This is a genomic window from Verrucomicrobium sp. BvORR106 (genome assembly GCF_000739655.1).
GTDB lineage: Bacteria > Verrucomicrobiota > Verrucomicrobiia > Verrucomicrobiales > Verrucomicrobiaceae > Verrucomicrobium.
In genome coordinates this window covers 1-115,343 of sequence record NZ_BATR01000092.1, presented here as the reverse complement: position 1 = coordinate 115,343, position 115,343 = coordinate 1, and the positions used below count along the sequence as shown (strand labels likewise).

Sequence of the window (115,343 nt, the reverse complement as noted above, 5' to 3'; positions counted from 1 at the left end):
TCTGGATCAAATCATCAAAAGGCTGCTTTGAAAGTCTGGCCACGATTTGTGAAGACATGGCTGTCAGGGCAGTGTCCCGGGCGGAATCCCGCTCCGCGGAGAGGGAGACACCCAGCACCCCAATCAGGGACATGAGGGCCACGGAGCAGATCCCTGTGGCAAGGACCACCTCAGCAAGGCTGAAGCCGGCAGAAAGGCGCTGAATCGGTTTCATGGTTCGAGTTGTGGACGACTGATTTTCGGCAGGCCGGTGGCCCCCAGGATGGCGATGTCAAAAAAATTGTCCGGCCTGCCATCGGCACCGGGCCTGGGGTGTTGAACCGTGCCGTCCACCACATGTCCTTCCACAAGACGGATCTGGGAGGGCACCGAGGCATCCAGCAACCCGCCCCCAGCTGTGAAGATGCGTGCGACCATGGCGTTGTTACCCTGAACCCCCGCCCCCTGGTACCGTACAGGCGGGGCCGCCTGCCCCTGCTCGTCAGTCAAAAAGGGGAACGGTTCGGGCGAGTCCAAAAGGAAAGTGCAATCAGCGGTGTTGGACGCATCCACCACCACGCCTTCCGGCAGCAGTTCCCAGTTTCCCTTTTGCACCCAGCCCTCGCCTTCCTTGTAGTAGATGATGGCGAAGGCCCGATATGCCTGGGACTGGCTTGGGCTGGTGAGCAGCACCAGGGCAGACAGCGTGTTGTGGGACATGGCGGTCTGGCGGGCCGCCCCCACGAGTCCCGCCACCTGCTTGCCTCCCGCGGTGAGTCGCGCTGCCCCCGTGCTCTGCACGGCCGGCACCACCAAAGACAGCAAAACTGTCATCACGGCCAGTACGAGGAGCAGTTCAATCAGGGTAAAGCCCGCGATTCGAGCGCGGGCGCTTGGGATCGTCGTTGGGATTTTCATGGCGTGCGGGCATGGTTTTCCCACCAGCTTGGCTCGGAGCCAAAGAACTAGGCTCTGCGTCGGGATCGACGCAGGTGGAGCCCCACGATGCCGAGCATCAGCAGGACAGCTCTTGAGGGCTCGGGAGCAAGGCTGGTCACTGAAAGTCCGTCGATGTAGGTCAGGTCGTAGAGGTCGGAGATCTCGACGTCGGTCAGAGCGCGGTTCCAGAGGCCAACCTCGTCCATGAAACCGTCCCAGAAGCGACCGTTGTTGTCGCGAAATGTCCCCAAGTTGATCGCAGGAGAGTAGAGCGAACCCTGGGCCATCGTGGACGTGGTGCCGACCAGTTCCCCATTGAGGTAGATCTTCTTTGTGACGGTGGTGCCGTCAGAAGAGAAGGTTTCCACGACCTGCTGCCAGGCGCCCTCATGGGTCGTCGAGTCATAGTAAGCCGCGTTTGAGACATCGTAGTTGGCCTTCCCCGGGTTGTAGGCGGTGCCGACATAGGATCCATTGGACGAGGCCAGATCCCCGCGAATGCCGAACGACAGATCATAGTCCACATCGCCCTCATAAAGGAAGAGACGGTCCGTGGGGGCGCTTTCAGGCTGCAGGTAGTACCAGGCGCTGATGGTGAAGCTGTAGGCCAGTGGTTGTGGCGCAGGATCCGCCGCCAGCTTTCCATAGCCGAGGCCGATTTGAAGCCAGTCCTTGTCCGCCCGGTTGAAGTACCCGGCGTTCCCAGCGACTCCGGCTATTGCGCCGTAGTGCCCGGTCAGTGTGTTGGAGGTCACCCCCGAATTGGTCACCACCACATTGTTCCCGGAGGTGTCCACTGGAGCACTGCCCTCGAAATCGAGGTAGAAGCTCAACCCGTCCAGGAGGGAGACGGAGCCACGAGCGGGCTGGACCAGGCCAGCCAGCAATCCTGTAGCGCACAATAGGGACAGCAGGTGTTTCATTGCGGTCGGAGGCTAAAGTTTCTCAAAAGAAAAGAAAGTGACCTTGTGTAAACAAAATGTTTCTTTTGAGAAAGTCGAGACCGTTTTTTCTCACGCCATCCTGCTTTGCTCCATCGGCCCCCCTGTGCTAGGCTTCGGGATCGCCACAGCACTATGAATTTGGTAGAACTCGCCCAACGCATCCGAAACGCCCGCTTAAAGCGAGGCTTGACGCTGGAAGAGGTCTCTGAGTCTTCAGGTCTGGCGAAAGGGCTGCTGTCCAAGGTGGAGAATTTCCGGGTCACCCCCACGCTCACCACGCTGGCCAAACTCACAGAAACGCTGGGAATCAAGCTCTCAGAGCTTCTTGAGGGATTGGACGAGAAGCCCCGGATCAGCGTCGTGCGCCGCAGTGAACGCAAGCCGATCGAGCGCAACTACATCCCTTCCGAGGCGGGCAACAAGCTCAACAATTACTACGAATCCCTCGCCCACCGCCGCGCGGACCGGGCCATGGACCCACTCGAGGTGCGCGTCCCCGCCAAAGGCGGCCGTCAGCTCGCCATGAAGCATGAGGGCGAGGAGTTTCTCCTCGTGTTGGAGGGTACCGTCACTTTCGAGTACGACAACGACCTCTACCGCCTCGACGCCGGAGACAGTCTCTATTTCGATGCAGAAACGGACCACCGCGTCTTCAACGAGACCGACAAAGATGCGAGGGTGCTCTGTGTCATGTGCATGGACCCGGCAGCGTTGACCGCTGCCAATCGGCTTAGCAGCAAGTAGTTCCGCATTTTCTGACCCTCTCGCACCTGTTCCAACAGCGTGTGCTGGGGGAGCTCGTGCACCGATCCAAACGAACCCTCTGACTGGGTTTTCTTGAGTGAACGAAATGTTTCCCAAAAGAAATAGCGAGTGATCTAAAAGCGTAAAAAGTTGCTTTCTAGAAACAAAAGTGTCTTTTTGGCCTGTCGCCACCTTCTATGAAATCATCTTCTCGTTCCTCTGGCAGGGTTAGTCGTCGGCAATTCGTTGCAGGAACGCTCGCCTGCACGGCCGCATCCGCCCTCAACCAAGCCGCGGCCGCCCCCGCAGTTTCATCTGACGTGCTGGGGCCCATCGTGGGACACACCGAGTCAGACAAGAGTGCCCTCTGGATGCGCGTCGCGGCTCCCGGTGAATATGTACTCGAGGTGACGCCCAGCACCGGTGGCGCCGCCATCAAGGTACCAGCGCAGGCGACGGCTGAGCACGATTTTTGCCTGCACTGGCAGGTAGAAGGACTGCGCCCGGGGACCAGCTACCGCTACCGTGTCACGTCGAAAGGCACCCCCCTCGCAGACGCTGCGGAACAGACGTTCAAGACGGCTCCAGATCCTGCCAAACCCGGCAAGGTGCGTTTTGCCATCAGCTCTTGTGCCAAAGAAGATGCCGGCAGCCGGGCCGTCTGGACCCGCATGGCAGAGGAGCAGGTGGATGCAGTGATCCTGATCGGGGACACGCCGTACATCGACAGCACGAAGCTCGACATCCAGACGAAACGACACCGCGAGTTTGCTGCCGTGACTGAGTACCAGAAGCTGCTTCAGAGTCGCCCCTGCTGGTGGACCTGGGACGACCACGACTTTGCCGGGAATGATTGCGATGGACGTGCCGCGGGCAAGGAGAACAGCCGTACGGTGTACTGCCGCTACCGTCCACAGTGGTCGTTTGGCGAAGACAATCAAGGCATCTACACCAGCTTCCGCCACGGCCCGGTGGAGGTGTTTCTGCTGGACACACGATGGTTCTCGGAAACAGAGAAGTCCTATGCTGACCCCTCCAAACCCTCGCTGCTGGGAGCCGCCCAGTGGGAGTGGCTGCAGCGCGGGCTGAAGGCCTCCACCGCCCCTTTCAAGCTCCTGGCCTGCGGGGTGATCTGGGACGACAAGCAGAGCCGGGAGAAGGACGACTGGGGCACCTACATGCACGAGCGAAAGGCGCTGGAGGACTTCATCGCCAGGAACAAGATCCCCGGCGTGGTTCTCGTCGGCGGCGACATTCACGCAAGCCGGGTGCTGCGTTACAAGTCGAAGAAGACGGTGGGCTACGATCTGGTGCAATTCATCGCCTCCCCCATTCACAGCAGCGTCATCCCCAAGCTCAATACCTACCACCCGAACCTGGTGCGCAGCGCGGTGGAGCCGCATGTCTTCCTCGTCATGGAGGTGGACAGCACCGTCTCCCCCGCCCGCATCTCCGCTGAGTTGGTCAACCGCCATGGCGAACGGGTCTTCACCTACAATCTGACTCTGGCTGATCTCACCCCCGCCTGAACTTCCTCGAACCCGACCCATGTATTCCACCGCCTCTTTCACCGTCAACCAGCGCACTTACACCCTGCCACCACGCCCCGTGGTGGTCGTGTGCCTGGACGGCTCCGCCACCGAGTACTTCGATGCTGCCCTGGTTCGCGGGCTCATGCCCCACCTTGCCAAAATGAGCCTTCAGGGTTGGCGCGGCTTCGCCCGTGCAGCCATGCCCACCTTCACCAACGTCAACAACACCAGCATCGTCACCGGGACCCCTCCCAGTGTGCACGGCATTGGCGGGAACTTCTTCTATGATGCGGCCCAGGATGAGGAGGTGATGATGAACTCCTCCAAGTTCTTGCGGGTGGAGACGATCTTCCCCGCCGCCCAGAAGGCCGGACGCAAGGTGGCCGTGGTGACCGCCAAGGAAAAGCTCCGCGACATTTTTGCCTCCGGCCTCATCAGCGAGGGCGGTGCCGCCTTCTCTGCTGAAAAGGCCGCCCAGGCCGTAAAAGCCACCCATGGAATCGACGACGTGGAAACCATCGTGGGCCCCACGCCGGAGATCTACAGCGGTGACGCCAGCCTGTACGTGCTGAAGGCGGGCGTGGCCCTCCTGGAGCGCGGCATGGCGGACTTCCTGTATCTCTCCACCACCGACTACATGCAGCACAAGCATGCGCCGGAGGAGCAGGAGGCGCTGGACTTCTATGCCGCCATTGACGCCGAACTCGGCCGCCTCGTGGCGTTTGGTGCGGTGATCGGGGTAACCGCAGACCACGGCATGAACGCCAAGCAGAAGGACGATGGAACTCCCAATGTCATCTACCTGGAAAGCGAACTGCAGGCGCAGTTCGGCGACGGGTTCCGCGTCATTCTGCCGATCACGGACCCCTATGTCGTGCATCACGGAGCCCTCGGTTCCTTTGCCCAAGTGCATGTGCCAGCCGGCGTGGACATCCGCGTAGTTCAGGAGTGGCTGCTGGGCCGCACCGGAGTGACCGAGTGCCACACCCGGGCCATCGGGGCCAGGCTCCTCGAACTCCCGGAGGACCGCATGGGTGACCTCGTGGTGGCCAGCGGCCGGGACGTGGTGCTGGGCCGCACGCCCGCCTATCATGATCTGAAGGCCCTGGCAGGCGGTCTGCGCAGCCACGGCGGCAGGTACGAGGAAATGGTGCCCTTTGTCTTCAGCCATCCGCTGAAGCCCTCCCACGCCGCCCGCGCCAAGGCGGACCCGCGGAACTTCGACATTTTCGAATTCACCTGCAACGGCACCCTCTGACCATGGCCGCCGCTGTATCTCATCAGGACCCCGCCTTCCGCCGTGCCCAAAAGCGCGTGCTCGGGGCGGTGATGTTCTGCTATTTCTTCTACTACACCGGACGGCAGACCTTCGGGTTTGCCATTCCGGGCATTCAGGCAGAGCTCGGGCTGGACAAGCAGACACTGGGCTGGGTGAGCGCCGGCATGCTCTGGGCCTATGCCGTAGGGCAGGCCATCAATGGCAATCTGGGCGATCGCTTCGGCGGACGCCGGATGATGAGCCTGGGCACGGTGCTTTCATTCGTACTGAACTGGGTCACCAGCTTTGGCACCGGACTCAAATCGCTGGCCATCGCCTGGAGCGCCAACGGACTGGCCCAGAGCATGGGCTGGGCTCCGGGCAGTCGTCTGGTGGCGAACTGGTTTGGCACTCATGAGCGCGGCAAGGCCTTTGGTTTCTACCTGCTCTCCGCCGGCCTCTCCTCCGTGCTGTCCTACGTCACCTCCCTGTTGATTCTGGACGTGCTGCACCTGAGCTGGCGCTGGATCTTCCGTCTGCCAGTGATCCTCATGCTCCTTGGGGGTGTGGCGGTGTGGTTGCTGGCCCGAGACCGGCCCGCAAAGCTCGGGTTCGCGGACTTTACCGACGAGAAGAAGGCGGACGGCACGCCCGCCCCCACGGTCACCGGCGAAACGTCCTGGCAGCGCTACCGGGCCGCGCTGGGCAGTGCCAAGCTCATGCTCGCCGGCCTGGCCATCGGCTTCCAGAGTTCCGTGCGCTACGGGCTCCTCATCTGGGTGCCCGTCTATTTCCTAGGTCCCGATTTTAAAAGCAACCCCGCCGGGAAATGGATCAGTATCGCCCTGCCGGTGGGCATGGCGCTCGGGGCCGTGGCGACAGGCTGGATCTCCGACCGGTTCTGCGGCTCCCGTCGCTCCGGCATCATCGCCACCTTCATGGGCCTGGCCGCCGTCACCGCCATGGGCATGTACCTGCTCCCCAAAGGGCACTGGCTGGGGCTGCCCGTCCTGTTTCTGTGCGGTTTCTTTGCCTATGGACCTCAGGCGGCCTTCTGGGCTCTGGCTCCCGACCTGCTGGGCCGCGCCCGTGCCGGCACGGCCGTGGGAGTGATCAACTGTTTTGCCTACGCCATGGCCGGTCTGGGTGAGCCCTTCATCGGCTGGATGGTCCAGCACAACCCCTTTGCCACCATCCCGGGAGTCGAAAACACCACCCTCGTCTTTCCGATTGTCTCGGTCTTCGCGGTTTGCAGCGCGCTGCTGGCCCTGCTTATCCGCCGCTGAACTGCCTGACATCCTTTTGCAACCTATGAGTGCCACCCTTCATCCCACCCGTTCTCCGGCCCCGGCCGGCTCAAGAAAGTCTCGCCGCGCATCGAAGGCCCGCGTTCAGTTGTTTCATGGCCCCTCCCGCAGTTTCGAGCTTCACGAGCAGGCTCTGCCCAAGCATCTGGGCGAGGGGGAGGTGCTGGTGGAGATCTCGCTGGCCACCATCTGCGGCTCTGACCTCCATACCATCGACGGCCGTCGCTCCGCCCCGGTCCCGTGCGTCCTGGGTCACGAGGCAGTGGGGGTGGTGGTGGAAAGCAGTCGTCAGGGCATCGTGCCCGGTGCCCGGGTGACCTGGAGCCTGGCCGACAGCTGCAGCCATTGCCGGGCCTGTGCGTCGTGGCACCTGCCCCAGAAGTGTGATCACCTCTTCAAATATGGTCACGCCGCATTGAGTGATGGCACGGGCCTCAATGGCTGCTATGCGACCCACATCCTGCTGCGCCCCGGCACGGCCGTGTTGGAGGTGCCGGACACGCTGCCGGATGCCGTGGTCGCCCCGGCCAACTGTGCCCTGGCCACTGTGGTCAGCGCACTCGCCCAGTTGCCCTTTCCCTGTCGCTCCGCTTGGGTGCAGGGCGGTGGATTGCTCGGACTCTATGCCTGTGCATGGCTGCGTCACCAGGGTGTGCAGCAGGTCTATTGCTCAGACATCCAACCCCAACGGCTGGATCTCGTCGCCGACTTCGGCGGTATACCCGTTCTCGGTGATGATGCAAACTGGGGCCGCTCCCGGGAGCGCATGCAACAGGAGTGCCCCGGCGGGGTAGACTTGGTCGTGGAGGTGACCGGCTCGGCATCCGTGGTCCCACCGGGGGTGCAAATGCTCCGCCCCGGTGGCATGTATGTGTGGGCGGGCATGGTCCACCCGGAGACGGTACTCCAGCTTACCGGTGAGGCCGTCATTCGCAAATGCCTCACCATCCGTGGCATGCACAACTACTCCCCGCTGCACCTGGCGGAGGGGCTCAATTTCCTCGAATCGACCCTGCACCAGCTGCCCTACGACAAGCTGGTCAGCCCGGCCCAGCCGCTTGCCTCCCTGGAGGAGGCGGTCTCCCTCACGCGATCCCGGGGCTGGCAGCGTGTCGCTGTGAGACCTTGAACCTGATCCTACCAACAATCTCCCTTGAATCTCGAACTCCCCTCTTATCTGGCGGGCGTCGCCACGCAGTCGGACGACCGTCTTGAAGTCTTCAACCCCTGGGACGGCAGCCGGGTCGGCAGCGTGGCCCGGATCACGCGTAGCCAGCTCGATGAAGTCATTGCCACGCATCTGGCTCCACATGTGCCGCTCACCCGGTATGAACGGGCGACCATCCTGAACCGTGCCCATGTCTTGCTCAACGACCGACGCGAAGAGCTTGCGCAGATCATCACCCGGGAAGCGGGTCTCTGCCTGAAGGAGACACGGTATGAGGTGGGCCGTGCTTGTGATGTCTTCTCATTCGCCGCCATGGAGGCGCTTCGCGATGACGGGCAGACATTCTCCTGCGACATCTCGCCCACGGGCAAAGCGCGGAAGATCTTCACGCACCGTGAACCGTTGTCTCTGGTAGCCGCAATCACTCCCTTCAACCATCCTCTCAATCAGGTGGCGCACAAGCTGGCCCCGGCCATTGCAGCGGGAGCCCCCATCATCCTCAAACCTTCAGAGAAGACACCGCTCACGGCGGCCCGTCTGGCTGAAGTGCTCTACGAGGCAGGATTGCCAGGGTGGATGCTCAGCGTCGTGCATGGCTCGCTGGAAGAGGTCACCACGCCGCTCATTCAAGATGAACGCGTGGAGCTGGTCACCTTCACCGGCAGCGCGTCCGTCGGCAAGAAGATCGCCGCCACCGCCGGCTACAAGAAGCTCTGCCTGGAACTTGGAGGGCATTCTCCGATGATCATCCTGGAGGACGCAGATCTTGATCTTGCCGCGAAGCTGGCCTGTGAAGGCAGCTTCCGCAACAGCGGCCAGCGCTGCACCGCGGTCCGTCGACTGCTGGTGCATGAGAAGGTGATCCAGGAGTTCACTGCCCGGTTCGTGAAGCTGGCCGCGACCTATATTCACGGGGATCCAGCGGAGGAATCCACCGTCGTGGGCACCGTCATCGACGAGCCTGCGGCCATCGCATTGGAACGGGCCTTGCAGGAGGCCACGGGCAAGGGAGCCACCGTGCTTCTCGGCGGGGTCCGCCAGGGTGCCCAGATGGCCCCGACCATCCTCGCGAATGTGCCGAGGTCGGCCTACCTCGCCACCAACGAGTGCTTCGGCCCTCTGGCACCGATCTTCCCTGTGAAGGACCTGGATGACGCCCTGGAGTTTTCCAACGCCACCCCATACGGACTCTCCAGTGCCATCGTCACGAACTCCATGGATGCGGTGATCAAGACGGTCAAGACGCTGAAAGTCGGCACCGTGAATGTGAACGAGATTCCGGGTTATCGCCTTGAACTCTCCCCGTTTGGCGGCGTGAAAGACAGCGGCCTGGGGATCAAGGAGGGGGTGATCGAGGCGATGAAATTCATGACGACGGTGAAGACGTTTTCATTGCCGTGGTAGGGGCATTGGACTGAGTGGGGGAGCCTATCTTGAGGACCGCACGCATCCTGCGTGCAGTTCTCGGCATCCTGCCGGGAACGTCAGGCGACATGGTGCTGCGGGTGCAAGCTACCAAGGCGGTGGCTGTGATCCTCCGCTCGCAGTTCCTCCCTCACCCTCCGGCATCACAAGCCTGTAGCCGCGCCCTCTTACTCACCTCGCCCAACACCTGAGCGCGCAGCGCTTTTGGGACTGCGGCGAGTATCGCCGCTTTGGCGGACCTAGTGATGTCCTCATACCCAATCACATAAGCAGAGGAATTGGGCGGGCCGCGACGTCACAGCGCGTCCCTATCCCCATGCCATCCAGCCTCCATTCGCTCCTGCTATTCGCTGGCGAAAGCGGTGTCAAGTCACCAGCACACCAAGACGCTGGCGCGAGGTTGGATGTACCAAACGATGCCAAAGACTCACGTCAGAGGCACCGCCAAGTCCCCTTGCCCTTACGCTTCCTTGTCCTTGATCCGGCCCTTGGGAACGAAGTTCGGGTACTTGGTCTTGATCTGGTCCCTCAGTGAGCTGGCTTTGTCTTTCTGGCCCAGCTTGTCCAGCGCTTCAGCGGCCTTGTGAGCGGCCTCCGGAGTGATCTCGGGATCGACGAACACCTGGCTCACCACCACGTAGTTTCCTGCAGCTTTCTGCCAGGCAGCCTTGGCACCGTCAAGGTCACCGCCAGGGGCGGCCACTTCGCCACGCACCATGAAGATGTCCCCCTGAAGCAGCTGCAACTGGGCGTGCAGACGGCCCTCTTTCATGATCTGGAGTCCTTCAATCGCACAGGCATCAGCCTCGTCCAGACTCTTCTTGCCCAGGAGAGCGTGCCCCTTGGTCAGGAGCGCCTTCGCACGGCTGGCCCCTTCCGGAGTCTGCGCGAGATAGAAGTCGAGCGCGCGGATGGCGGCATCATAGCTGCCATTCTCCAGCTCGGCCATGCCGAGGTAGTTCCACACAATGCCCTGCGTGCCGGAGGGATTGTCAGGAGTGGTCGCCTTCACCAGGTACTTGGCGGCGGCCTTGAAGTTGTCGCGCTTGAAGTAGCGCTCGCCCAGCCAGGCCAGGATGGCCGGGGAGATGCTCGCGGTCTCACGCACTTCGTAGTACTTGTCGATCTCCTTGGAAAGACCATCCACGTCTTCCCGCAGGGTCTGGCAGGAGATGAGCAACTGGCTGGCTTCGTCCAGGTACTTCTTGGGATCCTGCTCAATGGCCTTGCGCAGGGGCTCAATGGCCTTGCCGTAGCCTTCACGTGTCTTCAGATCGAAGTAACCGCGGCCGATGCGATACCAGCACTCGGCGGCGGCCGGAGTCGCGGGAAAGGTCTTCACCAGCGTCTCAAAATCCGTGATCATCCCGGGGAAATCACGCAGGCGGGATTTGATGTCCCCACTCTGATAGTAGGCCATTTCCAGTGCTGGATGCCCGCGGAAGTCCTTGATGATCACCGTGAAGTCCGCCAGCGCTTTGTCGAAGGAGGGAATGCCCTTGTAGGAGATCCCCCGCTGGGCCAGGGCCACGGGCAGGTTGGCATCCTTGGGAAACTCCTGGATGAACATTGTCAGCGTGTTGACCGCATCCGTGTACTTGCCGGCCTCGGCCTCGGCAAAGCCCTTCTTGTAGATCACCGTGGCGCGCACCTTGTTGGGCACCTTGCTCACGTCCAGCCCGGAGAACGCGGCGGCCGCCTGCTTGTACTCGGCCTTGCTGAACCACCAGTCGGCGCGGATGAGCCGGGACATCAGCAGGTACTCATGACCCGGGAACTTCGTGGCGTAGCGTTCCTCGAACCGCTCTGCGAAGATGGGCATGTCCTTGTCATTCAGCTGGAAGAAGCACACCAGCTTCTGATAGCCGGCCTCAAGGGCCTCCTTGGTGTCGGGGTGGTTCTTCTCGATGACGAGGAAGGTGTCCACCGCCTGGCGGTACATCTGCTTGTTCTTGTAGGCATTGCCCACGATGAGCAGCATCTTGCCCTGCAAGTCTTCCGGAGCCAGCACGGTGGCGTTCTTCGTGTACGTGTCAATGGCACCGTCATAGTCGCCCTTGACGTAGTTTCCTTGAATCAAGCCGTACACCGCCACGCCCTTCTTGTCAGAGGGCAGATCCTTCAGAGCGAGGGCCCGCTCGAAATTCTTGAGCGCCTGCTCCGGCTTGTTGAGGTCGTTGTAGAGCAAACCCGAGCGCAGAAGGGCGTCGCCCAGCACCTTGTCATCCTTGGCGTCGGCAATGATCTCAAGGTAGGTCGCGATGGCATCTTCCTTCTTGCCCAGTTCACTGGAGCCCAAGGCCACTTCCTGAAGGGCAAACTCGCGATTCTGCAAATCGCCCCCCTTCACACCCGCCACCACCTTGAAGGCGGTGAGCGCTTTTTCCTTCTGGTTGGAGTACTTGTAGCAGAGGGCCTTGTTGAAGACGGAACCCAGCTTGAAATCCACGTTCGTGCCCAGCTTCTCGGCGATCTCAAAGAAGGTCGCCCCCTTGGCGTAGTCCTTGGCGTTGTAGGAGAACATGCCCATGCGGTAGGCCGCAAGGCCAGCGCTGTCAGTCCGCGGGAAGCGGGTCAGCACCTCATTGTAGCAGCGCTTCGCGTCGTCGTTCTGCTTCGTCTTGTAGTAGCACTCGCCCAGACGGAACCAAGCCTCTGCCCCATGCCGCCCCAACGGGTAATTCGTGACGTAGTCCGTGTAGGGCTTGATGGCCAGCTTGTAGTCCTGCTGGTTGTAGGTCAGCGTCGCGTAGTCGTACAGGTCCTCATCCGGTCCGGGCACCCGGCCTGGATCCACTGCAGGCGTAGCCCGGGGTGGAGCCTGTGGCGTCTCCACAGGGATGGCCCGGGGTGCGGCACCCGGCTCAGCAATGGGCACTGCCCGAGGCACTGCCTGCCCCAAGGCCGTGGCTTGGAATCCGGTCGAACCCACCCCCACCCCCATGGCGAGGCTGGCGATGACAAGACCGGTGGAACGAACCAGGGCTGGGGCTTTCATGAAAATTCTGGAAATAGACGCGCGCTACAAGGCGGTGGAGGCAGCTGCCGAAGGGGCGGGGGCTGAGGGCGGCGCACCGCCTGGGGCATCGGATTCTGGTGGTCGCGTCGCAAAAGAGACGTTCCAAATGCCCGCTTTCTGGCAGACATCCAAGACATTAATGGTGAACTTGTAGAGACTGTTCTCGTCACTGCGCAGGATCACCGCCTGATCCTTCTGCACACTGGCGATCAATTTGAGCTTGTTCAGGAGCTGCTCTTCCGTGAGCGTCTGCCCTTCCATGGTGATGGTGCCGTCCTTTTTGACGTTGACCACGATCTCACCGTAGGTCCGGTCGGTGTTCTCCTTGCCTTCCTCGGCAGCAGGCACAGCGATCTCGATCTCTGTCTCCTGCTTGGCGAAGTTCATCGTGATGATGAAGAACAGAAGGAGGAGCAAAAGGATGTCGATCAGGGGAGCCAACTGCAGGGGAATGGGCTCGATCTTGCTGACGTTGCGGAATTTCATGCGTTCGATCCTATTTATGGGCCTCAGGCGGCACCGGGGTTCCAATCACCTCGACGTGCCGTCTCCTGCGCTGTGAGGGCCCGGCGCAGGCCGGAATCTGATCAGAGCGCGGGGATTTCCGTGTGCGCGCCGTGCCCGGCGGAGGCAGCGGCCGAGCGGGAAGCAGCGGCGCGAGCAGCACGCTTGTACTGGGCGGAAAGCAGGGCCATGAGGTGGGTGCTGGCAGATTCCAGCTCCGACACGAGGCGCTGGGCCTTGCCACGCAGCATGGCGTAGATCATGAGGGCTGGGATACCGATGATGAGACCGGCAGCCGTACAGAAAAGAGCTTCATACACCCCAGTAGCCACGCCCACGGCCTGGCTACCCGCAAACTGCGTGTGGGAGATCTGGTTGAAGGAGGTGATCAGACCAAACACCGTGCCCAGCAGTCCCATCATGGGGGCAATAGAGCCCACGTCGCCCAAGTAGGAGATGCGCTGAAGGATCAGGCTCGCCTGACGGCTACCCTCGGCCTCGGTCACCTCGCGCACTTCGTCGAAGCTCGCGGTCGGGTTCTTGGTGGCAAAGTCCAGCGCCTTGGCCGTGACCCGGGCCACGCACTCATTGCGACGGTTGCAGACGGCCAACAGGCCCAGGTAGTCCTGCTTGCGGATCAGGGCGTCCGCAGAGTTCATGAAGGCATCGCTCACGACGGCATTTTGGCGGATGGTGAAGCCGTTGAAGAAGATGAGCGCCAGGGTGAAAAGCGAGAGCACCACCATGGGGTAAAACAGAAGCCCCATTTTGTGTTTGATGTTGCCGATGCCACCATCGAGCGCCGACGCCTGTGCCCCAGGTGGAATCGTCCCTGGTGCCGAGGAGGTGATCACCGGAGCAGCTGCCCCTGGCTGGCCTCCCCCGGTTGACTGGGCCTGCAAAGAAGCCAGCGGCAGACCGAGCATCAGCCACAGTACGGAGAGGGTCAAAAGGACGTTTTTGGGACGCATCGCCCGGCAAAATATGGGCATCCAAGCGTTTTGCAAACCTTTACCATGCGGCGGTGTGAGACAGTCCTCAGGCGGCCATGCGCATGACAGCCCAGCTCAGCCCCAGCGCTCCGATCGCCAGGGAACCGGGAATGGTGACCGCCTTCCGGTACCACCCGCGCTCCCAATACCGGCCAAACAACGCAAATGCCACAGCCAGAACTGCAAGCTGGCCCAACTCCACTCCCAAATTCAGCCCCAGCACCGCCACCAGAGGATCATTCAGGGGGATGCCCGACTCCACAAAGGCCCCGGCGAAGCCGAAACCGTGGACGAGGCCGAACACGACCACCACCAGCGGTCGCCAGCGGCTCAAATCTTTCATCACGAGGTTTTCCACCGCGATGAAGGCGATGCTGAGGGCGATCAAGATCTCCACCGGTCGGTCCGGCAGGGTGACCAAACCACACAGCGCCAAAGCCAGCGTGAGGGAGTGTGCCAGGGTGAACAGGGTGACCTGCCACAACAATGAACCCACCTCCCGGCACATCAGGAACAGTCCCAGCACGAACAGAACGTGGTCCGGCCCTTCCGGCACGATGTGGTGGAAACCCGAGATCAGGCAGTGGAGGAAGGTATCCATGTTTGGGGGCCGGAGCGCCCCAGCTTTCGCCTCAGTCGCCCCGGGCTTCAAGCTCAAGCCATCATTTCGCGCCCGCCGCTTGTATGCAGGTAAGACAGGCAGACCAAGCTTTCCTGGCGGTCACGGTGGCTACAATGTTGTCCCATGCGCTTCCCCTTGATTTCAAGACTCGCCTGCGTCGTTGCCTTGGCCAGCGGTCCGCTCAACGCAGCGGCACCCGATCATACGGTCGTCTTCACGAAGGGTGAGAGCGGCTACGGCGGCATCCGCATCCCCGCTCTGCTGGTCACACAGAAGGGCACGCTGCTGGCATTTGCTGAAGGCAGGCGCACGCTCGGTGACCAGTCGGCCAACGACATCATCCTGAAACGCAGCACCGATGGCGGATCAACGTGGTCAGCCCTGCAGGTGGTGCAGGATGATGGCGACCATTCTCTGAACAACCCGGTGCCGGTGCAAGATGCCCGGACGGGACGGGTGTTCGTCATGTTCCAGCGTTATCCTGCCGGGCTCTCCGAGTTCAACAAGGGGCTACAGCCGGGAGTCACCGGTGAGGCCATCGTGAAGAACCTGCTCATGACGTCTGACGATGAGGGGGCGACTTGGTCTGCGCCCCAAGACATCACCGCGACGACGAAGCGCGCGGAGAAGGTCACGACTCTTGCCAGCGGTCCTGGCATCGGCATCCAACTCATCGCGGGATCCCATGCTGGCCGGTTGATCGTCCCCTTCAATGAGGGACCAGCCGGTCAGTGGAACGTCTATGCCGTATACAGTGATGATGGCGGGAAAACCTGGCAGATGGGCAACAACGCGCCGGGAGCCACTGCCCCCAACGCCAAGGGACAAATGGTGAGCCGCGTCAACGAAGTGCAGATGGCAGAACTGTCCGACGGCAGCGTCATGCTCAACACGCGGGACGAGCATCGCACCTCCGACTGCCGGAAGACAGCCGTCAGCAAGGATGGCGGAGTGACCTGGTCTGATGTCTATGAAGTGCCTCAGCTCCCCGCTCCGCCCTGTGCCGCCTCGCTTCTCCGCTATGACGCTGGTCACCTCCTCTATTCCGGCCCCGACAGCACGAAGCAGCGTCACCGGGGCGCCGTGCAGCTCAGCACGGACGACGGAAAGACCTGGTCCGCCAAGAGACTCCTTGAACCCGAATGGTTCGCCTACTCCACCCTCGCCCGACTGCCCGACGGGCGCGTGGGCTGTCTCTATGAAACCGGCGAAAAGGGAGCCTACGAAGTTATCCGGCTCGCGAGGTTCGAGCTGGGCTGGATCACCGCCTCCCCCGCCCCATGAGCTCCGGCACACCAGCGGATCCCGGGCATCACGAGCGGCTCCGCACGCTCTATCGGCAGACCCTGGTCAACGATGTCCTGCCTTTCTGGCTGAAACACGGCCTCGATCATGAACATGGAGGCCTCATCACCTCCCTTGATCGGGACGGCCGCATCCTCGACACCGACAAGAGCATCTGGTTCCAGGGTCGGGCAGGCTGGATGTTCGCCACCCTCCATCAACACCTCGAACCCAGGGCAGATTGGCTCGAAGCCGCCCAATCCTGCGTGAGCTTTCTGGACCGGTACGGCTACAGCGCTGGCGACCGGCGCAAGATGTACTTCACCACCACGCGCGACGGCCAACCCTTGCGCATGCGCCGCTACGCTTTCAGCGAGTCGTTTGCCGCCATCGCCCACGCCGCGCTGGCACGAGCCACCGGCAGTGACGACGCCGCCTCCGCCGCAGAACGTGACTTCGCCAGTTATTTGCACCTTGCCTTTGAGCCCGGTGCGGTGACGCCCAAGGTCAATCCTGAGACGCGCCCCATGCTCGGCATCGGCCCGCTCATGATTGGCATCGCCACCGCGCAGGAGTTGCGGGCGAATCTGGGTGATCAGTCCATCTCCGGCCGTACGCCCACGGAGTGGATCAATCACTTCATTGGCACGATTGAGCGTCTATTCTTCAAGCCGGAGCTTGCGGTGTTGATGGAAACAGTCGCCCCGGATGGCAGCATCATCGATCACTTTGACGGCCGCACGCTGAACCCCGGTCATGCCATCGAGTGCGCGTGGTTCATCCTGCATGAAGGCCGCCTGCGGAACGACCAAACGCTCGTGCAACTGGGGCTCCAGATTCTGAACTGCATGTGGGAGCGAGGTTGGGACAAGGAACACGGCGGACTCTTTTATTTCCGCGATCTTCACGGGCTGCCGGTGCAGGAGTACTGGCACGACATGAAATTCTGGTGGCCTCATTGTGAAGCCATCATTGCCACCCTCATGGCCTGGAAAGCCACCGGCGATGAGAAGTACGCCCGCTGGCACCAGCAGGTGCATGACTGGAGCTTTGCTCACTTCCCGGATGCCCAGCACGGCGAGTGGTATGGCTACTTGCACCGGGATGGCACGCCGTCAGTGAGGCTGAAGGGGAATTTATGGAAAGGGCCGTTTCATCTGCCGCGGATGTTGTGGTTATGTGGGGAGATGTTGGGATGATGCGGATGCCGCCAGGCCTCTGACCTCGAAGGCTGGGAAGGCATACTCTTATCTGCACGCCCCTCCACCTGGACGCGAAGCATCTTTGGAGTGCGCGCGGGAACCGCCGCTTTGGCTACGCCCTGTGACGGCTAGAACCCTTCGCAACCCACCGAAGCCAACACGTCCCTTTCAGGCTGCCTACGCCTGCAACAGGACCGGCGCTTCCCCTCTGCCCAAGCGATACCAATGGCGGTCGTAGTTGACGACGTAAGGAGACACAAACTTTCCGGTCTATTGCGCAGTGGCTGACGGAGGGATCAAAGGGCCAAGGTATCCGCTGGAACATGCGGCAACAGGGTGTTGGGAGGTTGGATGTCTACTGCGTTATGATTGCTGCAGACGCTTCATTTAGTGTCTCCTCACGTCGTCAACTACATCGGTGTTGGTTGCTTTTTGGCAGAGGGAAGATGGTGTGAGCTTGCGAGGCGTAGGCAGGCAGATTTGACGGAACGTTCTCGCGCGCGACAGCGTTTAGGCCGCTTACGTGCCGCAAGCCGCCATAGGAGTCCTCCGGGGTTGGGCTTTTGGCCGCATCCTCTTCGAGGAAGAGCTTCGACTGAGGCAAACTGAAGTTTGAACTACGAACAATTCCCGACAGCCGCAGCCCTCCTCAACTATCCCCCGCGGTCTCATAGATCTTCGCGATCTCCAGCAGCAACTTCTCCAACTCCGCATAATAAACATCCGCGGCCATCGCCCCTTTCTTTGCTCTCAACGCTTCGACGCTGCGCTCCAGTTCGTCCCGGTGTTTCCGCACTTCCTCGGTCATCAACGCATCATCGGGACTCAGCAGGAGGCTCCACTGCTTTGCCACCTGACCGTCAGGAATTTTGCCATCTGCCGGGGCCTTGGCGAACCTCAGGCCGTCGAAGGCATCGGCGCGGCTGCCGACTCCGTCACCGTTGTCTTCCAGAAGAGCATGCTCTGTGGCGAGTCTTCCCTCAGTCGCAAAGAACCGGTCCACCTGCTTGGACGCCCATAAGAACGCCTCCAGCAGAGACACCTGCCCATCCTGATCGAGATCGGGTTCCGGCGACCCGCTTACGGCCTCGGCAAAGAACTGGCCGAAGCGGGTGTAGAACACCTCGTCTGCGCTCTTGGTGGCGCTGATCAACACCCGCTTGGCTCCTGCCAGGGACTTCAGAAAGGGTGCGCTGGAGGAGGCGGTCTGAATCACGGCCACCTCGCCCACCAGAGGCTTCATCCAGGTCGCCAGTTCCTGCGGGGTGAGATCGGGACCGCGAAGATTGAACTTGGCCTCCCGGCCATCAAAGGTGCCATGGCCGATCAACACCACCCAGACGGGCTGGTCCGGGGACTTGGCAGCAGTCTCCACCCATTGTTTCATCAAACTCAGGTCCGGCTTTTCCTTTTGCTCAGGCGAAACTCCGACCACTTCACAGGCCACCCTGGCCTTTTCACAGGCTTTCTTCCATGAGTCCGCCTCCTTCTCAAACCGGGGCTTGTACTCCGCAGCGCCTTCCGCCCCCATCACCACCAGCACCCGCAGATCTCTCGGCGCTGGCACGAGTTCGGCAGCCGCAAGCGTCCCCGCTGCAGCAGTCATCAGGAATGGCAAAAGTCGTTTCATCGATCGATCCAAACACCTCATGGGTTATCTCCAGCCCTGACGGCGGCGCATCCACCATTCCGTACCCAGCAGGGCCACCACCAGGAGCAGCAGCCACCATTGATTCCAGAGCGGTTCACTGCGAATCTCCATCATCGGCATGGCTGACTGGGGCAGCTCCGCGGCCCAGGCATCAAGTTCCTCCGGCTGCAGCACGCGGCCGCCGGACCACTGGGCGATCTTTTCCAACAATGGCCGGTTGGGTGTGAGGGAGGCAAATTCCGCTGCGGCCGGATTGAGCGCCCAGCCGGTGGTGCTTTCCCCCAATACTGCGCCAGTGCTGTCCTGTACTGTGGTCTTCACTCGGTAGGCCCCCGCCCGGCTGGCATGCGAGGCCGCCTCGAAGAGTCCCGCTTCGGCGCTGGAAGGTTCGGCCGCGAGATTGAGCTTGGTGCCGTCCGGTTCTGCGATCTCCACTTTCACACTCGCATCATCCTGGGGGCGAAAAGCCTTGTCCCGCACCCGCACCTGCGGCGTCACCAGTTCATGTGAGCCCCCCGCCGTCACGGGTACGGCCAGATCCACGCGATCCGTCACATCCACCACCAGCCAGCGCAGCATCTGCCGCCAGGCCTTATCCATGTCCGTGTGAGACTCGGGGTCACGCATGCCCCACCGCCACACATCGCCCACCATCACCGCCGCCACCCGGCCGTTGCCATAGCGCTGCACGACCCAGGCGGGATGGGATTTCCTCGCACCATCAGTCACCGTGGCCAGGACGCTGGCCCCTGGTTTGATCGCGGTGGTCTGGTTCACGGAGAAGAAGGGCGGCATGTTGGCCAGACGGCTCTCCTCATCCCCCTCCACACTGCGCAGACGCATCCAGGGCTCCAGCCAACCCTCACGGGTGAGATTGAAGGCGGCATCCTGCACCGGTCCCGCCGGGCCGGATCCGGCCGCATCCAGATAAACAGGGAGCATGCGCCCCACCGGGGTATGATCGTACTTGCCCAGGCGGAAGCTCTCCTGTCCGCCCAGCATGAGCAGGCTGCCGCCACGAACACTCACAAACTTCTCCAGCAGGTCCATCTGCTCCTGGGTGAAAAACTCCGCCTCCACATCATCCAGAATGACGGCGCGGAAGGAGCCAAACAACTCCTCCGAGGTTCGCGGAAACCCATCCGCCAGCTCCTTCTTGTCGCTGATGCCCAGCCGGACCAGCACAGGCTGGTCATAGCGCTGGGCCTCCTCCTGTCCCTCACCACGGAAGCCGCGGAAGAGTGGGTTCGACGTCTCCCCCTCCCGGCCCCGCCACTGGAACTTGGGCTCCCGGCGGGCCATGCGGATCAGGCTCACCAGCTTCACCTCGTTGTCCAGCTCCAGCGCCCGGCGCATGAACTTGTATTCCCAATTGGGCCGCCCGCCCACATAGAGCACCCGGTAAGGGCCAGTCTTCCGGTCCACGGCAATGGTGCGCCGGTTGTTCTCCAGAGTGGTCTCGCCAGCAGCGGAGGTCAGCTTGGTTTCATCGTCCAAAGCGCCCGTGGCTGCGGAACGCACCACCATCACGTTGTAGAAGGACAGCCCCGTTTTGGAGGGTCGGAAACGCGCCTGGAAAACATGATCCACCGCACCGGCAGGAAGCAGGTGCTTCTCCGTCACCACCACCTTGCCAGCCTCATCACGCACCACCAGACTTAGCTCCTCCTTCTCGAAGCCACGGGCCGAGACACGCGCACTCACGGCCACGGGCGAGTCTTCAAAGGGTGTCTGGGTGACATCCACACTCTGGAGGGCCAGATCTTTAGGGGCCTCTTTCAACCCTTGCACCACAGGGAAGACCGGCACCCCAGGCTTGGAGGCCAGCAGGGTCTCCAGTTTCGCCGCGTCCGTCGCATTGCCATCGGTGAAGACCACCACGGCTGCGACAGGCTGTTTCTCAAAGCGCTTCAGGAGCGCCTCCAGGCTGGTCACCAGAGCAGATCGCGTGGCCCCGAAGGTCCGCGTCCCAAGGTCCGCCCGGTCGTGCAGGCGGTCGTCAAACGAGAAGCCCTGCACCCGAAACACATCCTCCAGTTGTTTCCACCATCCCGTGGGAGCCACCGCCCCGGCCTCCACGCCAGGGATCAGGCCGACAGGTTTCCCGGTCGCTGGATCCTTCAGACCGAGGCTCGCACTGTCATCTGCCAGAATCAGGACATCATTCTCCCCTTTCTTCGCCGTCTGCGTCACAGACATGGGCTCCAGCAGCGCCAGCAGAAGCAGGATGAACACGGCAATTTTACACGCCCATCCCGCCAGCTTCCGAGACGGATGCGTCGTGGCCTGGCGGTAGCTGTAGATCAGCGCCACGAGTGCCGCCAACGCAATGCCCCCGGCCACCCACGGCCAGATGCCTTCCCAACCCTGCCAGACCCAACCCTTGTGCTCCATGCTCGTGTGAATCAGTTGCCTCCCCCGAGTTCAGTGTAATAACGGCGCACCTGCTCGCGGTAGCGGTGCGGTACTGGATCGCGATCCAGAGGTGCCAGCGGATTGGCGGACTCCTTGCGCGCCAGTTCCTCCATCACCCGGTCCCGGAGTTCCGCCAGCGGCTGTACAATCTGCATGCGCACCTGGTCGCTCTGCGGCGGCAGATCATTGCGGCGGGAGTCCACCCTCAGATTGCGCGCATTGTCCTGCACCCGGGCCGCCTGCTCACGCAGTTCTTGCGAGGAAAGAGCTTCTTCGACCCGGCGCAAACGATCGGCCCACCCCTCGTAGTTGGCACCGGTGATGGCGCTGTCATTGGCCTGCTCTTCGGGCTGGTCAAAGAACCAACCGCCCTCACCTCCTCCACCAGCATCCCCGGCGGACGATTCCCCACCTCCACCGCCCATGGCACCACCACCCCGCCGACTGCCACCGCGGGGCGAGCCGTCTGCCACCTGACCCGGCTGACCGGCGCGCTGCCCCTGACCTTGTCCTTGCCCCTGTCCCTGACCAGGGTTCGAGGAACTCTGCTGTCCTCCTTGCGGAGACGGCTGCCCTTGGCCTTGTCCTTGTCCCTGACCTTGGCCGCTTTGCGTACCAGCCATCTGCCCCTGTCCTGGACTTTGCCCCTGCTGGCCCTGGCCTTCGCCTTGTCCTTGCCCTGGCTCCTGTCCCTGACCCTGACCCTGCCCTGGAGATTGTCCGGGCTGTTGGCCGGGTGTCTGCCCCTGGCCCTTGCCCTGCCCTTGCGACGGTTCGTTGGCCGCCATTTGCTGCCCCTGACCCTGGCCCTGCCCGGGTTGATCGCTCTTCTCCTGGCCTTGCCTCTGCCCTTGGCCCGGCTCCTCTCCAGGTTGTTGGCCCGATCCTGGTTGCTGGCCTTTCTCACCAGGTTGGGCTTGGGCAGTCTTGGCCTCTTTGGCGGGATCTTGAGACGGACTGTCTCCCGTGCCCTGTTCTCCTCCCGGAGTCTTCCCGTCCCCTTCTTTCTTGTCAGACTGTTCACCAGCGCCAACCTTCCCCGCTTGCGCGGTTTGCGCGTTGTTTCCTGGTGCCTGCTTGGCATCGCCCTGAGCCTGGCCTTCCTTCTGTGACTGAGGCTCGCCCCGGTTGGCATCACGGGAGGCTTCCTCCAGCAGCTTGTCCAGCTCCGCCCGGGCCATGCGCAGGGATTCGGTCTCACTGCCCAGCACGCTCTCGGCCGCCTTGTCCACACTCTGCTTCAGGTCTTCAATGCCTTTGGCAGCTTTGCGCTCCTGCACCTGCGCATCCGCCAGGCGTCCATACTGCACCTGATCGCGCGCCTCACCCAGCGCATCCTCAATGCCCGCAGAGTGAGCCTTGCGCATGGCATCATGCAGAGCGGTGGAAAGCAGCGGCTCAGAAGGCTCTGCCTGCTCGCTCAACTGGCGCATCTGCTCCATCAGCTTTTCCAGGGACTCCCGCTGGGCCTCCGCCTGGCGTGACACCTGGTTGGCCTGGAGGCGTTCCTTGAGCTCATCCACCTGGTCTTTGGATTCTCGGCCTTTGCCATTCTTCTGGTCCTGGGGTGCAGCCTGTTCAGCAATCTGCTCCGCCAGCTTCTCCTGCTGACTGGCCAGATTCGCCGTGTCCTGCTTGAGTTGTTTCATCTCATCCGCAAATCGACGGGCCGTGCGTTCACGAAACTCGTCCCGCACCTTCTCCAGATTTTCCTGCGCCTTGGTGGCCGCGCTGGCGGCACTGCCAGTCTGCTGCTGCGCCAGTTGATCCGCAGCCTCCCGCACCTGTTCACGGGCCTGGTCCAGCTGCTCCCGCTCCTGGGCCATGTTCGCCTGGTTCTCCGGCCGGTCCATGCGTTCCTTAAGATCATCCACATCTTTGAGGAGCTGTTCCTGTTCTTCCTGCAACCGCTTGAGCTGCTGTTCCAGCTCCTGCTTCTGCTCCTCCGTCTTGGCCTGCTGGAGTTGGTTCTCCACCTCCTTGATCTTTTCTGCCAGCGCCTCCTGACGCCGGGCCAGTTCCTTCAGGCGGGCCAGCACTTGCAGATTCTCCTGCTGCTCTGCGGTCTTCTCTTCACCCGCGGCTTTTTCCTCCTCGTACCGTTTCTCCTGCTGTTTCAGCTCAAGCTGCATGAGCTGACGCTCCTCGGACTGGCTGGAGGCTCCGGAAGACTCCTGCTGTTGATTGCGCATCACCCGATGTTCCCTGCTCTGCGCGCGATTCAGCGCCTCCAGGGCCCGACGTTCCGGAGTCAGCGCTGTTGTGTTGGCCTGGAGATCCTTCTTCTCAATCCCTTGGTGCAGGGTCTTCACCGCCTCCTGCATGGCCTTGTGCGCATCGGTCAACGCCGTCTTCACCTCTTCATCTTCCGCCTCGCCGATGGCTTCCTCCGTCTGCTGGCGAGCGATCTCCTGGGATTCATGGAGCACGCCCATGTCCTTCTCCAGTTGGTCAAACTTCTTCCCCGCGCCCGCGGTGCGCACCACCTTCCACGTGGCATTGAGCACCTCCTTCTGCAGCTTGCCCAGCTTCGTGGCCGGGGAGCCACCACCGCCCTCTCCGCCTTCACCTCCGGGCGGGGCTTCCCCTTCGCGGAAGATGTCCTCAAAGTGCCGCACCTCGGCAAAGAACATGTCACTCTGCGTGCGGCGCACCTGACCTCCCGGGGCCGCATCCTCCGCCCAGACATAGTAGGAGAGCAACTGCCGAGGCTCTGCCTTGAGGGACTCCATCTCCATCATGGTTTTCAGCTCGTGGTGTTTCTTGCCTTCCAGCTTGTCACCAGAGAGCAGCACCTCGCGTTCCTGATCCCCCAGCATGAAGACCGCCCCGGCGCGGCGCACGCCCAGATCATCCCACACCTTGGCCTCAAGCGGCATCTCCTGAATGGGAGACACGGCGAGGTCGCGCTTCGGAAAGACGATCTCCACCTTGGGCGGCTGATCGGCCAGAATGTTTACCTTGAACCACGGCGGCTGTTTGTTGGAGCGCTCCTGTGCATCCACCAGATGCAGCCGGTACTTCTGCGTGGCCTCCGGCGTCATGGTGCCCTCCAGCATCAGCGGATCATCCTTGGCCGGCACGAGCGGCACACTCTGCTTGTCCTCGCCGTACAGCTCCGCTTGCGCCACCGGCTTGTTCACCTTGATGCGGAACTTCACCTGGGAGCCCTCCAGCGCGGTGACATTCTGCGTCTTCTTCACCTCCTTCACCGGCTGGCCGGAATAGGCCGGCGGGGTGATGATGGCGTCAGACTGCACCAGTTCAGGGTGCACATAGGTCGTGATGCGAAAGACGGGCGAGGACTGCGTCCCATACGCCACACGGTAGAAGCTGTCCTTGTCCACCTTCGTGATCACGCCACCGAAGGCAGAGGCCTCGACCCCCGCCTTCATAGGCACCCGTTGCAGCTCCTGCTCCCCGACCGCATCCGCACTCACCACGATCGCCGCATTCTCAGGCACGCCGCCTTTGAAACGGGCCTCCACCACCAGGCGGGTCCCGCGTTCCACCTCGGCATCACCGGGGCGAACCTCCACTTCCAGTTGGGCTGGCGGCACCTCGACCGGGGCCTGCGGGGTCGCCTTCGCCACCACCGGGGCAGGTCGCAGCCGGGGCAGCAACACCAGCATCTGCAGCGCCACCAGGGCCAGCACGGAGATCATGCCGAGACTCTTCCACCACATCATCTGCTGGCGGCGGCGTTTGCCCATCCAGTCGTGCGCAATCCCGTGCCGCACGGCATCCTTCACCACCTTCTCATGCAGGTAGCGGGAAAGCGCGGCGTCATCCGGCTTCTCCAGCGCCGTGAGCAGGGCAGCCTGCAGCTCGGGATGTTCTTCCTCGATCCCCCGTGCCAGGTCCAGCAGATCCACCGGACGGCGCGAGATCCACCACCAGCCTCCCGCCACGATCAGGATCAGCCCGGCATACGCCGCCAACGGCACCAGCACCTTGTTGGAGCCGCTCAGCGCCGGCACCGGCAGCAACCCCAGCCAGTAGAGAGTCAAGGCCGCCGTGGCCACGGCACACACCGTGGCGAGAAACTTGTACCCGCGAACCGTGCGCTCCGCCTCGATGAGAGGTTCGAACCGCCTGGCGAGCAAGTGGGGCACAGAGGGCGTTTTCATGGCGTGAGATTTATGCAGGTTGTACTTCAGGGGTGCGGGCTTTCCCTTCACGCCGGCCCGCCAGCCAGGTCTCCATCAACAATACGACAAGCGCTGCCAGCAGGACAGCCTTCCAAATCTTCTGCCGCTGTTCTTCCAGCGCATCCTCCCGGCGTACCAGCGCGGCGGCGGCATCCGCGCTCACGCGACCGCTCAGGGAGGGCTCCAAAGCCACCCCCAGCTCCGACAGACGCTCCATGGGCAGCGCTGCCAGCCGCCCCTCAGCCGCCGCCAGATTCACCGCCAGGGATTGCGCCGCCTCACCCGTGCCGAAGCGATAGATCCCCGGCAGGGAAGTTCCCGTGAAGCTGGGCTCCTTGGCCGCATCCCATAGCGCCGTTTTTCCATCCGGCCCGGTGACAGACACCGTCCCTTGCCAGTTGCCCGCAGCGGCAGGGATGCTGTCCCCCACCGTGTAAACCGTGCCCATCGCAGTGCCTCCCGATGCCCAATCCAGCAGGCCATAGAGCCACGGCACAAACTTGGAGGAGACGGCGAACTGGCTCTCCGCCCCGGTCCAGCTGGCACCGACATAGAGCATCCGCCCGCTCCCCACCGTCCATTCCATCCACGCGGGCGTGCGGTCATCGAAGCGTGCCAGCACCTGGCCCTTGCCGGCAGGCTCTCCCAGGGCGAGCTGACGATGTTTCCAAAACCGGACCTTGCTGAAGTCTCGCACGCCCGCTTCGGCAAACGCCCGCAGGGTGATGTGGTCAAACGCCAGATCCTGGAGCAGCGCCTCGCCCGAAGCTGCTTCCTTGAACCCCAGTCCGGCTTCTCCCGTGAGTGACCGCAGCAGCCCGCCCTTGTCCCCGTCCTGGGCCACATACACCAGCGCGCCGCCCGTCTGCACCCAGTCCTTCAACAACGCCGCAGAAGCCTCTGTCCCCTCCCCGAACGCAAAGACCACCGCCGTGCCGGGGAGATCCGTCCGCCCCAGCTCCTGGTAGGTCTTTTCCAATATCACCGGTTTCAGCCCCGTCGTCGGTTGGAAGGCCCTCACGAGATAGAACAAAGGAGAAGCCGTATCTGTGCGAGACAGCCGGTCGCCCACGCAGACGATTCGAAGTTCCCGGGTCCGGGCCTTGGCCACATAGAGGTGGTTATCAAAGTCCAGCGCATCCCCGGACAGATGCAGCACGCCATCTGCAGCCGCCGCCGCCTCAGGCCGCCCCGGCGCACGAAGTATGCGCGTGCCTGCCGGTGGCGCGGAGGCCTCAATGGACTCTCCTCCGCCCGCCCATTTCAGCGTGAACTTCTCATTGGCGGCTTCGCGCCCGCTCGTCACTCGCACGCGGATCGCGCCCTCACCCCCCGTGGGTGCAGCCCCTTTGCCGGGCACCGCGGCGGCCTCCTCCTCAACGGCCACCGAGGCCGTGGAGAGGGTGAAGTTGTCCTTCCACGGGGCCTTCACCAGCAGCGGCGTGACCGTCACCTTGTCCGGCCAGCTGTCCGCATGCAGCGCTTCCAGCGCCGAGCCCTCCTGGAGATCACTCACCAGCACGATTCGTTGTTTACGTGAACCCTCGCCTGCCTGCCCCTGGAACCGACCGGCGGCATAGCGCAGTGCCCGCCCCAAATCCGTGCTCTGCCAGCCCGGCTTCGCGCCATCCAGCAGCCGTTGCAGCTCCGCCTTGCGCCCACCCTCCGGCAGGCTCTGCCACGCGTCAAAACCCAGCAGTTCCCGGGGCTCGCGGTCAAAGGTCACCAGCATGACATGGTCCTGCTCCCGCACCGCGGCAAGGGCTTCACCGAGACGGGCCTTCACCTCCTCTTTCGCCCCCGGACGGTTCATGGAAGCACTCGTGTCCACCAGCAGGCACCACGTGGTGCCCGTCGTGGCCACCATGTCCCCACGGGTGCGGAAGAAGGGCCGGGCAAACATCAACGCCAGCAGCAGCAGCGCCAGGCAGCGGAGCAGAAGCAGCAGCCAGTCCTCCAGCTTGCGCCGGGTGCGCGGGGGCACGGGCGTCTGCTCCAGGAACATCAGCGAGCTGAAGGGCACCGCCTTCTGCGGGGGCTGCCTGCGGAAATGCAGCAGGATGGGCACCGCAATTGCCGCGATCCCGATCAGGAAAAATGGGAACAACAGGTTCATGCGGCCTTGCGGGGTGCGGCCCGGTGACGCGCCGCCAGATGGCGACGAGCGTGCAGGAAGTCAAAGAGGTCCTTCTCCAGAGGAGTGTCCGTGCGAATGAGGCGGTACTCCGCCCCCTGGCGGGCACAGATGCCCCGCAACTGCTCCAGATGCGCATTGAGCCGCTTCAAGTACGAGGCCCGTGCCGTCGTGGGATCGAGGAGCAACTGCCGACCCGTCTCCGCATCCGTAAACTGCGCCCCCTCTGTGAAGGGGAAGTCCAACTCCGCGGGATCCATGAGGTGAAACACCACCACGTCATGCTGCATGGCCCCGAGCAGCCCGAGGTCCTGGTCCAATCCATCGAGCGGCATGAGAAAGTCCGACATCAGCACCAGCAGCGCCCGACGGCGGATCATCTCCCCCAGTGGCCGCAGGGGCAGCCGTGGCCCGCCCGCCACAGGGGAGGCCGCGGCCTTTTGCAGGTTCACCAGCAGCGCATGCCACTGGCCAGACCGGGCCTGTGCCGGCAGGTGATCCCGGATCTTTTCATCAAACACCGTCAGCCCTGCGGCATCGCCCTGCTCCTTGAGGAAGAGGCCCAGTGTCGCCCCCAGAGTGGCGGCGTAGTCCAGCTTGGAGAAGCCGACCGAGCCATAGGCCATGGAGGAGCTCGCATCCAGCAGGAGCTGGCAGCGCAGGTTGGTTTCCTCCTCGAACTTCTTCACGTAGGAGCGGTCGCTGCGGGCCATCACCTTCCAGTCGATGAACCGGGGATCATCCCCCACCACGTACTGGCGGTACTCGCTGAACTCCGCTGAGAATCCGTGCAGCGGACTGCGGTGCATCCCCTTCCAGAAGCCTTCCATGACCAGACGCGCCCGCAACTCCAGAGAGCGGACACGCATGAGCGCGGCGAGATCAACATTGGAAGGGGCGGAAGCCATGAGTCAGAGCAGCAGATGAAAACGGAATCACTTCGCGACAGGATGCAGCGGCACGGTCTGGATGAGTTTGGCAATCAGGCTGTCCACCGTGACGCCTTCGGCCTCGGCGCGGTAGTTGAGCTGCAGGCGGTGCCGCAGCACAGGCCGCGCCAGGGCCTTGATGTCGTCGAAGTTCACATGCGCCCGTCCTTGCAGAACAGCCCGCGTCTTGCCCCCCAGCACGAGGTACTGGCTGGCCCGGGTGCCCGCGCCCCAGTTCACCCATTCGTTCACAAAGTCCGGCGCATGCTCCCGATGCGGACGGGTGGACGAGGCCAGACGCACGGCATAGCGCACCACCTCCTCCGCGATCGGCACCTTCTTTACCAGATCATGGCAGCGCAGCAGATCCTCGCCGGAGAAGATGGGCTGGATGGGCTCGGCTTTGCGTGAGGTCGTCTGCGTCACCACCGCCACCTCTTCATCCTCGGCCAGGTAGTCGATCACCACATTGAGCATGAAGCGGTCGAGCTGCGCCTCCGGCAGAGGATAGGTGCCCTCCATTTCGATCGGGTTTTGCGTGGCCAGCACGAAAAACGGCTCCTCCAGCACGAAGGTCTGCCCCGCCACCGTCACCTGATGTTCCTGCATGGCCTCCAGCAGGGCAGCCTGCGTCTTGGGCGGGGTGCGGTTGATCTCATCTGCCAGGATCATGTTCGCAAAGATGGGCCCCTTGTGGAACACGAGGTCACGACCTTCGGTAGTTTCCTCGAGAATCTCCGTGCCCGTGATGTCTGAGGGCATGAGGTCCGGGGTGAACTGGATGCGGCGGAAGCTGAGGCTGAAGACCTGGGCGAGCGAGTTGATGAGCAGGGTCTTGGCCAGCCCCGGCGCCCCGGTGATCAAGCCGTGCCCGCCCGCCAGCAGGGCGATGAGCATCTGCTCGATCACCTCCTTCTGACCCACAATGACCTTGGACACCTCCTTGAGGATGCGATCATGCGCACTGTGCAGCAGCTCCACAGTCTTGCGTTCGAGGTCCTGTTCACTGACAGGCGCAGGGGCGGCTACCGGAGCGGGAAGGGAGGGCGGCAGAGCAGACATGAGGGTATCAGTGGGTAAGGGCGTAGAAGAGGATGTTGATGCCCAGCGGGTAGGCGTACTTCTCGGAGAACTCGCGGAAGTACCAGGGGTCTGTCCCCTCCTCCTCCCAGCCATCACCGAGGTCCGTGTTGTGGCAGATGATCATCATCATGCGGCCCTTGTCATCGAAGACGCCGCGATAGTGCACCTCCTCCGAGCCGGGCTTGTTCCATTCATAAGTGATGCCGCGCCGGCGCCCCGCAATAGCCGCGCCCACCGATGGGATCTGCGGCTTCACTTTCAGGTCGAACACGATGTGAAAGATCTCGTGCGTCAGCGGCAGCTCCACGGGTTCCCGCTCAGGAAAGATCTGTTTGAAGGCGGTGTAAAAGGTGTCCCACTCATGGGTGCCCCAGAAGTCATCCACCATGAGGAAGCCGCCATTGAGCAGGTATTCGCGTAGCGTGCGCGCCTCATCCGCCGTCAGAGAAATGTCCCCGGGCTCCACCATGTAGATGAAGGGGTAGTGGCGCAGTTGCTCCGCCTTGATGTCCACGATCGCCCCCTTCGGGTCCACCTGCAGAGCGGTGAGCTGCTGGAGCCGGTAGGCGAAGTTTAGATCCGCATCGGGATAGTCCGTCGTCCACTTGTCATGACGGCCCCAATGATTGTAGGAGTTGTACCGCACCCGGGCAAAGGTGAAGCTGTCATTGGGCAGTTCCTTGCTGACAGGCCACATGGGGAAGTCACCCCGCATGGCATCCCGCGGGTCCTCAGGCACGGAGCCGTCGGTGATGCCAAAGTTTTTGGGCTTGCCTGGCTCCTGGGCATGGAACACCCCCAGCCCGGCCAGGAGCCCGACGCAGAGGTAGATGAAACAACGTCGTTTCGTCATGGCACAGAAGGCGGGGTTCCGGCCCCTACCGGCGGTGGGGTGGGAGCAGGAGAAGGCACTGGCACTGGCACTGGCGCGGTTGCGGGCACAGGAGCAGAAACAGGCACGGGAGGCTGAAGTTTCAGAAGCAATTCATGCCCGGCGCGGAAACGCGGTGCCTCCGCCAGGGCATCCAGCACGTGCAGACGTGCGGCCTTCGCATCCGTGGGCTGCAAGAGCCGTGCCAGCGCGAAGTTCACCTGCACCGGATTGTCCGGGCCCAGGGTCATGAGGTGCTTCAGGGACACCACCGCGCCTTCGCGATCCCCTTGAGCTTCACTTGCCGCCGCCATGGCCTCGTGCGGGCGTTTCAGGAAGGGATCGATGGCGAGTAACCGCTTTACCGCCACGAGCACTCCAGGCCACTGGCGGGCCTCGGTCTCCAGCTCGATCAGGCGAAGGCTCGCCTGGGAGGCATCCGCCGTACGCCCGATCCACTCTCGCAGCATGGCAGCCTCCTCTTTGGGCTGCTTGAGCCCCCGATAGGCCTGGGCAGCGAGCTGATAGCCGTTCGTCGGCTCAGGGTCTTCTGGGAACAAGGCGATCAACTTGCGCGAAACCTCCAGCGCCTCCGTCCAGCGCTCCCCGGCGAGCAAGCGGCGAGTGGCCTGTCGCAGCCCCCAGAGATTGTTGGGCCGATCCTTGAGCCACGCCGCCATGGCCGAGGCGTCCCGCACATCCAGCACATCCTTCTCCGGCTCCGTCCAGTCTGCTTTGACCGCCAGTTGCTTGGCCTTCCCTTTGAGGTGGACGGCAAAGGTAGCGTCCAGCTTCTGCACGGACGCCATGTTGCGGTCCAGCGCTTCATTGATCCGCCGGCCCTCAGCCAGATCCTTCAGCACTCCTTGGAACTTCGTCTCACCATAGGTGGCGATCATCCAGTCCACCGCCTGCGCCGCCTCAAAGTAGGCAAACATGAGGTGGTCACTGCTCTCCGGGTTCAGGAAAGCGCCGCTCATCTTGCTCAGCGGCGTGAAGGTCTTCTCGTCCAGCACCATCTTCCGGTAGCTGCCAGTCATGCGCATTCCCCAGGCAGGATCCCGCCGCTGCTCCTCATACACCGAGATGCCTTCACTCAGCCAGCGGGGCATGCGGTTGCGGGTCACCGTCAGCGTCACCACATGGCAGAACTCATGCCACAGCGTGCTCTCCCAGTTGCTGCGGTTGGCCGCCACGCTGCCCGGGCTGTTCATCGTCACCACCGTACCGAAGCACGCCCCCAGGATGCCCTGCCCGCCCAGATTGCCAAAGGTGCGGATGGCGAAATCCTGCTGGGAAGGGAAGAACTCCACCAGCACCGGGTGGTCCAGTACCAAGCCATAACGGGCACACAGCACCTCCTTCGCCTCGCGCAACAGCTGCAGGGCCCGATCGCCGTAGATGGCCGCATCCCGCGTCGGCATCTTCAGCACAAAGTCCGGCTCCGTCCTTACCGCGAACCCTTTCATCTCCGCCTCCAGCAGACCAATGTTGTAGGCCTGCACGTTGTAGGCATCTGCCTTGCGGATCTCCTCGGCCAGCTTCCAGGCCTCGTCCTCACGGCCGAGGCGGAAGAGGGCATGGCAGAGTTGCAGCTTGGCCTCCAGGTGCCCCGGATCCATTTTCACTGCTTCGCGCAAGTGATCACTGGCCTCCTGAAAACGATAAGCACGGGACAGGCAGCGACCAATGACATAGTCCACCTCCGGATTCTGCGCCCAGGCTTCCAACGCCTGCTTCCTCGCACTCGTGGCCTCTTTCTCCCGGTTCGAGACCAGGGTGGCCAGCACGGATCTCATGGCCCAGGCCTCGGGGTGATCGCCATTCACGGAGGTCACAGCGTCAAGAGCCTTGTCCGCCTCCGTGAACTGCTCAGCTCCGATGGAGTACTCCGCCAGCAGCAGGAGCGCTCCAGCGTGTGAGGGATTGCTCTCCACCACCTGCTGGGCCAGCGTCAGGCTTTGCTTCCGGTCCGAGGACTGAAAAGCGCGCGCCAAGCCGTAGCGGAGGTCATTGTTCTGGCTGTGCTCTTTAAGGCCCGCACGATATTCATCGGCCGCTTTGGCAAAGTCGGACTTCTGGAGCGCCAGTTCCCCACCCGCCAGATAGGCGTCCAGCAGCGTGCGGTCCTTCTTTTTGGCAGGCACGTAGAACTGCGCCACCACCTTCTGCGGATCCGCCCCAGCAGCGAGGGCGGCACGCCCCAGCACCACCAGATCCTGGGCGGTGAGCTGGCTGGCTGTCTGCTTTTTGGCCGCGGCATTCACCTGCTGGAGATACCCGGTAGCGGCATCCTTTTGCCCGTAGGCCAACACGGCATCATGGCAGGCCATGAGCGTCTTCAAGTCATTGCCATGGGCAAGGGCCGCCTCCTTGGCGACACGCAGCACGTCGTCCTTCCGCCCCAAGGCTCGAAGCGCCTCCAGCCGCAACCCCCACCACCCGGGGGAAGGCGCACCATTCTGAATGTACAGCTCGCTCAACCGCGCCACCTGCTGGTACTCGCCCTGCTGGATCAGCACCCGCACGGGGGGCAGGTTACGCTCGTCAAAGACACGCTTCAGATCCAGCGTTTGAGCCGGGAGCAAAGCGGTCGTAGCAAAGAACCCACCCGCCACCATTCCACACCAGAGGACGCGCCACCGACGGCTTGCACAGCCGTTGCCGGTGACTCGAAGTCGGAGCATACGTGAGGTTAAACGTATTCCGACAGAAAGAGATACGGGAAAAATTCATTTTGTGTCGCACCCCCGACACACCGGCCGTCCCCCTAGCCTTCGTCCTGCTGCAACAGCAGCAGTTTGCCATCGGGCAGGGCGTCGTACCGCACCGTCTGATCTGGCTGCACGGACACTTTCTGTTCTTTACCGTCGTGGACGACTTTCACCTTCTTCCAACCGGCGGGCACCCGTGTCACCCAAGTGAGCGGCAGGTCGTAGTACTTGGGATCTGCCGTGGTGGTCAGCTCGAGCTTGATGACTTTGTCACCCGCCTCTACCACCTTGGCTGCAGCGGAGTTCCGTTCCGTTTCATACTGATGCTGCGAGATGTGGTCCGTGATCCACAGGTCGCCACGATCGCTCCGCTCCTTCAGCGCATCCAACAACGGGAAGAAGACGGCCTGAGGCAGTGGCCAGAAATCCTGATACCCGAGACGTGGAGTGGTGCGCTCCACGCCGTGCACCACGAGGTACTCCATGCCGCCAGAGGCGATCGCTTTGTCCGCCAGGGCCAGCATCTCCTCGGTGGTCTTCAGGTGATAAACCGCCCCATGCCCGGTGAAGGGCGGCCGGTCGATCATATGGTGCTTCTTCAACAACTCCTCCAGCTGGGCGGGGGTGATGTTCCAGGCGTCCTTGGCCACCCCGGGCTGACCATAGGAAACCAGGCGGTCCGGCTTGCCCGGCGAGATCTGCCGGATGATCCGGGCGCACTCCCCGATCTCCCACTCCGCGTTCTCCAGATCCTTCACTCCCTTGTGGGTCATGGTGTGATTTCCGTAAACCATGCCCTGTTTCCACAGCTTCTCCTGCCAGTCGGCCGAATACTTGAGGTACTCCCCTTTTCCCGGATTGATGTAGAAGGTGGCGATGAGGCCCCGCTTCACGAGTTCCGGCGCAGCCACCTGCACATGGCTCGGCCAGCTGTCGTCAAACATCAGGAGGAAGGCGGCTTTGCGATCGTCCTTCCACTTGGCGACACGGGTCTCTCCTACCGCCTGTGCCAAAACGAGCGAGGGACAGAGGAGCAAGAGCAATCCCAAAAATGCGGCGAGGACGGCGCGTGGAGCGACGGAGGAATGCGAGACGGGCGACATGAGGAGTCCATGCAACCACAAAAAAACCTCCCCTGGCAAGCCTTCCCTCCTCACCGTCGTTAATGGAAGAGATTCATCCGCCAAGCTGCTACCAACAAGACCGCCACGCTCATTCCCACCAGCAGGAGGTGGGTATTCCGGCTGCTCTTCACCCTCCGCCGGTGCACTGCTACCTCTTTTGGACAAAGCCGAGACGACAGGACAGCGAACAGGGTTCCAAGCAATCCGCAAATGATGAGCCAAAGCTGGAGCCGGTAGGCAGGGAACCGCTCCACAAAGAAATGCCAGGCAATCAGTCCGACCGAGCCGTACATCAGCAAGGTTGATGCAGTGCCAGTCCACATCACCGCCGGATGGCTCGTGTAGAACTGCAACAGTCTTTTCCGATCGTCCTCCGTCCATGGCTGCCCCTTCTCCGGGAATGGGGCAAAGAGATCTGCACCAGACTCCTGAGACAGGACGACCGACGGTTTCGACGGGATCTGAGGTGCCGGATTTTCTGGCATCAACGAAGTGTGGAGAATTCCCCACGCAACGTCAAGGTTCCTCAGAGACCTACTCCAACGCAGTCTGTAGAATCCGGTCGCAGGCCCGGGCGGTGGCGTCCCAGGACAATCCGGAGCCATAGGTCGCGAGGCGCTGCCGGTCGGGGGCATCCTCCAGCACACGGTGGAGACCTGCAGCCAACTCCTCCTCCTTTGCCGGCGGCACGAGAGCGCCCTTCCACGGGGCATCCACGATTTCATGAATTCCGCCCACGTCCGTCGCCACCACGGGCAGTCCGCTGGCCATGGCCTCCAGCACCACGTTCGGCAATCCTTCATTGTGGCTGCTCATGCAGAGCACATCCGCCGCCCTCATCCAGGACGCGATCTGTCCGGCATCCTGCGGACCAAGGAAATAAATACTGTCTGAAATGCCCAGCTCAACCGCCAGCTTTTCCAATCCCTCTCTCATCGGCCCTTTACCCGCCAGCCGGAGCTGGAGCGGTGCCCCCTGCCATCCTCCGCGCAACCGGGCAAAGGCCCGCAGCAGCAGCTCGGGATTTTTCACCGGCAGCAGATTGCCCACATATAGAATGACGGTGGCCTTGTCCTTGAGCCCCAGCTTGGCGCGCTCTTCATCCCGGGAGCCCCCATGAAACAGGGAGACATCCACGCCATTGTGCACGGGATGGAGTTTGGACTTCTCCGCACCCGCCTCACCCAGCAGTGTCGCCAGGGACCGGCTCCGTGTGATGACGCCGCGGCTCGCTCCCACGGCTTCTAGAATGGCCTGCTTGCGCCGGGGCACTTTCAAATACTTGTGCACGTCTGAACCCTGGGCAATCAGCACGGAGGGCGTGCCGGCTGAGGCAGCCGCCCGGGTGGCCGCCCACCCGTCAGGATACAGCCAGCTTGCCAGCAATACATCCCAAGCCCCCTCTGCCTTCACCTTCACCAACTCCCGTTGCAGGGCCCGATGCATGAGCCCGGGGTTCCAGGCGTCGCCCACCTTGGGGATATAGGGTACAGGAACATAGCGCGGCTGGAAGACCTCATCCTGGGATCGAGGCAACAACGCCAGCCCTGCTCCCCGCCAGGCGCTCAACGTGGGCCGGAGGGCGACCACGCGGATGTCCCAGCGGTCCTTCAGATGATGCAGCAGCGTCACATTGTCCAGACCACGATACGGTTCCTTCGTATCGGGAAAGAGATTGGAGACAAAGAGCAACCGGGGACGCATGCAGAACAGGGCTAAACTTTAGGCACATCCCCACTAAGGAGAATGATCACGAAGATACACCAGAAGCGTGCCCTGCTCACGACCACGTACCACCGGCAGGGAATGAGAGAGCAGCCAGCCGGAGCCCGACTGTTCCAGCGCCCGTTTGAGCTGGGCGTAGTAGGGCATGCGGTTGGACTCAGGCACGCCTTCGTCAATCACCACATAGCTGACGGACTTCTTCGTGAGATGCTCCAGCAAGGCGGTCTCGGTCGCAAATGCAGGTGTGTAGTCCCGCCCAAGCCAGTCCATGCTGGCAAGCTCCTTGGTGGAACGCAGCACGCGGAGATGAGGGTGTTGCCGCACCAGCCCATCAAACGCGGCGGCGGCGGTGAGCGCGCCTTCCCCCCTCGCGTCGGAACAGACCAGCCACGCATCGTCCGCCTGCGGGGGCGAGGCAGGCAGCGTGGCCACCATGGCATTCACGGCCGCGGTGTAGCCGTGCACGTTCTTGTCCTTCGGCATCCATTGCCCAGTCGTCACCAGCGAGCCACCCAAGACACCAAGGCCAACCACTCCACCGATCCAAACAGGTCGCAAGGACAACTCCCGACTCCACACGCACACACTGTGTGCCAGCAGCAGAAACGCTGGAGCCACGAGAGGCACCAGATAGCGGGCCGACATACCGGCGGGCACGGTGAAGATCAGGACCAGTGCTGCAAAGAGCAACGCCCACAGCGCTGACTCATAGGCTGAGGGGCGTCGGCCTCTCAGCCAGCCGATCAACATGACAAGTGCGGCCACGCCGAGGAGGACCAGCACCGGGTAACCGAGATAGTGAGAGGCGGCATCGCCATAGTAACCGAAGGCGCGCCGAAAGTGCTCGGTCACGGGCAGTCCGCTCATGCCTTCCTTCGTGAACTTGTAGGAAAAGAGCTGCCACGGCATCGCAAAAAGCACCACCGGCACCGGAGCCAGCCAGAGTGAAGGCCGGAGCACGAGCCGCCACTGGCCCGAAATGGCAATCGCCAAAAGCGGCACCAGAGCGAGCATAAGGCCGGAACCTTTGATCAAGATGGCCAGCGCAGCGGCAAAGCCGAAGCCAAGAGCAAGCCGCTTTGAGGGTCGCTCCAAAAAGGCGGCCATGGCCCAGGTCGCCACCAGACATGCCAACGCAAGAAACAAATCCGACATCACCAGCAACACGAGCTGCTGGATGGGAGGGGCGAGAATCACCAGCAGACCAGCCCCCACGGCCACCCATGGTGCGACGAGCTTCGCTCCCACGCGGGCGGTTGCCGTCCCCAGCGCTGCCAGGAGCACAGCCTGCAACATCAACAGAGCCCCCTGTGTGGGCTTGAACCCGAGCCAGACTCCCGCGAGCGCGTAGAACCCCGGCGGATAGTGCCCAAGCGCCACCCGGGGCAGACGGTCGTAGTATTGCTCCGCGAACCGGAGCGGATGCTGCCCGGGTGCCTGAAAGAGATAATCCCGCACCATGAGGCTGGTCACAGCATGAGCCGCCTCATCAGGATCTCCGCCCAGATCACTGCCGTGGGCACTGCCCCGCCACTGGAGGAACAGCGCCACGCAAAAGAAAGCCGCCCAGGTCAGGGCCCAGACACCCCACCCCCGCCCGGCAGCCGGCTCGGGGAAGGTCTGCAGCGTGGAAACAGGTTCAGGTCCAGAGTGGCTCATGGTGCGAACGTTTGAGAGGCGCGCCATGCATGCCGCGAGAAATTCGAATGTGCAAATTTATCCTTGCAAGCGCCCCGGCAAAAGTCGAAGCAGGGCGCGCTGCAACCCTAGTCCAATCAAGCAAATGAGCCGGTACCAGAGCGTTCTCTCCTCCCTCGAAGCCAAGCCACTCCGCTGGGTGGTCACGGGGGCCGCGGGATTCATCGGCTCCCATCTCGTCGAAAAACTCCTCCGCACCGGCCAGACCGTCGTGGGGGTGGACAATCTCGCGACGGGCAAACGGCACAACCTGGAACAGGTGCAGCAGGCGGTGGGCGCAGAGGCCTGGAGCAGGTTCACCTTCGCGGAACGCGATGTGCGGCTGCTCGACGACTGTCTCGCCTTTCTGGAAGGTGCCGATCACGTCCTGCACCAGGCTGGCATCGGCTCGGTACCGCTCTCCATTGAAAAGCCGCGCGAGGTTCATGACGCCAACGTCACGGGTTTCCTGAACCTGCTCATCAGCGCCCGCCAGCACGGTCTCAAGCGTGTGGTGTACGCCTCCAGCAGCTCCGTGTATGGCGATGACCCCGTCATGCCCAAGCGTGAGGACAGCATCGGCACCCCCCTCTCGCCCTACGCGGCGAGCAAGTACATGGATGAAGTGTACGCCGCCACGTTTCAAAAATGTCACGGACTGGAGAGCGTGGGACTGCGCTACTTCAACATCTTCGGCCCCCGGCAGGATCCGCATGGTGCCTACGCCGCGGTAATCCCCCTCTGGATTTCCCTCCTGCGCAAACAGGAGCCGGTCTTCATCAATGGCGATGGCAGCACGACCCGTGACTTTTGTTATGTGGCGAATGTGGTGCAGGCCAACATCCTGGCCGCGACGGCGGAGCACCCCGATCTGCAGTGTGAGGCCTTCAACGTCGGCCTGGGAGGACGCACCACCCTGACCGAACTCTTTGACTCGCTGAGAGACGCCGTGGCCCGCCTCGCCCCAGAGCTCGCCGGCCTGACCCCGACTTATCGCGATTTTCGCGCGGGTGACGTCCAGCATTCCATGGCGGACATTTACAAGGCGCAGCGGCTGCTGGGCTACGAGCCCACTCACTCAGTCGCCGACGGTCTGAGCGAGGCGCTGGAGTGGTACTGGGACAACTTGTGATCCTGCCCATTCCGCCGTACAGCTAGGCACACGCCCACGCCCCCACTGACCTCTCCTTTCCATGCCCTCCGAACCGTCCCCAGCCAAAGCCCGTCAGGAGGAGTTCGACGAGTTTGCCGGAGACTATGACACCGCCCTCAACAAGGGGCTGAAGTTCACAGGGGAGAAAAAGGAGTACTATGCGGAAGGCCGCGTGCGCTGGCTGCAACAGCGCCTGGCCGACCTCAAGCTGGGCCAGCCCAAAAGCTGCCTGGACTACGGCTGCGGCACCGGCACCTCCGCCCCGCAGCTCACTTCAGTTCTAGGGATTAACGACTACCTCGGCTTCGATCCCTCCACGGAGTCGGTCACCGAGGCGACGCGCACACACGGTCAGGACGGAGGCCCAGGGACCGCCCGCATCTCATTCACCCACGATCTGGCCGGTATTCCCTCCAGCTCCGTGGACATGGCCTTTTGCAACGGGGTGTTCCATCACATTCCGCCTGCGGATCGCGCCGGATGCGTTCAGGAGATCGTCCGCATCCTCAAGCCCGGTGGGGTCTTCGCTTTCTGGGAGAACAATCCGTGGAACCCGATCGTGCGGCTGCTGATGCGCCTGGTCCCCTTTGACCGGGACGCCATCATGCTCTGGCCTCTGGAGGCCAAAAAGCTGGTCTCCTCCGGCGGACTCACGTTCCTCGACCGGACCTATTACTTCATCTACCCTTCGTCCCTGGCCTTCCTGCGCCCCAGCGAACCTTCCCTCTCCGGACTCCCTTTGGGCGGCCAGTATCTGCTGGTGTTCCAGAAGCGTTGAGCCCCCCTTGCCATCCATGAGCGACCTCCTGGCCATGGCTGTCTTTGCCGGACTCGTGCTGCTGCTGGCCTATGTCCACGTAGGCTATCCGGTGCTCATGGCCCTGCTGGCCCGGAAGTTCCCCCGCTCCCTCAAGCCAGGCAACTCGGGACCGTCCCCCACCTTTTCCGTGCTGCTCTGCGTGCACAACGAGGCGGCCCGCATCGAAGCACGGCTGCAAAACCTCGCCTCCCTGACCTGGCCCGGCCCTGTGGAATTCATTGTGGTGTGCGATGGATGCACAGACCAAACGGCCGATGTGGCCCGAAAGACCAGCCCCCTGGTCAAAGTTTTGGAGCAGCCAATGAAATCCGGCAAACCCGCCGGACTCAATGCCGCTGCGAGCGTGGCCACGGGCGACCTCCTCGTGTTTTGCGATGCCCGCCAGACCTTTGCCCAGAATGCTATTCAGCATCTCGCTGCTCCGTTTGCCGATCTAGAGGTCGGCGCAGTGTCCGGATCGCTGGAGATCGCGGGCTCTGAGGCAGGAGGCGGCCAGGGCGTGGATCTGTACTGGAAGCTGGAGAAGAAGCTCCGTGAATGGGAAGGACAGTTCAACTCGGTGGTGGGCTGCACCGGGGCCATCTATGTTTTGCGACGGGATCTTTATCGTCCTCTGCCTCCAGACACGCTCCTCGATGACGTGGTGCTCCCCATGCAAGCGGTGATACAGGGCAAAAGAGTCCTGTTCAATCCGGCCGCCCGGGCCTTTGATCCACAGACGCTCGATCCTGAAGTGGAGAGCCGCCGCAAGCTCCGCACTCTGGCGGGCAACTATCAAATGCTGGTGCGCCATCCAGTCTGGTTGATTCCCGGGAAATGTCCCATCTGGTGGCAGGTGATCTCGCACAAGTATCTCCGCCTCGCCGTGCCCTGGATGCTGGGGCTGCTGCTCATGGTCACGGTGCTACTTCTTCGTCACCCGCTGTTTGTGGCAGCGTTTGCAGGTCAAGTCCTGTGCTATGCCCTCGCCGCGGCGGGCATGCTTTTCCCAGGCATCAAACACAAGGCGCTCTCCATTCCCGCCGGCTTTCTCCTTCTCCAGACCGCCAACCTCCGCGCGCTGTTTGCCTGGCTGGCTTCCCTGAAGGATCCCAACCGGCTCTGGCGGCAACCGCCCGCCCGTCGCTCCCCTCCACCCACTCCCTGACTCTGTTCCATGCTGAGAGCTTTTGACCGCTGGCTCACCCCCTATCTCAACCGCACCCGTCGTCGCTGGCAGGAGCATGAGACGTGGCACGTGATGCTCGCGGTCTGTGATCACTTTGAGCCGTTTCATGACACGGACCTGGAAGGGGCTCGCCGTGCCATGGCGGAATGGAACACTCGCCTGCCCGACCTTGCGGAGCGCTATCGGGACGCCGCGGGCGTGGGGTACAAGCACACCTTCTTCTATCCCGTGGAACAGCACCACGAGGAAATCGTCAGCAACCTGGCCAATCTTTGTCGCCGGACTGGGAGCGAGGTGGAGGTGCACCTGCACCATCACCATGACACCGCCGCGGGGCTCGAGGAAAAACTCGATGCGGGCATCGCCGACCTCCGTCGCCTAGGTTGCCTGGGAAAAGATCAGGACGGGCGAGTCCGCTTTGGCTTCATCCACGGCAACTGGGCAATCAACAACTGTGGCGATGCGGATGGGCGCAATTGCGGAGTCCCCCATGAACTGGGCATCCTGCGGCGCAAGGGCTGCTATGCCGACTTCACCATGCCTTCTGCGCCACACTTCACGCAGACGCGCACCATCAACTCCATCTACTACGCGCAAGACACGTCGGCAGCGAACTCCCATGATGTCGGCACAGCGGTAAAGAAGGGCGCAACCGCGGGGCTACGGGATCGGGACGATCATCTGCTCCTGGTGCAGGGTCCCTTGGGACTCAACTGGAACCGACGGAAATGGAACCTCATTCCCCGGGTGGAGAACGCCGAGGTCTCTGGCGCGAATCCCTGGAACGCAGGTCGCTGGCCGCTCTGGCTGGAGCTTTGCCCCAGCGTGGTGGGAGGAGCCCCCTGGATCTTCGTCAAGCTGCACACTCACGGCGGCATCTCACGCAACTACAAAACGCTCCTGGGATCGCCTGCGGAAGCCTTCCACTCCGCCGCCAAAAACCAGCTCCCGAACGGCAGCAAGATCCAGCTCCACCACGTCACCAGCCGCGAGATGGTCAACATGCTTCACGCCGCCGAGGACGGGCACGCAGGAGATCCTGAGCGTTATCGCGACTACCTGTACAAAGCCCCCGCACCGTGAGGTGACAGGGGCTAAAGTGACCAGCTGAATTCCCCCTCTGGAAAGAGGGGATGGGATCAGGAAACTATTTCAATGAAGTGCTGGAGATGCGCACCTTGGGTTTGCCCGCATTGCGGGTTTGAGGTTGCGACAGACCTTCATCCTCGTCCTCGAACATCTGGTAGTAGTGCGCCGAAGAGTAGTAGTAGTTGTAGTAGTTTGAGATCTTGGAAAGGTCCACGCTGTTGAGCACCACACCGAAGAGCTTGGCACCGGCTTTCTGGATGTGACCGATGGCTTCGACCACGTCCCGGCGATGAGTGATCTCGGACTTCACAACCATGACCACACCGTCGGCCACACGTTGAAGAGAGGTAGTCTCGCTCAAGCCCAGAACGGGAGGTGTATCGAGCAAGATCCAGTCGTAGTCGTGCTTCCACTCTTCGATCGCCTGCTCAAGACCAAGACGGCAGAGCAGTTCCGATGAACCCGCCACCGTGTCTCCACGGGAATAGTAGTCCAGAAGAGGCAGCGGAGTGTGCCGCTTGGTTTCTTCCAACGTCATTTCACCCGTCAACGCCTGGCACAGGCCAGGACCGCGGGTCTCTCTGAACAGACGGTGCACACGGCCACGACGGAAGTCGAGGTCCACAAGCAGCGTCCGCGCGCCCGAAGACTGGAAGGCCCATGCGAGGTTGGCACACGTGGTGGTCTTGCCTTCGCTCGGACGGGAACTCGTGAGCATGATCACCTTCGCCCCCTCCTTGTTCCCTGCTTGGAGAGCGAGGTGGGCCCGGATCACTCGATAACACTCCAGGACGTTGTTAGGCTTTTTGGAACCATCTTCCACAGGCCGGGTGATGTTCTCCAGAATCTCCGGAGTGGACTTGGGAACCACGCCGATGCCTTTGATGCCGGTCGCCTTTTCAAAGGCCTCGAGACTGGTGAACTGGTCGTTCAACTGCTCCAAGGCGAAGGGAACTCCCAACCCGAGGCCGATGGCGAGAACCATCGCCATCATCGCCAGCTTGGACTTGGTCGGGCTCACCGGATCCTCGTCACGCAGGGTGGTAAACTCACGGAACCGGATGTCCACGCGTTCCTTGTCCACACCGAATTCCATGGTCGTCACCAGCTTGGAAAGGTCGGTGTAGGCCTTGCTCCAGGCAAGGTCCCCCTCCTGACCAAGGGTGTATTCCTGACGGAGTTTGTTTAGCTTCTCCGTGGACTTGGCATACTCGGGGATCTTGGTCTCCAACTGCACAATCTCCTGCTGCACCCGGCGATAGTCCACGTCGAAACGTTTGCGCTCCACATCCAGCTCCGCAGTGAGACCTTCGTTGATGAGCCGGAGTTTCTCCCGCAGCTTCTTCATCACGTCGTGATCTTCAAGGTAGGTCCGCGAGGCCTCTTCAACTTCCTTCTCCACCGTCCGTTTGTCACGCTCCAGCTGCTGCCAGGCGCGCAGGCCTTCCATCATGTTGGGCTGCACCACCACCTGTTGAGCTGTGGGCAGGCCAAAAGCCAATGCTGGATGGGTCAAGGCATCCTTCATGTCGCCGGAGGCGGGCAACACCTGACCGACCGTGCTCTTCTCCGTAGCAATGGTCTTGGCATTTTCAAGAATCGAAAGCTCCTCCAAGGGATCGAGCCCGACTGCCCGCCGCGCAGTGATGACACTGCGAACATCGTCGTACTTGCGGAGCTTGTGCTGTGCTCGAAGCAGATCCACCGGCACCTGAGCCAGGGCGTTCTGTTCGATCATCAACTCCGTGATGGTGTTCGTCCGCTCGAAGTCCACCTGCCCCTTGAGCTTGGCGTCGATCTTCTGCTTCAGCAGCACCAGTTCATCCTGGTACTTCTTCACCGCCACATCCATCCAGGCCAGACGCTGTTCACGATAGTAAGATTCATACTGGTCCACCAGAGCCTTGGGGAATTCACGAACCACCCAAGGATGGGGCGAATACACGTCCACTTGAAGGGTCGCAAAGTCGAGAATGCCGACGGACACCTTGCGGAGCGGGCCCTCACGCAGCTTTTCATAGCTGTCTGTGGACTGACCGATACCGAGCCGGTGAGCCGTCCAGGCCAACATCTGGCGGGAGCCAAGCTGACCCGCGACATTGCGCTGGGCACGGGCCTGACTGATCGCCTCAATGCTGTCCGAGGTGATCGGCAGTGCGAAGAACTTCATGTCAATCAACCCCCGGGAGTAGTACACCGAGGGAGTGAACATGAAATAACAGACCCCCAAAAGGCACCCCATAATCATCAGCAGCACCATCAGGCGGCCGTATTTGAGATAGCCCAGAACTTGGGTGAGAATATTCAGCCCCACCGGCAGGGCTTTCTGATTACTGGTCTGCATGTCGCGTCTCTGAAAAGGTGGATTGATCGGCTAACTGGGAAGACCCAAAAAGCGGCTTGAGTCTCTAGAATCCGAATACTTTTTCTGGCACCACCACGATATCCCCCGTTCGGATGGGGATGTCTGACGCTTTGCCCTCGGCCACGGCTTTCAGATCGAGCGGCATCTTCTGCTTGGGCTGCGACGGAGCAGCCTGCCGTAGGACATAAGCCTTGGCTTCATTGGAGAAGCGGGCAAATCCACCTGAGATCAAAATGGCCTCATAGACTCCCATGGTCTTGCCAATTTCCACCGTCAGGTTGTGTTGCCCAGGGCGGGCCACTTTGCCGGTGATGTACACCAGCATCTGCTGTGTCGTGGCGTTGGCCTGATTGGAACCCACCATGGAGGTCCGGTCCAAGATCACGGTAGCCACCCGCAGCTTCTGGCTCTCCAGGAGCTCTTTCATCCGGGCTTCTGCCTGGGTGGGCGTCAAGCCAGCCAGCTGGATTCTCCCCATCGTGGGGAAGATGATGTGCCCCTCGGCCCGAACCGTATAGCCGCCGTTGAGTGTGGCATCCTCAAGCACGTAAACGTCCAACGTTTCACCGGGGCGAATCGGGATGTTCTTGGGATCCGTGGGAGCCTGGACCCTCGGTGCCGAATTGGGGTCGTAATGCGGGGTGTCGAGAGCTGGCTTCGTTTTGCAAGAAACCAGCGCCGCGCTCACAAAGACCAACATGCCGGCGGCGCACCGTGCGACTCTGCTAAACTTAGCGGGTTTTCCGGGTGAGGAGAGGGTGGGCTGGGAGCAAAGCATCAGAACAGTTTTCGACATTAAATTGCGAGGGCCTTGGAAACTTTGGGTGCAATCTCGATGCCTGTCACGGAAGCGCTGTCAAAAAAACGTTCACATGGCACCAAATTTGAAGCGACCGCCAATAACCTGGCGGTCGCAAAAGTCGCCTTCGGCGTCAAAAATGCAACACTTGCACTAGCTAACCGTTGGCTTCAGATCTGGAACTCCGGTGAAGGACTATTTCGTCGAACGTGAAGCAGGGCTGACCCAGACTCCTTCGGCGTTGTTGTTAACGAAATCCTTGCGAACCGGCTCTTCTTGCACCGTGATCAGGATGTGATCGAAGGCAGTACGGAAAAGCTTGAGCGGAGGGCTGGGGGTATCCACGCCACGGGTGGGATCACCCTTGCCGCGATGCGCCACCGTACCCAGAAGGCGAATGTCACCAAGATAGGCACCGGATGGCTTCACACCTTCCACGTAAACGAACCGGGGAATGATGCTCGGAAGGTTGGCGGGATAGCGATCAGCGCTGATCGCGAACTCGATGAGGCGCATCTGAGGATTGGCGGAGTCGAGCAGAAGCTCCGTACGAGCGGCGTCACGCCAAACGCGAACGCGACCCACAGCCTGCTGCTCTTCTTCGAAGGAACCAAACTCGCCTGACTCAGCCGCACGGTTGATGCCGCAAACTTCCAGGCCCACCACCACATCACCGTCAAAGTCGATACGATAGGGTTTCACTTCGACCACGATCTTGGACATTTCACCTTCCCCAAGGATCAGCCCGGGAGGTGTCTGCTCAAAGCCGCCCTGATCCTGCTGATCACCCTGACGGATGGAGCCGTCATAGTTGAGGTCAGCATCCAGATCGATACGGGCGATGCGACGGTTCAGGTCACGATAGCGGTTGAGCTTCTGACCGTAGTAGGAATGGAAGTCACCAGGGAGATCCTGTTTGGTTTCCGAACCTTTTTGCCGGTTTGAGATCCCGCCACCGCTTTGGGGCTCGCCACTCAGGAGGGTGGAGACCGTGACAGTCAGGGCCGCGAAGGAGCAGATGGCCTTGGTTGATAATTTCATGTCAGAGGAGGTTGAGCTTCAGGGGAGAGTTGAGTCCAAGGAGATGGGCGTCGGATCAGTACACGTAGTTAACACCCATGATTAACAAATGTTCTTTCACATTGCTGCCCTTCGCACCCCGCTGATCCAGATACTGGTAGGTGACGTTAGCGTTCAAGCGAGCCAGAAGAGGACGCTGGATCGTAGCATAGTAGATCCAGATTTCCTCGTCGGTGGTGCCTTCCTCGGCGGCTTCATTGTTCTGATAAGTGATACCAGCAGTGATTCCGGTGTCGTCACCCAAGCTGTAGCCGACGTTCGCGCCGAGGGTCCAACCCTGGAATTCTGCACCATCGCCAAGGCGGCGGGAGTCCTGATACTGACCGTAGGCCCCGAGGCGGAGACGCTCGTTGACCGAGTGGTTGATCGTGTAACGGACGTACTGGCCAAGGTACTCGTCAAGCTGCTCGGAGAGGGTGTACACCTGGCCGCCGGAGAGGGAGTGGCGGGTGTACTGCGTCAGGTCGTGACTCACCCCAACGTCCCAGGTGAAGGAACCATCTTCCGAGGCATCTTCACCGTTCTGCCAGAAGTAGCCCACCTGACCATACAGGGAGAGATACTCCGTCACGCGTCCGGTGACGCGGGCGAACACCTGATGGGACATGGTGTCGAAATGGTCAGGAGTAGATCCTTGGTAGCCAAAGCTCGGGGCGAACATCCAGTCATCCCCCATGTAGCTGTAGAACAGGTTGAACTGATCCATGTCGGTGTGATCATCAAAGTCCGACTGAGCCCAGTAGTCAGAATGGATCACGTTACCGAGAAGCCACCATTCGTTCTGGAACGGGCGCTGGAATTCGAAGCCGATGTCGTTGCGGTATCCCCCAAAGCGTGGATCCCAGAACGATTCGTTGCGCGAACTGCTATCGAGAATCTCCGAACCGAAGCGGTAGCGACCCACCGCATCCACTTCCCCGACTTCCCAACCTTCATAGAAGTCGGCAAGCGAGTTGGACACCCCGAAGTAGTCATACAGACGGAACATCCAGGGACCGTTCTCCCACTCCACATTGAGCCGGGCGTTCGTGCCGAGAGCCCAGCCAGAACCAATCCCCGTGGAGAACCCCACCTCCCCTTCCCCAGGCAGGAAGTAGAAGAACATCGAGGACGTGATGTAAATGTTGTCCGTGATCCGCAGGGCGGCACGAATCGGAATGCCGATGATGCTGATCCAGCCGTCATCTTCCACGCCGTCCGGCAAGGGAGCATCTCCTGAGTAGTCCGTGTACAGCATGGAGGCCGACACACCCAAGAAATCCAGGTACAACGGGCCCAGCTTCAGCATGACCCGGTCTTCTGCAATGTCTTCGGAGAAGATCCCAAACCCGTAGTCCAAATCAACGGTCAGGAAGTCCGGATCAGGCGAATGATACAACGCGTTATTGGAGGGCATCACCGTTCGAAGCCCGCGCTCCAAACGATCATAGAATGCTCCATTGCGCTGATAGTAGTTGTCTGGAGCCGACCGTACCGGCCAGAGACCCGAGTAGGCCCAATACCCCCTGTCCCCCTTGGCACGGGGATAGTCAGCATTCCCACCCGCGAGAATGGGAGACTCGGCCTGGGTCGGGAAATAACCACCCTGAGAGGGGGCGGCAGAATTTTGAGGGATCGGCCGCATCGGGCTGTCCAAACGGGACTGGCTCAACGCTTGAGGCACCTCATAACGCTGGCCGATCACGCGGCCTGCACCGGTCGACCGCCGACCCATTGGGCGAGCCTGAACCGCCGGAGCGGTTTCATAATAGGAATCCGACTGCGTCGTGACCATGGTCTCACGGGCAGTGTTGACTTCAGCAGGCGCTTCTTCGACCTGCCTGGCCTGATACGGAGCGGGCTCCTTGGTGGCACTCTGTACCGACATCGCGGGTGCCACCTGGGGATCCAGAGGCACTACTGAAGTCGGAGAGATCGCGGGAACCACTGTCGGGGCCGGAGCCGGAGCCGGTTCTGGCGTGAACGACGGTGGCGTCAATTCAGGAACCACTGGAGCTGGGGCCGGGGCGGGTGCCGGAGCCGGGACAGGCGTGACCGGAACCGCGGGTGAGGGAGCCGGGACGGGCGCTGCTGGCTTCGCAGAGGGAGGCAGCGGCTGAATGGTCTCGAACTCAGGTGGCCGGAGGTTCGGCGGGGCATCGCCCAGCGGAGCCGCCCCTTCAGCAGCTTGAAAGGCTGGAGGAAGGAGCAGGTTCACTGCCACCGTGTTCCCACCTTGCTGAGCGCTCAATGGCGCAGCAACAAAAGCAGCGGAGGACAGCAGGATGGCCAGCTGAGTGCGGGAGAAATAGGGCGGGCGAGTGGGGGCCATAGCGCAGTCAGTCCTGAAGCTTTCTCCTGAAAAAGCCAAATCGTTCAAAGGCCGAGTAGTCGGCCGCAAATAAGCAATAGAACAAATAAATGTAAAGGCCCACTAATGGAAGAAACAAAACTATTGCAGACCAGAATAGCTTGGAAGTGTTGCTCGTTACCCGTCCCCAAATGCTGGCCAGGCTGGTAACGACCAGCCCCAACCATGCAAACACGATTGCCCAATAGATGGGGTCAATCAGGTTTTGCACCTTGAGCTGAAGAAGATTTACGGCGGCTTCTCGCATACTGGGATTTAGATAAAAAACGACAACTCATTGATAAAAAGCAGATTTCGACGACTGACAAGCCCAAGTTTTGCCAACTAAACGTCAATTCCGGGCAAGTGACCCTGGATGGCCAAAAAAGCAGCTTCCAAGCCACCTGCGTTCCCCACTTGCGTAACCAAATCGCATTTTCTCATTTTCTCTTCTTGGTTTTTGCCAAGCCAGCGGTAATGAGGCGCTGTTCAAATCCGCCCGACGCCATGAGCAACTTTACCAAGCCACGGATTGTCCTCTTTCTTCTGATCGCCTGCATGTTGAGCGGGTGCGTCGGCCGACCGGGATACAAGTACCCCTACTTCGGCGGCGGAACCAATGCCAGCGTGCCGCCCCGCGGATCTGGCGTGAGCCGCGGCCTCTAGTTTTCCATCTGCCCGCAGGTCCCCATTCCCGCCCCTTCACGGCGATGGGACACCCGCCTTTGATCGCTCTTGCCTCTATGCGTCGCCTCTCCGTCTCCTCATCGGCCAGCCTCCCTGTCTCCTCCTGGCGGCATCAGAACGGTTTTACCCTGCTCGAAACCCTGGTTGCCCTCGCTGTCTTGATCACGCTGACCATGGTGGTTGCTTCCATCTTCAAACATCATACGGGAGCGCCAGCGAGTTCGCCCCAGGAGCAGGTGGAAACTACGCCCCGCCCAAGAAATCTGACCCCGTCTGAGTCGCCCCCGTTGCTGGATCCGGCAGACAGCCGTGCGCCCTCCAGCCGATAGGCATTTGACACGGCTCTTCAAGTTCGGCGCCCGATGTCCGGCTCAGCCAACTCCTCCGGCGACACCCCTCCGGTCACTCCCATGCAGGGGTGCCGTTGGCTCCTCAGCCTCATCCGGAGTGCCATCCGTTTTTTCTCATGGTTGAGTCTGGCCTGGCTGCTTCTGGCAGCTCTCGCCGTCCATTGGGTGGGGCAGCACAACCCCACACCGGCTTTCTTGCTGTTCCTTCCCTCCTGGCTCTGGTCCATCCCGGGGCTGATCATGATTGCGCCAGCGCTGCTTTTTGACACCCTTCGCACAGGGTTGCCCCTGCTTCTGGCCCTCCTATGTTTTCTCGGACCGGCTCTGGGCTATGAGCTGAACTTTGGCTCCTCCGCCGCTCAAGGCTCACGCACCCTGAAGGTGATGACCTATAACCGGGGGCAGAGCCAGGGCACCAGCCTCCAGCCGTTCAAAAACCAAAACCAACCCGACCTGCTCGCTCTGCAGGATTCCGGCGGCCGGGCTCAATCCTACCTGGAAGCGGACGGGTACAAAGAGTTCTCCCACGGTTCCAGTTCAGGCGAGTTCCTCCTCCTCAGCAAGTTTCCCATCCTCAACACCCAGCCGATCGTCTTCAATCACCCAGCCAACAAGGAGGGTAAAGTGGAGCGCACCGAGCTCGGCGCCCGGTTTGAACTCGATTGGGTGGGCACCCGCATTGCGGTGTACAACATGCACTTCCCCACTCACCGGGGCATGTTGCTGTCGGAACGCAATGGTGGATTCCTTTCAGGGGTGCTTGGCATCCCCGGCACGCCCTTCGCCCAGAAGCGTCACAATCGTGAAGCTTACTGGGAGATCACGCTGCAGCAGATCCGCCAGGTTTCCGACCAGATTGGCCGGGAGACGATCCCCGTCATCCTGGTGGGAGACTTGAACAACCCTCCGTTCGGCCCCTTCCATCGCACGCTCTGCCAGCATCTGGTGGATGGCCACAGTGAGGCTGGCCACGGCTACGGCTACACCTTCCCCGGACAAACCAACAACCCGCTGGCTCTGTTCCGGCCCTGGCTGCGCATCGACTACGCGCTACACTCGAAGGGGCACTGGGAAACACTTCGTCATGAGGCCGAACCGAGCCGCACCTCGCAACACCGCGCGCTCTTCGCCGAATTCAGCAAAGTCAGCCGGTGATCGCGCCCCTGACAGATCATCCCCACCGATGGGCTCCATCCAGAAGACCTTTCCCGCTCCGCCAAACACTTCCGGCCGCTCGCGCCCGAAACTGCTGTGGATCAACTGCCGCCTGCTGCATCCTTTGATCGGCGGTGACCGCCTCCGCACATATCACATGCTGCGACTCCTGAAGCAGGACTTTGAAATCACCTACCTCTGCCCTACCACACCGGATGACTCGCCGGATGCCGCTGGAAAGGCGGGAGAATACTGCGACCACCTGATTGCCGTTCCTCATCGATTCTCCCGCCGGGGCAGCCTGGAGTTTGTCTGGGGCGCGCTCAAGAACAGTCTCTGGGGCGAGTTGCCCTACATGGCTCAACGCTACGTTTCCCCCGGCATCTCCTCGTGGATCACGCAGAACGCGGGAGGGCACTCGTTTGACCTCATCGTTTCAGACTATCTGGTTTCCTGGGTACATCTGAAGCATCTGCAAACGCCTCCTCACACACCAGTGGTCGCGTTTCAGCATAATGTGGAATCCTTGATCTGGCGTCGCCATGCGGCTGCAGCCAAGAACCCTCTCAAACGCTGGATCTTCCAGCGGGAGACCCAACTCACCGAGAAGATGGAATCCGACTGCGCCGCCTCCGTGGCGGGCCAGGTCACTGTCTCCCCCGATGAAACCCAGTACTTCCAGGGAGAGCGCGGCATGCCCAACGTCTTGGGCGATGTGCCCACGGGGGTGGATGCCGAGTACTTTCAGCCATCCGCTCAACCCAATCCCCATACGGTGGCGTTCCTGGGTTCGATGGATTGGGAAGCCAACTGTCAGGCCGTTCGGACCTTTCTGCGAGAGTGCTTCCCAGCGATCCGCGCGGAGTTTCCAGACGCCAAGTTCCTGATCATCGGCAGAAACCCACCCACTGACTTAAAGGAACTCGCCTCCCAAGATTCCAGCATCGTGGTCACGGGCACGGTTCCCGATGTGCGCCCCCACCTCGCCCAGGCTTCGGTCATGATCCTGCCCCTCCAGGTGGGAGGAGGCACACGCATCAAGGTCTTTGAAGCCCTGGCAGCAGGTCTTGCGGTGGTCTCCACCTCCGTTGGGGTCGAGGGATTACCCGTGACCCATGGGGAACAGGCATTGATTGTCGATACCATGCCCGCTTTCACAGAAGCCACCTTGTCGCTGCTTCGGCAACCTGAACACGCCCGCAAACTGGGCCAAGAAGGTCGCCGCTTGGTGGAAGAGAACTTCTCATGGCAAGCCGCTTCCCAGAAGTTCAAGATGCTCTGCGAACCGCTCACGCGGCAGCAGTCTCAACCGATCGCAGCCCAGATTCAGCGCTGACAGGTAACGCCTCCCTTGTCTTCTGCAGACGCCAAGAACTTTTGTCCAAGCAGGCTCTAAAGATTCTTAAGAATGTAGTCCCAAAGATAGAAGGTCAACCAGGCGCCACCGGCCGCCAAGGACACGTCCAACAAGGTCGGCTTGAGCATCCACCTGGGCAAGGTCTTCAACACCTCCTCCGAGATCAGCCAGATCCCCGTAGCAGGGCTGGGTGCAGCAGGTTGTTCAGCGCCCATCACGGACAAGGAACCTGAGTAATCTGCCCCACCGGGCGCGTTGCCAGCCATGGCCAGCATGGGCATCGGCTGCGGAGGCCATGCCACCACAGGAGGAGCAATGAGCTCAGGCACAGGTTTGCCCGCCGCCTTGAGGTCGGCCATGCTTTCCGTCGCCCGGTCAAAGAGCATGATCCGGTGAAACGCCGATATCCCGGCAAAGAACAGGAACAACTCCGTATGGTACGCACGGTCAATCATCCAGTTCGAGATGGCGAACCCGATCAGCAAGGCGAAGAGACATCGTCGACACGCCTCCTCCATCTCGTTCTTGGTCTTGCACAAAAGGAGCGCACGAAGCCCCAGACAGAAGAGGCCAATGTAGAGAGCAAGTCCCATGGGACCCAGTTCCGCCCCCACCTGCACGTAGCCACTGTGAGTGGCCTTGTTGAGCCACATCTTCTGCCATTGGATGGTGGCGCGGAACGTCTTCCACCCCTGACCAGTAAAGCTGTTGCGACTGGCGGTTCGGGCCTGCTCCCAAGCCAGCAAGCGCCCCTGCACCCCTTCATCCGCACGAAGGTTCCCCATGTCACTCATACGCGGCATGACGCTGATCGCAGCGCCGCCCCCGGCCAGGGCAGCCGTGATGGCCAGCACCTGCACGATCTTGGACTTCCCAAACATCCAGGCCAGCACAAGCGTGGCAAAGCCCGCCACGACCGCCCCTTTTGACTCGGTCAAGTACACGCACTCATACGCGATGATCCAAAGGGTGATCGCCACCGCCCTTTTCGTTATGCCTTGCTTCCAGAAAAACAGGAAGTAGGCGAGCGGGATGATGACCACCACGGAGTGCGCCAGCGAGTTGGGGTTGTTGTGCATCCACGTCCCCAGGGCCAGACGACCCTTGTTCGAGGCCGTGTAGGCCTGGGCACCGGTAGGATCGATCCCCACTTTGCTGAGCAGACCAAACATGGCCAGTACAGTGAGAGCGATCAACCAGTACACCAGGTACTTGCGCAGACGCTCGACCGAGCGCAGCGCCTGCACCGTGACGAAGTAGAAGGCAAACAACGGCAGGGAGTCCTTGAACGCCCCGTAGGGATAAGGGTGCGTCACCCCGATATAGATGTAGAGCGCCAGCACCCACCAGTCCAGAGGGGTGAGCACCAACTGGAGCTTGCGCCCCTCATCCTTCGCCCGGGTCACCATGGCAAAGATCGCCACAGCCATGATTGGCGTCACGATGCCCACGCCGATGAGTGCTGGCACCCAGTCCTGAGGACGGATGTAGTAAACCAGCAGGACGAGGACGACGGTTACGAAATCCATGGACGAGGTTCCATGCTCATGCGCTACGCCCCACGCGTCGCGCTCACTACCACATTATTGAGGATCTTGCGGGCTGCAACCGTCCGAAGCTTGGGAGGCAGGAAGCGGAGCGTGGTCTCGATGATCAACCAGAGCCAGAGCCCCCGCTTCTCCTCGTGCTGCCCCCGCACAAACGCCCCCACCCAGTCAAAGCCAGCCTTGCGCAATTCCGCACTGAGACCGGAGTACGTCCACTCCTTGAGGTGAAATGTTTCCAACCCAGAGGTGAAGTACCGGGAAATATCGTGCGGACCGGAGAACTCGTGCGGCGTGCTGAGGACATAGGTCCCACCAGGCTTGAGGATTCTTGCCGCCTCGGCCAGATGCACCGGCACATCATCCGGGTGGACATGCTCCAGCACTTGGTAGCTGAACGCGAGATCAAAGGCGCGGTCAGGCAAGGGGATGGACAAGCCATCGTGATAGACCCATTCCACCCCGGCTTCGCTGGCGGGCTGGCGTTCGCCTTGTTCACACACTTCCACCGCCACCACGCGCCCCGCTTTGCCACGGACCGAGCGAGAAAGCTCACCGCTCCCCGCGCCAAATTCGACAAACTGGCAGGCAGGACTCAGGAAGGAACTCAACAGACGCAGCTGGCTGCGAACGGCAGCCGCAGCCGCCTCGGGGCTTTTCGCCCGATCCGTTCGCGGATGATCCGGCACGCGTTTGTAGAGCTCTGCATACAGACGGGGCACCAGAACGGGCCGCTCCTCTCGTGTGCTCGCCCTCAGCCGGTTGGCCAATTCGCGTTCAACCTCAAAATGATGACGTAGGGATTCAGGAGAACGTTCCACAGGCAGACAGTCGGCAGCAATTGACATCCATTTCAGCCCAAGGTGTTGGCCGGCGTCTCCACCCGGGAGGCCACGCCAGCAAGATCCCGCACGACTGATTCCAGTTCCGTGCGTTGATTGACGCCACCACCGATCACGATGCGGGCGGTGTCCAGCAGGATGAAGAGATCCAGCGTGATCGTCATGTGCTTCATGTAATAAAGGTCGTACTCCAGCTTTCGGCGGGCGTCATCCACCGTGGCTCCGTACGGGTAGTTGACCTGCGCCCAGCCGGTGAGCCCAGGAGCCACCAGGAGCCTCTCGCGAAAATAAGGGATCTCCAGGGCAAGCTGATCTTCAAACTCAGGTCGCTCAGGCCGCGGGCCCACAAAGCTCATCTCGCCACGAAGAATGTTCAACAACTGCGGGATTTCATCCACCCGAAACTTCCGGAGCAGCCCGCCGCCAGGGAAAGTGCGGTTGTCGTTTTTCTTCGCCCACTGCGGGCCATTGGCCTCCGCATCCATGCGCATGGTGCGCAGCTTCAGCACCTGGAAGGTCTTGCCCAGACGCCCACTGCGAGTCTGCCTGAAGAACACCGGCCCATTCGGCGAGGCCAACCGCACCCAGATCATGCCTACCAGCAAGATGGGGAAGGAAACCAGACCCACGATCAACGAGATCATGACGTCGAACAAGCGCTTCCACTTCCGCACGTACGAGCGGTGAGGCAGGGTGCTGGCGTGGAGCAGCCACTCCAGATCCACCAGAGAGAGGGGCACCAGGCGATACGCATCCTCCATGATGTCCGCCAGGGTCACCAGACGCACTCCAGAGAAGGACACGTTGCGCAGGATATTGGCCAGACGAGGATCCCGGAGCTGGGCCTTCGTGCACAGAACGCTGTCGATGCGCAGATTCGTCACCAGCTCAGGCAGATCTTCCAGAACCGAGTGGCCCGGATCCACCGAAGCACCGCCCTCGGTAAACTCCTGCCGGGTGTCCACCAGACCGGTGAGCTGGTAAAAGGGAGCGCCCACTTTCTTGAGACGCTGCCAGACCAGCATGTCCGCGTCACTGGAAACCAGCATCACCACCCGGTCACGCACCCCCAAGCTGCGACGAATGAGCAGCCCATGATGCAGCACCAGCATGAGGTAGGTGAGCGGCATCGAGATCAGCAGCACGCCGCGCCCGAGACGGGCATCCAGAATGAGCGACCCCAGCGAGAGCATGAGGATGAGCGATCCCCCATAGCAAAGCGCCAGCACCACCAGCCGGTACCGATGCCGGATGTGAATGCGGTTGGAGTACAGCCCCGCCCCGTAGATCATGCAAGGGAGCGCAAACCCCGCTGCCAACAGAGCGGGCAGGTAGTCTGTGAGACGCTCAGGCAACGGGTCATTGAACCGCAGCACCGACCCTAGGGCCACGCCGAGCATCAAGATGAGACCGTCCAGCAAGAAATGTGTCCTCACTGCAAGCCAGATGTCCTTGCTGTGAGATCGATTGGTCATGAGGAAAGAAAGGGGTAATGCTGGAACCCGCAAAAAATCAGGCGAGCGTCACCTGATGTCCGGTAAATAGGCATTCTGTCGAGCGAAAATAAAGCATCTCAGGTGAAATGTCATTTCCCTGCCCTGGAAAGAGACGAGTAAAGCGCATCATAAGCATTTACCATGGCATCGAGCGAGAAAAATTGTTCTACATGCTGCCGAGCGTTCCGGCCCCGAGCCTTGAGTTCCTGGGTCGGGGCCATGGCCGCAGTGACCAGCCCTTGGGCCAGAGCAGGAATGGTGCCGTAGTCACCCACCCACCCGTGGTCCGGCGTCCGGACAATCTCACGCACCCCGCAGACGTCGTTGGCCACCACCGGCAATCCCGTGGCCATCGCCTCCAGCACCGCATTGGGCAGCCCTTCATTGGCGGATGAGACCACCAGTACGTCCAGAGCCTGGTACCAGGGCACAGGGTCCTGCTGAAAACCCGCCCAGACGATGCGCTCGCGGAAGGGACTCTGCTCCATGCGCTGCAGCACCCGCCCTTTTTCCGGCCCGCCATCCCCCACCATCAGCAGGTGGACCTCAGGATGCTCCGCAGCCATCGCGTCAAAGGCCTCAAGGAGATCCAGGTGCCGCTTCTGGGCACCAAACCTCGCCACGATCCCCAGCCACCTCCCGGCAGGGGCGAGCTCGAGACGGCGGCGAACTTCTCCCTTTTCGGGCGCAGGCGCAAAACGGACGCAGTCCACCCCGTTCAAGATACGAGAGAGCCGCGGATGCCCCGGCCCGACGGCAATCATTTGATCCATCTGCTGCTGGGAGACGGAAAAGACCGCCGAGGCCCGAGGATAGAGGAAGCGACGCTGCCAGCGTCGTTTGGGCGAGAGTTCCGCCCCGTCCCAGATGGTGTGCTCGGAATGCACCAGATGCGGCGCGCCGCGGCGGGGGCAGGCGAGCGTGGTGTAGATCAGCCCGCCCAGGTGACGGGTATGCACGACATCATAAGCCCGCGCTCTCACCAGCTGTCGCAAGGCCGTGACCGTGCCCCAGGAAAATCCTGGTGCCTTGCTCAGCACATGCACAGGCATGCCTGCGGGCAGACGCGCTTCAAAGGGTCCGCCGCGGGTGAGGCAGCAGACCTCGAACTCAAACTTTCCCGGATCCATGCGGGAGACCATCTGAGCGAGGACATTTTCCATGCCCCCCGGCTCAAGGCTGTCCACCACCTGGAGGATCCGCAAGCGCTCAGCCATTCTGCGGCTTCTCCAGGGTTGTGATGATGTCCTCATAGAGGCCAGCAGCATGGAAGGTGGTCCCGTCCTGCCAGCCGTCGATCTGGCTCTTCACCACCAGCCCATGCTTGGCAGCCAGCTCATTCATCTTGGCGGTGGTCAGGTTGCTGCGCCATCCGCCATGCGCTCCGCCGGCCGATCCATGATGCAGAACGGTCCGCCCACCCGGCTTGAGCACCCGGGCAATCTCCCGGAGGTAGGCCTCCACATCCGTGTCATTAATGTGGACGAAGACGTCAAAGGACCAGACCAGATCCACTGACTGGTCCGAGACCCCGGGAAGTGAGTTTCCGTCCGTGAGTCCGATCTTAAACTTGGGATTTTTGCCAAACTTTTCCTGGCAAACCTCCACGCAAGTGGCGGAGATATCGAGCCCCTGGTAGGAACTGCAGTGGTTGAGCAACTCCCCGGTCCAACGCCCCGCGCCAGGCCCGATCTCCACCACCACGGCACCCGCTGGCACCGCTGGGATGAGGATGTGCTTCATGAGGCTGGCCTTCCATTCTTCATTGGGGGTCCACTCGTCACCGCCGCCATCCCAGTTCCAACTCTCCCAGATCGCCCGGTTCATCGCCCGGCTGTTCATCCCGGGGATGCCGCGCTTCTCCCGCAGGACTTGCATGCCGCCAAACGCTTTATTGGCCACCGCACTGGCGGCACCATAGACCCCAAGAAGCAGGGTCCAGGTGAGCCCATTCTCGCGCACGGCCAGTCCCGCCAGATTGAGTTTCTGGCCCAGGGTCATTCGTCGGCGATTCTGTACAAGATCTTTCATGAAGTGGTGGTGTAGTCGGCAGGACGTTTTTCCAAAGGAGCTCCCGGAGCTGCAGCGGACTGGCCCGGAGGACGCGCGGATCCCCGGACAAAGGAGAGAAGGCCGAGGGCGAGAAAGCGAAAACGGAAGCCCCGGGGATAGCTGCAAGAGGCCGCATGCCGCACCCAGAAACGTCGGCCGACCGAGCGCAAGCACTGCCGCATGGCCGCCCCGCGATCCCCCGCCGCCAGATGCATGCGGGCGGACTGATACAGGCAGATGGCCTCCGCCTCGCGCCGCAGGTCTCCAGTAAGGGCCACCGCGGGATTTGCCACCGCCTTGGCCAGCACCTGAAGGATGGAATCCGTCTGGCGGACAGCGTGGCGGGACATGTTCGTCCCATGGTCACGTTTCCGATGAAGCACGCTCTGCAACATCAGCACGGGGCCCGCCGTGGCAGCCCGGATCCACATGTCGCGATCCTCGGAAGCTTTGAGGGCCGGATCAAACCCGCCCAGAGAGAGCAGCACCTTCCGATCCGCCAGGACGATCGGCGCAAACCGGTTTCGCAACACAAAGTCATGAGCCGTGAAGGCCCCTACCTCTCCCGTTGCACGAGAGGAAGCAGGCGAGAGCCAGTCACCATTGGCGTCGATCATGCGCCCCATGGACCCCACCACCACAGGTTGGTTGGCACTGTTGACCAGGGCGCGGACCAGTTCAGCCACCGCCTGGGACTCCAGTTCGTCATCCGCATCCAGGAACAACACCCACTCGTGTCTGGCGAGCTCCATGCCGGTGTTCCGCGCCGCAGACAAGCCGGCATTCACCTTCCGGTGGGAGGTGACCTTGGAAGCGAAGGACGCAACGATCCCTGGCGTGCCATCGGTGGAACCATCATCCACTACGAGGACTTCCAGCTCACCAGCATAGGTTTGCGCCAGAGCGGAGCGGATGGCTTGCCCCACGAACCTCTCATAATTGTAAACCGGTATCACAATCGACACCCCTGGAAGAGTGGCGTTGGGAGCGGTTGGAGGGGCAGAAGTCATGGGATGTCCAGATTTTCCAACGGACGATATGCCAGAGGGTCCCGAAGTCTGCAACAAGATGGAGAATCCTTGTCGACAATGACACGCAAAATGACGAGCTTTTGCGCTACAGGTTTTGAGGTTTTTGCGTGCACTTACCTACTGAAAGTGAGAAAGATGCACGTCCTGAGCAATGCCGCTGCTTTTCTCTGTCATCCTCCCAGTCCTGCACGCCGATGGCAAGCTGGGGAAGACGCTCGACTCGATCGCCAGCCAGGACTTTGAGGATCTGGAGGTGCTGGTGATGGACGGCGGGGCCTCTCCCACCACGGAACAACTGGTGAAGGACAGTCCGTTGCACCGCGATGGACGTCTGCGCTACGTGGGGAAGCCAGATCGCGGCATCTACGACGCCATGAACCAGGCGTTGGTCCTGGCTGGGGGCCGGTACATTTATTTCATCGGTGCTGGCGATACCCTGCGCCCTCACGCTCTCGCGGCAGTGCGAGACCAACTGCCCGCCAACGAATCCAGCCTCGTCTATGGGAATGTCATGCGGGGTGCGCAGGTGTATGACGGCCCCTTCGACAGCTGGAGGCTCTGCCACCGGAACATCTGTCACCAGGCGGCCTTCTACGGCCGGGACATTTTCCAGCTGTTGGGACGGTTCAGTCTCCAGTACCCTGCCTGTGCGGACTGGGAGTTCAACATGCGCTGCTACGGCGACGTCCGGATCGCCAAACAATATATAGGGACGGTGGTGGCAGACTTCGAGCAAGGCGGCCTGAGCTCCCGGGGGGACCCCGCATTCAACCGCGACCACGGCCGCCTTATCTGTCGCCACCTGGGGCTGCTTCCCCTGTTGCGATGGGCGGTTGGAGTGACAAAGACCCGGGCTCTCACGCGGTTGCGTCACGAGTGATTCTGCAAATAACGGAGCAGTGGGGACAAATGTCAGTTGCAATTCGTTGGGAACGTTCAAAATTTTCTGAACAATGTTCTCCAACTCCTCGTCCCACCAGGGCCTTTCATGGGCGGCAGAACGACATCGTTTCATTGAAGCCGGGGGCAACACCTCCCATGCCTTCGGCTTGGGCCGGATGATCGGCAGAGCCTATGCGATGCTCTACCTCGCGACGAGTCCGATGTCGCTGGACGACATTGCCGCGACGCTCCGGGTCAGCAAGGCCAGTGCGAGCACGGTGCTCCGGCAGCTCGCTTCCTGGCAGGCCGTCCGCCAGATCTGGGTGGCCGGGGACCGCAAGGACTACTATGAGGCGGAGACAGACTTCTCCGTGATTTTGAAGGAAGGGTTGATGCCCGGGGTGCGGAAAAAACTGCAAACCGCAGGCACCCAGATCGAGAAGACCCTGCAAAGCTCCACCCAGAAGGCGCCGACGACTCCGGCGAATGAAGAGGTGGCCCCCGCCGATCAGGCGGAAATCCGGCGGCGGCTGCGCTCAGCGCAGCAGCTCCATCAACGTCTGGACAAGGTACTGGGCAGCAAACTGCTCGCCCGGTTTCTTTGATCCAGCCCTAATTCACTGCGACAGGAGCCTCCTGAGGACTGCTCTCCACCCAAACTCAAGCATGGCCGCACGTGGGTGCGACCAATGGCGGCAGCGTGACGAAATCTGATTGTGCCAGCCTCCCCTCCCACAGTCTCGATTGTCATTCCCGCCTACCGGAAAGCGGACATGCTTGCCAGAGCGCTCCAGAGCGTGGCTCGCCAGACCTACCGCGACTATGAAGTGCACGTGGTGGATGACTCCGGCAATGAAGACCTCAGGCCTCTGGTGGAGCAGTTCGCAGGTGCCACGTACACGCCTCAAAACTGCCAGGGCCCCGGGGCGGCGCGCAACCGTGGACTGGCCAGGTGCACCGGCAGTTATGTCATCTCTCTGGACCACGATGACGAATGGGATCCCGAGTTCCTGGAACGAGCCGTGGAGGCGATTGAGCACCACGGCGCGGACGCCATCTGGATGAATTTCCGGATCTCTGGCATCCGCGACCGGGCGGACTGCCTTGCGACCAGTCCATCCCGACGGAAGTTGTTTGCCCACCAGACAGAGAAGTCGTGGCTCATGACTCACGATGAAGCCTGCCTCTTCTTCCTGGGCAGGATGGCCCCACTTTCCAACAGTGCAATGCTCTTCCGCAGGGAGAAGTTGGGCCCTGGCTGGTACACGAAGGCCATGATGGCCGATGACTGGCTGCTGATGGCACGCCTGCTCATGGACCCTGAAATCAAAACCGGCATCGTGGCCGCCCCTTTCTGGACCAAGTATGAAGACGGAAGCCACCGCTCCCTCTGGTCTCAGGAAACGGGCAGGCGATGCGTGCATGATGTCACCTATGCCTGGCAGCACTACGCGCCTTCGATGACACCGGCAGACCGGCAACGGGTGCGCCTCTACTTGGGCAACCTCCACTACAAGCTTGCCTACCACTGCTTCTGGGCCGGGGACCATGCCGAAGGCCGGGACAACGTCCGACTCGGGCGTGGACTGGTCGGTATCACGGGCCAGTCGCTCCTCCTTGTCATGATCTTCGCCCTCCGCAAACTGGCAAGAGCGGCGGGGCTTCCTCCTCTTAGCACCTTGAACCGGACCCCCAAGCGAACCGGTCCGCAGCCCTGATTCCCCCGCCCCGTCTATTTCAGTCATCATGGAAAACCCGCCCTCTCCGACCCAGGCCCCTTTGGCTGCCGTCGCCCCGCTGGAAACCGGCGACGACGAGACCTGGGATCTCATCATCCGCCCCAAGTCAGGCTGGCTGGAACTGCACCTTGAGGATCTCTGGCGCTACCGCGACCTGCTCTGGATGTTCGTCCGGCGCGACTTCGTGGCGCAATACAAACAGACCATTCTGGGCCCGCTCTGGTTCCTGATTCAGCCCCTGCTCACGACGCTGACGTTCACCATCATCTTCAGTGGTGTGGCCAAGCTCTCCACAGATGGCCTGCCGCCCCTGCTCTTCTACCTCGCCGGCACCGCTCCGTGGAACTACTTCGCCACCTGCGTGACCAAGACGTCCACCACCTTTGTTACCAACGCGAACCTGTTCGGGAAAGTGTACTTCCCCCGGCTGGTCACGCCCATCTCCATTGTCATCTCCACCCTCATCCAGTTCGCCATCCAGTTCGCGCTACTATTGGGCACCTTGATCTGGTACCTGGCAAAAGGCGAACCAATCACTCCGCATTGGGCAGGCATCGCCTTGATGAGCCCGTTGCTCATTGCCATGATGGCGGCCTTGGGTCTCGGGGTGGGCATTATTGTCTCCGCCCTCACCACCAAGTATCGCGACCTTTCCTTCCTGGTGACCTTCGGCATCCAGCTCGCCATGTACGCGACGCCGGTGGTGTATCCGCTGTCTTCCGTGCCGGAGCGATACCGCTCCTGGATGGAGCTCAATCCCATGACCCCGGTCATTGAGGCCTATCGTGCCGTTTACCTGGGGGTCGGTGCCTTCGACTGGGGAGCACTCACCTACAGCGCCGGGTTTACCTTTGCCACCCTCCTGGTGGGCATCATCATCTTCAACCGGGTGGAAAAGACGTTTGTGGACACCGTTTGAGAAGCCTTTTACCCATGCCGAGCGACACTGTCATCTCCGTCCGCAACCTCTCCAAACTCTACCGCCTGGGGGAGGTCAGCACCGGCGTGCTGGCCCATGACCTGAACCGCTGGTGGCACCGATTCCGGGGCAAGGAGGATCCCTACGCCCGGCTGGGCGCCGTGAATGACCGCACCTCCAAGGCCAGCAGCGACTACGTGTGGGCTCTTCGCGACACGAGCTTCGACGTGCGTCGCGGGGAGGTGCTGGGAGTTATTGGAAAGAACGGTGCCGGAAAAAGCACGCTGCTGAAGCTGCTCTCTCGGGTCACCAGCCCCACCGGCGGGGAGATCAAGGTGCGAGGCCGGATTGCGGCTCTGCTTGAGGTCGGCACCGGCTTCCATCCGGAACTTACGGGGAGGGAGAACATCTTCCTCAACGGTGCGATCCTGGGCATGCGCAAGCCGGAGATTGTGCGCCGGCTCGATGAAATCGTCGAGTTCAGCGGATGTGAACGCTACGTGGACACCCCGGTGAAACGCTACAGCTCCGGCATGTATGTGCGCCTGGCCTTCGCCGTCGCGGCCCACCTCGATCCTGATATCCTGATCGTGGACGAGGTTCTGGCCGTGGGGGATGCGGAGTTCCAGCAGCGCTGCATTGGCAAGATGAAGGATGTGGCGGCCACCAGCGGGCGGACCGTCATCTTTGTCAGCCACAATCTCAGCGCCGTGCAGTCCCTCTGCAATTCCGTCATCCGCATGCAGGAAGGCACCCTTGTCTCCGCCACCAGGGATGTGCAGACGGAGATCAATCTTTACTTGAGCAACGCCCAACGGGGCAGCGGCGACTTCCCCAAACGCCTCTCTGCGGAGATCAACCTCAACTCGCTCCGGGTCACACCAGATCAGGTGGCCAGCCGCTCCCGTGCCGAAATCACGGTGAGCCTGGAGGCGTCCGTCGCCACGCGCATGACCGACGCGTGCCTCCTCATCTATGATGCCAAGGGAACCCGGGTTGCCATTTTGGATGGACGGGAAACCGGTCTCGCGCCCATGAGACTGGCGGAGGGCCGCACAGATCTGGTGTTTGAAATTGCCACGGCCAACCTGGTTCCCGGAACCTACAGTCTGGGATTGTACTTCCACTCCGGCCTGACCAACGTGAATCTGCGAGACCTCATGGAAATGACCGTTTTGGAGACCTCCGCCCCAGGCGTACCCACCTACCCGGCCGAACACCGCGGCTTTGTCTTGCTCGATTTCAAAACCCGCTGGCAATCGCCAGACGCTTCCCCTGCGCCCGCCTCAGTCTAAGCATCCCTTTTCCCCGACACCCTCTCTCGAGATCACGTCATGCTGTCCCTCCTCCCCAAAAGCATCAACGACCGGATCGGTCACCTCCGGTTCAACACCCGCGGCTTTTTCCCCTACTTCGGCACGCACATCTACGCCCCGAAGAACTGCCACCTGTACACCCGTCTGCGCCAGGAGGGGGTCTTTGAGCGGGACACCTGCCACTATCTCGTGAAGGCGGCCCGGGAGGGCACCTGGTTTCTGGATGTAGGAGCCAACCTGGGGCTGATGTCCGCTCCGGTGCTGGCCCAAAAACCGGGCGTGAAGGTTCTTTCCATCGAACCGTCCCCGAACTCCCACCCCTATCTCAAACAAACCCGGGACCACTCTCCCTACGCGGACCGGTGGCAGACGCTGAGCAAGGCGGTGAGCCGCACCACGGGCACCGTGGATTTCGTGCTGGCTGATGAGACGCACGCCGCCTTTGAAGGCATGCGCGACACGGGGCGGGTCTCCATGAAGCGCAAGGTGCAGGTGGAAACCGCCCCGCTTGACGCCATCTGGGAGTCGATTGGCGCCCCGCCGGTGTCCCTGATCAAAATTGACGTGGAAGGGGCCGAGACGGAGGTGCTGGAGGGGGCGAGGAAACTGCTCGCCAGCTGCCGCCCCACCGTGGTGCTGGAGTGGAACCCGCTCAATCTCCAAGCCTACGGCACTCCGCTGGGTTGGCTCCTCGATTTCGCCTCCGAAATCGGCTACTTCTGCTGTGACATGACCACCATGGCCGCCATCCACAACCTGGAGCACCTGGAGCACCTCTCCTCCCAGGGCCGGGAGAATTTTGTGTTGTATCCCAAGAACAGTCAGGCGTCCTGAGCCGCCCGGCGCGGTTTTTCTGGTCCTCCCCCTCCCTCTCACTCTTTGTTCGTGGCAACCAGCACCCCCCAGCTGCCAGCGCCCAAGTTTTCCATCTGCCTCCCCACGCTGAATGCCCGCGCATTCCTTGAGGAGCGGCTGGAGTCCATCCTGACTCAGACGCTGACCAACTGGGAACTGATTGTCTGCGACAGTCATTCCACCGACGGCACCTGGGAGTACCTTTCCCAATGGGCGCATGATCCCCGGGTGCACCTGCACCGGGTGCCCAAAGAGGGACTCTACGCCGGCTGGAATGAGTGCCTGAAACGGGCCACCGGGAAGTATGTTTACATCGCCACGGCAGACGACACCTGTATGCCAGAGCTGCTGGAGCGGCTGGCCGAGCCGATGGATGGCAACGAGAACATCGCGGTGGCCTACTGCGGGTACCGGGCCATCGATGGCCAGGGCCAGGAGCTGACCCTGCGCCGCACCACCTTCCAGAGGTTCATCGAACCGTGGATGGACGCGCGTCATGATGTGGATGGGCGGGCGTTGTTTCTCGTCACCTGTGCCTTCGATCACAATTGGGGAAGCGTGACGGGCTTTGCCTTCCGACGCGCCCTTCTGGAAAGAACCGGCCTCTTCCGTACGGATATGGGCATGAATGCCGACTGCGAGTGGGCCCTGCGGACCTTGCTGGCCAGCCCGCTGGTCGCGTTCATTCCAGGACGTCTGGCCACCTGGCGGCTCCATGAGACCCAGGCCAGCCGGGACTGGGGCATGGAAGATGCACGCCTCTGCCGCGACAGTATGAGAGATCTGCTAAACGATGCCCAAGCCGGGCTCCCGGAGGCATGGAAAACCGTCCCGGGCTGGCGGGAGCAGTTGATGCTCAAGCGCGAGTGGAGCTACGAGGAACTCTCCTCCCTCTTCCGGTTTGTCGCCCGCTCCAACCCCCGGCGGTTTCTCGCACAGTGCTGGAGAGTCGGGAAGCAGGATCCCCGGTTGTTTTTCCACCAGCTGTTCCGGCTGTTTGCCTTCCCGCCGATGCCGACCACCTCCTGGGAGGCACATGCCCAACATTTGCTGGCCACCTTCCCGTGTGACTGGCCTCCGGTCTCGATCTCCCCCGCCGACCGCCCCTTATTTTGATCTTCGCCCCATCCCGTCCTCCGATGTCCTCTAGCGCCAGTCCCCTCGTCGAAGTCCGCGTCATCACCTACAAGCGCCCGGAACTCCTGGTCAGGGCGTTGCGCTGCCTGCTTGCCCAGACCTACACCAACTGGAAGGCTGCCGTGTTTGATGACTCTGCCGGCCAGGAGGGGCGCCAGGTGGTGGAGGCGATGGCAGACCCGCGCATCGAGTACCGTCCGAATCCGGAAAACCTCGGCATGGTGGGCAACCTGAGCAAGGCCTTTGGTCCGGTTAAATATTTCCCGGAATCCCGCTATGCTTGTGTCCTGGAAGACGACAACCTCTTTGGCCCGGAGCTGATCGAGCGCAACGTCGCCAGCTTGCAGCAAGCCACCAAACTGCCCGTGCTGGTGAGAAACTACAACGTGGTGGACATTCACGAGGATGGCACCATCACTGAGACCGATCGCGAGCCCATGCGTGAGATCTGGGGTGACGCGCCTCGCGAGATCACCTTTGACGACCGCGTGATCGAAGCGTTCTTCAGCTACACCCTGGGGACCATGAGTTATTTCTGGGATCTGGACAGTAGGGTGGACCTCTCCATCAGCTACGAGCTGCACAACGGTGCCATCGCCGAAGGCTGCCGGGCCATCAGTTTCCGCGAATCCTGCTGGTATGAACCGGATCCGCACTCCGTCTTCAGCCGCTTCATCTGCAAGAAACAAACACCCCGCAAGGAGCGGAATGACGGGCTGAAGGGGAACAGGCTGGCCCGCCTGAGCCGCCTGCGCCTCACGCGCATACTGCATCAGCACGTGCGGCGGGAGATGAAACTGCCCTTTGCCCAACTGCTGAAGAAGACCCGCTCCGAAGCCGAGGCCCGGTGGCTCACCCTGCTGCTGGCAGAAATAGGCTACCTCCCCGCTCTGCTGCACCTGCGTGGCGGAAAGGCTTGGTCGGAAGTGCTCAAGGCCATCCCCCTCCGGTTCTTGTATGAGAAGGAGCATGTGCGACTCTCCACCGCTGCAGAACGGGCCAAACGCCCTGGCACCCCCATGTCCAGCGGAGTCTGACCCGTGCGCATCATGACACGCGTGCCACGAGCAAGCTCTCCATGCTGAAGTATCTGGCCAGCCCCGTGTGGAAACGGCGGGCATCACAACTGCAGCTCGCGTTTCAGCGAACCTGGCGGACAAACGTCAGCGTTCCCTGGAAGCGGCGTATGCTGGAGGTGTACGCGATCCCCAGCGGCCTGGGCGATGAGGTCATGGCGGCAGGGGTGGCCCAGGCGGCGTCCCGGGCCAATCCGGACCTGAGACTGGTCTTCCACACCCGGCATCCGGAACTGTTTGAAGGCATGGCCGGATTCTCCGACGTGAGGAGGCTAACACAGGGGTCCACACCCAAAAATGCCCTCGGGCTGACGTACGCCCCCAAGCACGATGAGCCCGTGATGGTGCAGATGGCACAGTACCTGGGGCTGCCCCTCTCAGACTTCCGCATTGATCTGCCGCGCCGGCCGGAGGCTGAAGTGCCTGCGGCATGCCGCCAGCCCGGACCGCTCATCACCATCCAGACCACGGCCAGTAACTGGACACCCAACAAACAGTGGCCCGAGTCTCACTGGCAGGCTCTCCTGGAGGGGTTGCCCGCCACCTGCACCGTACTGGAACTGGGGGCACGCAGCATCTTCACGACCCCACCCGCCCATCCTGGTTACCGGGAGTTGTTGGGGCGAACCACTCTGGCGGAGTATGCCGCCGCCATCCAGGCAAGCCATGCATTCGTAGGCCCGGTCTCGGCCGGAATGCACCTCGCCCACGGCTATGGTGTACCGTCTGCCATCATCATCGGCGGATACGAACTGCCCCATCCCTACCCGCTTTCCAGACAGTTCTACCGGGCGGAACCCTGCGCCCCGTGCTGGCTCCGGGATGCCTGCCGCTACGGCAGGAAATGTCTTCAGGAAATACACCCGGGCGAGGTGCTGGCCGCCACACTTCAGTTGCTGGAGCGTCCACCCCGGGCGTAGTCTAGAACCCGGCTCGTTCCTTGCTTTCATTTTCAGGCCCAAGTGGCCCCATCTCACTTTGACACGCCCCATCCTCCAGCCAAACCCTGCATTGAAGGCCTCTGAGCGTCCGCTTGTCTCCATCTGCCTGCCCACGCTGAACGCCATTGAGTTTCTGCAACAGCGGATGGATTCCATCCTTGCCCAGACGGTGCGTGACTGGGAATTGATCGTTTGCGACAGCTATTCCGACGACGGCACCTGGGAATACCTGTCCAAACTGGCATCGGATGCGCGGGTGCGCCTTCACCAGGTGCCCAGGGAGGGTCTCTACGCCGGCTGGAATGAGTGCCTCCGCCGGGTTCGAGGAGAATTCGTCTACGTCGCAACGGCCGATGACACCATGTACCCGCGGTGCCTGGAGATCCTGTCCGCCCCGCTCCTGGCCCATCCTGACGTGGACATGGTCATGACGGAGGTCGATGAAATTGGCGTCAACGACGAGATCCTGCCCCGTCCGCAGCCCCGCATCTGGAAGTATCTCGGCACGGCCCTGCAAGGCCGCCCGGGCAGAGTCTCCCGCGAGACCTTCGCCCTGCTCCTGGCGGGTTTCCCGCTGGGAATCGGCAGCATCACTGGTGTGCTCATCCGGCGCCGGCTGCTGGAGAAATCCGGCCTCTACCCCACAGATCTGTCCTATCTGGGAGATGCGGAGTGGGCCCTGCGGGCCGCTCTGGCCTCAGATGTCATCGCCCTTCCGGACCGGGTCGCCACCTGGCGCATCCGGCCCGGCCAGGCATCGAGGAAATTCGACCTGGGGCAGTCCCTGATCTTTCGCAAGGCCCTGGAGCGCGTACTTGATGATCCCCAGGGGGGTGTGCCCGACCATTGGAAGCAGGTGCCGGGCTGGCGCGAACGCGTGCTCGGCCCCAGATCCTGGGCCGCTGTGGAATATTCCGGACTCCTGCGCATGAACCTGCGCAGAAAGTCCCACCTCTTCCCGCGCCGGCTCCTCAACACCTGGCGCCAGGACCGTGCCCTGTTCTGGGAACGCGTCACCTGCCTGTTTGCACTCCCGGCAGGTTTGCGGCAGGACTATGAAACAATTGTGTCAGAACTTCTCAAAGATTTCCATGCAGAGTGGCCGCCTCGCATCGTAGAGATCCCTACGGACTGCACTGCGTCACCCGCCCCGGCCTCCCCATCTGTCAGCCATTCTTCATCGTGGTAGTTTCCGTGAATTCATCTTTGAGCGATCAACCAGAGTATCCCAGCCGCCCCGTGGTGCCCAGGAATGCTTTCAAGATCGCGTCCCTGCCCTGGCAGGCGCGGCTCTACGCCTTTGCCTACCACGGGGGCCGGCGCACCCGCAGCGGCCATCTGGTCGCGGCACTGGCCCGGCGGGCCTACCGCTTCTCGCTGCAGTTCCGCCTCCCCTCCACAGGCCATTTTGAACTGGCCCTTCCCAAGGGGGGCAAAACGATCGCGTTTGACGCCCACAACACCCAGTTCCACGCCATTTACCTGCCCAAGTACCGGTCAGGTTATGAGGTGGAGACGGGCACGCTCATCGACACCTTTGCATCCGAGACCTCCAGCTTCTGGGATATTGGAGCCAACTGGGGCTACTTCAGCCTCCATCTCGCCGCCCATCCGGAGTTTTCAGGTTGCATCCACTCCTTTGAGCCCTTTCCGCGGTCGTACCGGGATCTGGTTAGTGCTGTGGTGCAGTCAGGCCTGCAGAAGGTGATCACCTGCCACGAAGTTGCCCTGTCAGACAAGTCCGGCCAGGTGGGCATGAAGCTGGCCGACAACCTCCACAGCGGACTCGGCATGGTGGATGAATCCAGTGGCGGAGCCAGGATGGCCTGCGCCACCGCCGACAGCCTCCCCATTCCTCCGCCCTCATTGATCAAGATGGACGTGGAAGGACACGAGCTGGCTGTCCTGAGAGGCGCATCCGCCACCATCCAGTCGGCCAAGCCCTGGATCATCATGGAAAACTGGCGTGAAAAGCCCGCCAACACCCTCTCCCCTCTGCAGTGGCTGGAGGACGCGGGCTACCAGCTTTTCATCCCGGCTTGGATCGACTCCAGAGTGCCCGGAATGACGTATTTGACCCAGGAGTTCCATGCCCCGGGCCAAGGTGTTGAAAGTGCAAAACGGCTGGCTCTGGTACGGATCCGCGCCAGCCAGCGCTACCTTTTCAGTGAACACGTGAACCTCTTCGCCGCGCACAGAGACAAGGCGGAGGCACTGAAGTCAAAGTTCCCGGCCAACCAGCTGTCGAACATCCTGACTGATCCCCAGTAAGCGCCCCCCGCCCGCAGGATCAGTACTGCCCTTCCGGATCAGTGGCCGGTAAAATATCAACGATATTGCGTCGAGTTGCAGCCAGACTGCGGCGGATGGTCTTTGTTCGCTGCATGCGGGCGATGCCCCGGACCGTTCTGGCCTGCATGCGGTTGCATGCCCGCTTTCTCCCCCGCAATCTCAACGCCTACTCCGTAGCCGGCGGCCTGGGAGATGAACTGATGATCTGGGGCGTCCTGCAAGCGTACGCCGCCCGCCGGCCTTCGGCACGCGTCACGTTTCACAGTCGGTTCGCGGAGGTGCTCAGACAGGCCCCCAGCTCGATCCACGTCACCCCTTATGACGCAGGCAGCCTTCCCAAAGGCTCCACAGGACTCGGCTACGTGGGCCGGACCCAGCAGTCCATCAACGAACAGATGGCCTCCCGTCTGGGGCTGGTGCCTGAAAAGTACTCTATTCCACTCCCGAGCTATCCCATCGGTACGCCCGGAGGCCAGTACCCGAGTGCTGGCACCATCATCGTCATCCAGCCGGTAGCGAGCGCCTGGACCCCTAACAAACAGTGGCCCCTGGCCTACTGGACCAAGCTGGTGGAATCCCTCCCTCCGGATGCTACGGTGGTGGAGCTCGGGCAAAGCTCCTTCTTCCCCACTCCGCCCCGACATCCGCGTTATGTTTCCCTTGCGGGTTCCACGTCGGTACCCGCCTACCTCGCAGCCATATCGCATGCCACGGTGTTCGTGGGCCCGCCCTCCAGTGGCATGCATGTAGCCCATGCCTACGGGATCCCTTCCGTGATCATCGTAGGCGGTTACGAAGCCCCCGTCTATCCCTACCCGAGAGCCATCCAGCTGCACACCGAGATGCCCTGCTCCCCCTGCTGGCTCTGCACCGCCTGCCCCTACGACCGGGCATGTCTCCGAAAAATCACACCTGAAGTGGTACTGGACGCTGTGCAGACTCAACTGGAAGCTGTCAGAAGCAACACCCTGGCCCATAGGTGACCGCCCTTGTGCTCCTGCAACCGTCTCCCCCCTGATGCCCCTCCCCTACCACAGGCAGTTTGCGAATCTTAAGAGTTACCTTGCTGCTTACGGCGGGCTCTATGGTTTCTGGGCTTATTTTAGCCTGCGCCTCGGTCAGAAGGGCAAGCTCGTGAAAGTGAAACCTCCCGGCGCGCGGCATCCAGCTACCGTCCGCAGGGCGACCGTAGACGTCGGCGTGTGGGATGAGGTGTTCATCTCCGGCGAGTATGCTCCTCCCTCGGCCCACTCTGCCCCGGAGTACATCATCGATGCAGGAGCCAACATCGGGCTCACTTCCATCTTCTATGCCATCGCCTTCCCCAAGGCCACCATCATCGCCATCGAACCGGCCGAGGAAAACTGGGACCTGCTCCAGCGCAATGCCAGCGCCTATCCCCAGATCAAACCCACGCTCGCGGCCCTCTGGCCCACCACGACCCGGGTCAACATCGCGAACCCGACCGATGCCAGCGTGTCCTTCTACTGCAGTGAGACCAATGGCGATGGCACTGTGCAGACGGTAACCGTACCGGGGTTGATGCAACAACATGAGATGCCCCACATCGACATCCTCAAAGTGGATGTGGAAGGGGCCGAGAAAGCCATCTTCTCAGCAGCGGCTCCGTGGATCGGAAAGGTGAGACGGTTCGCCATCGAATTTCACGACCGGAAGGTGCCCGGATGTCGGGCCAGTTTTGAGGCCGTCGTGCCTCCCTCAACAAGCGAGTGCATAAGAAAGGGACAAACCGATCATATCACGATGAAGAGTGAGTCAATCCCCCTCAATTCTCACCCTTGATATTGAGACAACAAATCGAGAACGTTCTCGCTTAGCACTTGTTTTCGCTGTAGCATTGCTATTCTAACAAAGCGCCCGTTTATGGTGCTTTTCTCCATGCCCGCTCCATCCACATCCATGCCTCGCCGTTCACTGCACCGGGGTATCATCTATGTGGCTACAGGCGAGAAGCATCTTCAGGAAGCGCTGATCTCAGCACGGCAGGCGGCGAAGTTGATGCCTGACCTTTCGCTCTCGATCTTCACCGACCAGACCGTCCCGGAAGGATTGTTTGATCACGTCTTTCCGGCCGCGACGGGAGAAATGGGACGACGGGCCAAGATCCGGGCCATGATCGAGAGCCCCTACGAGCAGACCCTCTATCTGGACACTGACACCTACATCTGCCAGCCTTGTGAGGATATCTTCTGGGCGCTGGAGCGGTTCGATCTGGCAGTGGCCCATGAGGTGTACCGGAACGAGTACAAGTTCGAAGAGTTTCCGGGTACCTTCCCCTCCTTCAACACCGGTGTCGTGGTCTTCAACAAGAATCCACTGGTGTCAAAGTTCCTCGCAGACTGGGAAACAAGCTACGAGACGGTGTTCTCCAAGAAGCGCAAGGCGGATCAACCTGCGTTCCGCCACACGTTGTTTCACTCCAAAGTGAACTTCTACGTCCTCCCAAACGAGTACAATTTTCGGACCAATTATCCGGTCGTGCTCGGAGGTTTTGCCTCGGTGAAGATTCTGCATGACCGCAGCCCCTGCCTGGAAGATCTGGCTCAACTACTGGGTCACGACACTAGCCACCCACCACTTTACTATGGCCCGGTGCACGTCAGGTTCTTCCTCACCTGGTGCCGTATCCGCCTCAAGACCTTGGCGAAACGCGCCCAAAGCCTGGGTCTAACTGGCACCCTCAAGCGCGTCTTCGGCCGCAAGTCGGCTGGCTGGAACACCAGCAGCTCGGAAACAAGCACTGCCCGGCAATAAGCCGCATGGCGCCGGAGCAAAAGAAGCATGCCGCATACACCCATGGGAGTATATCACGGCAGCTTTTCGACTTTTATCGCTTCCATTAAAATACATACTTGCATTTCAACTGTGATAGAGTTCTTATGCTCTAAAGCATCACCCTATATCCCCCTCGGATGGGAGCCTGATCGCTTATCATGCCTCCTCACAGGAAGTTTTTCCACTCACGCTGAATGCAAGAAGCTGTCGCTGGCCCTTTTGAAATATGAGCGAAGTAGGTTTGCACTACGTCGCGACCGGCTTGCGACACCTACAGGAAGCAGTGGCCTCACGGAGAAGCGCGAAGCTCCAGATGCCAGGGCTGCCGGCGGCGATATTCACCGATCTGGTGGATCATCCGCTCGCCAAGGAATTTGATTTTGTGTTTCCGGTGGTGAAGGCGGAACATTCTTTCCACGACGTGGTCGAGCCCCTGCTGCGCAGCCCTTTTGAGAAGACGCTGCACCTGGACACGGACACCTATGTCTGCGATGACTGCAGCGAGATCTTTGAGGCGCTCAACCATTTTGAGATCGCGGTGGTGCATGACCCCTGGCGCAGTGACCTGGCCATCGAGACGCTCCCGCAAAGCCTTCCCACCATCAACGGCGGCGTTATCGCCTACCGGATCACCCCCTCCGTGCGGGCGCTGCTGGAAAGCTGGCCCCGGATTCACAAAGAGAAGTTCGCCTGTGGCACACGGCAGAATCAGCCCTCCCTCCGTGAGGCCGTGTACCTGAGCGATGCCCGGGTGCTGATCCTGCCGCCGGAGTACAACCTGCGCGTCTGGCACCCCGTCGCGATTGGTGGGTTCTCCAAGGTGAAGATCATCCATGACCGGCGGAGCGATCTGCCGAGACTGGCGAAGGAACTCAATCAAGGGCACAAGCCCCGCGTGTTCGGCCGCATCGACTGGAGACTTTACTTTTACTACCTGCGGTCCCGTGTGTTCAAGGTGGTGGGTCGCATGCTGGGCAAGACAGGTCTGAAGAGCAAGTTCTCGTTCTGAGGAAGCGGATCGCCGTCAAAAAACGGGATCAGGAGAAGGGTTGCTGCTGCACCCTTGCAAAAAGCAGCTATCAACGGTTGGCATGTCCGAAGCAGTCAGTTCCGCACCTGCCGTGCGTCCTCATCCCGCGCTGGAGGGAGAGACGGCGACAGGCCCTCACTCCGACAAATCGCACGCGCAAGGGCAGCGCCAGCCTGGGCTGGACATCCTGCGCTGCCTGGCTGTCGTGATGGTGCTGGGGTCCCACTTCCCCGTGTGCCCTGAGGAAATCAGCCGCCCAGTTCACGAGTTGACGCAGATGTTGCGCACCGGCGGCTGGGTGGGGGTGGACCTTTTCTTCGTCCTAAGCGGCTTTTTAGTGTCTGGATTAATATTTTCGGAGTGGCATAAAACGGGCGGAGTGAGAGTGGGCCGCTTCATGATCCGCCGTTCGTTCAAGATCGTGCCCTCCCTTTACTGCCTGATTGGCGTGACCGTCCTGATCCAGTACCTCACGGGTGGCGGCATCCCATGGAAGGGCATCGCTGGAGAGCTGTTGTTTCTCCAGAACTATTACCACCGGCTCTGGCAGCATACTTGGTCCCTGGCGGTGGAGGAGCACTTCTACACGCTGGTGGCCCTGGTGGCGGCGTGGTGTCTCTGGAAGAGAAAGCCATGGCACAATGGGCTGGCGTTGACCCTGGCCCTCGTGGCGGTCTGCGTCCTCTGCCTGGGGGTGCGCATTTACAATGCTTCCGTACATCCAGGATTCGCGGAATACCTCCATCTGTACAAGACCCATCTGCGCCTGGATACGCTGGCCTTTGGGGTGCTCATTGCCAGCTACTGGCACCGGCCAAACTCCTGGCTGCCAGGGTGGGCCAGGCAACGTACCCTGTACCTCATCATCGCCGGCGCGGTGGGCTTCATGCCCTTTTTCCTCATCCACCGCCAGACCCACTGGCTGATGTACACCGCAGGACTTACCCTTCTGGCGCTGGCCTCCGGGGCGCTGCTGCTGGGTCTGGCGACGATGAAGCCCAGCCAGCACTGGCTGGTGGCGGGGCTCACCTTTGTGGGGAGAAATTCCTACGGCATCTACCTCTGGCACATGGCCCTGCCCCGCTGGCTGGGCCTGATTCCTGGGAGCAACCCGCAAGGCGGCCTGAACTGGTGGACGCTTACGGCGATCTACTGGGTGGGAGCCATCCTGCTGGGAGTGATCTCCACCCGGTTGGTGGAGACGCCCTTCCTCGCCCTACGCAATCGCTTCTTCCAAGCACGCCCTGCCTGACCTCACTTTCATCCGTCAACTGATGTCCCCCCCGACCCCCACCCGTTCAGCCAACCACCGTGTGCTGCTGGTCATGGATCTCATTCCGCGCGGTCGCCGCACCTGGGAGGCATGGCTGCTGGATCTGGCCGGGACCCTCACGCGACGCGGCTCGCAGTTGTGCCTTTTCCTGCCGGAAGCCGGACCGGAGTGGTTCCAGGAAGAACTGGAGGCAGCGGGCGGCAGACTGAAATGGGATCCCGTGCTCCGCGGCCGTTTCGACAAACCGGCGGTGCTGGCGGCCATTCAAGAGCTCCAGCCCACCACGGTGGTGGTGGGGTTCTATCCCATGCTCAGCCCCACGGTCCTGAGCACGGTGAAAACACGGCCGGTGGCGGAAGCCTACTACATCGATCAAAGCTCCCTGGAGATCCCCGTCCGCAGTGGATGGAAGGGGCTGGCCACGCGGCTGCGGGGGCGCCTGTTTTCCCGCCGGTATGACAAGGTCATCACGGTCTCCGACTTCAAGGCGGACCGGCTCACGAGCCGACTGGGCATTCCCAGCGGACGGCTCAAACGCATCTACAACGGGGTGCCTCTGGAACGCTTTCAATCGCCACCGGCCGCAGATGGGCGGCGCGATGCGATCGTGTTTGCCGGACAGATCGCCTCCTACAAAGGAGTGACCACCCTGCTGGCGGCGTATCGACAACTGGCGGACCGGTGGCCGGACTGCCCCAGGCTCCAGTACGCCGGAGAAGGCCCGCTCAAGGAGCCGCTGATCCAGGAGATCCGAGACAGCCCCCTGGCGGGCAAGGTGGAGTTTCTGGGGCAAAGACAGGACGTACCGGAGCTCATGATGAGTGGTCGGTGCGTGGTGATCCCCAGCGAGTGGGATGAGGCCTGCGCCTTCTCCGCGCTGGAGGCCATGGCGGCCGGGCGGCCCGTCATCACCTCGGATGCCGGATCACTCCCCGAACTGATGGGGCCCAACGGGGTCGTCTTCAAGAAGAAGGATGTCTCAGGCCTGTCCACCGCTCTGGAGACTGTCCTCCGGGGGAAGACGTCGACGTCCTTTGATGAGAAAGCTGCCCGACTGCGTGAACGGGCCTTTGAGCACTTCACTCTTGAGCGCATGACTAAAGAATACGCGGACCTGCTGGCTCCGATGAAATAACCGTGCGGATGCAGCTTCTCAAAACCAGGCTGAAAGACGCACTCACGCATCATCGTGGGCTGCGCAATGCCAAAGCCCTGCTGCAGCATGCAGCGGGCGTGCTGCGCCGGGATCGAGTACAGGACCTGCTGGCCTATCAGGGAGCGGAGTCCAAAGGGATCGAGCGGCGGGTGAACCCCCACCGGCATGGCGGCAGCCTGTTGGACGAGCAGGCCGTGGCCCCCCTGCTGGAGCGCTACCGGCAGATCTATGACGGGGATCCGGTGCTCTCCAGAACGTTGATCCTGAAACCGCCGGGACCGGACGGTGAGAAAGGCGTGCTCTATGTGGCCTTTGAATACAACCTGTACCGCCTGCTGCGGGGGCTGCTCGATCCGGCTGCCCTGCTGAGCCGGTATGATCTGGTCCTCTCCACGAGCTGGTCCCCCACGAGCTACGCACTGCTGGAGTGGGCCCTGCACCGGGTGCCGGGCACGCTCTACTTGGAAGCTGGCAACCCGGCAGAGATGGCCAAGCTGGAGGCCTACCACCCGAGGATCAAGTGCGTGAGCACCATGCCGTGCGAGTGGATCCATCCCGGCAACTTCGCCCCGCGACCCCATGCAGCCCGCACCTATGACGTGCTCATGGTGGCGAACTGGGCTCCGTTCAAGCGGCACTACGAACTCTTTGCCGCGCTGGCGAAGCTCCCCGCGTCACTGAAGGTCGTCCTCATCGGGCAGAAGGAGGCGGGGCGGACGGCGCAGAGCATCATCGCCACGGCGCGCGACCTGGGGGCAAAGCAAGAGCTGGAGGTCTTGGAAAGCCTGCCCATCCAGAGGGTGCGGGAGATCCAGTGCGACAGCAAGACAGCGGTGCTGATGAGCAGGCGCGAGGGGAGCTGTGTGGCGGCGATGGAGGCGCTCTTTGCCAACACCCCCATCGGCATGCGGAGTGACGCCCACGTAGGATCCAGGAAATATGTGAACGAACACACGGGGAGGCTCTTCAACCCGCGACGGGGTATTCACCACGAACTGGCCGCCCTGCTGGAGGCCGCCCCATACCTGGAACCGCGCCGCTGGGCGGCAGACCACCTTTCCTGCCACCAGGCCATCACCCGGCTCAACCACGAGCTCAAAGATCACGCCACCGGGCAGGGTCGGCGGTGGACGCGGGATCTGGCTGCCATGTGCTGGAACCCCTACCCCACCTATGTGCGGGAGGCGGATGCCCAGGAACTCCGCCCTCTCTACGAAGGCTTGTTCCAGGAGTTCCCCGGAGTCTTCACCTCGAACCTCATCGCCCCCTCCCTGTCTCCCGCCGTGGAGCTTCGAGCCTCATGATCTCGCCATCCAGCCAGCGGAACCTGATGCTCGATGTCATTCGGGCATTTGCCGTGCTCATCGTGCTGGTGCACCACATCGACGGCAACCTCAGTGTGACCCGGGCGGAGCAGGCTGCCTTTGCGCCCTTCGCCCCGCTCTTCGTCCCGGGCTGGGTGGGAGTGCCCATCTTTTTTGTCCTCTCCGGTTTCCTGATCGGCTCCCTCTTGATCCAGGAGCAGGTCAGGACGGGTTCTGTGAATGTGGGGCGGTTCCTCATACGCCGGGGCTTCAAGATCTACCCGCCTTTCTACATCCTCCTGGCGGGATACATCCTGCTGCTGGTGGCCGGAAGCTCCCGTCCGGATCCGGAGCGGCTGCTGCGGGAGGTCTTCTTCCTCCAGAACTATGGCTCCGGGGGGCTCATGGATGTGACCTGGTCCCTGGCGGTGGAGGAGCACTTTTATTTCCTCTTTGCCGCCCTGGTGTGGCTCAGCCTGCGGCGTCGCACGAAGGTGGCAGCAGAGGGCGGGAGCCAGGTGAGCACTGCTGGGGTGTTTGGCTTCCTGCCCTGGCTGGCGGCCGGCTTCGCGCTGATCTGCCTGGTGCTGCGGATTGTGGAGTTCTCCGCGTATGTCCCGGGCTCTCTGGACAACACGATGAAGAACACGCACCACCGCATCGACGCCCTGTTCATCGGGGCGGCGCTGGCGTATCTGCACTGGCGGGGCACCACGTGGCGTCTGCTGAACCGGCCTGTCTGGAAGGCGGCAGCGATCATCCTGACGCTCACGACCTTCGTGCTGGTGGCGATATCCGGGAACAGCGGGTTTGAGCGGTTCCATAAGGTGACATGGCTGTACCTGCTGGTGTCTCTGGCCACGAGCTACGTGGTCTATCTGGCTCTGGTATGGCAGGGCCACAGCAACGCCGTGCTCAAGGGACTGGCTTCCGTGGGAACGGCCTCCTACTGCATCTATCTCGTCCACATCCCCGTGTATCGGGTAGTGGCCAAGCTGCCTTTCTTCCAGTCCCTGCCATTCCCGCTGGCGGGCAAGATCTTTTGCGGGTTGGCACTGTCCATCGTGACGGGCTTCGTCATGACCCGCCTGGTGGAGACACCTTTCCTGCGACTGAGGAACCGCCTCTTCCCCACCTCCACCTCAGCACTGAGCCCGGCCGTGCCACCCGGCACTCCACCGCTGCAATCGCCGCCGTCTCCAGAGCCCCCGCCCAATCAAATCACGTAGGTCTGGCTCATGCTTAGTATCATGTCATTGGAACTTCTGCGTAAATTCCTCCGCAGTTGGCTCTCGCTTACCGCCCCCATCGCTGTGGCCATGGATGCCACTCAGGCCGACTTCGATGTTCACCTGCTCTGCTGCAGGAAGGACGTGCCCATGGCAACAGCAGGACTGATCAGCTTCTGCAAGGCCTGGACCGGGGGCCCCTTCGCGCTCCACATCCACAGTGACGGGAGTCTGGCACAGGAGGACATCGCCTTCCTCCAGAAGCGCTTCACCGGAGTGCAGGTGCATTCAAATCTGGATCCCACGATCCGCGAGATCATGACGGCGGAGTTGCCCGTCGGAGCCCGCGTGCGCTACTCGCAGAAGTCAGTGCTTCTCCAGAAGATCCTGGACCCCTACTGCCTGTCCGGCTCCCGTCCCATCATGATCCTGGACTCAGACATTCTGTGGTTCAAGCCCCCCCGACTGATGGTAGAGCACATCGAGCGCGGTTGCCCGCACCCGCTGGTCAGCCGGGGCAATGGAGATACGCCCTTCAACTTTGGCAGTCATGCCGGTTTCCCGCCAGAATGCTCCCGGCTGAATTCTGGAGTGGTGTTGTATCGCCGGTCGCAACTCGACCGCAGCATCCTGGAAAGTTTCCTTGAATCCGCGAATCTGGAGATTCGCCTGAATTCCCACTTTGTGGAACAGACCGCCTATGCCCTGGCACTGCGGGAATTCCAGTTCCTGCCCTACAGGCAATACACCATTGACCTCCCGAAAGACGGCCAGACGATCTTCCGTCACTACACAGGTCCGCGGCGGGATGAGTGGCTCAAGGAGAACCTGCGGTTCCTGCTGAAACTCCCATTCCAAAGACCGGCACAACGTGAAGCGTCTCCACAACCGGTGCCGGCCCCTGTCTAACAGAAGTGCTGGAGACTCGCGATGAAAGCAACACCCCCTGCCCGCTCCCGGAAACTGGCCAGCTACGCCCCATGGGGGCTGGCTGCGGGCATCGCTCTGGCGTTGCTACTCCCCCTCCCCCAGCCTGCTGAGTCAGGCTGGGAACCGCTGCTCTGGGACTGGGGCCATGTGCCGCTGTTCGCCGCGCTGGGGTGGAGTCTTGTCCCGAGACGGGGAACAGAGGGCGGCAGTTCCCGGAGGCTGCTCGCGCTGCTGTGTCTGGTGATTCTCCCCTTTCTGCTGGAGGGGATGCAGGCGCTCACGTCCCGCAATCCTGACTGGCTCGATGGTCTGCACGGCGTGCTGGGCGGACTGGCGGGTTATTCGATCCGCCTTGCCGGGCATCGCTCCAGAGGTGGACGGTGGGGGCTGGTAACGATGGCCACGATGCTGATCCTCATCGCCTCGTGGCCGCTGATCTGGTATGGCACCGCCCTGATCTCAGGCAGGAATGGCTTCCCACAATTGACCCCGTTTGAGTGGTATGGGACCACCCCTTTCTGGGCGATGGAGATGGAGGGAACGGAGCGTCCCCTTGAGTATGAAGCGAGCGCGGTCGTCCTCCCGGTAACGCTGAAGGGGCACACCAGCCTGCAACACTGGCCGCCGCAGGAGAGCTGGGCTGGCCATACGCGGCTCTCCATCCAGTGCCGTCTGGCGGCCCCCTCCTCTTTTGTATTGGGCGTACGGGTGGACGGGGAGAAGCCCACCCAAAGCCTACGGCTCCAGGCCACGGTGAACCCAGGTGGCAATGACCTCCAGATCCCCCTCACAGAGGGTGGCGACGCCAGCACAGTGCTCCAGAGGGTACACAAGCTGACGCTCTTCACTCAGGACGCCGACACACAAGGCCGGCTGGTGATCGAGAAGATCCAACTTCTGCCGTGAGCCCTGGCCCCAGGCGGAAGAGACCTTGTAGAAAACTCTGGGTCAGATAATCGACTATCTGTCGGGCGGGCTTCATGAAAAGCCCGCTTCAAACCAAACCCCAAACTCAGTGCTCGTAACGCTTCAGCGTGTGCAGGCCCAGCAGGCCGAGGCACAGCAGGAGGGGCACGCTGAGGAAGTGGACAATGGCCACGAGGGTGTGGGTGAGATTCAGGCCCGCGAAGCTGGAGCCTGCCCAGATGACGAAGACGGAGAGCACCACCAGGGCGATGGCCAGCATCACGCCTGAGAGCAGGAAGAAGAGCGTGCCCTCGTCCATGTTGATCAACCAGCGGGTGATGCCAGACGGCTTGTCGCTGGATCGCAGGTAGCACATGCAGGAATACATGTAGAACTGCGTGCCGACGAGGCCAGCTAGCAACAGGAGCGCCTGACTGTGGAGATCAAAGATATTGAGCCCCAGGAAATTCACGGGGCCAGTGATCACGGCCAGGATCTGCAAGAGGGTGGCGAAGACGACGGCAATGAGGCCGAGCCACTCAAACATCTGGGGCCGCTCTGAGAAGATGAAGAGCAGGTGCCGCATGCCATCCCGCCAGGTGCGCAAGTGAGGCACACGGTCGGGCGGGTTGGGGTTCAGGCCGGAGGGGATTTCCACGTACTGAGCCCGGTGCTTGAGCGCCTTGATGAGCAACTCCGAGGCGAACTCCATGCCGGAGGAACGCACCGCCCAGGCCTGAAACGAGGTCTTACGCAGGCAGCGGAAACCGGAATTGCAGTCGGAGAGACGCCCCTGGAAAAAGAGATTGATCAGGGAGGTGAGCACCGGGGTGCCCAGATAGCGATGCAGCGTGGGCATGGCTCCGGGCTTGATCTCTCCCTTGATGCGCGAGGCGATGCCCATGTCCGCCCGCGCGGATGAAGTCGCCTCATAGAGCGGCAGGGCGTGCTCGTAGAGGTAGGTGTTGTCCGCATCGGCGAACATCACATACTCTCCCTCAGCCGCCTCAATTCCGCCACTGAGCGCGGCCCCATAGCCTCTTCTCGTGACCGGCACGACCCGGGCTCCCAGCGAGGTGGCTATCTCCCGAGAGCGGTCGGTGCTGCCATTGTCCGCCACGACGATCTCATAGCGGAGCCCGGCCGCTTTTTCCAGCGACTGGCGCACCTTGGCGATGCACTCACCCAGGGATTTTTCTTCATTGAGACAGGGGAAAACAAATGTCAGATCCACGGCGCGGCAATCTGGGGAGTTTGGTGAACGAAGCGAGTCTTTTTTCGCTTCAAAATTACCTCTTACGGCAGGTGGATTCACGGTCTCCGTTCGCGCCCGAGTGCCGTCCGCAGCCAGAGTCGTCGGGCGTTTTTATCCAAACAGATCTTAATAAAGTTCCAGGGCGGGTCTGAACCAAAAGTTGTCCTAATCGGATCACCAAATGTGATTGCACGGTACGTATTGTCCATCCTTCTATGAATTTACTCCCTCGCTTCGCCGGTTTATTGACGCGCGCCTTGCTCGTTCTTGCTGTGTCTGCAGGTCTGGCGGACGCGGCGCCCCTGGTCTTTGAAGGCACCACTGGGCCAGGAAAGGGCAAGCATATTGTCTTCCTGGCGGGTGACCATGAGTACCGCTCGGAGGAGTCGCTCCCGGCACTGGCCCGCATCCTGGCGAAACACCACGGCTTCAAGTGCACGGTGCTCTTCGACATCGACGCCCAGGGGGACATCGTGGCGGGCGAGGTCCCCAACATCCCCGGCATGGAGGCACTCGATACCGCCGACCTCGCGGTGGTGTTCCTGCGCTTTCAGAACCTTCCCGCAGATCAGATGAAGCACTTCGATGCTTACCTGAACCGCGGCGGCCCAGTGGTCGGCCTGAGGACGGCAACGCATGGCTTCAAGATTCCAAAGGACGGTCCCTATGTGAAGTACTCGTTTGATTACAAAGGTGCCGACTATGAACTGGGCTTCGGGCATCAGGTGCTGGGCCAGACGTGGGTGGGGCACTATGGCACCAATCACAAGCAAAGCACCCGCATTGCCATCGTGCCGGACAAGGCCTCACATCCCATCCTGCGTGGGGTGAAGGATGTGTGGGTGCAGGCCGGTGGTTATGTGGGCAAGCCGTCGAGTGGCGAGATTCTGACCCTGGCGCAACCGCTCAACGGCATGACCCCCGACTCGCCTGCGGATGCAACCAAGCCTCCCATGCCAAGTGAGTGGACGCGCACGTACAAGACGGCGTCTGGCAAAGAAGGCCGCGTCTTCACGACGCTCTACGGCACCTCGGAAGACATCACGAATGACGGATATCGCCGCCTCGTCGTGAATGGCATGCTCTGGGCAATTGGCCTGGAGGACCAGATCAAACCGGATCTCAACATTGAGTTCGTCGGCCCCTTCAAGCCCAACACCTTCGCCGGTGGCGCGTACGCCCGCGGCATCAAGCCAGAGATGTATGCAGGCTACGAAAGTCCGATCCCGGCAAACAACAACACCAAGGGTGCCCCCAAACCCCAGCCTGCAGCCAAGCTCGATCCCGCCAAACCAGCCGCTCCCACCGCCGCTCCTGCTCCTCTGGTGACCGGCAAGCCAGCCCGCTTCGTGCGAATCGAACTCCCCGGAGACCGCGAGACCCTGACGCTGGCCGAGGTGGAAGTCATCGCAGGAGGCAAGAACATCGCTCCCACCGGCAAAGCCACCCAATCGACCACGACTCACGGAGGCAGCCCCGAGCGGGCGCTGGATGGCAACAAAAGCTCTGACTGGGGCAAGAGCGGCCAGACCCACACTCAGGAGAACAAGCCCAATCCCTGGTGGGAACTCGACCTCGGCAAAGCGACGGATATTGAGAAAATCGGCATCTGGAATCGCGAAGGACTCTCCGGCCGCCTCGATGCTTTCACGCTGCGGCTCCTGGATGCGGATCGGAAAGACGTCTTCGTCGCCACCAAAGTTGAAGCTCCAGAGTCGATGACCATCGACATCAAGGACAAGGGCAAACTCACTTACCTCACCTTCGACGGCAAGCCGGGCAAACCTGCCTCAAAAAACGGCAAGTCAGGCAACACCAGCGGAAGCAGCCCCTCCGGCCCACCGGAACCGCCGCTTGCCGAGGTGCCTGCTGACTACAAGGACCCTCTGCCGTTCACGTTCAGCAAGGGTGAAGTCGTCGCGATTCTCGGCAACGGTCTTCCGGAGCGCATGCAGCACGATGGTTGGATGGAGACAGTCTTGCAGAGCCAGCTGGCGAACCAGCAGGTGCGCTTCCGCAACATGACCACCAGCGGGGACCGCCCGAACTCCTACCCGCGCAGCCCGGGCCAGATCTCGATGGCCACCTACTTGCAGCATGTGAAGGCGGACGTGGTATTCGGCTTCTTTGGCTACAACGAGTCCTACGACAACAAACCGGATGAATACAAAGCGCAGCTTCTTGAGTTCGTGAAGAAGACGCGCGGCACCAAGCCGAATGGCAAGTCGTTCCCGCGCATCGTCCTCTTCAGCCCCATCGCGCACGAGGACACGCACAATCCGAATGTCCCCGACGGCAAGGCGCACAATGTGCAGCTCGAAGCCTACACAAAGGCCACGGAAGCTGCGGCGAAAGAGGCGGGCGTTGCCTTTGTTGATCTGTATCATCCTTCACTGACGCTCTTCAAGGCCGCGAAAGAGCCGCTTACGATCAACGGGGTCCACCTTACCGATGAGGGCAATCGTCAGCTCGCAGAAGTGATTGGCACCGCCCTGCTCGGCAAAGTGGTGAGCGCGTCGGCCTCTCTGGATCCATTGAGAGAGGCCGTGCTCGACAAGAGCTACCACTGGTATCAGCGCTACCACGCCTCTGATGGCAATGACGTCTGGGGCAGCCGTTCGACGCTGGCCTTCGTGGATGGCCAGACCAACGGCGTAGTCCTGCAGCACGAGCTCTCCATGCTCGATGTCATGACCGCGAACCGTGACGAACGTGTGTGGGCAAGGATCACCGGCGGAGACAAGAAGATCGATGACAGCAATGTGCCCACTCCTGTACCAGTGAAGTCAAACGTCGGCGGCGCCAGCAAGAGCAGCAGCGCGCAGAAGGAAGGCCGCCTCACCTACATCAGCGGCGAGGAAGGCATCAAGCACATGGCTGTGAGGAAGGGCTTCGAGGTGCAGCTCTTTGCCGATGAACAGAAGTTTCCTGAACTGGCGAATCCAGTGCAGATGCAGTTCGACGTCAAAGGCCGCCTCTGGGTGGCGGTGTGGCCCGACTATCCAAAGTGGGAGCCGCTGAAGGAGTCACGCGATGCCTTGATCATCCTTCACGATGACAACAACGACGGCAAGGCTGACCGCTCGACCGAGTTTGCAAAAGTAAACAACCCTCTTGGGTTCGAGTTCTGGAATGGCGGTGTGCTCGTCACCCGGCAGAGCGAACTTCTGTTCCTGAAGGACACGGACGGCGATGACAAGGCGGACGTGCGCATCATCATGCTGCAGGGTCTCGACAGCAGCGACACGCACCATGGCGCCAACAACCTCATCTACGGCCCGGATGGTGGCATCTACTGGCAGAGTGGCGTTTTCATGCAGCACAACCACGAGCATCCTTGGGGACCGTCACTGCAGGCATCTGCAAGCGCCATGTACCGCTTTGATCCCCGCCGCTTCACCATCTCAAAACACGCAGACAATTCCCCGAATCCGCACGGCACCTCGTTCGACTACTGGGGGTATCAGTATGCCACCGACGGCACCGGCGGTCGTGCGTATCAGGTGCGCCCCGAAGGCAGCAGCTTCAAGATGTATGAACTGCTCAAGAAGGAAGTGCGCCCCGTCACCGCAAGCGAGGTGGTGAGCAGCCAGCACTTCCCCGCGGAAATGCAGGGCGATTTCCTGATCTGCAACGTCATCGGATTCCTGGGCGTGAAGCAGTATCACCTGGAGCGCGATGCGGAGAAGGCTTCCGTCTGGGGTGAACCTTCGGGCGATGAGCTCACCGTCAAAGTCACCCAAGCAGACGGCACCGTGGCGGAGGAGAAGTCCCGCGGCTTCCTTATGAGCGGCGACAAGAACTTCCGCCCCTCGGATGCGGTCTTTGCTCCCGATGGCTCGCTTTATCTGGCCGACTGGCACAATGTCATCATCGGCCACATGCAGCACAACGTGCGCGACCCCAATCGTGACCACGCCCACGGACGCATCTACCGCATCACGGCGACCGGACGCGAGTTGCAGAAGCCTGTGGCCATCGCTGGCCAGCCCATCCCTGCATTGCTGGAAAATCTGAAGCACCCGACGGACGGCATCCGCCACCGGACCCGTATCGAACTCAGTGCCCGTGATTCGAAAGAAGTGATCGCCGCGACAACGGAGTGGCTCAAACAGTTCGACTCAAACAAGAAAGAGGACGCGCATCACCTGCTGGAAGGCCTCTGGCTCCACCAGCAGCACAATGTGCGCAACGTTGAGTTGCTCGGCCAGCTCCTGAAGTCCCCTGAGCCGCATGCCCGCAACGCTGCCCACGTGGTGCAGCATTTGTGGTACAATGTCGAATCCACCCTGCATGGCGGCGTCATCGCCGGCGATGCGGAAGCGAAGGCTCAGAAATCCGGCATCCTCAGCGACACTCCAGAGCTCACCACCATCCGCATCGCCACCGTGCCTGAGCGCATGATGTATGATGTGAAAGAGCTCACCGTGAAACCGGGCAAGAAGGTGAAGCTCATCTTCGCCAATCCCGACTTCATGCCGCACAACATCCTGCTGGTAAATCCCGGAAAAATCGATGAGGTCGCCAACAAGGCCCTGGTGATGGGTGCCCAGGGCTTTGAGACGGGTTTCATTCCCGAGAGCAAGGAAATCCTCTGGCACAGCAAGCTGCTGGATCATGGGAAAGAACAGATCATCGAGTTCACCGCCCCCGAGAAGGCTGGTGAGTATCCCTATGTCTGCTCATTCCCGGGGCACTCCATCATCATGCGCGGGGTACTGAAAGTGAAGTAAGAGCCGGCATCTGCTCAATCGTCATGGCTTTCGGTGGAGGGGCGGTGGTTCCGTCTCTCCACCTCGTTTTTGTGAAGAACGCTTCAGCGGGGACCCGTAGAATGGCTCACCTGAGAGGGTCTGGCTGCCCGCCCAGGGCAACTGAAGGGGCCTACCCTACCCCGGAGCTTCCAAGGATCCCGGGGGACACTCACGCCAGTCGTTCAATTGGAACCATTTACACTGGCGTCCCCGGCAAGAATCGAACTTGCATTTAAGGTTTAGGAAACCCTCGTTCTATCCATTGAACTACGGGGACACGGGAGCGCACAATATGCGCGGTGATTTTGCCGTGGCAAGAGGGATCGTCTGGGGGGCTGGTTCTGCTGGACGCGAAAATAACGCCTGGACTGCTGACATAGGATTGTCAGTCTCGTGGCATACTCTCCCCAAAACCCCCGCTTCGCCCCCTCCCTCGCCACTTCGACACATGCCCGACACCGATGCTCCCACCGCCGCCCCCGCCCTGAAAGACTGGTTTGATGAGGCTCGATTCCGGCGGACCGGGCTGGAGATGGCGGCCGTGCTGCCTGCGTTCAAGCAGAAGGCGTATCTTGCCCAGGCGCTGCCCGGACTGGATGCCCTGAGCCTGATGCAGCGGCTCCGGCGGATGACGGAGAGCCTCCATGCCGGGCTGCCGGGGAGCTATCGGCAGTCGTTGGATGCCTTGCGGGAACTGGCTCCACGGATCGACCACAACTTTGTCACCCTGGTGCTGCCGGACTATGTGGGTCTGTATGGGTTGGAGGACTTCGAGGCCTCGATGGCGGCGCTCAAGGATTTCACGGTGTATGGCTCCTCGGAGTTTGCCGTGCGGGAGTTCCTCAAGCGCGATCTGACCAGGACGCTGAAGGTGATGAAGAAGTGGTCCGGGGACGAGCATGAAGCCGTGCGCCGACTGGCCAGTGAGGGTTCACGCCCGCGACTGCCGTGGTCGTTCCGACTGGAGGAACTCGTGAAAGATCCCTCCCCCACCCTGCCGATCCTGGAGAACCTGAAGGCGGACTCCAGCCTGTATGTGCGCAAGTCCGTGGCGAACCACTTGAATGACATCGCGAAAGATCATCCTGAATGGATGATGGACCGGCTCTCGGGCTGGCCTCTGGAGGAGGGGCACACCGCATGGATCGCGAAGCGGGCCCTGCGCACGCTGATCAAACAGGGTGACGCGCGAGCCCTGGGTTTGGTGGGGGCTGGCGAGCCTCCAGAAGTGGAGGTGCAGAGTTTTACTCTGAACCCGGAAAAGCTGGAGCTGGGACAGCACCTGACCTTGGAACTCCGGTTCAAGTCAGCGGCAACGAGGTCCCAGCGACTGGTGGTGGACTACGTCATCCACTACGTGAAGAAGTCTGGCGGCACAGCTGAGAAGGTCTTCAAGTGGAAGGAACTGAAGCTGACACCCGGAGAGGCCGTGACGTTGACACGACGCCAGCAGATCAAGGATTTCACGACTCGCGTGCACTACGCGGGGAAGCATGTAGTGGAAGTAGCGGTCAACGGCCAGCGCCTGGCGAAGACGGCGTTTGTGCTGGAGTGAATGAGTGACACAGCCTGGACGGCTGTGCGTGCTATCGGCGTCCCGCCGGTTCAGTGAGAGCGGAGCAAGGGTGCCATCGCCATCAATGCAGGCTAAGCTGCCCGGCCAATGTAGTCACAGGCTTCAGCCTGTTCAGTCGCACTGCTCTACACTCCCAACGGCAGGCTAAAGCCTACCACTACATTCTTACAATCTCCGGCGAAGCCCCCCAAACGATTGAGCGATTCTCACCTTGAACCCTGCCTCTCATTGATCGCCGCATCGTGCTCCTCACGGGTCACGGCTCCATCGCCGTTGCGATCCAGGCGTTGGAACAATTGGGCTGGGCCGGAGAACTCCTCCTTGGTGACCTTGCCGTCCTGATTTTTGTCATCCTTGCGGGAGATGACCTCCCAGGGAATGCCACGTCGTCCGCCCTGCGCGGCTCCAGGCCCAGCGGGGGCTTCCTCGGCCGTGCTGTCGGTGACCAGGGCATCCACCGTGGTGCTGCCCTCCTTCAGACGCTGGTCGAAGAACCTGGCCACCATGTCCTCGATGTTCTTTCCTGAGAACCCCGGCCCACCGTGGCCGGCATTGTGGATGGTGTGGAAGTGAGCGCTCACCCCGGTTTTCTTCAGGGCATCAAAGAGCAGCTCGCTCTGGTTGATCGGCACCGTGGCGTCCTTGTCGCCATGCACGATGAGGAAGGGAGGATCGGCCTTGTCCACAAAGGTGATCGGGTTGGCCTTTGCCGCCTTGTCCTCGTTCTCCATCACCACGCCGCCCAGCAGTTTGCTTTCTGGCGAGGTCGGATCGGCATGGCGTTCATAGCCCGGCCGGGTGACAAAGGCGACCAGATCCGTGGGTCCGTAGTAGTCGCAGACCGCCTGCACTTTGCTGGACTGGTCGAGGTTCGTTTTTACATCGAACTCTTTGACCTCCCCGCTGGTACCGAGCAGGGCCACGAGGTGTCCGCCGGCGGAGCTGCCCCAGACACCAAACTTGTCCGGGTCCAGATGGTACTCCGCCGCATGGGCCCGCAGCCACCGGACGGCGGCCTTGCAGTCCTCGATCTGGGCCGGGAACACCGCGTGACTGGTGAGCCGGTAGTTGATGCTGGCCACGGCATAGCCTCGTGCGACGTAGCCTTCTCGCAACGGAGGGCAACCGTCCTTGCTGCCAGCCTGCCAAGCCCCGCCGTGAATCCAGATGATGAGCGGGACCTTGCCCTCTGCTTTCGCGGGCAGATAGAGGTCCAGTTTGTGACGCTCGTGACCGTCAGGCACATATTCCAGATCGCGATGGGCGGTGACGCCTGGGGAGGTTTGTGCCGAGAGGGGCTGCAAGGTGGCTGCGGCAGCGATGGCTGCCAGGAGCGGAAGGAGCGTGGTACGGAGGAAAGGGGCCATGAGAGCGAGCCGAAAGGTGTTTTTGGTCCAACCAGCGTGGAGAGGAAAGGTTTCAGGGTGGGGGAAGATTGGGGGCTGGGAGCGGTGCGAAAGTCCGGAGACGATGGATGCGATGGGCCTACTGCTCCGCAGTAGAAGCGGTCTGGCCGTTTTCCATGGGTAGTCCTCGCTTCACTCGGCCGACCCATGGCTAATCATGGTGAACCCTCCGGGTTCGGAGAATGTGTTTGTCAATGCAGCGGTCGATGTTCACCATAACAAACCTAGGTACATTGTACGTTGGCACATTGTCCATTGAACCCGAAGGGTTCGCCATGCGTAGTCATGGGTGAAGCGAGCGTAGCGAGTGCAACCCATGGATAGTTCGTGCGAGTAACTCTACCGCGGAGCGGTAGGCCCATCGGGTACCCTCTGTCTGCCAGCCTTCACCTCGACTCGAAACTTACCCCTTGATCTGCTCGCATGATTGCGCAGGCTCCGCGTTCTACATCCCCCTTGTGAAACACTGGTTCCGTCGCCTCCTCAAACTCACCATCGGGGTCTGCCTGATTGTGAGCGCGTTGCTGCTCTGGAACCTGCGGGCTCCTGCCGTTCCGGAACCATCCGCCTTTCCCAAGGTTGATCTGAACGCCTGGGAAAAGTCCCCTCCCCTCAAACTGCGCGTGGTCACGTGGAACGTCTGGGGGCTGCGTTGGATCACGCCACGCCGGGCGGAACGACTCCGGAAGGTGGCCGAGGAAATTGCCCTCCTGAAGCCCGACATCGTGGGGTTTCAGGAAGCATTCGTGGAGGCAGACCGGGCAGAGTTGACGCAGGCGCTGCGCGCAGTGGGACTGGAGCATTCCCGCTACTTTCACAGCGGCCTCGTGGGCAGTGGGCTGCTCACGGTGAGTCGCTATCCGATCCTCACGGAAGGGTTCATCCGCTATACCAGCAATGGCCGTCCAGAGGCACTTCAACATGGCGACTGGTGGGCGGGCAAGGGCTTGTCCCTCTGCACGCTGGACCTGGGTGAAGGGCGGCGGCTCTCCTTTGGCAATACGCACCTGCATGCGCGCTACAAAGAGAACCGCTACCACGCCACGCAACTGGCGCAGACGGCACAACTGGTGCCCTGGGCAAAGCAGGTTCGCGAGACGGGTCTGCCAGCCCTGTGGACAGGTGACTGGAACAACACCCCGGACAGCGATGTGCTGAGCCCGATCATGGAAGCGGGATCGTGGCAATTACTTTCCAAGGACCAGCCGCGGATTGATCACGTGTTTGGCAGCGGAGAAAGTTGGGAGTGGCGGGTGATTGACCAGGGAAAGGTGAACGGGAAGCTGGAGAGCGATCCGAAGGTGCCGTGGAGCGACCATGCGGGGGTGTGGGTGGACGTGGAGCTCCGCTCTAAATTATGAATTATGAATGAGGAATTAGGAATGGAGTTTCTGGCGCAGCATCGGGAGAAGATGCGGCACCAAACGCGGACGCATTCATTCAAAATTCTTCATTCATCATTCATAATTCTTGCTTTGTGCTGCACTTCCTCCCAACTCTTGATGCCCAGGATGGGCAGGGCGAACGCACTCGCCTTTTCCCACTCCGGGGTACCGATGGCTTGATAGAGATGCCAGATGGGTTTGATGCCCAAGGGGTCTCCCGCGTCATCGCGGAATTTCCGCAATCCCAGGCGCAATCCCCCTTCGGACCGGTCATCCGCCCAGAGGTGATACTGGAACGCGGTGACAGTAGGCAGGGATTCGATCTTCTTCCACGCATAGGCCATGCCAGCCGCTTGTTCGGCCAGAGTCTTCTCGGAGTAGTCGGGGGAGTTTAGGCCCTGTTCCGTGAGCTGAATCTCGCGAGGCTGCCCCTGATAAGCCACTCGCGGCAAGCGAGCCCAGGCATCCAACACCTCCATGTTCTTGAAGGTGATGAACGGGGCATTGAAATCAAAAGTCGCGCCGGGGTCTTCCCAGGTGCGGGGATTGCGGAGGTCTTCCGCATACGGGTGATAGGCGATGCCCCAAGGGAAGTCACCTTCTTTGCGACTGAACTGGACGAGATTTTCCAGCAAGTCGCGACCGGCATAGGCCCGGGGATCGAGTTTCAGGGTCCAACCGTGCTCCAGGGAGATCAGGGGTTTGGCATGGGCATCATACTGACCCGCCAGCAACCAGGCCACACGCATGGATTTCTGATAAAGGTCGAGGTAGGTGAGATCAGTCTTGTCGCCAGCGTTGGTCCAGTAGAAGCCGCTGTTGATCTCATTGTGCATGATCCAGTGGTGCACCCGACCATACTTGCCATCCGGGCGGCTGTAGCGCTCGGTGATCAGGTTCATGGCCGCGGCATAAGCCTGCACGCCTTCCTGGGTGGTGAAGTTGGGCATGACATAGAGCCCCACAGGCTCGGCATGCGGATGCCCGGCCATCTTGATCCACGATCCCGCTGCGGCCTCACGCTCCTGGGGCAGCAGGATGATCGCGGAGACCATCAGTTGCTTCCTGGCGGCGGTGATCATGTAGCGGTCATAGCCAGCCAGCACGCCTTCGTTCACATACCAGGTGCGACCGGCATAGGTGTAGGGAGTTCTTCCTTCTCCCGGCGTGGTGAAGAGCAGATGGTTCAAGAGGATGTTGAGGGTCACAGAGGTGATCCCCAGCTTGTCCATGTCCTCATGATCGAACTCACATCCCCCCAGCCCCTTTTTGGACCGGGGACGCATCAAGGGCAGATCGGCACGCGGCGTCTGTTTTTCCACGTATCGCAGCGCGGACACAGGAATCACGCTCTCCGCCGTCTTTCTCACCACGGCCCAACCAGAGAGCAGAAGGTCGCGATCCTTCACCGTATCACGCGGCACAATGACGGAGAAAGCCCCTTGGACATCGGCATTGATCGCGTACAGCGAGACGGGTTGTTTGAGGACGGTGATGTCCTCCCACATGGGCACTTCCGCGAGCCACAGGGCTTCAGCGCTTCCCGCAATGCGTCCTTCAATCTTGATCTGAGAGGGATTGGCTGAGACGGAGGAGAGATGCTGAGGAAAGTCCTGGCTGAGGTATTTCCTCAACCTTTCCGCCAACGCCCGGTCGTTTTGGATTCGTGTTCCCCGTGTGGTGGCCAGTTCTGCCTCCTGAGCCGTGGCCGCGCGGACTTTGAGATTGCGGAAACGAGCCACCAGTCCGGGTGCCTCTCCCCACGTGAGGCGCAACGTTTTGACCGGAAGGGCGGGTTTGGCAGACGTGTCCCGCAGATCAATGGCCTGCGGCCCCCACCCTTCCCTTCGCCCCACGCCTTGGTGCGTAATGAGATGCGGGATATCCAACACCGAGCCGACAAACACCAGCATGCGCCCCACGCCCGTGAGGCTGAAATACTCGAACGACAGAACCGGCTCCTTGACGAGGTCAAGCCCTTCCCCTTCGACTCGAACGTGGAAATACGGATCCGGCCCAGTCGTGCGCACCTCCCACTCGCCGTTTTCCAGGGGTGTGAGTTCGACTTGATTGGCCCCTTCTTTGAGCGGAGTGAGGGTGACGTCTGCGTGAAGGGTAGAAAAACAGGCGAACGAGCAAGCCACAAAACAGCTGACCAGAGCCAACTTGAGGATGCGAAAGGGAGAGCAAGCGTACAACATCGTCTGAGAGCACATAAGTACGGCAGTGCCACCGCCTTTACATCACAGACTATGACTCCTTCGCGCAGGCAAGGAGCGCTCCCGCCCGTGGCACGCATGCTTCTAAGGTTTCGAAAGGAAATACCAGAGGATGCCAATGACTGCCAGGATCACCAATCCAGCTTTCAACGCTAGTTTGATGAAGAACCCAGCAACCTCCTTGGTACTAATCGGATTTTCCTCGATGACCTTCGCCAACCGCTCCACGTCGGCGGGGTCCATTTTTGGAAAGTGCCCAGCGGCAATATCTGCACCCATGCGCTCAAGGTCGCCCCTGCCCAGATAGTGATCAGTTGCAATGAGATGTCGGGCCTTGTCTTCATTCGTCTCCGGCGCATAGCCGCACTTCCGGCAGGCGTTGAAGGCACCATGCTTCATTGAACCACACTTCAAACAAACGGCGACGGTCATAGACGCAGGATATCATCGAACTAGGGCTTCTTCAAAGCTGGCTCTTTCACATCATCCGCAAACGGCTTGGCCCACTCTGGCAACTGCGCATACGGGGTGGCACTGGTGACGCTGCTCGTCGATTTTGCGGTGGCCAGGTCGAACTTGGTGAACGTGGCCGGGCCATGTCGAGCACGAGACTTCACCACTACGGCCGCTCCGTCATCGACAAAGTCCCAGGCCTCAATAAAGGGGCCAGCCTCCATGTCTTTGATCTCGATCTCAGACAGCATCACACGAAGCACAGAGTTCACCGGCTCGCCCTTGTCACTGCGTTCTTTGATCTTGGTCCAGCCGACCGCACCTTTGGACGACACCTTGGGCAACAAGGCCTGGCCTTGTTTGGTCCACATCTCGGAATGGCCATCCGTGAAGGTGACCTTCACATTGCCAACGGGCGTCCACCAGTCCTTGGTCTCTGCGGGAACGGGGACAATCTCCGCCTTGGCCGGCTTTGGTTTATCTGCCCCAATGGCCAGGATCACGGTCGCGAGAAACACGGTGAATGCGGATGCAAGTGTCTTATTGAGCCTGTTCATGATGAGATGGAGGTAGTCGTTTGATACATTCTTACCTGATCACGCCGTCCCGAACATCACCCTTCTGCCATCCGGATCCACCACGGTGATGACCACGTCATCCTGCGAGTCCACGGGTACATTCATGACCACGAGCTTTTCGAGGAAGGCCTTCTGATCGGAAATCTGGAAGTAGAGGTGCGTGAGGTTGGATTCACGTAATGCGGGATGAGTGTGGGTGGCAAAAGCTTTGGCATCATGGAGGGCGAGTTGCACGCCATCGCGATCCAGCTTCCAGTACACGTAGCCGCTTCCGGTGCCCACTTCCTCCCAGGCCAGCCCCGCCACATCCCGATAAAACGCGGCGGTGGTAGGCGGATCTTCGGAAGTGAGAAAGATGCCTCGGAGGGTGGATTTCATGCGTCAAAAGCCAAGCACGAGTTCACGGAGCCTTCGGATAGTCGCCGCCATTCAGACTCTTGACCACGGATTTCAGCCAGTCGTTGAGGGCTTCCTGCATGGCGGGCAGGCGATCGGGCTGCTCGGCAAAGAGGACGCGGCTTTCATCGAGGTCGGCACCCAGATCGTAGAGCTCCCAGGTGACATCGTGGGTCGGGGGATCCTCGATGCGGTGGAGTTTCCACTGACCATCGAGCCACGCGGCGTGACCCGGGAACTGGTTGGACGGCTCGGGCTCGCCCACGACTCCGGAGTCGAGATTGAGCCTCGCGGGATCGTTGGGCTCGCGCCCTTCCTTTTGTGCGGCGAGCAGCTCATCCATCCAGAGTTTCGACGGAGTCTGGATGCCTTTCTTTCCTCGATCCCAGAAGCCGATGGGTTTCTCACGCTCCTTGTCTCTGCCGCTGATGACGCCGAGCAGGCTGATGCCGTCGAGGACGGGCTGGTTGGGCACGGTGACGTCCACCACATCCAGCAGGGTGGGATAGATGTCTGAGGTCACGCAGGGCAGCTTGACCACCTTGGGCGAGGCGAAGCGGGCGGGCCACTCCAGCAACGCTGGCACGGCGAGACCGCCTTCGTAGATCTTGCCCTTGTTACCGCGGCGACCGCCCGTAGAGCCCACCTTGGGCAGGGCTCCGTTGTCACTGCAATACCAGAGGATGGTGTTGTCCCGCAGGCCCAGATCCTTGATCTCGCTGCGGAGCTTTCCGAAGGCGCGGTCCATGGCGGTGATTTCTGCATAGAAATTTTGCTGGGCCTTGGTCAGGTCGAGATTCTCGTAGAGTGCACGATCCGACTCCAGCGGCTGATGGGGCGCGTGCGGTGAACCGAACCACACGACCGTGAAGAAGGGCTGCTTGGCCTCCGCTTGCTTGCGGATGAACTTCAGGGCGAGGTCCACCGTGATGTCCGAGCTGTCTCCTTCGAACGGAACCGCGCGCCCCTGATCGCTGAGCACCGGATCGAGGTCGAAATAGTTGGGGGCCGAGATCCACTCCTCGAACCCGCTGTTGCCGGGGTTCACCGGACTGTCCTTCTGCACGGAGCCCAGGTGCCATTTGCCAAAGTGGCCGGTGCGGTATCCGGCGGACTTGAGCGCTTCTGCAATCGTGACCTCCTGCGGACGCAGGGTGTGGCCCCAGGAGAAGCAGCCGAAGCGGTTGGGCGTGCGCCCGGTCATGACGCTGCCCCGGGTGGGTGAGCACACGGGGGCTGCGGCGTGGAAGTTGTCAAAGCGCACTCCTTCCGCCGCCAGCGCGTCGAAGTTGGGCGTCTTGAGGTGAGGATGCCCGTTGTAGGCCATGTCCCCCCACCCCTGGTCATCAGCCATCACCAGCACGATGTTGGGGCGGTTGCTGGTGCTGCCAGGGGTGTCTTGGGCAGAGGCGAGGCCGACCAAGGCACAGGAGAAGAGCATTCCTAGTTTTTGAATCATCCGCATGCAGACATTCAGCCATAAAGAGACACAAGACTTCAAGACAGACCCGCTTCGCGGGAGACAAAAGACGAGAAGACACAAGACCTGACCGGCTTCGCCGGGAGGCGGGAGCGACTAGGGGCCATCGGGAAGTCATGGGACGTGCGGGGCGGACCGGGACAGGAATGTCCCTCCCTCCTTTTGGTGACCAGCCGGTGCGAATGCAATGTAGTGCTGGGCGTTGGCCTGGCGGCGTGGGATTTGGATGGCTCGACTGAACAGTCCCGCATGCGGGACTGTGACTACATTTTCAGATCAGGTCTTTTGTCTTGTGTCTCCCCGCGCAGCGGGGCGGCCTTGACAGGAAAGCAATCTGGGGAAGGTTTCCGGCACAAATGGCGCTCAATTCACCTGCCTCGATCATGATCATTGCGATCATTATTGGCTCCCACCCGGGGCAGGACTGAGCGTGTACTGAAATCTATCACGACTCTCCTCCGCAGCCCTGGGTGATCCACCCGGGGCTTTTTTGTTTATCCGCCCAGCCTTTTCCCCAGATTTCTCCTCCCATCATGAATCCTTCCCCCACTGCCGAACCCGCCTCCTCAGCCGCCAGCGTCTCCCTTTCGGAGATCGTCGCCGCCCGTCTGCGCATCCAGGGGGCGGTGGCCCGGACGCCGTGTGTGGAGTCGGCAGCACTGAGCGAACTGACTGGGGCGCATGTCTTTTGCAAACAGGAACACCTCCAACGGACAGGGAGCTTCAAGGAGCGCGGGGCGCGCAATGCGCTGGCGCAGCTCACGACAGAGGAGACTCAGCGCGGGGTGATCGCCGCCTCGGCCGGGAATCACGCGCTGGGACTCTCCTGGCACGGTCGCCAGATGAACATCCCGGTGACGGTGGTGATGCCGAGATTCGCCCCGCTGGTGAAGGTGGCCCGCTGCCGGAGGTTCGGAGCCAATGTGGTGCTGCATGGCGACACCTTTGATGAGGCCCGGAGCGAGGCCATGCGGATGGCGGCGGTGCAGGAGTTGAAGTACATCCACCCGTTTGATGATCCCCACGTGATCGCCGGCCAGGGCACGCTGGCGTTTGAAATATTGGAGCAGGTGCCGGACGCGGACGCGATCATCGTGCCGATCGGCGGAGGCGGGCTCTTGGCCGGGGTGGCCACGGTCCTGCACGCGCTGAAACCGGATCTCCAGATCATCGGAGTGGAGCCCGCGAATGCCGCCTGCTTTGCCGCGGGACTGCAGGCGGGCGAACCCGTGCATATCTCCACCCGTTTCACCCTGGCCGATGGTCTGGCTGTAGCCGAGGCAGGCAGAAACACCCTGCAAATTGCCAAGCCACTCGTGCACCGCGTAGTGAGCGTGGGTGAAGAGGCTCTGGCACTCGCCATGCTCCGACTCGCCGAGCTGGACAAATGCGTGATCGAAGGGGCCGGTGCCACCGGGCTCGCCGCCATGCTCGCCGGGCTGCTGCCCGATCTGGCGGGCAAACGGGTGGTGCTGCTGCTCACCGGCGGAAACATCGATCCCCTCGCCCACAGCCGGGTGATCGAGCGCGGCCTGGCGGCGGATGGCCGCATCTACCGCTTCGACGCGCTCATCAGCGACCGACCCGGCGGGCTGGTGCATCTCTCGACCGTGCTGGCCCAAGCAGGGGCGAATGTCACCGAGATCGTCCACAACCGCACCTTCGCAGGACCAGATCTGTCTCGAGTGCATGTGCTCTGCACCGTGGAAACCCGGGACCGGGGGCATATCGCGGAGGTGCAGACGAAACTGGCCGAGGCGGGCGTGGAGCTGGCGGGCGCGGAAAGGCCGTTGTTCGCGGCGTGACGTCAGGGGTAGATGGATGAGGAAATAAACCACAGAGGCACAGAGAGCACAGAGGCACAGAGGCACAGAGGAGATCAAAACTTCAAACTTCAAAAAGCAAATGTCAAAAGGTCTCAGCAACCTCGTAAGATGAAAGCATCGCTCCTCATCTTGTTAATCTGAATCTAATCTTGTTAATCCTGTCTAAAAATCAGTCTCTGTGTTCTCTGTGCCTCTGTGGTTAATTTCCTCATCCTTTCTTTCCAGCATTAACAAAGGTTCTGAAGGTCAGATTCACCCGCGGCTCGCTGACTTTCTTCGTCGGAGGCAGGCGGTGGAGCCAGTGGGTTTGGGTGGGGCCTTTCATCTCGAGGAGGCTGCCGTGCTCCAGGAGGAGGGAGATGGTGCCGAGGTCGGGTCGGGTTTTGTGTTTGAAGGCGAACTTGCGCTCGGCCCCGAGGCTGATGGAGGCAATGGAGGTGTTCTTTCCCATCACCTTTTCATCGTCACTGTGCCAGCCCATGCCCTCCTCGCCGGTGTGGTAGAGATTGGCCAGGCAGGAGTTGTAGGTGGTGCCGGTGGTCTTTTCAACGAGGGCTTTGATTTCCCGTAGTTCAGGGGTCCAGGAAAGAGCGGTCTTGGTGGCGCCGGAGTAAGTGTAGGCAAAGGGAGACTCGCCGTACCAGGCCACCTTGCGGGCTGTGGTGATGCGACGGCCGTAGAGGACAACCTCGTCATGCGCCCATTGCAGGGTGGAGGTGAGGGCGGCGAGGTAGCGGTCGGCCTCGGCTAGCGTGAAGATGCGACCGTGGTAAAGCGTGACGCCGTCGCAGGGCAGCAGGTTGGCGGCGGGATCTGGCGCGAAGAGGTCCATTTTGATCGGTACGTCAGTGGGCAGTGCGTCAGTGCGTCAAGGTGTTGGAGGTGGGATTGGACGGAGGATGCGGGTTCGGATTGCGGAGGCATCAAGTTGAATCTGGGAGTGACGCAAACTCGCAGAGAGAGCCGCATTTTATCCCTGAAAGGGATATCTAGCACAGCCGAAGGTTGGACAAGCCCTAAGCGAGTCAACCTTGGGTTCTCCGAGAATAGAGCTTCAGGTGCGGAAGCCGATGGATTATCTACGAATCTCCGGCAGACTTGGAGACCCATGATGGTGGCGGGCGCGTGAGGTGGTGCGACTGAGGAGTTGCGGCCGACTGAAGTCGGTACTCCAACCCGCTTCGTTGACGTCTTGGAGTGATTGATTCGCGGAGTCCACCAGTGCCGGAGGGTGGGAGATATCCGGGGAGGCCGGTGCGTTCTCCATCTGGCGACGAAGTCGCTGTGGAGTGCGTGCGTGAAGCGCCGCTTTCGTGGCTCGTAAAGGGTGCAGGGATCCATCGGCCGAACAGGGGGCTGGATTGCCTCTTATCGCCTGCCATGCTAATACTGCCGGACAAAGCGGCGCTTCACGCCGCACTCCACAGCCCCGCGAGCGGGGCCAGGTGTTGGTCATGCCTCGAAAATTGGAAAGGGAACAAGCTGGTGTTGCTCTTGGGACTAGCTTCACCGCTTAAAAGCGGAACTCCAACCCGCTTCGTTGGAAGTCACAGGTTGGAGTTCGGATGGGTTGGTTCCTAGATCGAACCGCGAGTTTTGCCTTACTCAAACTTCAGCGCCACCTTAGGCAGGAGTTCCTTCACCTTGGCCTGCACTTCCGGGGTGTACCCCTTGGGGCGATTCACGATGCGCAACTCCTTGAGATGGGAGAAGGATTTGAGCAGAGGGAGGCGTTCGTCGGTGAGTTCCACGCTGTTCAGCTCGAGGCTTTCCAGGCCTTTGATGCCCGCGACGGCCTGCAAGTCCGCATCACCAAGGGACTTGGCGTTGGTCAGGGTGAGGCGGCGGAGGGTGGTCATGCCTTTGATGGCGGCGATGCCTTCCGGGGCATCGAGACCATCGCCGAGTTGCAGGTATTCCAGCGACATCTTGGCCACGTGGACAAGGCTGCCGGGCGTGGCATTCTTGCTGCCGAGCTCCAGGCCTTTGAGCTTGGTGAGCTTGGGCAACTGCGCCACACCAGCATCACCGAATTTGGCGTGAGCGAGGCTGATGCTCTCCAGATTGGAAAACTTCGCGCAGAGCAGGGTGAGGCCTTCGTCATCGATGCTGCTGCCGCGATGGCTCACGCGGGTGAGCGCGGTCCACCCCTCGAACTTGGCATAGGCATGCCCCTTCATCCCGGTGCCTACAAAGGAGAAGGCCTCGAGCTGCTTCAGCCCAGCGAGCTTTTCCAGACCGGCATCGCTGAGCTTGCCGTTGTTGGTGAACTTGAGCGTCTTCAACGTCTTGAGCTTGCCCAGAGGGGCGATCCACTCGTCGTTGGCCTTGGTGGCGATGATGTTGAGCGACTCGATCTTGGAAAGCTGGCCCACGTGCTCAAAGAAGGCTGCATCATAGGGATCGGTCTTGCGATGATCATGCGGACCCGCATTGGGGATGCCGAGGTCCACCGACTTCAGGGTATCGAAGAGGGCGATGTCCCCACCGGCAGCCTGTTTGAGGCTGTCGGGTGTGGCGTTGATCTTCTCCGCCTTGCCGGGCGAGATCTCGATGGCCTTCAGGATGGCCTCGACGTGCGTCTTCTCATAGGCAGCGGCGAGAATGGCGGCGGCGTTGTCTTTGATGGCCTGCTTGAGCTTCGCATCGGCCGTCTCCGCGATCACCTTGTCCAGATCCGCCTGCGTCTTCACGCCCGCGAGGGTATCCCCGGGTGCGGAGAAGGCGAACGGAGAAACAGAGAACAATGCGGCCAGGGAGCAGGCCAGGAGCACGGAAGAGCGACGACGGAGTTGGAAGTTCATGAGAGGGTGGGATGCGAGACGAGGCAAAGCTACAGAAAAACTCCACTCCCCTGGCGCTTCTTATACATATCCGCCGGAACCCCCGAAAGCTCGGGGGTTCCGGCGTTGGGAGAAGTTGCGCCACCGGCTTGCAAGACATCGCCCGGGCCGCCGTACCTGTGCCCCGATCCTCCTATGAAACTGCACCGCCTTCTGCACACCCTCACCTTCACCGCGGCCCTGCTGGTCGCCGTCACCGCCTCCGCTGCGGACAAACTCAAAGTTCTGATCGTGGATGGTCAGAACAACCACAACTGGCAAAACACCACGCCGGTGCTGGTGCACGCGCTGGAGAGCAGCGGCGCATTCACCGTGGCGGTCTCCACCGCGCCGGTGAAAAACTCGCCCGCCGAGGCCTGGAAGACGTGGCAGCCGAAGTTCGCCGACTACGCGGTGGTGGTGAGCAACTACAACGGGGCCGACTGGCCAGAAGACGTGCAGAAGAGCTTCGAGACCTTTGTACAAAACGGCGGCGGCTTCGTCTCCGTGCATGCCGCGAACAACTCCTTCCCCAACTGGAAAGCCTACAACGACATGATCGGCGTGGGTGGCTGGGGCGGGCGGAATGAGAAGAGCGGCCCCTGGCTCTATGTGAAGGAAGGCAAGCTCTTCCGCGACACCACGGCCGGCAACGGCGGGGCTCACGGCCCGCAGCATGAATTCCTCATCCAGACCCTGAATGCCGCCCACCCGATCACCAAGGGGCTGCCAAAGACCTGGATGCACGCCAAGGACGAGCTGTACAGCAAGCTGCGCGGCCCGGCGGAGAATGTGGAGATCCTCACCGCCTCCACCTCTGACCTGACTGGGGTGCTGGAGCCCAATACGATGGTGCTGAGCTACGGGAAGGGGCGAGTCTTACACACCACCCTGGGTCATGCGGACTACTCGATGCTGGACCGCGGCTTCTACACTCTGCTCCAGCGCGGCACCGAGTGGGCGGCCACGGGCAAGGTGGTGGCCACCGCCGCCGTCCCGGCCGATTTCCCGACTGCGGAGAAGGTCTCCGTGGTGACTCTGGAGGGCTACCCGAAGCCTGCCAAGTAACTGAGGCAAGGTGCTCAGTTTCATGCTTTTCCCGCCGGAAACCAGCCCGAGGAGGGCTGGTTTCTGCGCATTCGGCGGGCAGGATTGTCAGCGCCCCCGGCTTGCACATTGAGTCTGGCACCGCTACAGACACCCTCTCAGTCGATTCGTTTTCCGTCACACCCCATGCAGCTTCGCTCCTTCCAGGGCCTTGTGCCCACTCCCGAACTCGCGCCTCAAGTCGCGGCCGTGCCCTATGACGTCGTCAACCGTGCCGAGTCCAAGGCACTGGGCGAAAGCAACCCAATCAACCTGATTCACGTGGACCGCGCGGAGATCGACCTGCCGGACACCGTGGGTGACTACGACGACGCCGTGTACGCCAAGGCGGTCGAGAACTTCAAGAAACTACAGTCCGACGGCGTGCTCGTGCGCGAAGCCGCCCCCTGCATGTACCTCTACCGTCAGGTGATGGGCGAGCACGCCCAGACCGGCCTGGTGGGCGTGTGCAACATTGAGGACTACGAGAACGACATCATCCGCAAGCACGAGAAGACGCGGAAGGTGAAAGAGGACGACCGCACCCGCCTGGTGGATGAGCTCAGCGCCAACACCGGCCCGATCTTCCTGACTTACCGCGACCACGCTGGTGTGCTGGCCCTGACCAAGAAGCACGAGACCGAGGACGCGCCGATCAACGACTTCGTAGCTCCCGATGGCATCCGTCACCAGGTGTGGCGTCTGCCCGCAGAGACCTGCGAGGCGATCAGCAAGTACTTCGCGGATGAGATCCCCCTCGCCTACGTGGCGGATGGTCACCACCGCAGCGCCAGCGCCGCCCGCGTGGGCAAGGAGCGCCGCGACAACAACCCGAACCACACGGGCCAGGAGAACTACAACTGGTTCCTGAACGTGCTCTTCCCTGCCAGCGAGCTGAAGATCCTCCCCTACAACCGGGCGGTGAAGAACCTCAACGGCCACTCCCTGCAGGAGTTCCTGGAAAAGATCGGCTCCATCTTCAGCATGGATCCCAATGGCAAGAAGACGCCGGAGAAGGCGGGCGAGGCCTGCATGTACCTCGGTGGCGTGTGGCACACGCTGAACTGGGAGCCCACTCCGGACGCAACGCCGGAAGACGCGCTAGACGTGAGCATCCTGCAGCAGCGGGTGCTGGCTCCGGTGCTGGGCATTGACGATCCGCGCACGAGCGACCGGATCGACTTCATCGGCGGCATCCGCGGCACGGCGGAGCTGGAAAAGCTGGTGGACAGCGGCTCCCACGCCGTGGCCTTCAGCATGTACCCCACCACGGTCTCGCAGCTCATGGACATTGCCGACGCCGGCCAGATCATGCCGCCCAAGAGCACCTGGTTCGAGCCCAAACTGCGTTCGGGCCTCTTCATCCATACCCTCGAAGACTGACGCCTGAATGCGTGCCGGGCGGTGTTGATGAAAGAATTCACACCGCCTTGGCCCACATCCGGCATAAGACCCTTTCCCGGGATGGCTTCTCCGCGAAGACCATCCCTGCCTTGCGATGAGTCTGCTGGTGCCTGTCATCCTATCCCTCGCCTTTGCGGTGCTGCTCTATGTGGCAGCGAGCTTCTCGGCGCTGGAGACGGCATTGTTTGTCCTGCGTAAGAAAGGTTCCCCTTCGGAAGGCATTGCCGGCGTCAAGGGACGTGCTCAATACGCCCCGGAGATCAAGGATCCCCTCTCCGCCCTGCCCGAGGTGCTGCTGCTGGGCAGCTTCTGCAATCTGGTGCTGGCCACCATCGGTCTCTGGCTGGTGATGGGACCGCTGCGCGGTTTGGGTGGGAACCCGTGGATCAGTGGTCTGGCCCTCTTTGGCACCGGTTTTGTCGTGGTGGAGTTCCTGCCCAATGCCCTGGCGCTGCGCTCCCCTACCCGCACCCTGCGACGCACGCTGCCACTCTTTCTCGCGGTGCGAGGCTTCTGCCGCCCGGTCACCCAGTACCTCCGCCAGACCAGCGAGGGGCTGGCCACCTTCTTCGCGCCAAAGAAGGTGAAACCCCGCCACAACCTTCTGCCGGAGGAGGTGGAGACCCTCATCGACATGAGGGAGGAGCAAGGGGCTCTGGGTGCCGATGAGGCAGCATTGTTGCGCTCCGTGATCGATCTCAACAGCCTGACCGTGCGCGATGCCATGACCCCGCGCGTGGACCTGCTGCTCATGCCGCATGATGCGGGTGAGATGGAAGCCCTGCACACCCTGGAGAGCAGCCGCCAGCGCTTCGTCCCCGTGTACGATGAAAAGCAGGACGCCATTGCCTACCTCGTGGATGTGCAGCGCTGGAAGCTGGCGGGCCGCCCGCACTGGAGCACTCTGACCGTGGAGCCCATCTTCGTGCCAAAGACGATCCTCCTCGTTGAAGCCTGGCGTCAGCATCTGCCTGCGGAAGATTCGGCCGCCGTGGTGGTGGATGAGTACGGCGGGTTCGAAGGTCTGCTCACCCGCGAGAAGTTCGTAGAGCTGCTCCTCGCCAAGACGGCACCCGCACCGGGCAACACCATCGGCATCCAGCCCATCGGCCCTGACCGCTACCTGGTACAAGGAAACACGCGTCTGGAGGAGGTGGAGCGGGAGCTCGGCATCACCCTGCCCCCGTCAGAAAGCGTGGACACCGTGGCCGGTCTGGTCATGAACCGCTTTGGCTACCCGCCCAAGCCGGGTGAACAGCTCACGCTGGAGCAGGTGGTCATCAAGGTGAAGCGCACCTCACGCGCCCGGATTCTGCAGCTGGAGCTGCAGGTCTTGGAAACAACTGATGAAAACGGGGAGGCCAAGGAGGCATGAGTGCGGCCATTATTTTCATCAGTCTCGCCCTCGCCTTCCTCCTTTCCGGGGTGGAGAGCGCCCTGCTCACCATCAGCCGTGTGCGCACCCGTCACTCTGCAGAGGCGGGTGACAAGTCCTCCTCCCGACTTCTCGCCCTGCTGGAGCACCGGGTGGAGTTGCTGCACACCGTCACGGCGTTGAATCACTGCTTCAGCCTCCTGGGCTATCTGTTGAGCGTGCGCGAGCTGGTGCGAGCCCTGGGCCCCTGGGGCTGGCTGGTGGCGCTGGTGGTCCTGACCCCGCTTTTCCTGGTGTTGCTGGAACTACTGCCCAAGCAGCTCTTCCATCGTTATCCGCTGGGCGTATTGCGTCTCTTGACGAAGCCGCTGGCCATCCTGCTGAAGCTCGCGCGCCCCTGGCTGGCCCTGGCCCATCTCTTCCAGTCCCGGGTGCTCAATGATGTGCCGGAAGAAAGTGATCAACGCAGCATGGCCTCCCTGGCCAAAACCGTGGAATCCCTGTGCGTGCTGCGCCCTACGGTAGGCAGCATGTTGCACAAGGCCGGTCGCCTGCAGGAAGTATGCGCGCAGGATGCGATGATGCCGCTCAAGCAGGTCACCGCCCTCTTCCCGGAGATGCCCGTCTCCAGCGCCCTGGTGCTGTGCCGCGAGCAAAACCACGCCTGGCGTCCCGTCATGGGCACCAATGGTGCCCTGCTCGGCTGGCTGGACGTGGCCGCCTTGCCCTCCCGCATCCAGCCCGACAAGATGGTGCGCCAGTTCATGCGCCCCCTTTCGCAGATGAAGACCTCAGAGTCCGCCCTGCGCTGCCTGCAAGCCCTGCGCAAACGCGGCGAGCCCATTGCTGCCGTAGTGAACGACGACGGCGAAGCCGTGGGCGTGCTCACGCAGCAGGCGCTGCTGGGGATCATCCTCGCGACGAATGGACCGACAAAATGCTGAATTAGGAATTATGAATTAGAAATGAAATGCCTCTGGCTCTCAAGTTCAGCCCAGGAAGAAGCTTCATTCATCATTCCTAATTTCTAATTCCTAATTCAAAATTGTTTCCAAAACGCCGCCGTCTGCTTCGCATCGGGACGCACTTCCCACACCGTACAGGCTGACTGATCCGCAGCGGTGTGTGCAGCCGTCAGATCTTCGAGGTTAGTGATCAACTTGTAGTCTATGCCCCACATCTGAGCCCAGGGGGCGAAGGTGAGGGTGTGGGAGTTCTCCATCACCTTGCGGGCCTCGGGGCCGGCGTTCTTCAGCCAGGCCACGCGTGAGAAGATCTTGCCGCCGCCGTTGTTAATGATGACGAGTCGGCGCTTCGCGGGTGGAAGCTGGGCGAGAATCCAGGGGGCGCTGAGATCGTACAGGGTGCTGAGGTCGCCGATGATGAGCCAGGACTCGGCGGCATCAGCCGCGACGCCGAGCCAGGTGGAGACGAGGCCGTCGATGCCGTTGGCTCCTCGATTCGCCCAGGTGCGGCAGCCAGTTGGGAGCGCGGGCACGGCCAGGTTCCACTCGCGGATGGGCAGGCTATTGCCCAGAAACACCGTGGCCCTGGGGGCAATGCACCCGGCCAGGTGCCGCATCCAGGCGGGCTCTGAGAGCGGGAGGGATTCGAGGAAACAATCCAACACCGACGCCGGTGGCAGATGGATCGTGTTTTCAGGCTGCGGCGGAAGCGGCGAGGAAAGGGTTTCCCACGGCACCAGTGCGACATTTTCTGTCCGGGCCAGGCCGCGGAAGGGGGCGCGGCTGACATTGAGCACTCGAACCTCAGGTCGGTCTTCCAGATCCCGCCACCAGCGCCAGGAGGGCACGGCACCAAGCCGGAGGACACGTTGGGGATCGAGAAGCTTCAACACCCGCTCGCTGGCGGGCAGCAGGTAGGGATTCAGACGGGGTTCGCCGAGGAGGTTGGACGTGGCTTCAGCGACGATCGGAGCCTGGAGCGCGGCGAGGATTTCCACCGCTGCCGGGACGTCATCAGGATGAATGCCGGCCGCCACCACGGCGAGGGGGCCTTGAGCCGCCCAGAACTCGTCCCAGTCCTGCGCCGCGAGAATCGCCAGTGCTTCGGGCGCTTCATAGGGCGGAGCCGCTGGGGAGGCCTCCGGGAGGTCCGCGATCAGATCCTCTTCCAGGCAGACGTTGAAATGCATCGGCCCCGGCCGGGCGGAGATGGACTCTGCATGTACGAAACTGCCATCGGCCCGATCTTCGAGCTCCACGGTGCGCACCACGTACTTGGCAAAGATGCCCTCCTGCTCGACGGCCTGGGGCGCGCCGCTGCCGCGGTATCGCGAGGGGCGGTCGGCAGTCACGACCACGAGGGGGGCGCCTTGGTAGTAAGCCTCCATCACGGCGGGAAAGAGCTCGGCCACCGCAGTGCCGCTGGTGGTGATGACGGCCACCGCCTTGCGGGTCTCCATGGCACGGCCGAGCGCGAAGAAGGAGGCGCAGCGTTCTTCAAAGAAGTGCCGCACCGTGAGGTCGTGTGCTTCGGCGCGATCCAGAATGACGGCCAGTAGCGGCGCATTGCGCGCGCCGGCGGCCACGCAGTACTCCGCCACGCCCAGCGCATCCAGTTCCGCCAGCAACTGAGCGACCACGCGGGCGTTCGCGTTGCCAGAGCCAGAGGCGGCGGGATCAGCCATGCAGGAGGGTGGAGATGGGAGGAACGAAGGGCCTACAGCCCCAGGAGACGGGCCACGGACTCGCGCTTCAGGCGCAGCTCCCGCCACTCGTGGTCGAAGGCGCTGCCACCCACGATGCCACAGCCGCTGGAGAGCATGACTTTGTCGCCATCCCAGCCAATGCCACGGATGGACACCACGGCGTGGAAGGCATTCCCCACCTTGAGGCCGAAGGGCGCGCCGAAGTAGTCCGGAGCCTGAAGCTGGCGGCGGTATTCCGTGAGCTTTTCCAGGCTCACCTCATCCCGGGGCAGGCAACCCACGGCAGGCGTGGGGTGCAGACGGCGTACCAGGCTGTTGAGATCGGGGTCGCCCTCCAGCTCCACCGCCACCTCAGTGCGGAAGTGGGTGAGTCCGGCAGCCTCGCTGGTCTGGCGTTCCCCTTTTTGCACCTTGCCCAAGGGGGCTAGGACATCCTGGAGGAATCCGGCGACCAGTTCGTGCTCCTCGATCTCCTTGGCATCGGTGACAAAGCTTTCGCGACCGTTCGGCTTGGCGGTACCCGCCAAGGCCATGGTCTCCAGGCGGGAGCCCTCCTTACGAAGGAGCAGCTCCGGGGTGGCCCCCAGGAATCCCTTGTCGCCCTGGATCCGGGCGTAGCCCCAGAGGCCGCTCGGAGCTTCCATCACCCGATTGAGCAGGGCGGTGAGGTCAGTCTTGCCATTTTGCTGCAGCAGCGTGCCGGACTCCGTGAGCACGGGCACCATCTTGCGCAGCTTGTGGGAAAGTACGTCCTTGCGGATGCGGCGGAAGGCCATCTTGAACCACTCCGTGGCGGGCTTTTGCCAGACGATCCGGGGCTGGATTTCGGTCACAGAAAAGTGCTCCGGCAACGCTCCGGCGGGCACCTCCGTGAGGCGGGAGGGAATCTTCCAAGGGGTCGGGCTGGAAAGTGCGAAGTCGTTCACATAGAAGGCATCACCGGGCGGCGGCTCCGCTGCTTCCGCAAACGGCCCCTCCCCGATCCATGCCTTTCCGTCTGGAAGCCTGAATAATGCGAGATCCATCATCACTGAGTTCGGCCTGCACTTTGCGCGGGATGCGGGGAAGTGCAAACCGGGAGGTGGAGGTGGGAGCTGCGACGCGCCAAAATCCGGCGTCGCTCCCGGACGCGGCGGGGCTGCTCATGCCCAAGGAGCGGCGGTTTGTGCTTGCACAGCCGCCAGGGTGACCGGAGGCACTGATGGGGCGCTCCGTGGCAGGAAACGTCGGGAAGGTTATGGCTGCATTTCGTTTCTTGGTGCCGTTGGGGAAACTCGACGTGCTGGGAAACTTGTGCCGCGACCGCGTAAACGCGGAACTCCAGCACTGAGCCCAAGCGTGAATGGAAGTATTGGGATGGAATACTCACCCGTTCCGGAGGGACGCCGGATCTCGCAGGCCGGGGAGAGGCTTCATTGGGGAGAAGACAGCGCTTCTCCGTAGCGACTGAGACGGCTGGGACAACCGGACTACGCCTGGAGCGACGCCGCTGACTGAACCGGCGGGACGCCGGTAACACGCACAGGCGGGACGCCTGTGTCACCTACCTCCTCAGATGTCGTTAGGGATCTCAAACACGAATCCGCCGTTGGGAATGAGGTGCTGAAACTGCTGACCGAGAACGATCTGGTCCAGCGCCACGTCTTGAATGACGCTGTTGGCCAGGTTCGTGAGTTGCTGTGGATCCACGTCATCCCCAGCGTGGAGGGCGCGGAGGAAGCCGCGCACGTCCCCTACGGGTTCACCGTGGAAGAAATCATGGTCCATCACTTCGTCCATGCTGATGCGATGCTCTGGGGTCCGCCGGAGCATGCTGGTCAGGAGGAGTTCCAGCCTGGCCTGCTCTGGATCGTTGCGATCAATGAGCGCCTGCAGGTTCAGCTGTGTTTCCTCATCCGTGTTCCCGATCACCTGCTGCCCGGGGAAGAAGGCCTCGGCCATGGCCACGCCGAGCATCCAGACATCGGACTTGAGCAAGTTCACCTCCTGCCCGGTCCGCTGCGGCAGGTCCACACAGTTATTTATCAGGCGGACCAGCTTGGCCGACTCCTCCATCCAGATCTCAGCGTGGTGTTCCCCTCGCCCGTTCTGCAGTTTGCGCTGAAGCTCTTCGAGTCTGGGAAGAACAAAATCCAGCTCATTCAACACCGCTTCGTCTCCCAAGCCCCGGCACAGTTCCTGAATCCGGCCAAGGCTGCCGTTGATTCCGAGGTTCAACTCTTCGATGAGTTCCTGTCGGTTTCCGAGTTCCTGATGGAAGAGAGAAAGCTCGGGCACGTCCTCACTGCCGTCTCGACGTGGAAATCGCAGGTCAGTGGACAGCGGGTAAGTCTGCAAGCCTGGCAGGGTCTTCAGGCCGGTCTTGAAGTTGCCCACCTTGACCACGCCATCTTTCAGAAACAGCGTATCCAGGCAGGGGTTGCCATGGCTGATTCCCCGGGCATGCAAGGCCGTGAGCCCTGCGGAGGCATCACGGAAGACGCTGCGCAACACGCGGCGGCGCAGTCGGGCCTTGTTCCCCTCGGAGAGTTCCGCCAGAGTTCCCTGGTCTCCCACCAGGCCGTCGATCTGGCCCATCAGATTGATGGCACTGCCTCCGGAGCAATCCTCCAGGCAGAGCACATTGCCCACCCCGTTGTGATAGGTGCCCATGAGGCGGACCACATTCTCATGGTTGGGGACCTGGGAGTGGATGATGAGTTCGTGGAAAGATTCCCAGGCGAGGTTTTCAGCGTCTTCTTCAGAGGCCCCCGGGGCCAGGATCCTCTCCTTCACCACGATGCCATTCCCTTCCTGGTCCTGACAGCGGCGCACGGAGGTGCCGAGGCTCAAGGAGACCATGTCCGGGAACCCATCCCGATCCAGGGCCACAATGTTGTACTGCGAGAGGTTCACCAATTCCTCTGGAGCGAGCGTCGATTTACAGGCCAGGCCATTGACGATGCCGGCGTAGAGCCGGTTCAGCGCCCGGTCCACCATCGCCCAGCGTCCATTCTCCAACAGATCATGCGCCAGGTTCCCGGAGGGGTCCAACTTTTCCAACAGGCCCTTCTTGAAGCTTGCGCAGGAGCACGAGGCAAACTTCTCCCAGGTGGCCCCACCCCGGTCCAGATCCGCAAACATGCGGGGCAGCAACTTGTCCACCGCCTTGTTCAATCCAGCTTCATCGCCATCCAACATGGCATTGCGAAGCAAGTTGCCATCCTTCTTGCTCAGATAGCCTTTGGCATCCAGCCAGTCCCTGCCGAGATCCTCGATGCCAACCGACTGGAGCTGAAACTCCAGATCCAGCGCCGCGGCGATGGCGAAGTCCAGCATGGCCTCCGCCTTCTTGCGCAAGTCCACCCCCTGAGGCAGGCTGCCGGCATAGTCCTCCAGATGCTTGCAAAGCTCCCGCAGACAGTTGAGGCGAGCCTTCAAGTCATTGGGTGAAATTTTCTGAAACTCCCGGGACTTCTGGTACACCTTCTCCGCCAGCTCCCTGCTCGAACCTTCGTCCTTGCCAAGCTTCGAGGAAATCTTGTACCCCAGGTTGGAGAGCTTGATTCCGACCAGATCCAGCTTCGACTTCTTCAAGAAGATCTGGATGCCAAACCCGCCCACCTCCTTGTCCACGGTGAACTGATAGTCGTCGTACTTTTTCTGCATGCCGGAGACGTTCAACGCGCGGTCCCGGTAGCGCTGGGCGATGCTGGGGTGGATGATGACCTCCTCCGGGGTGCCGTGATACTCATGCGGCGGCAGGATGCGGATCACAGGAAGCAACCGGACCTCTCCGTCGTTCGAGAGGGTGATTCGACCGATGTCCGGGTTATAGTGGTCACTGTCATTGCGCAGGTTGATGATGCGCTGGTCCGTGACGCTCCGGTTGCTGTTGTAGTCGTAACTGTAGTTTGGATTCATATGGCCAAGGCGGTGGTTCAGGTTCGTTCATGCCAGGACTCAGGCACCCGCCTCAAAAATAGAGGCGGTGGAGGAGCCATCCCGGCACAACCCTCCCAGGCCCGGCGGCCACGCCGGGTTTTATGAAATCACCAAGAATCCGCCGGACCGGCGGCGAGGTCAGAGCAGGGCGACCTGCCTTGCGGACTCCTCCAACTCGATCCGGCTGCTGCCGCTGGAGCTCAGCTTCTGGACGAATTCCCGCACCTGCGGGTTGTCGAGCGCCAGTTCCTGGAAATAGGGATCCTCCAGCGCCTGGGCGACGGTGATGCGCTGATTGGGATCACGGTGCATCATCTTGTCGAGCAGGGCGTCGAGGCGCTCGTCGGTGGGTGGCAGCACGCCGGGGTGAGCCTTTTCCCAACGCTGCAGGCGGTACTCCGTGAAGGTCTGGGTGCTCTCTTTGCCATACTTGGCGATGTTTGCGCCCGCCTTGGCCGTCTGCCCCTGCGCTCCCTCATCGAAGGGCGAACCGCTCTCCCCGGGCCCGCTGGAATAGGCCAGCTCACAAAGAGTGAGCCCCAGCCCCCAGACGTCCACTTTGTTGACATCCAGAACCCGCCCCGTGGAGGATCCCGGGATGGCGGCGAGCTCTTTTGTCAGAGCGGCCAGGCGCTCCGTGACCTCGCCCCATTGCCGCGACAGGGCGCGTTCATCCCCCTCCCCATTGCGAAGCTGGGTCTGGATGGTGAGGAGCTCATCCTTGATCCGGCGGAACTCCTCGACGGGAGCAGGATCGCTGAACTTCTCATAGGCCGCCTCGATGGCGGTGAGATCAAGCCCTGGAATGGATCTGAATCCACAGAGGTGGAGAGCTAGCTTGGGCGGAAGGCTCATGGCTTCCAGCATCTCCGGCGGGAGATAGCTGGGATTATCCACATACTGGTGATCGATGGGCAGCTCATAGAGACCGCCCTGCTGCCTCACGCCGGTGCCGAAGTCGCCCACCTTGACCACGCCGTCGCTGCCGATGAAGGCGTTGCCACCCTTGAAGTCCAGATGGGCCACGCCCTTCTCATGGATGCGGGCCAAACCCCGGGCCATGTCCCGGATCACAAGGCCCACTGTCAGCTGCCGCACCTTCCCCTGCTGATCAGGGGTGAGCTCCCGAAGCGACTCCAGGTCTTGCAGCTTCACTCCCAGTTCATCCACGCCACCATTCGAACAATGCTCGATGCAGAGGGTGGTGTTCTTGCCGTTGTGCACGACGCCCTTGAGCGCAATGAGGTTCTCATGCCCGTCCTCACCCTGCACCAGGGCATGCATCTCTGCCTCATGATGGGAGAGTTGCGCGCGTTCCTCGATCGTCACCCGTTCATCGAGGCTAGTCTCGGTCTCGCCCGCTTCCTTGGGCACCTTCACGACCATCTTGCTGCCGTCTGAGCCGTCATACAGATAGACCACCCCGAAACCACCGCGACCGAGGATGGCGCCGCCTGAGCCAATGGAACGCTCCTTCGTCCCCTCCCCCCCATGGGGCTCCAGGCGGAGCGTGCCGATTTGCAGGGTGCTGCCGGTGCCCTGGGAGCCATGCCCGGGGTTCAAGCCATTTACCACGCCAGCATAGAGACGGTCCAGCGCCTGATTCACCTGGTTTTTCACCTCGTTGGGATCCGGCATCTTCATCAACCCGCCAAGCTCGGGGTCCGCCTTGATGATCTGCTGGGAGAGCTGGGCGCGCAGCCGGATGCCTGCACTGCCGGCAAACTTCCCGCCGTCCACGCCCTTGCGGCCCAGTTCCACGACGATGCGATTGGCCATGTCTCCCACCACGCCGTTGAGCGCCTCCTGATCGCCCACTTTGGCGGCCAGCGCAAAAGCCTCATAGGTCTCGGCAAGGATCCCCTTGGGTCCGTAGATCCCGGGCCCCAGATCGCTCAAGCCGGGCTCCTGCATCTGGGACTTCAGCTTGATCATCTCTCCACGGACAAACTCCTTGAGGCCAGCGATGCGATCACCGAGCCGCGCCTTGGCAGACTGGCTGCCATAGTTGTCCAGTGCGGCGGAGAGCTCCTGCAACACTTCCAGGCGCTCCTGCGAGGCGTGGTCAGGCAGCCTCTGGTAGGTATCTGCCAGCTTCTTGATGTCCTGCAGATGGCTGCTGCCGCTCCACTCCGTCCGACCCAGCTTGCCGGGGAAGAGGCTCAGAAAGCTGGCCATGCGCCGGCTGGAGACCTCCTCGGGTGTCTTCTTGAGCAGGGCCTTGATGCCCGCCCGGCTGATGGTCTGATCCTGCCGAAGCTCCAGGTCGCGCAGCGGCTTCATGGCTTCTGGAGCGAGCGCCTTTCCCTTGATCTTGGCCGCCACCGAGGGATGCACGGCGTCCGATGTGACACCGACCTGCCGGGCCATAGGAGCCAACTGGGTGATGGGGGTGTTCTGGATGTTGGTCAGGTTCATGGAATTGACAGGTCGGATGCGGATGCAGATGCAGATGAATTTGAGACCGGGGAGGCCCGCATGCCTTCTACTCTGGCTGCATGGATGAAAAAGTTACAAGAAAGATGCCGATGCACCGCTTTGACTTGCCTGGGTTTTTCCGGCTTCGAACATAGGCGGTTGGCAGTAATCCTGATGGCCCAGCCGCCGATTCAAGGTCGCAACGCCTGACCATTCAAGGAGCGGCGGTTTGTGCTTGCACAACCGCCGATGGTTGCCGGAGGAGAAGGCGCTCCGAGCAAGAAAGGAGCAGCAAGACCGCATAGGGTCTTGGGTCTTTGGCGATCACTCACTCCGCTTCCGCCCGGCGGTTGGGCAAGCACAAACCGCCGCTCCTTGGGGGCTCATTGACACTTGGCCGCGGTGGATCTCAAAGCGCGCCGACGAGCTTGGCGGACTCCTCAATCTCGACCTTGCTGCTGCCGCTGGAGGTCAGCTTCTGGACGAAATCCCGCACCTGCGGGTTGTCGAGGGCCAGTTCCTGGAAGTAGGTATCCTCAAGGGCCTGATCCAGGGAAATTCGCTGGTCGGGGTCGTGGTGCAGCAGCTTGTCCAGCAGGGCGTCGAGTCGCTCGTCGGTGGGTGGCAGGATGTCCGGGTGCTGCTGGGCCCACTTCTCCAGGCGGTATTGCGTGAAGGTCTTGGTACCGTCCTGGGCATACCCGGTGATGTTGGCCGCCGTCCGTCCGGAGTTGCTGCCTTCAAAAGGCGAGCCGCTGCCGTGGTCGTCCGAGTAAGCGAGCTCACACATGGTGATGCCCAGTGCCCAGACGTCCACCTTGGTGACATCTACAACCTGACCGGTGGTGATGCCTTCGCTCTTCCGGATTCCCGCGACCATGGACTCCAGGCTGCGGACGGCCGTGTTCCACTCCTGCACCAGGGTGTCCTTGTCGCTCCCCTCCTCTCCCGCCCGCTGCTGGATGTCCTGGAGCGTGCCTTTGATGCGCTGAAACTCTTCCTGGGGCCCAGGATGCCCAATCTGGGCATAAGCCTCCTCAAACTTGTCCAGATCAAAGGAGGCAATCCACTCCTTGTCCATAAAGGCGCGGACCAGCGACCGGTGCGGCGGCAGACTCGTGAGCTCCAGGACCTCCGGCGCCAGGTAGGCGGGGGCGTCGGGAAAATGGTAGTTGGTGGGAACCTCAAAACGGCCCTCCTGCAGCTTCACCGATGAGCCCAGATCGCCCACCTTCGCCACGCCGTCGCGGCCCAGGAACACGTTCGCCCCCTTGAAGTCCTGGTGCCCCACCCCGTTCTGGTGCATGTGATTCAGACCCCGGGCCATGTCCCGGCTCATGAGGCCGATCGCCTGCCGTCGGGCGTGCGATTGCTGGTCCGGCGAGAGGCCCGAGAGCATCTCCGAGTCCCACAGCTTCCGGCCCATGCCGGGCACACTCCCGTTCGGGCAGTACTCCAGGCAGATGGTGGTGTTCTTGCCATTGTGCATCGTGCCCACCAGGCGGACCAGGTTCTCGTGCCCCTCTTCCCCCTGGGCCAGGCGGTGGATCGAAGCCTCATGATGCGAATCGTGCGCCTTCTCCTGGAGCTTCCCGAACTTTTGGTCCCCGACCATCTGGCTCACACCCTCATCGAGCTGCTCCTTGACGACGATCTTGCTCCCATCCGTACCGTCATAGATGAAGACACTGCCGAAGCCGCCTTCATCCAGCGAGGCCCCGCCAGCACTGACGTGGACGTCCTTCGCCCCCACCGCCCCTTGGGGTACATAGCGAGTCTCCTCCACAGCCAAGGTGCCATCCGTGCGAACTCGACCGTGGCCCT

General features: G+C 61.6%; 88 protein-coding genes and 1 tRNA gene (1 of these 89 running past the window's edge). 45 read left to right on the top strand and 44 right to left on the bottom strand.

Annotated elements, in window-relative coordinates; all coding sequences use genetic code 11:
- The 3 genes in view from BV106_RS14350 to BV106_RS14340 are tightly spaced (at most 47 nt apart) and all read right to left on the bottom strand, a layout consistent with a single transcriptional unit that may run on beyond the window.
- A protein-coding gene (locus BV106_RS14350; protein ID WP_038165716.1) for a hypothetical protein crosses the window boundary here: on the bottom strand, window positions 1-214 show its beginning. Its footprint begins 299 nt before the window's first position; only the first 214 of its 513 coding nucleotides appear in the window; its start codon is at window positions 212-214; its stop codon lies beyond the left edge, outside the window.
- Window positions 211-897, bottom strand: a complete 687-nt coding sequence (locus BV106_RS14345) for a prepilin-type N-terminal cleavage/methylation domain-containing protein (RefSeq protein ID WP_081891733.1) — start codon at window positions 895-897, stop codon at window positions 211-213. Before BV106_RS14345 ends, BV106_RS14350 begins: the two co-directional genes overlap by 4 nt.
- 47 nt (window positions 898-944) lie before the next feature.
- Window positions 945-1,841: a LamG domain-containing protein gene (locus tag BV106_RS14340; RefSeq protein WP_038165713.1), complete on the bottom strand. Its 897-nt coding sequence runs from the start codon at window positions 1,839-1,841 to the stop codon at window positions 945-947.
- A 153-nt stretch (window positions 1,842-1,994) separates the two neighbouring features.
- Between BV106_RS14340 and BV106_RS14335 the strand changes: the two genes are divergently transcribed.
- The 6 genes from BV106_RS14335 to BV106_RS14310 all read left to right on the top strand — a co-directional run bounded on the left by BV106_RS14335 (window position 1,995) and on the right by BV106_RS14310 (window position 9,275).
- Complete coding sequence (locus BV106_RS14335; protein ID WP_038165711.1) at window positions 1,995-2,606, top strand: cupin domain-containing protein; 612 nt, start codon at window positions 1,995-1,997, stop codon at window positions 2,604-2,606.
- A gap of 197 nt (window positions 2,607-2,803) precedes the next feature.
- Entirely contained in the window at window positions 2,804-4,135 is a 1,332-nt protein-coding gene (locus BV106_RS14330; protein ID WP_081891731.1) for an alkaline phosphatase D family protein, read from the top strand.
- A 19-nt stretch (window positions 4,136-4,154) separates the two neighbouring features.
- Entirely contained in the window at window positions 4,155-5,396 is a 1,242-nt protein-coding gene (gene phnA, locus BV106_RS14325; protein ID WP_038165707.1) for a phosphonoacetate hydrolase, read from the top strand.
- A gap of 2 nt (window positions 5,397-5,398) precedes the next feature.
- Entirely contained in the window at window positions 5,399-6,682 is a 1,284-nt protein-coding gene (locus tag BV106_RS14320) for an MFS transporter (RefSeq protein WP_038165705.1), read from the top strand.
- Between the two features lie 25 nt (window positions 6,683-6,707).
- Entirely contained in the window at window positions 6,708-7,832 is a 1,125-nt protein-coding gene (locus BV106_RS14315) for a zinc-binding dehydrogenase (RefSeq protein ID WP_051945821.1), read from the top strand.
- A gap of 24 nt (window positions 7,833-7,856) precedes the next feature.
- Window positions 7,857-9,275 carry an aldehyde dehydrogenase family protein gene (locus tag BV106_RS14310; RefSeq protein WP_038165702.1) on the top strand — a complete coding sequence of 473 codons (1,419 nt, stop codon included), beginning with the start codon at window positions 7,857-7,859 and terminating at the stop codon, window positions 9,273-9,275.
- Between the two features lie 481 nt (window positions 9,276-9,756).
- Here BV106_RS14310 and BV106_RS14305 read toward each other — a convergent pair whose 3' ends face one another.
- The 4 genes from BV106_RS14305 to BV106_RS14290 form a co-directional block, all read right to left on the bottom strand.
- Window positions 9,757-12,294: a tetratricopeptide repeat protein gene (locus tag BV106_RS14305; RefSeq protein ID WP_038165701.1), complete on the bottom strand. Its 2,538-nt coding sequence runs from the start codon at window positions 12,292-12,294 to the stop codon at window positions 9,757-9,759.
- A gap of 24 nt (window positions 12,295-12,318) precedes the next feature.
- Window positions 12,319-12,801 carry a biopolymer transporter ExbD gene (locus BV106_RS14300; protein ID WP_051945819.1) on the bottom strand — a complete coding sequence of 161 codons (483 nt, stop codon included), beginning with the start codon at window positions 12,799-12,801 and terminating at the stop codon, window positions 12,319-12,321.
- Window positions 12,802-12,902: 101 nt separating this feature from the next.
- Window positions 12,903-13,790, bottom strand: a complete 888-nt coding sequence (locus tag BV106_RS14295; protein ID WP_038165700.1) for a MotA/TolQ/ExbB proton channel family protein — start codon at window positions 13,788-13,790, stop codon at window positions 12,903-12,905.
- 67 nt (window positions 13,791-13,857) lie between these two features.
- Window positions 13,858-14,412 (bottom strand): HupE/UreJ family protein, encoded by a 555-nt coding sequence (locus BV106_RS14290; RefSeq protein WP_051945817.1) that lies wholly within the window; start codon window positions 14,410-14,412, stop codon window positions 13,858-13,860.
- Between the two features lie 144 nt (window positions 14,413-14,556).
- On the opposite strand from BV106_RS14290, the gene BV106_RS14285 reads away from it, so the two are divergent.
- Together BV106_RS14285 and BV106_RS14280 are read left to right on the top strand one after the other, a co-directional pair.
- Window positions 14,557-15,717, top strand: coding sequence for a sialidase family protein (locus BV106_RS14285; protein ID WP_051945816.1), 1,161 nt, complete (start codon window positions 14,557-14,559; stop codon window positions 15,715-15,717).
- Window positions 15,714-16,916 (top strand): AGE family epimerase/isomerase, encoded by a 1,203-nt coding sequence (locus BV106_RS14280; protein ID WP_038165698.1) that lies wholly within the window; start codon window positions 15,714-15,716, stop codon window positions 16,914-16,916. Before BV106_RS14285 ends, BV106_RS14280 begins: the two co-directional genes overlap by 4 nt.
- A 652-nt stretch (window positions 16,917-17,568) precedes the next feature.
- Here the strand turns inward: BV106_RS14280 and BV106_RS14275 are convergent.
- From BV106_RS14275 to BV106_RS14210, 11 genes are all read right to left on the bottom strand, one after another.
- On the bottom strand, window positions 17,569-18,525 hold the full coding sequence (locus BV106_RS14275) for a hypothetical protein (RefSeq protein WP_051945814.1): 957 nt from the start codon (window positions 18,523-18,525) through the stop codon (window positions 17,569-17,571).
- A gap of 48 nt (window positions 18,526-18,573) precedes the next feature.
- Window positions 18,574-20,964: a hypothetical protein gene (locus tag BV106_RS14270; RefSeq protein WP_051945812.1), complete on the bottom strand. Its 2,391-nt coding sequence runs from the start codon at window positions 20,962-20,964 to the stop codon at window positions 18,574-18,576.
- Between the two features lie 11 nt (window positions 20,965-20,975).
- Window positions 20,976-25,115, bottom strand: a complete 4,140-nt coding sequence (locus tag BV106_RS14265; RefSeq protein WP_038165696.1) for a DUF4175 family protein — start codon at window positions 25,113-25,115, stop codon at window positions 20,976-20,978.
- Between the two features lie 10 nt (window positions 25,116-25,125).
- Window positions 25,126-27,252, bottom strand: a complete 2,127-nt coding sequence (locus tag BV106_RS14260; protein WP_051945810.1) for a BatA domain-containing protein — start codon at window positions 27,250-27,252, stop codon at window positions 25,126-25,128.
- On the bottom strand, window positions 27,249-28,178 hold the full coding sequence (locus tag BV106_RS14245) for a DUF58 domain-containing protein (protein ID WP_038165691.1): 930 nt from the start codon (window positions 28,176-28,178) through the stop codon (window positions 27,249-27,251). Before BV106_RS14245 ends, BV106_RS14260 begins: the two co-directional genes overlap by 4 nt.
- A gap of 27 nt (window positions 28,179-28,205) precedes the next feature.
- The gene (locus tag BV106_RS14240; RefSeq protein WP_038165687.1) at window positions 28,206-29,261 is read right to left on the bottom strand and encodes a MoxR family ATPase; all 1,056 of its coding nucleotides are present in this window, start codon (window positions 29,259-29,261) and stop codon (window positions 28,206-28,208) included.
- A 7-nt stretch (window positions 29,262-29,268) separates the two neighbouring features.
- Complete coding sequence (locus BV106_RS14235; protein WP_038165685.1) at window positions 29,269-30,135, bottom strand: DUF4159 domain-containing protein; 867 nt, start codon at window positions 30,133-30,135, stop codon at window positions 29,269-29,271.
- Window positions 30,132-32,840 (bottom strand): tetratricopeptide repeat protein, encoded by a 2,709-nt coding sequence (locus BV106_RS14230; protein WP_081891729.1) that lies wholly within the window; start codon window positions 32,838-32,840, stop codon window positions 30,132-30,134. The genes BV106_RS14235 and BV106_RS14230 overlap by 4 nt, the downstream gene beginning before the upstream one ends.
- Window positions 32,841-32,923: 83 nt before the next feature.
- Window positions 32,924-33,970: a polysaccharide deacetylase family protein gene (locus BV106_RS14225; RefSeq protein WP_265595681.1), complete on the bottom strand. Its 1,047-nt coding sequence runs from the start codon at window positions 33,968-33,970 to the stop codon at window positions 32,924-32,926.
- 555 nt (window positions 33,971-34,525) lie between these two features.
- Complete coding sequence (locus BV106_RS14215) at window positions 34,526-35,695, bottom strand: glycosyltransferase (protein ID WP_038165678.1); 1,170 nt, start codon at window positions 35,693-35,695, stop codon at window positions 34,526-34,528.
- A gap of 33 nt (window positions 35,696-35,728) precedes the next feature.
- Complete coding sequence (locus BV106_RS14210; RefSeq protein ID WP_265595680.1) at window positions 35,729-37,375, bottom strand: hypothetical protein; 1,647 nt, start codon at window positions 37,373-37,375, stop codon at window positions 35,729-35,731.
- Between the two features lie 124 nt (window positions 37,376-37,499).
- Between BV106_RS14210 and BV106_RS14205 the strand changes: the two genes are divergently transcribed.
- From BV106_RS14205 to BV106_RS14190, 4 genes are all read left to right on the top strand, one after another.
- Window positions 37,500-38,525, top strand: a complete 1,026-nt coding sequence (locus tag BV106_RS14205) for an SDR family oxidoreductase (RefSeq protein ID WP_038165674.1) — start codon at window positions 37,500-37,502, stop codon at window positions 38,523-38,525.
- A 61-nt stretch (window positions 38,526-38,586) separates the two neighbouring features.
- A complete protein-coding gene (locus tag BV106_RS35580; RefSeq protein ID WP_051945806.1) occupies window positions 38,587-39,324 on the top strand; it encodes a class I SAM-dependent methyltransferase in 738 nt (245 codons plus the stop codon).
- 16 nt (window positions 39,325-39,340) lie between these two features.
- Window positions 39,341-40,513, top strand: a complete 1,173-nt coding sequence (locus tag BV106_RS14195) for a glycosyltransferase family 2 protein (RefSeq protein ID WP_051945805.1) — start codon at window positions 39,341-39,343, stop codon at window positions 40,511-40,513.
- Window positions 40,514-40,522: 9 nt separating this feature from the next.
- Window positions 40,523-41,617, top strand: a complete 1,095-nt coding sequence (locus BV106_RS14190) for a hypothetical protein (RefSeq protein ID WP_051945803.1) — start codon at window positions 40,523-40,525, stop codon at window positions 41,615-41,617.
- 64 nt (window positions 41,618-41,681) lie between these two features.
- Here the strand turns inward: BV106_RS14190 and BV106_RS14185 are convergent, their stop codons facing one another.
- From BV106_RS14185 to BV106_RS14165, 5 genes are all read right to left on the bottom strand, one after another.
- Window positions 41,682-43,967 carry a polysaccharide biosynthesis tyrosine autokinase gene (locus BV106_RS14185; protein ID WP_038165672.1) on the bottom strand — a complete coding sequence of 762 codons (2,286 nt, stop codon included), beginning with the start codon at window positions 43,965-43,967 and terminating at the stop codon, window positions 41,682-41,684.
- Window positions 43,968-44,031: 64 nt separating this feature from the next.
- Window positions 44,032-44,784 (bottom strand): polysaccharide biosynthesis/export family protein, encoded by a 753-nt coding sequence (locus tag BV106_RS14180; RefSeq protein ID WP_081891727.1) that lies wholly within the window; start codon window positions 44,782-44,784, stop codon window positions 44,032-44,034.
- Window positions 44,785-44,982: 198 nt separating this feature from the next.
- The gene (locus BV106_RS14175) at window positions 44,983-45,828 is read right to left on the bottom strand and encodes a hypothetical protein (RefSeq protein ID WP_038165667.1); all 846 of its coding nucleotides are present in this window, start codon (window positions 45,826-45,828) and stop codon (window positions 44,983-44,985) included.
- Window positions 45,829-45,883: 55 nt separating this feature from the next.
- Complete coding sequence (locus BV106_RS14170; protein ID WP_038165666.1) at window positions 45,884-48,178, bottom strand: hypothetical protein; 2,295 nt, start codon at window positions 48,176-48,178, stop codon at window positions 45,884-45,886.
- Window positions 48,179-48,185: 7 nt separating this feature from the next.
- Complete coding sequence (locus tag BV106_RS14165) at window positions 48,186-48,464, bottom strand: PLDc N-terminal domain-containing protein (protein ID WP_038165664.1); 279 nt, start codon at window positions 48,462-48,464, stop codon at window positions 48,186-48,188.
- A 239-nt stretch (window positions 48,465-48,703) separates the two neighbouring features.
- Here BV106_RS14165 and BV106_RS38495 point away from each other — a divergent pair, with 239 nt between their 5' ends.
- The 4 genes from BV106_RS38495 to BV106_RS14145 all read left to right on the top strand — a co-directional run bounded on the left by BV106_RS38495 (window position 48,704) and on the right by BV106_RS14145 (window position 51,724).
- Window positions 48,704-48,862, top strand: coding sequence for a hypothetical protein (locus BV106_RS38495; RefSeq protein ID WP_265595679.1), 159 nt, complete (start codon window positions 48,704-48,706; stop codon window positions 48,860-48,862).
- Between the two features lie 77 nt (window positions 48,863-48,939).
- Entirely contained in the window at window positions 48,940-49,212 is a 273-nt protein-coding gene (locus tag BV106_RS14155) for a prepilin-type N-terminal cleavage/methylation domain-containing protein (RefSeq protein ID WP_038165659.1), read from the top strand.
- Between the two features lie 33 nt (window positions 49,213-49,245).
- On the top strand, window positions 49,246-50,388 hold the full coding sequence (locus BV106_RS14150) for an endonuclease/exonuclease/phosphatase family protein (protein WP_038165657.1): 1,143 nt from the start codon (window positions 49,246-49,248) through the stop codon (window positions 50,386-50,388).
- 28 nt (window positions 50,389-50,416) lie between these two features.
- Window positions 50,417-51,724: a glycosyltransferase family 4 protein gene (locus BV106_RS14145; protein WP_038165654.1), complete on the top strand. Its 1,308-nt coding sequence runs from the start codon at window positions 50,417-50,419 to the stop codon at window positions 51,722-51,724.
- Between the two features lie 56 nt (window positions 51,725-51,780).
- On the opposite strand, the gene BV106_RS14140 is transcribed toward BV106_RS14145, so the two are convergent.
- The 6 genes from BV106_RS14140 to BV106_RS35565 form a co-directional block, all read right to left on the bottom strand.
- Window positions 51,781-53,274 carry an O-antigen ligase family protein gene (locus BV106_RS14140; protein ID WP_038165652.1) on the bottom strand — a complete coding sequence of 498 codons (1,494 nt, stop codon included), beginning with the start codon at window positions 53,272-53,274 and terminating at the stop codon, window positions 51,781-51,783.
- A 23-nt stretch (window positions 53,275-53,297) separates the two neighbouring features.
- Window positions 53,298-54,110 carry a class I SAM-dependent methyltransferase gene (locus BV106_RS14135; RefSeq protein WP_265595678.1) on the bottom strand — a complete coding sequence of 271 codons (813 nt, stop codon included), beginning with the start codon at window positions 54,108-54,110 and terminating at the stop codon, window positions 53,298-53,300.
- A gap of 32 nt (window positions 54,111-54,142) precedes the next feature.
- A complete protein-coding gene (locus BV106_RS35575; RefSeq protein ID WP_051945799.1) occupies window positions 54,143-55,606 on the bottom strand; it encodes a sugar transferase in 1,464 nt (487 codons plus the stop codon).
- A 110-nt stretch (window positions 55,607-55,716) separates the two neighbouring features.
- Window positions 55,717-56,844: a glycosyltransferase gene (locus BV106_RS14125; protein ID WP_038165650.1), complete on the bottom strand. Its 1,128-nt coding sequence runs from the start codon at window positions 56,842-56,844 to the stop codon at window positions 55,717-55,719.
- Complete coding sequence (locus BV106_RS35570) at window positions 56,837-57,658, bottom strand: class I SAM-dependent methyltransferase (protein ID WP_081891722.1); 822 nt, start codon at window positions 57,656-57,658, stop codon at window positions 56,837-56,839. The genes BV106_RS14125 and BV106_RS35570 overlap by 8 nt, the downstream gene beginning before the upstream one ends.
- A complete protein-coding gene (locus BV106_RS35565) occupies window positions 57,655-58,689 on the bottom strand; it encodes a glycosyltransferase family 2 protein (RefSeq protein ID WP_081891721.1) in 1,035 nt (344 codons plus the stop codon). The genes BV106_RS35570 and BV106_RS35565 overlap by 4 nt, the downstream gene beginning before the upstream one ends.
- A gap of 172 nt (window positions 58,690-58,861) precedes the next feature.
- On the opposite strand from BV106_RS35565, the gene BV106_RS14110 reads away from it, so the two are divergent.
- The 21 genes from BV106_RS14110 to BV106_RS14010 all read left to right on the top strand — a co-directional run bounded on the left by BV106_RS14110 (window position 58,862) and on the right by BV106_RS14010 (window position 80,491).
- Complete coding sequence (locus BV106_RS14110) at window positions 58,862-59,590, top strand: glycosyltransferase family 2 protein (RefSeq protein ID WP_038165647.1); 729 nt, start codon at window positions 58,862-58,864, stop codon at window positions 59,588-59,590.
- Between the two features lie 73 nt (window positions 59,591-59,663).
- A complete protein-coding gene (locus BV106_RS35560) occupies window positions 59,664-60,197 on the top strand; it encodes a hypothetical protein (RefSeq protein WP_051945794.1) in 534 nt (177 codons plus the stop codon).
- Between the two features lie 111 nt (window positions 60,198-60,308).
- Window positions 60,309-61,310 carry a glycosyltransferase family 2 protein gene (locus BV106_RS35555; protein ID WP_265595677.1) on the top strand — a complete coding sequence of 334 codons (1,002 nt, stop codon included), beginning with the start codon at window positions 60,309-60,311 and terminating at the stop codon, window positions 61,308-61,310.
- A gap of 28 nt (window positions 61,311-61,338) precedes the next feature.
- Complete coding sequence (locus BV106_RS14095; protein WP_081891720.1) at window positions 61,339-62,250, top strand: ABC transporter permease; 912 nt, start codon at window positions 61,339-61,341, stop codon at window positions 62,248-62,250.
- Between the two features lie 14 nt (window positions 62,251-62,264).
- A complete protein-coding gene (locus BV106_RS14090) occupies window positions 62,265-63,545 on the top strand; it encodes an ABC transporter ATP-binding protein (protein WP_038165644.1) in 1,281 nt (426 codons plus the stop codon).
- 39 nt (window positions 63,546-63,584) lie between these two features.
- A complete protein-coding gene (locus BV106_RS14085; protein WP_038165642.1) occupies window positions 63,585-64,400 on the top strand; it encodes an FkbM family methyltransferase in 816 nt (271 codons plus the stop codon).
- 51 nt (window positions 64,401-64,451) lie between these two features.
- Window positions 64,452-65,537 carry a glycosyltransferase gene (locus BV106_RS14080; protein WP_265595676.1) on the top strand — a complete coding sequence of 362 codons (1,086 nt, stop codon included), beginning with the start codon at window positions 64,452-64,454 and terminating at the stop codon, window positions 65,535-65,537.
- 23 nt (window positions 65,538-65,560) lie between these two features.
- Window positions 65,561-66,595, top strand: a complete 1,035-nt coding sequence (locus BV106_RS35550) for a glycosyltransferase (RefSeq protein WP_051945790.1) — start codon at window positions 65,561-65,563, stop codon at window positions 66,593-66,595.
- A gap of 41 nt (window positions 66,596-66,636) precedes the next feature.
- Window positions 66,637-67,554: a glycosyltransferase family 9 protein gene (locus BV106_RS14070; protein ID WP_038165637.1), complete on the top strand. Its 918-nt coding sequence runs from the start codon at window positions 66,637-66,639 to the stop codon at window positions 67,552-67,554.
- A 58-nt stretch (window positions 67,555-67,612) separates the two neighbouring features.
- A complete protein-coding gene (locus BV106_RS14065) occupies window positions 67,613-68,764 on the top strand; it encodes a glycosyltransferase (protein WP_265595675.1) in 1,152 nt (383 codons plus the stop codon).
- A gap of 5 nt (window positions 68,765-68,769) precedes the next feature.
- On the top strand, window positions 68,770-69,846 hold the full coding sequence (locus BV106_RS14060; RefSeq protein ID WP_265595674.1) for an FkbM family methyltransferase: 1,077 nt from the start codon (window positions 68,770-68,772) through the stop codon (window positions 69,844-69,846).
- 122 nt (window positions 69,847-69,968) lie between these two features.
- Window positions 69,969-70,850: a glycosyltransferase family 9 protein gene (locus tag BV106_RS14055; RefSeq protein ID WP_265595673.1), complete on the top strand. Its 882-nt coding sequence runs from the start codon at window positions 69,969-69,971 to the stop codon at window positions 70,848-70,850.
- 34 nt (window positions 70,851-70,884) lie between these two features.
- Window positions 70,885-71,670, top strand: coding sequence for an FkbM family methyltransferase (locus BV106_RS14050; protein WP_038165631.1), 786 nt, complete (start codon window positions 70,885-70,887; stop codon window positions 71,668-71,670).
- A gap of 117 nt (window positions 71,671-71,787) precedes the next feature.
- Window positions 71,788-72,642, top strand: coding sequence for a hypothetical protein (locus tag BV106_RS14045; RefSeq protein WP_265595672.1), 855 nt, complete (start codon window positions 71,788-71,790; stop codon window positions 72,640-72,642).
- Between the two features lie 247 nt (window positions 72,643-72,889).
- Window positions 72,890-73,672 carry a hypothetical protein gene (locus tag BV106_RS14040; RefSeq protein WP_265595671.1) on the top strand — a complete coding sequence of 261 codons (783 nt, stop codon included), beginning with the start codon at window positions 72,890-72,892 and terminating at the stop codon, window positions 73,670-73,672.
- 82 nt (window positions 73,673-73,754) lie between these two features.
- Window positions 73,755-74,945, top strand: a complete 1,191-nt coding sequence (locus tag BV106_RS14035) for an acyltransferase (protein WP_038165627.1) — start codon at window positions 73,755-73,757, stop codon at window positions 74,943-74,945.
- A gap of 22 nt (window positions 74,946-74,967) precedes the next feature.
- Window positions 74,968-76,101 (top strand): glycosyltransferase family 4 protein, encoded by a 1,134-nt coding sequence (locus BV106_RS14030; protein WP_038165625.1) that lies wholly within the window; start codon window positions 74,968-74,970, stop codon window positions 76,099-76,101.
- An 8-nt stretch (window positions 76,102-76,109) separates the two neighbouring features.
- Window positions 76,110-77,426, top strand: a complete 1,317-nt coding sequence (locus BV106_RS14025; RefSeq protein ID WP_038165622.1) for a glycosyltransferase — start codon at window positions 76,110-76,112, stop codon at window positions 77,424-77,426.
- Window positions 77,423-78,655 carry an acyltransferase gene (locus BV106_RS14020; RefSeq protein WP_038165621.1) on the top strand — a complete coding sequence of 411 codons (1,233 nt, stop codon included), beginning with the start codon at window positions 77,423-77,425 and terminating at the stop codon, window positions 78,653-78,655. Before BV106_RS14025 ends, BV106_RS14020 begins: the two co-directional genes overlap by 4 nt.
- Window positions 78,656-78,676: 21 nt before the next feature.
- Window positions 78,677-79,564 (top strand): hypothetical protein, encoded by an 888-nt coding sequence (locus BV106_RS14015; RefSeq protein WP_038165619.1) that lies wholly within the window; start codon window positions 78,677-78,679, stop codon window positions 79,562-79,564.
- A gap of 21 nt (window positions 79,565-79,585) precedes the next feature.
- Window positions 79,586-80,491 carry a hypothetical protein gene (locus tag BV106_RS14010; RefSeq protein ID WP_038165618.1) on the top strand — a complete coding sequence of 302 codons (906 nt, stop codon included), beginning with the start codon at window positions 79,586-79,588 and terminating at the stop codon, window positions 80,489-80,491.
- 106 nt (window positions 80,492-80,597) lie between these two features.
- Here BV106_RS14010 and BV106_RS14005 read toward each other — a convergent pair whose 3' ends face one another.
- Complete coding sequence (locus BV106_RS14005; protein WP_038165617.1) at window positions 80,598-81,725, bottom strand: glycosyltransferase family 2 protein; 1,128 nt, start codon at window positions 81,723-81,725, stop codon at window positions 80,598-80,600.
- A gap of 236 nt (window positions 81,726-81,961) precedes the next feature.
- Between BV106_RS14005 and BV106_RS14000 the strand changes: the two genes are divergently transcribed.
- Entirely contained in the window at window positions 81,962-86,479 is a 4,518-nt protein-coding gene (locus tag BV106_RS14000) for a PVC-type heme-binding CxxCH protein (RefSeq protein WP_081891714.1), read from the top strand.
- 223 nt (window positions 86,480-86,702) lie between these two features.
- Here the strand turns inward: BV106_RS14000 and BV106_RS13995 are convergent.
- Window positions 86,703-86,777, bottom strand: a tRNA-Arg gene (locus BV106_RS13995).
- A gap of 171 nt (window positions 86,778-86,948) precedes the next feature.
- Here BV106_RS13995 and BV106_RS13990 point away from each other — a divergent pair.
- Entirely contained in the window at window positions 86,949-88,055 is a 1,107-nt protein-coding gene (locus BV106_RS13990) for a DNA alkylation repair protein (RefSeq protein WP_038165616.1), read from the top strand.
- Window positions 88,056-88,282: 227 nt separating this feature from the next.
- Here the strand turns inward: BV106_RS13990 and BV106_RS13985 are convergent, their stop codons facing one another.
- The gene (locus BV106_RS13985; RefSeq protein WP_038165614.1) at window positions 88,283-89,443 is read right to left on the bottom strand and encodes an alpha/beta hydrolase fold domain-containing protein; all 1,161 of its coding nucleotides are present in this window, start codon (window positions 89,441-89,443) and stop codon (window positions 88,283-88,285) included.
- 497 nt (window positions 89,444-89,940) lie between these two features.
- On the opposite strand from BV106_RS13985, the gene BV106_RS13980 reads away from it, so the two are divergent.
- Entirely contained in the window at window positions 89,941-90,843 is a 903-nt protein-coding gene (locus tag BV106_RS13980; protein ID WP_265595670.1) for an endonuclease/exonuclease/phosphatase family protein, read from the top strand.
- 89 nt (window positions 90,844-90,932) lie between these two features.
- Here BV106_RS13980 and BV106_RS13975 read toward each other — a convergent pair whose 3' ends face one another.
- The 5 genes from BV106_RS13975 to BV106_RS13955 all read right to left on the bottom strand — a co-directional run bounded on the left by BV106_RS13975 (window position 90,933) and on the right by BV106_RS13955 (window position 95,954).
- Window positions 90,933-93,032 (bottom strand): DUF5722 domain-containing protein, encoded by a 2,100-nt coding sequence (locus tag BV106_RS13975; protein WP_265595669.1) that lies wholly within the window; start codon window positions 93,030-93,032, stop codon window positions 90,933-90,935.
- A 138-nt stretch (window positions 93,033-93,170) separates the two neighbouring features.
- A complete protein-coding gene (locus BV106_RS13970) occupies window positions 93,171-93,518 on the bottom strand; it encodes a hypothetical protein (protein WP_265595668.1) in 348 nt (115 codons plus the stop codon).
- A 20-nt stretch (window positions 93,519-93,538) separates the two neighbouring features.
- Complete coding sequence (locus BV106_RS13965) at window positions 93,539-94,096, bottom strand: hypothetical protein (RefSeq protein WP_038165610.1); 558 nt, start codon at window positions 94,094-94,096, stop codon at window positions 93,539-93,541.
- A gap of 39 nt (window positions 94,097-94,135) precedes the next feature.
- Entirely contained in the window at window positions 94,136-94,495 is a 360-nt protein-coding gene (locus tag BV106_RS13960) for a VOC family protein (protein ID WP_038165609.1), read from the bottom strand.
- Window positions 94,496-94,517: 22 nt separating this feature from the next.
- On the bottom strand, window positions 94,518-95,954 hold the full coding sequence (locus BV106_RS13955) for a sulfatase-like hydrolase/transferase (protein WP_265595667.1): 1,437 nt from the start codon (window positions 95,952-95,954) through the stop codon (window positions 94,518-94,520).
- Between the two features lie 572 nt (window positions 95,955-96,526).
- On the opposite strand from BV106_RS13955, the gene ilvA reads away from it, so the two are divergent.
- Complete coding sequence (gene ilvA, locus BV106_RS13950; RefSeq protein WP_051945787.1) at window positions 96,527-97,798, top strand: threonine ammonia-lyase; 1,272 nt, start codon at window positions 96,527-96,529, stop codon at window positions 97,796-97,798.
- Between the two features lie 229 nt (window positions 97,799-98,027).
- Here ilvA and BV106_RS13945 read toward each other — a convergent pair whose 3' ends face one another.
- Together BV106_RS13945 and BV106_RS13940 are read right to left on the bottom strand one after the other, a co-directional pair.
- A complete protein-coding gene (locus BV106_RS13945) occupies window positions 98,028-98,651 on the bottom strand; it encodes an alpha-ketoglutarate-dependent dioxygenase AlkB (protein WP_038165606.1) in 624 nt (207 codons plus the stop codon).
- 769 nt (window positions 98,652-99,420) lie between these two features.
- The gene (locus BV106_RS13940; RefSeq protein WP_038165604.1) at window positions 99,421-100,623 is read right to left on the bottom strand and encodes a G protein-coupled receptor LGR4; all 1,203 of its coding nucleotides are present in this window, start codon (window positions 100,621-100,623) and stop codon (window positions 99,421-99,423) included.
- A 174-nt stretch (window positions 100,624-100,797) separates the two neighbouring features.
- Here BV106_RS13940 and BV106_RS13935 point away from each other — a divergent pair, with 174 nt between their 5' ends.
- From BV106_RS13935 to BV106_RS13920, 4 genes are all read left to right on the top strand, one after another.
- Window positions 100,798-101,709 (top strand): ThuA domain-containing protein, encoded by a 912-nt coding sequence (locus BV106_RS13935; protein ID WP_038165603.1) that lies wholly within the window; start codon window positions 100,798-100,800, stop codon window positions 101,707-101,709.
- Window positions 101,710-101,874: 165 nt separating this feature from the next.
- The gene (locus tag BV106_RS13930) at window positions 101,875-103,110 is read left to right on the top strand and encodes a DUF1015 family protein (RefSeq protein WP_038165600.1); all 1,236 of its coding nucleotides are present in this window, start codon (window positions 101,875-101,877) and stop codon (window positions 103,108-103,110) included.
- Between the two features lie 115 nt (window positions 103,111-103,225).
- Window positions 103,226-104,506 (top strand): transporter associated domain-containing protein, encoded by a 1,281-nt coding sequence (locus tag BV106_RS13925; protein WP_038165598.1) that lies wholly within the window; start codon window positions 103,226-103,228, stop codon window positions 104,504-104,506.
- A complete protein-coding gene (locus tag BV106_RS13920; RefSeq protein WP_038165596.1) occupies window positions 104,503-105,450 on the top strand; it encodes a CNNM domain-containing protein in 948 nt (315 codons plus the stop codon). Before BV106_RS13925 ends, BV106_RS13920 begins: the two co-directional genes overlap by 4 nt.
- Window positions 105,451-105,545: 95 nt before the next feature.
- Here BV106_RS13920 and menD read toward each other — a convergent pair whose 3' ends face one another.
- From menD to BV106_RS13895, 5 genes are all read right to left on the bottom strand, one after another.
- Complete coding sequence (menD, locus tag BV106_RS13915; RefSeq protein WP_038165593.1) at window positions 105,546-107,156, bottom strand: 2-succinyl-5-enolpyruvyl-6-hydroxy-3-cyclohexene-1-carboxylic-acid synthase; 1,611 nt, start codon at window positions 107,154-107,156, stop codon at window positions 105,546-105,548.
- A gap of 32 nt (window positions 107,157-107,188) precedes the next feature.
- Window positions 107,189-108,205 (bottom strand): chorismate-binding protein, encoded by a 1,017-nt coding sequence (locus BV106_RS13910; RefSeq protein ID WP_038165591.1) that lies wholly within the window; start codon window positions 108,203-108,205, stop codon window positions 107,189-107,191.
- Window positions 108,206-108,728: 523 nt separating this feature from the next.
- Window positions 108,729-111,080 carry a hypothetical protein gene (locus tag BV106_RS13905; protein WP_038165589.1) on the bottom strand — a complete coding sequence of 784 codons (2,352 nt, stop codon included), beginning with the start codon at window positions 111,078-111,080 and terminating at the stop codon, window positions 108,729-108,731.
- Window positions 111,081-111,239: 159 nt separating this feature from the next.
- Window positions 111,240-113,519 (bottom strand): protein kinase, encoded by a 2,280-nt coding sequence (locus BV106_RS13900; RefSeq protein WP_038165586.1) that lies wholly within the window; start codon window positions 113,517-113,519, stop codon window positions 111,240-111,242.
- A gap of 409 nt (window positions 113,520-113,928) precedes the next feature.
- Window positions 113,929-115,343: protein kinase (locus BV106_RS13895; RefSeq protein WP_038165584.1), on the bottom strand; the 1,415-nt coding region annotated here is incomplete at its 5' end.

What these genes read in the sequence shown, in the direction of transcription:
- BV106_RS13930 (WP_038165600.1), top strand. Translation starts at nt 101,875, where the DNA reads ATGCAGCTTCGCTCCTTCCAGGGCCTTGTGCCCACTCCCGAACTCGCG.
- BV106_RS35560 (WP_051945794.1), top strand. Translation starts at nt 59,664, where the DNA reads ATGTTCTCCAACTCCTCGTCCCACCAGGGCCTTTCATGGGCGGCAGAA.
- BV106_RS14290 (WP_051945817.1), bottom strand. Translation starts at nt 14,412, where the DNA reads ATGGATACCTTCCTCCACTGCCTGATCTCGGGTTTCCACCACATCGTG.
- BV106_RS35550 (WP_051945790.1), top strand. Translation starts at nt 65,561, where the DNA reads ATGTCCTCTAGCGCCAGTCCCCTCGTCGAAGTCCGCGTCATCACCTAC.
- BV106_RS14025 (WP_038165622.1), top strand. Translation starts at nt 76,110, where the DNA reads ATGCAGCTTCTCAAAACCAGGCTGAAAGACGCACTCACGCATCATCGT.
- BV106_RS14215 (WP_038165678.1), bottom strand. Translation starts at nt 35,695, where the DNA reads ATGCGTCCCCGGTTGCTCTTTGTCTCCAATCTCTTTCCCGATACGAAG.
- BV106_RS35575 (WP_051945799.1), bottom strand. Translation starts at nt 55,606, where the DNA reads ATGACCAATCGATCTCACAGCAAGGACATCTGGCTTGCAGTGAGGACA.
- BV106_RS14295 (WP_038165700.1), bottom strand. Translation starts at nt 13,790, where the DNA reads ATGCGTCCCAAAAACGTCCTTTTGACCCTCTCCGTACTGTGGCTGATG.
- BV106_RS14245 (WP_038165691.1), bottom strand. Translation starts at nt 28,178, where the DNA reads ATGGCTTCCGCCCCTTCCAATGTTGATCTCGCCGCGCTCATGCGTGTC.
- BV106_RS14145 (WP_038165654.1), top strand. Translation starts at nt 50,417, where the DNA reads ATGGGCTCCATCCAGAAGACCTTTCCCGCTCCGCCAAACACTTCCGGC.
- BV106_RS14125 (WP_038165650.1), bottom strand. Translation starts at nt 56,844, where the DNA reads ATGGCTGAGCGCTTGCGGATCCTCCAGGTGGTGGACAGCCTTGAGCCG.
- BV106_RS14185 (WP_038165672.1), bottom strand. Translation starts at nt 43,967, where the DNA reads ATGCAGACCAGTAATCAGAAAGCCCTGCCGGTGGGGCTGAATATTCTC.
- BV106_RS14155 (WP_038165659.1), top strand. Translation starts at nt 48,940, where the DNA reads ATGCGTCGCCTCTCCGTCTCCTCATCGGCCAGCCTCCCTGTCTCCTCC.
- BV106_RS14085 (WP_038165642.1), top strand. Translation starts at nt 63,585, where the DNA reads ATGCTGTCCCTCCTCCCCAAAAGCATCAACGACCGGATCGGTCACCTC.
- BV106_RS14330 (WP_081891731.1), top strand. Translation starts at nt 2,804, where the DNA reads ATGAAATCATCTTCTCGTTCCTCTGGCAGGGTTAGTCGTCGGCAATTC.
- BV106_RS14190 (WP_051945803.1), top strand. Translation starts at nt 40,523, where the DNA reads ATGCTGAGAGCTTTTGACCGCTGGCTCACCCCCTATCTCAACCGCACC.
- BV106_RS13910 (WP_038165591.1), bottom strand. Translation starts at nt 108,205, where the DNA reads ATGATGGATCTCGCATTATTCAGGCTTCCAGACGGAAAGGCATGGATC.
- BV106_RS13990 (WP_038165616.1), top strand. Translation starts at nt 86,949, where the DNA reads ATGCCCGACACCGATGCTCCCACCGCCGCCCCCGCCCTGAAAGACTGG.
- BV106_RS14010 (WP_038165618.1), top strand. Translation starts at nt 79,586, where the DNA reads ATGAAAGCAACACCCCCTGCCCGCTCCCGGAAACTGGCCAGCTACGCC.
- BV106_RS14280 (WP_038165698.1), top strand. Translation starts at nt 15,714, where the DNA reads ATGAGCTCCGGCACACCAGCGGATCCCGGGCATCACGAGCGGCTCCGC.
- BV106_RS14140 (WP_038165652.1), bottom strand. Translation starts at nt 53,274, where the DNA reads ATGGATTTCGTAACCGTCGTCCTCGTCCTGCTGGTTTACTACATCCGT.
- BV106_RS13965 (WP_038165610.1), bottom strand. Translation starts at nt 94,096, where the DNA reads ATGAACAGGCTCAATAAGACACTTGCATCCGCATTCACCGTGTTTCTC.
- BV106_RS13920 (WP_038165596.1), top strand. Translation starts at nt 104,503, where the DNA reads ATGAGTGCGGCCATTATTTTCATCAGTCTCGCCCTCGCCTTCCTCCTT.
- BV106_RS14300 (WP_051945819.1), bottom strand. Translation starts at nt 12,801, where the DNA reads ATGAAATTCCGCAACGTCAGCAAGATCGAGCCCATTCCCCTGCAGTTG.
- menD (WP_038165593.1), bottom strand. Translation starts at nt 107,156, where the DNA reads ATGGCTGATCCCGCCGCCTCTGGCTCTGGCAACGCGAACGCCCGCGTG.
- BV106_RS14340 (WP_038165713.1), bottom strand. Translation starts at nt 1,841, where the DNA reads ATGAAACACCTGCTGTCCCTATTGTGCGCTACAGGATTGCTGGCTGGC.
- BV106_RS35565 (WP_081891721.1), bottom strand. Translation starts at nt 58,689, where the DNA reads ATGACTTCTGCCCCTCCAACCGCTCCCAACGCCACTCTTCCAGGGGTG.
- BV106_RS14240 (WP_038165687.1), bottom strand. Translation starts at nt 29,261, where the DNA reads ATGTCTGCTCTGCCGCCCTCCCTTCCCGCTCCGGTAGCCGCCCCTGCG.
- BV106_RS14305 (WP_038165701.1), bottom strand. Translation starts at nt 12,294, where the DNA reads ATGAAAGCCCCAGCCCTGGTTCGTTCCACCGGTCTTGTCATCGCCAGC.
- BV106_RS14020 (WP_038165621.1), top strand. Translation starts at nt 77,423, where the DNA reads ATGATCTCGCCATCCAGCCAGCGGAACCTGATGCTCGATGTCATTCGG.
- BV106_RS14205 (WP_038165674.1), top strand. Translation starts at nt 37,500, where the DNA reads ATGAGCCGGTACCAGAGCGTTCTCTCCTCCCTCGAAGCCAAGCCACTC.
- BV106_RS38495 (WP_265595679.1), top strand. Translation starts at nt 48,704, where the DNA reads ATGAGCAACTTTACCAAGCCACGGATTGTCCTCTTTCTTCTGATCGCC.
- BV106_RS14045 (WP_265595672.1), top strand. Translation starts at nt 71,788, where the DNA reads ATGCCTCGCCGTTCACTGCACCGGGGTATCATCTATGTGGCTACAGGC.
- BV106_RS13900 (WP_038165586.1), bottom strand. Translation starts at nt 113,519, where the DNA reads ATGAACCTGACCAACATCCAGAACACCCCCATCACCCAGTTGGCTCCT.
- BV106_RS14095 (WP_081891720.1), top strand. Translation starts at nt 61,339, where the DNA reads ATGGAAAACCCGCCCTCTCCGACCCAGGCCCCTTTGGCTGCCGTCGCC.
- BV106_RS13935 (WP_038165603.1), top strand. Translation starts at nt 100,798, where the DNA reads ATGAAACTGCACCGCCTTCTGCACACCCTCACCTTCACCGCGGCCCTG.
- BV106_RS14345 (WP_081891733.1), bottom strand. Translation starts at nt 897, where the DNA reads ATGAAAATCCCAACGACGATCCCAAGCGCCCGCGCTCGAATCGCGGGC.
- BV106_RS14210 (WP_265595680.1), bottom strand. Translation starts at nt 37,375, where the DNA reads ATGAGCCACTCTGGACCTGAACCTGTTTCCACGCTGCAGACCTTCCCC.
- BV106_RS14110 (WP_038165647.1), top strand. Translation starts at nt 58,862, where the DNA reads ATGCCGCTGCTTTTCTCTGTCATCCTCCCAGTCCTGCACGCCGATGGC.
- BV106_RS35570 (WP_081891722.1), bottom strand. Translation starts at nt 57,658, where the DNA reads ATGAAAGATCTTGTACAGAATCGCCGACGAATGACCCTGGGCCAGAAA.
- BV106_RS13960 (WP_038165609.1), bottom strand. Translation starts at nt 94,495, where the DNA reads ATGAAATCCACCCTCCGAGGCATCTTTCTCACTTCCGAAGATCCGCCT.
- BV106_RS14320 (WP_038165705.1), top strand. Translation starts at nt 5,399, where the DNA reads ATGGCCGCCGCTGTATCTCATCAGGACCCCGCCTTCCGCCGTGCCCAA.
- ilvA (WP_051945787.1), top strand. Translation starts at nt 96,527, where the DNA reads ATGAATCCTTCCCCCACTGCCGAACCCGCCTCCTCAGCCGCCAGCGTC.
- BV106_RS14270 (WP_051945812.1), bottom strand. Translation starts at nt 20,964, where the DNA reads ATGGAGCACAAGGGTTGGGTCTGGCAGGGTTGGGAAGGCATCTGGCCG.
- BV106_RS14150 (WP_038165657.1), top strand. Translation starts at nt 49,246, where the DNA reads ATGTCCGGCTCAGCCAACTCCTCCGGCGACACCCCTCCGGTCACTCCC.
- BV106_RS14260 (WP_051945810.1), bottom strand. Translation starts at nt 27,252, where the DNA reads ATGAACCTGTTGTTCCCATTTTTCCTGATCGGGATCGCGGCAATTGCG.
- BV106_RS14230 (WP_081891729.1), bottom strand. Translation starts at nt 32,840, where the DNA reads ATGCTCCGACTTCGAGTCACCGGCAACGGCTGTGCAAGCCGTCGGTGG.
- BV106_RS13940 (WP_038165604.1), bottom strand. Translation starts at nt 100,623, where the DNA reads ATGAACTTCCAACTCCGTCGTCGCTCTTCCGTGCTCCTGGCCTGCTCC.
- BV106_RS14055 (WP_265595673.1), top strand. Translation starts at nt 69,969, where the DNA reads ATGCCCCGGACCGTTCTGGCCTGCATGCGGTTGCATGCCCGCTTTCTC.
- BV106_RS14090 (WP_038165644.1), top strand. Translation starts at nt 62,265, where the DNA reads ATGCCGAGCGACACTGTCATCTCCGTCCGCAACCTCTCCAAACTCTAC.
- BV106_RS14195 (WP_051945805.1), top strand. Translation starts at nt 39,341, where the DNA reads ATGAGCGACCTCCTGGCCATGGCTGTCTTTGCCGGACTCGTGCTGCTG.
- BV106_RS13925 (WP_038165598.1), top strand. Translation starts at nt 103,226, where the DNA reads ATGAGTCTGCTGGTGCCTGTCATCCTATCCCTCGCCTTTGCGGTGCTG.
- BV106_RS35580 (WP_051945806.1), top strand. Translation starts at nt 38,587, where the DNA reads ATGCCCTCCGAACCGTCCCCAGCCAAAGCCCGTCAGGAGGAGTTCGAC.
- BV106_RS14035 (WP_038165627.1), top strand. Translation starts at nt 73,755, where the DNA reads ATGTCCGAAGCAGTCAGTTCCGCACCTGCCGTGCGTCCTCATCCCGCG.
- BV106_RS14225 (WP_265595681.1), bottom strand. Translation starts at nt 33,970, where the DNA reads ATGTCGCCCGTCTCGCATTCCTCCGTCGCTCCACGCGCCGTCCTCGCC.
- BV106_RS14265 (WP_038165696.1), bottom strand. Translation starts at nt 25,115, where the DNA reads ATGAAAACGCCCTCTGTGCCCCACTTGCTCGCCAGGCGGTTCGAACCT.
- BV106_RS14275 (WP_051945814.1), bottom strand. Translation starts at nt 18,525, where the DNA reads ATGACTGCTGCAGCGGGGACGCTTGCGGCTGCCGAACTCGTGCCAGCG.
- BV106_RS14070 (WP_038165637.1), top strand. Translation starts at nt 66,637, where the DNA reads ATGCTGAAGTATCTGGCCAGCCCCGTGTGGAAACGGCGGGCATCACAA.
- BV106_RS14335 (WP_038165711.1), top strand. Translation starts at nt 1,995, where the DNA reads ATGAATTTGGTAGAACTCGCCCAACGCATCCGAAACGCCCGCTTAAAG.
- BV106_RS14285 (WP_051945816.1), top strand. Translation starts at nt 14,557, where the DNA reads ATGCGCTTCCCCTTGATTTCAAGACTCGCCTGCGTCGTTGCCTTGGCC.
- BV106_RS14175 (WP_038165667.1), bottom strand. Translation starts at nt 45,828, where the DNA reads ATGAAATTATCAACCAAGGCCATCTGCTCCTTCGCGGCCCTGACTGTC.
- BV106_RS14040 (WP_265595671.1), top strand. Translation starts at nt 72,890, where the DNA reads ATGAGCGAAGTAGGTTTGCACTACGTCGCGACCGGCTTGCGACACCTA.
- BV106_RS13905 (WP_038165589.1), bottom strand. Translation starts at nt 111,080, where the DNA reads ATGAATCCAAACTACAGTTACGACTACAACAGCAACCGGAGCGTCACG.
- BV106_RS13970 (WP_265595668.1), bottom strand. Translation starts at nt 93,518, where the DNA reads ATGACCGTCGCCGTTTGTTTGAAGTGTGGTTCAATGAAGCATGGTGCC.
- BV106_RS13955 (WP_265595667.1), bottom strand. Translation starts at nt 95,954, where the DNA reads ATGCTCTTCTCCTGTGCCTTGGTCGGCCTCGCCTCTGCCCAAGACACC.
- BV106_RS14165 (WP_038165664.1), bottom strand. Translation starts at nt 48,464, where the DNA reads ATGCGAGAAGCCGCCGTAAATCTTCTTCAGCTCAAGGTGCAAAACCTG.
- BV106_RS14315 (WP_051945821.1), top strand. Translation starts at nt 6,708, where the DNA reads ATGAGTGCCACCCTTCATCCCACCCGTTCTCCGGCCCCGGCCGGCTCA.
- BV106_RS13945 (WP_038165606.1), bottom strand. Translation starts at nt 98,651, where the DNA reads ATGGACCTCTTCGCGCCAGATCCCGCCGCCAACCTGCTGCCCTGCGAC.
- BV106_RS14235 (WP_038165685.1), bottom strand. Translation starts at nt 30,135, where the DNA reads ATGACGAAACGACGTTGTTTCATCTACCTCTGCGTCGGGCTCCTGGCC.
- BV106_RS14000 (WP_081891714.1), top strand. Translation starts at nt 81,962, where the DNA reads ATGAATTTACTCCCTCGCTTCGCCGGTTTATTGACGCGCGCCTTGCTC.
- BV106_RS14180 (WP_081891727.1), bottom strand. Translation starts at nt 44,784, where the DNA reads ATGTCGAAAACTGTTCTGATGCTTTGCTCCCAGCCCACCCTCTCCTCA.
- BV106_RS14030 (WP_038165625.1), top strand. Translation starts at nt 74,968, where the DNA reads ATGTCCCCCCCGACCCCCACCCGTTCAGCCAACCACCGTGTGCTGCTG.
- BV106_RS14170 (WP_038165666.1), bottom strand. Translation starts at nt 48,178, where the DNA reads ATGGCCCCCACTCGCCCGCCCTATTTCTCCCGCACTCAGCTGGCCATC.
- BV106_RS14015 (WP_038165619.1), top strand. Translation starts at nt 78,677, where the DNA reads ATGTCATTGGAACTTCTGCGTAAATTCCTCCGCAGTTGGCTCTCGCTT.
- BV106_RS14050 (WP_038165631.1), top strand. Translation starts at nt 70,885, where the DNA reads ATGCCCCTCCCCTACCACAGGCAGTTTGCGAATCTTAAGAGTTACCTT.
- phnA (WP_038165707.1), top strand. Translation starts at nt 4,155, where the DNA reads ATGTATTCCACCGCCTCTTTCACCGTCAACCAGCGCACTTACACCCTG.
- BV106_RS13985 (WP_038165614.1), bottom strand. Translation starts at nt 89,443, where the DNA reads ATGGCCCCTTTCCTCCGTACCACGCTCCTTCCGCTCCTGGCAGCCATC.